The following is a 114,041-nucleotide window of genomic DNA, read 5'->3' on the forward strand; positions in this document are numbered from 1 at the left end:
CAACTGACGGTGGATCTCCCCCAACAGATCGTCGAGACGCGACAGATTGGCCTCGGTATTGCTCAGCTTGCGCAACGCGCGTTCCTTGCGCTTGCGATGTTTCAATATGCCCGCAGCCTCCTCGATGAAGGCGCGGTGCCCCGACGGATCGGCCTTGAGGATCGCGTCGAGCCGGCCCTGCCCGACGATGACATGCATCTGCTGGCCCAGGCCCGTATCACTCAACAATTCCTGGATATCCAGCAGACGGCATTGCGAGCCGTTGATCGCGTATTCCGAGCCTCCGTTGCGGAATATCGTGCGCGATATCGTCACCTCGGTGTAGTCGATGTCGAGTGTGCGGTCGGTGTTGTCGATCGTCAGCGACACCTGCGCGCGCCCCAGCGGCGGACGCGAGGATGTGCCGGCGAAGATCACATCCTCCATCGACGTGCCCCTCAGGTTCTTCGCGCCCTGCTCGCCCATCACCCATGTCAGCGCGTCGACGATATTCGACTTGCCCGAGCCGTTGGGGCCGACGACGGCCGTGATGCCCGGCTCGAAGCGCAGCGTCGTCGACGAGGCGAAGGATTTGAAGCCCTTCAGGTCGAGTTCCTTCAGATACATGGCCTGTTACTCCGCGTCGGCATCGCCCTCGGACTCGCCCTCCGCAGCTGCCGCGGCTTCGGCGCGTTCGGCTTCCTCGGCCGCTTCGCGCAACTGGGTGGCGCCGAAGTCGCCGAAATCATAGTCGCCGAAATCGGGGTTCGCGTCGGTCTCGAAATCCTCGTCGGCGTCGGGGCGGGTCCCGGGGCGCGCGTCGGGCTCGACCATCGCCGGATGGGCGGCGGTCGTGTCTCCGGCGATGTCGGACGCGTTCTCCCCGCGCTCGTCCTTCGGACGGGTCAGATCGGGATGAATCTGCTCCTTGAGCATGCGGCGGGCGTCGCCGGCGGTGACGAAGCTGCCGCAGATCAGCACGCCGCGGCCGTATCCCACGCCCAGCTCGTCGGATTCGTCGACCATATTCACGGCCGCCTGAATCGCATCGGGCAGATCGGGCTCGCAGACGACGCGCTCCCGTCCGAAGACGCGCACGGCGATGGCCTCGAGCTCGTCGGCGGGCATGACGCGCTCGCGCCACGAGTTCTCGGTGACGACGATCTGGCTCAGCACCGGTTCGAGCACGCCGAGATATTCCTCGACCTGCTTGTCGCGCATCATCGCGACGACGCCGACCAACTGCTCGAAGCTGTAGTTCTCCTCGATGGCCGCGCGCAGGGATTCGGCGGCGTTGACGTTGTGGCCGCCGTCGACGATGATCGTCGGCGAGGAACGCACCTGTTCGATGCGTCCCGGGATACGCACGCCGGACAGCGCCTCGGCCACGAGATCGCCGTCGAGCGCGCCGGAGACGGGGATCACGGCCTCGGCGGCGGCGAGCGCGGCGAGCGCGTTATGCGCCTGATGTTCGCCGAATTTGGCGACCGGCACCTGCTCGTAGCGCCCGCGCGGTGTGATGAGCGTGGCGACCTGGCCGCCGACGGCGGGCATGCGGTCGGCGACCTCAAGCTCCTCTCCGTCGCGCAGCATCGTGGCGCCGGCCTTGACGGCGGCGGCCTCCAGAATCGGCATGACCTCCTGCTCATGCGGCTGCGGGCCGATGACCGCGGTGCAGCCGGGCTTGATGATGCCGGCCTTCTCGCCTGCGATCTGTTCGACGGTGTCGCCGAGCCAAGCCATATGGTCCATGTCGACCGGGCCGATGATCGCGGCGTCGGCGTCAAGCACATTGGTCGCGTCCCAGGCGCCGCCCATGCCGACCTCGACGACGGCCACGTCGACCGGGGCGTCGGCGAACTTCCAGATGGCCATCGAGGTGAGCACCTCGAAGAAGCTCATCGGCCCGCGCCCCTGCTCGGCCATCTTCGCGTCGACCATCGCCACGAGGTCCTTGATCTGGTCCCATGCGTCGATGAAATCGTCGTCGGAAAGCTCCTGGCCGTCGATGGCGATGCGTTCGTTGACGCGTTCGAGATGCGGCGAGGTGTAGAGGCCGGTGCGCAGTCCGTAGGCGCGGCAAATCGCCTCAGCCATGCGCGCGGTGGAACCCTTGCCGTTGGTGCCGGTGATGTGGATGACGCGGAAGGACTGCTCGGGGTGGCCCAACAGGTCGATCATGATGCTCATCCGGTCGAGGTCGAGGTTGGTGGTGCTGTGCTCGGGCGGGCGGGACATGATGTCCAGCTCGACGTCACGGATGGTCTCGTTGCTGCGGTTCGGATGCTCGAATGACATAAGGGTTCGCGGTTTCCTCTCGATGCTTGAAACGCCACCCATTCTAGCCGAATGCCGCGCCGCTGGCGGTAGTATGGGTGCGGATTATTCCGAACGCCATATATTGAGGAGTTGCGAAGATGAGTGACGTCATCACCGACAAGGACCGGGAGTACGAGGCGCGCGAACGCGCGATGGCCCCCGGCGACGACCAGCCGACGGAGGATCGTGTGAACAACCGCACGCTGCGCCCGACGGGCGACGCGTTCCGCGAGTTCATGACCACCGGTTGGGACAATCAGGAGCCGGCCATCGAGCCGCTGGCGTCGAGCAAGTTCACGCCGGCGCGTTTGAAGGCGCTGGGACAGCGTTTCGTCGGCGAACGCTTGGTCATTCCGGCCGGCACGCCCAAGGTGCGCGCGAACGACTGCGACTACGCCTTCCGCCCCGACACGACCTTCGCCTATTACACGGGTCTGGGCCAAGATTACGAGGCGGGCGCCGTGCTCGTGCTCAATCCGGTGGCCGAAGGCAGCGAGGAGGCCAAGGCCGGCATGACACATGTCCCCGAGCTGTTCGTGGCGCCGCGCGCCGATAACTCGACCGCCGACTATTACATGAACGCGCATTATGGCGAGTACTGGGTGGGCCCGCGCGCCGGCCTCAAGGAATTGGCGGCGATGACGGGCATCGAGACGCATGACATCGCGCAGCTGCCGGATGCGCTGGGCAAGGATGTCGGCTCGCAGGCGGGCGCGGTGCGCGTGCGCGTGATCCGCGAGGCCGATCCTGCCATCACCGCGATGGTCGAGGGCGTGCGCCAGGCCAATGGTTTCGCCGATCCTGACCGCAACACGGCCGCCGACGACAAGCTGCACGAATTCGCTTCCGAGGCGCGCATGGTCAAGGACGAGTATGAGATCGGCGAGATGCGTCGCGCCGTGGCCGCCACCAAGCGCGGTTTCGACCGTATCCTCGCCGCGCTGCCGGCGGCGGTAGACCAGCCGCGTTCCGAGCGCATCCTCGAGGGCGCGTTCAATTCGGTGGCCCGCGAGGACGGCAACGAGGTCGGATATGACACGATCATCGCCTCCGGCCCGCACGCGCCGATCCTGCACTGGATGCGCAACACGGGCGTCGTGCGCAACGGCGACATGCTGCTCATCGACGCCGGTGTGGAGACCGACAGCCTCTACACGGCCGATATCACGCGCACCTTCCCGACCAACGGCAAGTTCACGCCGTTGCAGAAGGAGATCTACGAAACCGTGCTGCGCGCGCAGGCCGCCGGCTTCGAGGCCGCGCAGGTGGGCGCGACCTATTCCGATATCCACCATGCGGTGATGCGCGTGCTGGCCGAGCAGCTGCACGCTTGGGGCATCCTGCCGGTGAGCGTCGAGGAATCCCTCTCCCCCGAGGGCCAGCAGCACCGCCGCTGGCATGCCTGCGGCTGCGCGCATCATCTCGGCCTCGACGTGCACGACTGCGCGCAGGCCCGCTATGAGTCGTATCAGGGCGCCGAGATCCGCCCGGGCATGATCTTCACAATCGAGCCGGGACTGTATTTCAAGGAGAACGACCTGTTGGTGCCGCCGGAATTCCGCGGCATCGGCGTGCGCATCGAGGACGACGTGCTCATGACCGAGCACGGCCCCGAATGGATCTCCGTCGACATCCCCAAGACCGTCGAGGATGTGGAGGCGTGGATGCGGCGTTCCGCTCAGCAGTCCAAGTAAAACCGTTCCCCTGTCATCCTGAGCGGTACCTAACTGTCATCCTGAGCGGAGGCGAAGCCGGAGTCGAAGGATCTTATTCCCAGCCGATTGAGATCCTTCGACTCCGCCCTACGGGCTCCGCTCAGGATGACAAAAACTTAAGTGAGGAAATAAAAATGGCAACGCCTCCCTTCGTATTGGACCTCCGCAAGAAAATCGGCCACGACCCGCTGTGGCTGCACGGCGTGACGGCCTGCGTGCTCGATGGCAAGGGGCATATCCTGCTCGGCCGGCGCGCGGACACCGGCGAGTGGGCGATGGTCTACGGCATCATCGACCCGGGCGAGCAACCGGCCGACGCCGCTGTGCGCGAGATCAAGGAGGAGACCGGCGTGGACGCGACCGTCACCGATCTGGTCTCCGTCACCTCCGGCCAGCCGATGACCTACGCTAACGGCGACCAGGTGCAATACATGGACGTCTCGTTCCTGTGCGAACCCAAGCCCGACGGCAACACCGCCCCCTATGTCGGCGACGACGAAAGCCTCTCGGTCGGCTGGTTCCCGCTCGACCAGCTTCCCGAGCCGCTGGCAAAGAGCACCGTCGAGCGCCTCGCCATCTTCCACCGGTATCTGGAGAACAAGGCCAAAGGCGACGCGCACGCGATGTTCCGTTTCGACGGCCAGCTGCACTGAGCCCGCTCCCGGCATTCCCCCACAGTCTCCTGGCGTTACCCATGTGCCACTTATCGGCGCGGCGGTAACGCCAGGAGGCCGTTTGGCGTTACCGCCGCGCCAATATGCGGCGTGTAAGTAACACTCAAACCTCTCAGCGTTGTCTCCGCGCCGGTAAGTGGCGCGTGGGTAACGCTGGGCATGCTCTCACCGTTCCTCACGTGCCGCTTACCGGCGCGGAGACAACGCTGACGGCACCAAGCGATGCCCGCATGCCATATACCGGCGCACAGGTAACGACGAACCGCGTATTTCCGCAGTGAATATATTCATATCTCTTACTAAAATAAGTCGCAGGCCAAGGAAGGCCGACATAACACGATAACGACCCACCTCACGCAAAGGAAAGCCATGCCCTACGCTGCCGTTCCCCCATCCGTCCAGGCGTTCATGGACCGCATCACCGAACTGTGCGGCGCCGAGCACATCCGCTGGGCCGAGAATTTCAACGCGGCCTTCGCCAACACGCTGACCACCACCGTCAACCGGCACGAGGACGGCACGACCTTCCTGCTGACCGGTGACATCCCGGCCATGTGGCTGCGCGACTCGACCGCGCAGGTGCGCCCCTATCTGGTCATCGCCGAGCACGACCCCGATCTGGCGGACATGATCGCGGGACTCGTGCGCCAGCAATTCCGCTACATCACCATCGACCCGTATGCGAACGCCTTCAACGAAAAACCCGACGAGTCGGCCTGGGATCCGCGCGACCGCAGCGATTTCCGCAGTCCGTGGGTATGGGAGCGCAAATACGAAGTGGATTCGCTGTGCTATCCGATCCAGCTCGCGTGGCTGCTGCATGCGAACACCGGGCGCGCCGACCATTTCGACGACGAATTCGCCGCGGGCGTCCGGCGCATCCTCGATGTGTTCGAAACCGAAACCGATCACGAGGGACGCTCGTCGTATCGGTTCGTGCGCGAGGGCGGCCCCGCCATCGACTCGCTCGAACACGACGGCAGGGGCACGCCGGTGGCACAGACCGGCATGACCTGGTCCGGCTTCCGCCCCAGCGACGACGTGTGCGACTACCATTATCTGGTGCCGGCGAATATGTTCGCCTCGGTGGCGATGGGATATCTGGAGCGCATCTTCGCCGACATCGTGCCGGACGCCGCGACGGTCTCGCGGGCCGCGGCGCTGCGCCGGTCCATCGACGAGGGACTGGCCGCTCACGGCACGACGACGAACGCCGCCGGCGAGACGATCTGGGCCTATGAGGTCGACGGACTGGGCCACGCCAATCTCATGGATGATTCGAATGTGCCGAGCCTTATGGCGGCGCCGTATCTTGGTTTCTGCGATTCCGACGATCCGTTGTATCTCGCCACCAGACGCACGCTGCTCTCGCCCGAGAATCCGTATTATTACGAGGGTGAGTTCGCGCGCGGCATCGGCTCGCCCCATACGCCCGAGCGATATGTATGGCCGATCGCACTGTCCATCCAAGGCCTGACCAGCCCGTCGCACGAGGAGAAGGCCGCGATCCTCGACAATCTCGTCGCCATCGACGCGGGTACGAATCTCATGCACGAGGGCGTGTGCGTGGACGATCCGACCCAATACACCCGCCCGTGGTTCTCATGGTCGAACATGATGTTCTGCGAGCTGGTCATGGATTATTTCGGCATCCGCGTGAAGCGCTGACGAGACGCGTCGTGTGCCGCTCCGCCGGTCTCGCGCGCGACGCCGGCGGAGCGGTGCGCGCATGGGTATCGAAGAATATGTTTAGGGCGGAGGTGCGGCTGTTTTCTTAGACGGCTTGTGGCCAGACCAAGCCCCCTCCCACACGGGCAGGGAACACTTGACGATCTTGCGACCCTGTTCCTTGCAGTCGGGATCATCCCGCATGGGCGGGGAACGCCGATGGCTACTTCCAAGTTCTCACGGGTCACGAGGACATCCCCGCGTGCGCAGGGAACACGTGACGAAGGAGAACGTAACGTTCGACCAGTGGGAATCATCCCCGCATGGACGGGGGAACACTGAGGCGGCACAGTCCCGTCTTGATCATTCGTGGGTTCATCCCCACGTAGGCAGGGAGCACGAGCACGCCTATCTTGCTTTGCACGCTTGGCAGGGATCATCCCCGCGTAGGCGGGGAACACAACAGGATGGCGGGCATCGTGTAGCCGGTGATGGGATCATCCCCGCATGGATGGGGAACACATGGTGCATGACATCGCCACATACTGCCGGATGGGATCATCCCGCGTAAGCAGGGAACATATGCGGGATGGCAGCCCGCCCGCGAATTGCTGGGGATCATCCCCGCATAGGCAAGGAACACCAGAAATGCGAGACCGAGCGCGCCAAGAAGTGGGGACCATCCCCACGTGAGCGGGGAACACTCGATGGTAACGCCGGAGCAGTCGGACGCCATGGGATCATCCCCACGTGGACGGGGAACACGAGCCGCAGCCACAGGCGGAGTCGTCTTGGTCGGGGATCATCCCCGCGTGGGCCGGGAGCACGGATCGTAGCCGGTGGTCCGTTCGCCAGTCGTGGGATCATCCCCGCGTGGACGGGGAACACTTGGCGCCATGTCAGGTGCATCCACACCTTCGGAGATCATCCCCGCGTGGGCGGGGAACACCAGACGCGGCCCACGTCAAACAATTCGGTCACGGGATCATCCCCGCGTGGGCGGGGAGCACTGAGGCGGCACAGTCCCGTCTTGATTATTCGTGGGATCATCCCCGCGTAGGTAGGGAGCGCAACAGGATGGTGGGCATCGTGTAGCCGGTGATGGGATCATCCCCACGTAGGCGGGGAGCACGCGAAGTTGCCTCACGTATTCCTTGAAGTGCTGGGATCATCCCCGCATGGGCGGGGAACACATGGCTTCCTTCTGGCCCGTCCGGTAGTTCTTGGGATCATCCTCGCGTGGACGGGGAGCACTTCGACGCGTCGACAGTGCCGGTGATCTTGACGGGATCATCCCCGCGTGGGCGGGGAACACGAGCCCTTCAGCTCGGGGTTGAGTTCGACTATGGGATCATCCCCGCGTGGGCGGGGAACACCGTTCGTCGTCCCCTTGGGGCACGTTGACCTCGGGATCATCCCCGCGTGGGCGGGGAACACCAAGAAGGTACCACCGTATTGCTTGCACGCTGGGGATCATCCCCGCGTGGGCGGGGAACACTCGGTTCTAGAAACAGCGGCTTGTTCGTGCTGGGGATCATCCCCGCGTGGGCGGGGAACACGGCGCAGGAACTCGGTCAGATGGCGGCAGGTGGGGATCATCCCCGCGTGGGCGGGGAACACTTGATGGCGGCGTCGATTTTCGCCATGTCCGTGGGATCATCCCCGCGTGGGCGGGGAACACTACTGGCTGCGATACGGCTATTACGTGCAACGGGGATCATCCCCGCGTGGGCGGGGAACACCATGGCCACGACGCGGCGCTGTTCCATGTCCTGGGATCATCCCCGCGTGGGCGGGGAACACATATTAGTCGATGCTCGGGAGAGTCTGAGGAAGGGATCATCCCCGCGTGGGCGGGGAACACGTAGTCGCCGCCGGGCCAGAACGGGCGCACCAGGGATCATCCCCGCGTGGGCGGGGAACACACAATGAAACTGGCCCCAGGAACGATCTATGTGGGATCATCCCCGCGTGGGCGGGGAACACGTTTCCGATCCGACCGTCACAGTCTCCACCGCGGGATCATCCCCGCGTGGGCGGGGAACACTCGAGGAGTCGTTTGACTGATTCTTGGATCGAGGGATCATCCCCGCGTGGGCGGGGAACACGCGCGATGAGTGGATAGAACCTTTCGACGGGCGGGATCATCCCCGCGTGGGCGGGGAACACAGCTCTTCGTTATCGCCGACACTCACGACGGTGGGATCATCCCCGCGTGGGCGGGGAACACAACGTCGAATTGGTCAAATCCCACACGTTCTTGGGATCATCCCCGCGTGGGCGGGGAACACGGAAGGACGCGCCCGGACTCAACCACAATCAAGGGATCATCCCCGCGTGGGCGGGGAACACTGGATCAGCGCCAACGGACTCGACAAGAACGTGGGATCATCCCCGCGTGGGCGGGGAACACGTGGTTACGACGGCGGCGGGGTCGCCATGCGGGGGATCATCCCCGCGTGGGCGGGGAACACATTCGAGGGAGGGGTCCCGTGAGATGGGTTCGGGGATCATCCCCGCGTGGGCGGGGAACACGGCGGATGGAAGTTCAAAGCCACGCGCGGATGGGGATCATCCCCGCGTGGGCGGGGAACACCGTTTGTCGTTCTGTTGTTCCGCGATGTCGATGGGATCATCCCCGCGTGGGCGGGGAACACACTTGGAAAACGTTGTAATCCCAATGAGAATAATAACGTCATCAATGGATGATATTCAGTTTGTCGTTGGAAAAGAAGACACCACCCATGGGGAGGTGCGTCCTTCGGAACATGCCGCTGGTTTGATGCCATACGCCAGCCACGAAACATTAATCGTGCGTCGATATAATTGACATCAAGCGAAAGGAGGCGGCGTTATGCCTATGGTGACTATGGACGTGCCCATCAGCGTCGATAAGTATTATGCCGGCGAGTCCGTCGCGCGTGCCGAGGGCGTGAGCCTGTACCAGAAGATCGAGGAGTGGGTGACCGAGTATATCGAGGATGCCGAGGATACCAAGGCGTTGGCCGATGCCATCGCCGAGGATGACGGAACTCGATATACCGACGCCGAGTTGCGCGAAGAACTGGGCCTATGAGTTGGCGCGTGGAATATACCAAGAGCGCGCGGCGTGACCTGAAGAAACTCGATAGGCAGGTTCAGCGGCGCGTGCTTGACTGGATGGCCGAGCATATCGCCGGATGCGACAACCCGCGTTACACGGGCAAGCGTCTCGTGGGCAATCTGTCGGGTTGGCGTTACCGCGTGGGCGATTATCGCGTGGTGTGTCGGCTGAAGGATGATGTCGTGACGGTTGACGTGGTGCATGTCGGCCATCGACGCGAGGTATACAAGTGATGACGTGGCCCGGTTGCTCTCTTGGGTGACCGGCGTTGTGTTACTAGTGCGACACGCCGGCGTTTGCACAGGTATGCACTAGTGATGCGCATTGGTCATGTCGTCCGATGAGGCCGACAAAAAGAGGTCACACAATGGGACTCAAGGAAATACGGGAGTCCCAAGTACTGACGCAAAGGCAACTAGCCGAGAAAACCGGGATAAACCGGACGCTGCTAGCGCGAATGGAGTCCCGGCCGATGGACGACGTGAGATTTAGGAACGTCGTCAAGCTTGGCGACGCGCTGGAAGTGTCGAACTTGCGAGACCTCCTCAATCATTCCCGCGTGGGCGGGGAACACGACGGCATATGGCGGCTCATATTCCGGCTCGCGGGATTATCCCCGCGTAGGCGGGGAACACGGTGGCAGCTGGGCGCGCTGGGCATCATGTTCGGGATCATCCCCGCATGGGCGGGGAACACATCGGGGTCGACCAGGCAGGCAACGCGGCCTGCGGATCATCCCCGCATGGGCGGGAACACATGAGGGTGCTTTTGCTGCTTCCGGCCCGCCCGGGATCATCCCCGCGTGGGCGGGGAACACTGTCACACGTCGCCATCGTCAAAATGGACTTAGGGATCATCCCCGCGTGGGCGGGGAACACCTCAAGCTTTATGCAGAAGGCGAGTGCCACACTGGGATCATCCCCGCGTGGGCGGGGAACACTGGCCCATCAACGACATGGTCGGAGCGGCGGAGGGATCATCCCCGCGTGGGCGGAGAACACGTACCGGCCTTGCCGGCGCGGTGGAGGAACTTGGGATCATCCCCGCGTGGGCGGGGAACACATTCGACCTCAATACCGTCGCCGATTACGAACAGGGATCATCCCCGCGTGGGCGGGGAACACCGCGCGCCACTGCCACGAAATCACCCGCGACGGGGATCATCCCCGCCGTGGGCGGGGAACACATGTTCCGGCAGCGGGAGCCTCCCGTGCCCGCGGGATCATCCCCGCGTGGGCGGGGAACACTCGCTCGAAACGTCGCTGCTCGGCGACACCCCGGGATCATCCCCGCGTGGGCGGAGAACACGAGGTCGATGGCGGCCGTGTGGTTGGAGTCGCGGGATCATCCCCGCGTGGGCGGGGAACACTTCATCTCCGGAACCGTGAACGCGCGCCGCTCGGGATCATCCCCGCGTGGGCGGGGAACACGTCATCGGCGTGTCGTACTAGAAGTTGGGTGGGGGATCATCCCCGCGTGGGCGGGGAACACGGACTCGACAACGGCACCGCTGCCATGTGCCGGGGATCATCCCCGCGTGGGCGGGGAACACTGCGGTTGCAAGATTTTCCCCAGTGTACGCCAGGGATCATCCCCGCGTGGGCGGGGAACACCAGCGTTCGAGCCAGTCGCGCAGGTAGGGGCTGGGATCATCCCCGCGTGGGCGGGGAACACGCCTCGGACAGCTTGACGAGACCGTCCCACCCGGGATCATCCCCGCGTGGGCGGGGAACACTGATAGCGTGCCGATTGGCGCGTGCGGATCCTTGGGATCATCCCCGCGTGGGCGGGAACACTCTCCTTCCTCCGGTTTCCCGGACAATAGTTCGGGATCATCCCCGCGTGGGCGGGGAACACCCCTCGGCTCTCGTGAACCACGAGCTCGACAAGGGATCATCCCCGCGTGGGCGGGGAACACAAGGCAAGCCTCGCCACGCTCAAGGGCGACAAGGGATCATCCCCGCGTGGGCGGGGAACACTTGATGCCATACATCGTCGCGCTCGAGGAGGCGGGATCATCCCCGCGTGGGCGGGGAACACTCGGCACCGAAAACAACCTGACCGGTCTCAGTGGGATCATCCCCGCGTGGGCGGGGAACACGCGTAGGCATTGTTCAGGGCGCGCAGCGCGGTGGGGATCATCCCCGCGTGGGCGGGGAACACAACGACAGGGCCCCGGAAAGACCCCGCGCCCAGGGATCATCCCCGCGTGGGCGGGGAACACATGGCGTCCAGCGCGGCCGGCGCCGTGATGTTGGGATCATCCCCGCATGGGCGGGGAACACGCGGCCATGGCCATGTAGCCGTACACCGAATAGGGATCATCCCCGCGTGGGCGGGGAACACGAATACGGGCCCGGCGACGTGTGCCACCTGAAGGGATCATCCCCGCGTGGGCGGGGAACACAACACGCCATCCACAACCGTTCCGACGGTCTTGGGATCATCCCCGCGTGGGCGGGGAACACCGCGGCCGAGATAGCTGCATGGGGCAACGACTGGGATCATCCCCGCATGGGCGGGGAACACATGCGGGTTCACAGATCGCTTCATGGCGTCCTGGGATCATCCCCGCATGGGCGGGGAACACTCGACGCTGACGTATGTCTGCTGCGCCTCGATGGGATCATCCCCGCATGGGCGGGGAACACATCATTACCACGGTTTTCGAGCCAGCCGACAAAGGATCATCCCCGCATGGGCGGGGAACACTCGACGCTGACGTATGTCTGCTGCGCCTCGATGGGATCATCCCCGCATGGGCGGGGAACACATCATTACCACGGTTTTCGAGCCAGCCGACAAAGGATCATCCCCGCATGGGCGGGGAACACAGGCCCTGAATCTCCACCGGAGACGCCTTGGTGGGATCATCCCCGCATGGGCGGGGAACACGGAGGACGGCAAGGTCGATAAGCTGCCGCCGGGGGATCATCCCCGCATGGGCGGGGAACACAGATCTGGAAGCTCGGCGACAGCATCCTCGCCGGGATCATCCCCGCATGGGCGGGGAACACTATGGTACCGGCAGAACGGGCGAGTCATCTGCGGGATCATCCCCGCATGGGCGGGGAACACCACAGCCACTTCCACACGTCTTCCTCGCGTCGGGGATCATCCCCGCATGGGCGGGGAACACCTCGCGTTCCTCCTGGGCCTTCTTCCGGCGCTGGGATCATCCCCGCATGGGCGGGGAACACCCTCAACGCGGCCAAGAACCGTGTGACGCAACGGGATCATCCCCGCATGGGCGGGGAACACGTCTTGGAATCAGGGGAGCAAACCACCGGAATTGGGATCATCCCCGCATGGGCGGGGAACACACGTTCCTGCCGGCCTTCCAAGCGATGGTGCCGGGATCATCCCCGCATGGGCGGGGAACACTTGTTCACGGCCGTGGTGTCGTCGGTGACCACGGGATCATCCCCGCATGGGCGGGGAACACGTCTTGGCGTCATCCGTCGAGGTGCCGATTGGGGGATCATCCCCGCATGGGCGGGGAACACGCCTTGGATATCCCCGTGCAGGGCGATGGTCTGGGATCATCCCCGCATGGGCGGGGAACACAAGTTGGGTGGATTCGATTTGCCATCCCAACCGGGATCATCCCCGCATGGGCGGGGAACACCAACCTCCCCCAGCTGATGATCGTCAACAACGGGGATCATCCCCGCATGGGCGGGGAACACGTACCAGATGTCCTGCACCTCCTTCGTGGTTTGGGATCATCCCCGCATGGGCGGGGAACACGGCCAGCCAGTCATCGCAGACGTGCTCCCTGGGGGATCATCCCCGCATGGGCGGGGAACACATGACGGCAACCCATCATGGCCATGGAAAGCCGGGATCATCCTCGCATGGGCGGGGAACACGCGAACATCGAGCTGACCGTCGACTGCGACCCGGGATCATCCCCGCATGGGCGGGGAACACCTTCCCGGGTTGGCCGGGTTTTCAGGCTGGTCAGGATCATCCCCGCATGGGCGGGGAACACGTGGACATCGGTCCGAGCCGCGCGGCCGTGGCGGGATCATCCCCGCATGGGCGGGGAACACTACCTGCGCGAAACCCGTACCCAGCAGAACGGGGGATCATCCCCGCATGGGCGGGGAACACGGATGCTATGTGGACGGCAAGGCCGACGATCTGGGATCATCCCCGCATGGGCGGGGAACACACCGTCAAACCCGACGCATCCGAAGACCAGCCGGGATCATCCCCGCATGGGCGGGGAACACTTAGTGTTATGCAGGGCCATGGCGACTTTCATGGGATCATCCCCGCATGGGCGGGGAACACTGGACCCAGGACCGCCCGGTCCAGTTTTCGAAGGGATCATCCCCGCATGGGCGGGGAACACATGTTGAGTCGGTGGGAGTTTAGACTTGGCATGGGATCATCCCCGCATGGGCGGGGAACACACCCACCTGAAGTTCCTCAACGTTCCCGGCCGGGGATCATCCCCGCATGGGCGGGGAACACAACATTGATTGCTCCATTGCTCCCCATGAACAGGGATCATCCCCGCATGGGCGGGGAACACGACGACGATCGCCCCAAGACCATCGAAGATCTGGGATCATCCCCGCATGGGCGGGGAACACTCGATCTCGGTTGTGGTGACCTGGATGACGCCGGGATCATCCCCGCATGGGCGGGGAACACAGGAAACGTTCGCATATGCCGTGATAGCCAGCGGGATCATCCCCGCATGGGCGGGGAACACGCCATGCCGTTCAAACCGCAGTTCTTCAGTCTGGGATCATCCCCGCATGGGCGGGGAACACGCGAAGGTTTCTCAGATGGCCGAGCGCCGCTGGGGATCATCCCCGCATGGGCGGGGAACACTGTCACGCCGGTCATCACCGCAGGCTTTGCCGGGGATCATCCCCGCATGGGCGGGGAACACTTTCGGAATTCGACGCCTCCGATGTTGCCGCTGGGATCATCCCCGCATGGGCGGGGAACACCGGAACCGTGGTCACCGTGAACGGAACGAGCGGGGATCATCCCCGCATGGGCGGGGAACACATGGTGCAACGCGGGACGATACCGTTCGAAGCGGGATCATCCCCGCATGGGCGGGGAACACCAGTTCCACGGGTAGCTGTAGTAGCTTCTGATGGGATCATCCCCGCATGGGCGGGGAACACGCAAGCCTCACGAAGCACTACGGAGAGACCATGGGATCATCCCCGCATGGGCGGGGAACACCGTCAGACTCTCGACCAGCTGCCTGGTGGCGCGGGATCATCCCCGCATGGGCGGGGAACACTTGAGCTCTCTGCCGCTGACATGCACTCCCGTGGGATCATCCCCGCATGGGCGGGGAACACCGCAAGTGGCACGCGCCAAGTCGGCCGGCGGGTGGATCATCCCCGCATGGGCGGGGAACACCCGTGCGCGTCAACGCTTATGTTCACTGTCACGGGATCATCCCCGCATGGGCGGGGAACACGCCGTGCACAGCACGGAGCAGGATGTGGTGCCGGGATCATCCCCGCATGGGCGGGGAACACTACAAGGCCACAGTGCGAACGTTTTTCGAGTGGGGATCATCCCCGCATGGGCGGGGAACACTACATCCAATTGGACGTGTGGCAGTCGTTCCAGGGATCATCCCCGCATGGGCGGGGAACACTTGTTCCTTTGGCGGAGAAGGTTGACGACGCTGGGATCATCCCCGCATGGGCGGGGAACACGTCTTTTGGTCGGCCGTCACGATGAGCGGCATGGGATCATCCCCGCATGGGCGGGGAACACTCCTTGGTGAGCTGGAGCATCGTGAACGGCATGGGATCATCCCCGCATGGGCGGGGAACACCGCAACTGGTCGCCCAGCTCGCCTCCGCGCTGGGGATCATCCCCGCATGGGCGGGGAACACGGGTCCGTGTAGTTGACGGCGCTCCAATTGTGGGGATCATCCCCGCATGGGCGGGGAACACTTTGTGCCGCTGATGGCGATTTGCCTACCGTAGGGATCATCCCCGCATGGGCGGGGAACACGGCCGTTGTAACCACCAACCCACAGTTGGCGTGGGATCATCCCCGCATGGGCGGGGAACACCCCAACCAAACGCCCTACTTGCTCGACAAGCTGGGATCATCCCCGCATGGGCGGGGAACACGTATTCCGCCGTTTTTCAAATATTTTTTGTCCGGGATCATCCCCGCATGGGCGGGGAACACCGTGGTCCGGTGAAGTTCCCGCCTTGTTCGAGGGGATCATCCCCGCATGGGCGGGGAACACAAGCTCGGAGCCGACCCGGACTGCTACGTCGAGGGATCATCCCCGCATGGGCGGGGAACACGGCCGCACCATACCTCCAACAGTTCGCCCAACTGGGATCATCCCCGCATGGGCGGGGAACACCCCTCTCCGGGACTGATGGGCTGCATGGCCGTGGGATCATCCCCGCATGGGCGGGGAACACACTTGGAAAACGTTGTAATCCCAATGAAAATAATAACGTCATCGATGGATTATATTCAGTTTGTCATTGGAAAGAAGACGCACTCCAAGGGGAGGCGCGTGTCCTTCAGAACACGTCACTAGCTTTATGCCATACGCCGACCACAGAACATCAATCGTGCGCCGATATAATCGATGTCAAGTGAAAGGTGGTGCGTCATGACATCTGCTGAACAGGTTTCCGTTGCCTTTGATTACGATGTTTACATGGCTGCCGGCACCGTGGCCAAGGACGAGGGCAGCAGCATTTATGCCGAGCTACGTGATTTTCCGCTCAGCAAGGCATTGCGTCGCCCCGACTTGTTGGGCAAGACCGATGACGTTTTGCCCGGGGAGATTGTTTGTCGGACGCCCGAGGAATCGCGCGCTCACATGGATGCCATTCTCGCCAAGGCGGGCGTGTGAATGTTTGAATTGCGGTATACGGCCGAGTTCGACGCCGATTTGGAGCGTTTGGCGCGGGTTCGATAGTTCGCTGACGCTTGAGTTATGCGAGCTGGCGCATTCCGAGATAGAACGTTACGGGCGTGTGCCGGACGGCTATAGGCTGCATGTATTGTCCCAATCGCGGCGGGCTTTATAGCGGCTACATGGAGTTTCATCTGTCAAAGGACGTTCTTGTGTTGTTCCGGCCTCCCAATCCTAAGTCATTCGTCAGGATGGCCAGGATATGCACTCACGACGAGTTGCATTCCGGCCATTTTGGACGCGAATGGCCGCGCGCAATCCCCTTCCAACATGGAACTAAGGAATGCCGCCAAGTTGAGCGACCTGCTGAGGGTAAGGGACTTGCGGAACTTCCTCAGCCAACAAAAATATTCCAAGGATTAAGTTCCTTTGAGCACTGCATTTAAACAAGTTCAGACGAGGGCGTAGGGAAACACTGAAAATCAGGAATAATGGCGAGCAGCGTGATACTTGCTCGCGTTGCTCCAACCATGACGGCGACGCCCGGAAAAAGCGGAGTCCTTGGATTCGATCGGTCGCTTGACCAATTCCAAGCCCTCGCAGTCCACAGGCTGCCAATCGGCACCGCGCACACGAAATGCAAGATGTTGCTCGTTGCGCGCCGAATACACCATGATCGCGCGCCCGTCCTTGGCCAGCTCAACGACACGATCCCACAACCGGTCACGCACCCGCGCGCTGACATGCCCGACGAACACTCCCGGAGCAATCTCCAGCAGCCACCTGGTCAGGTCTCCGCGTAATCCGACCGGGCATGCGGTCAATATGACGATCACCATTCCCCCACGTCCTCCTCGACATCCGTCCCATAGGACCTGCCGGCCTCCACCTCTCCATCCGCGCCATCCCATAGGCCAACGTGGTCGACCCCATTTTCGTCGCCCACAGACGAGGCATCGCCATCCGAAAGCAACGCACGAATATCCCGTGTCATGCGCTGCATGATGGATAGGTCATACACGGCGTCGCGCATACGACGGCGCGTGGCGGAACCGACATCATCCGGCGCATCCGCGACCGTCTCGAACGCCACAGGTATGGAGAGCTCCGCCTTGTACAAATCGGCTATGTCATACACAAAGGATCGCTCGTGCCCCACATGCACGAATCCCAATCCCGGTGAGCATCCGAGTGCGACGATGGCGGCGTGCGCAAGCCCATATAAACAGGTGTGGGCTGCGGACAGGGCCTTGTTGATGTCGTTTCCCGCTTCGAAATCCTCATGGTCATATGTCCGCTTGTCCCATTCGACTCCGGTCCGGGCAGAGCATTGCCGGTATACGCGACGCACACGGGCTCCTTCTCGACCACGCAGTTGCTGCATGGTCAATCCGCTCACGTCTTCATCGGGAAACCGCATCTGGTACATCCGCCGAGCAACCGCCAACCGCCGTCTGACATTTGAGACCAGCATGGCCTGTCGCTGCAGCAGAGCCGAGGAATGGGTCAGCGGTTTGCCGAAGGCATACATGCGCACGCCACGCTCCCCCACCCATATCACCGTCGCGCCATTCTGGCCGATGACCAGCATCGCCTGATGGGTCACACGGGTTCCGGGGCCGAGCATAAGCACGCTGAGCGCGGCGGCCGGCACGTGGATGACGCCGGTATCGTCCGTCACGGTGATGGCGTTATTGTCACGCTCGATGATGCAGTGCTCGAAATACACAAACGACAACCGATCCTCGGCACGCACCAGTTCGTTGAGCTCCGGCGGTGGCGTGCCGGCAGAGGCACGACGCGTCACCTTCTTCGGCGCCACTGTCCGCGAATTGCCTGGCACGTCGTCCCAAGGATTGCTTGATTCCGCATCCATCACGCCACATCGTTTCGGATGGGCGCCACGGTCATCAGGCCACAGCCGAATCCCTTGGCCCGTCCCAATCCGTGGCACAACGTGTCGCGGAATGCAGACGCATCCGTCACTTCGAGCCTTCCCTCGAAGGTCACCGTCGTCAAAGTCACCGTGTCGCCACCACGCTGGAATCGTTCACGATGCCGTTGAGAGACAACGACGTCGGCCACCTCACCCTCGCTCAGGACTCGGAATCCATGCTTCTCCGCGCGATCAAGCAGCCATTTGGTCTGCTGGGCCACGGTGACATGCCCTTGAACTTTCCCGACGATACCGGATGAACGCTGTCTGCGCCCCTTGTCTTCCCTGGCGGTGCGCACCGGGTTCGCCCGCAGCTTGAACTGCCAGCACTGCCCTTGGGCAATGCGCTCCAGCAATGGCGCATAGTCCTTGGTTTCCCATTCGGCATGCAACGGCCATCCCGCTTGCTCCACGATATGGGTGAAATCCGGGCGCTCCGGACTGACGACATACAGCCATGTGCTGCGGTTGGAAGAGAATTCATCCAACCGCCACAGGATGCGGCCCTCATCGTTCTGACGCACGCTGTCGGGCGGGAACGAGCTTTCCACCGCCGCGTGCATGCGATAAGGCGATGCCACGAGTTGCCTGGCTTCGAACCGCGCCATATTCAGTGCGATACGTGAGATATACTCCGCGCGCCTCCTCTTATCCTCCCGCTCACGCTCGCGCTCGGCACAGGCCGGATCATAGGATTCCAACCACGGCTCCGGAATTCGAGAACGAATCCCATCACCATAGGCCTCACGCACCGTGCGGGCGATGTCTTCGGGAAGCGACTGCTCCGATGAAGCACTCTCAGTCGTCAACCCCGTGACGGCCAATGCTTCCATCAACGACGCGGAGGAATACACACGCTCAACCCTGTCATCAAAGGACGGAACGCCGTTCTCCCATGACGTGATGCCGCGGATATGGCACACCGCCTTGCGCAATCCTGCCGGCCGCTCGCATTCACCCTCGCCACGATGATGACGATGGAGCCGTCCCACTCGTTGCATAAGCAGATCCACCGGCGCGATATCCGTGATCAACGCGTCAAAATCGATGTCCAGGGACTGTTCCAGCACCTGGGTGCCCACCACGATCAATCGTTCGGGCCGCTTGCCATTGGACACCGTGCTGTGAGGCCCAAGCAGCTCGCGCAGCTCGGTTTCGTTGGACATGCGATCGATATCCATGAATCTGGAATGCGTGAGCTTCACCTGACAATCCCCGCACCGCTCCGACAGAATATCGAAGGCATGCTGGGCACGCCGCACGCTGTCGCATATCACGCCTAGACAGCCGCCTTCCCGCAGAAGACGCTGTGCCAATCCAACCAGACTGTCGTCGTCATCCAGCAGCATGCGGCATGCCACCGAAAGCTTCCGACCGGACGGCTGGATGTCACGATGCCCCACCGTTCCGCCGGAGGTATAGGTAATCAACGGATAGGAATCCGAATCCTGGCCGTCCAACTCCATTTCCGGATTCTCGCATCCTACTTGCGCCCCATTCCACCCACGCAGGTACGCGTCGATCATCGATCTGCGCTGACGCTCCGGCAATGTGGCCGACAGCAGGATGACGGGTGTGCGGCACGCCCCGAGCCAGCCCAAAGCGCCCCGCAGATACTCCTGCATGTAGGCATCGTAGGCGTGGCATTCATCGATGATCACCACTTTGTTTGCGAGCGCCAGCTGCCGCAACACCACATGCTTCATTTGCAGGGCACCCATAAGCACCTGATCGACCGTGCACACCAGGAAGTTGGCCAGCGCTCCCCTCTTTCGTCCCCACAGCCATTCCGAGACCACGGCCTCGGGCTTAGCATCCGGGAAACGCCGTCCCCGCCTATCGGCTCGCAACCCACGTTCATCGTCATTCACTTGGTCAACCCGGCGATGAGATTGCGCGATGATGCCTCGGAAATCCTTGTTCAACTGCGCCTTCCCATGCGCGAGCCACATCGATTTCTCAATATCGTCGGACTCCTGGGGCAGGGCCGCGAGCCAATCGCGGACCCTGGAGAACATGGCATCGGTGGTGGCCATGGTCGGCAACGCGACGCACACCCCTCCCCTGCCGGTTCGCTTGGCGAACACTTCCGCGGCCGCAAGCGCCGCCTCTGTTTTGCCTTCGCCCATCGGCGCCTCGATCACCATCAAGCCAGGTTCCTCAACCTGCTGTGCAATGGCCATGGCCTCACGCTGCATCGGTCTGATGCTCGCACCTTTCGGCAGGTGGAAGCGACTGCCGAACAATTCCTCGCATGAGGGGATATCCGCAGGCTCCCAGGCGTGGGGAAGATTCACGCATGCCCATCCGCGTTCGGCGCGTCGCCGCAATCCCGGCCACGTGTCGATATCATCGGCTTCGTTTTTGTAAAAGCCATCACCGTCCATGCTTGGAATGAGCGGCACCAGCGGGAACATATCGGGATCGCTGTTGCTGGCGATCCAATCCGCCATGATCACCAAGCCCGTGAGCACGACTTGGGTTTGCGCGCTTAGCCGATGCTCCGCAGCAACCGACATATCCTTATCGTCCAACGCTGCCCGACTTCTCAGGAACCTCAGCAACTCGGTCTGCGTGTCGCTCCAAGCCGGCGAGTCAAGCCCCGCCCGCGTTTGCTCGCACCGCGCATATCTGAGGGCTTCCGCGCTGGGCGGCGTGCCATGATGGCCGCCGACCACACATGCATATGATTGCGCCGCTTTGCGATTCCAACCGCACTCCTGCCGCAGATACCGCTCGAGAATCACTTCGCCGGCGATGGGATGCGTGGGCTTGCTAGTATCGATCAGTCCGCCGATCATCGGCAGACCCGCTTTTTCCGCTTTCCAGGCCAAACTCGATGTCTCTTCGCCACCGAATGCCCCGCGAATGGGCTTGGCTTGGAACACAGGCGTGGCCTTGCCGATATCGTGAATGCCCGCCAGAAACACATATATCTTCCGCGCGAGTTCCTCGTCATCGCCCAAATCTCGGGCGACGATCTCTCTAGTTCCCCTCGGAAGCCAGCAATCCCATAGCTTTTCCGCCATTGCAGCCGAATCGGCCATATGCACATATAGCGGCAACCAAGTCGAATCGTCCTCGCGATTGGTCTTGCCCCATAGGGAGCGCGCTCGTTCGGATAGCCCCACCCCGGTATCGCGCATAACAGCCTCCTTGCCACAGCAAGTGCAAGGATACTCCGCATTTCATAGCGCCGTCATGTCCCGAAAAATCTAACGGCACCTTTTCAAGGAAATGGATGCGACGAATGACGCCGTTGACATTCGCGATATATGAAGAGACACAAGGGGCGACCGCAAGCGTACGGGAGGCGTGGCGGATGTCGTACCTCCCGCACGCTTGCGGCAGAGCTCAGACGGCGGCGAAGCCGAGCGATTCCAGGAACGCCCGGGTCTGGGCCGGCGTCTTGAAGACGGCGGTGTTCTCGAGGATGCGGTGGCAGACCGAGCCGAGTTCGTCGGCGATGGCAGAGCGGATGGCCTCGCGGTCACGGGAGCCGTTCAGCGCGGCGGTGAGCTCGTTCCAGACCAACGAGAATTCCGAGACCTCCTCCGGCAGATCCTCGCGGCCTTCGGCGAGCGCCGTCTCGATCGAGCCGAGCTGGTCGACCAAGCGCCCGGGCAGGATGAACAGGCCCTGCGCCTCGATCAGGCCGATGGGCTCCTGCTTGATCGGCCAGAACTCGGGATGCGCGTGGAAGATTCCCTCGGGGAATTCGTCCGAGACCGCGTTGTTGCGGAAGATCAGACTCATCTCGTAGCCGCGTTCGGTGCGGATCACCGAGGGCGACAGCGCACTTTGCCGTGCGCCGGTGGCGTCATGACTGGCGATGCCGGCGGCCTCGTCGTCATAGTCGACCCATGCGGCGCGAATCGCGTCGGCGACCTCGATCAGTTCGTCGCGGTCCATGGCGATCAGGCGCACGGCGGTGCCGGGCCAGTCTAGGATCTCGACGCGCACGCCTTCATGTCCGCGCAGGGCAAGCGCCCCGCCCCACACCCCGGCGCGGAACATCGGCAGGATCTCGCCGCCGCCCTGATAGTGGTCGTGAGCGAGCACGGAACCGCCGATGCGCGGCAGCGCGGCGTTGCAGCCGAGGAAATAGCCGGGGAAACAGTCGACGAAGTCCAGCAGATGCCCGAAGGTGTCGCGGTCCACATGCATCGGCGTGTGCTCGCGGTTCACGCAGATGCCATGCTGGTCGAAATAGCCGTAGGGCGAGAACTGCCAGAACCAGTCCTGCCCGCCGAGCGTCACCGGCACCGTGCGCAGCGTGCGCTTGTCGCGCCCCGCATAGCCCTCGTTCTCATGGCATATCGTGCACTTGGGGTATCCGCCGCTCACGGCGTTGCCGGCGGCGGCCTTCTTCATGTTCTTGAACTCGGGCTTGGCGAGGTTGATCGTCACCACCAAGCCGTGCGAATCGAAGCGCGGATTGCTTTCCAATTGCGCGCGCTTGACATAGCCGGAGGCGACGCAATAGTCGTAGAACCATTGCATCGCGGCCATGCCGCCTTGCCCGGCCTCGATGGCGGCGAAACGGTCCTGCAAAACCGAGGGGCGCAGCGACAGCGCGCCCATCACCTCGTCCTCGCCGGCGTCCTCGGGCAGTGCGAGCAGCATATTGCGCGCCCAGTCGACATCGCGCGGATCAAGACCCAAGTGCTCGATGGCGAAGGCGACCTTGGCGTCGGCGGTCTGCATATCCACCATGCCTCAGCCCTCCATGATCCGTTCGACGATCGTCCGTGTCTCGGACGCCTTGGCCTCCATCTCCTCGATGAGCTTGATCTGTGTGCGGGCGCGCACCAGATTGTGCTCGGGGTATTTCGTCGCGAAATACGTGTCGCCAACCAGATGGTCGGCCAGGAAACGCATGCCGCATTCCAAGGTCATCATGATCGCGCCCGTCGGCAGCAGCTCGGCCTCGCGCGGCGTGATCGCGCCGCGCAGCTGGCCGACGAAGCCCTGCGCGTAGGCCTCGAACAGCTCGGTCGAGAAATGCACCTTGTCAAGATCCTTCTCGTCCTCGAGCGCGGTCGAGGCGCCGAAGCGGATCGAATCGCCGAAATCGTAGAGCATCGAGCCGGGCATGATCGTGTCGAGGTCGATGATCGCGCGGGCACGGCCGGTTTCGGCATCCATGAGGATGTTGTTGAGCTTGGTGTCGTTATGCGTCACACGCAGCGGAATCGACCCGTCGGCCAACCCGTCGGTGATCGTCGGATAGACGTCCTCGTGGGCGAGGAAGAAGTCGATCTCGCGTCGGCAACCGGCGGCGCGCCCGAGCGGATCGGCGGCGAGCGCGGCCTTGAAGTCCTCGAAACGGTGCGGCGTGTCGTGGAAGTGGGCGATCGGCTCGGTCAGCTGGGAGGCGTCGAAGTCGGCGAGGAAATTCTGGAAGTCGCCGAAGGCCGCGCCGGCCTCGCGGAACACGGCCGGATCCTCCACGAGATTGTAGGACTTGGTGCCTTCGATGAAGGCGTAGGCGCGCCAGGCGCCGCCGGCCTCGGAGCACCAGGTCTTCCCATCCTTGGTGTCGATGAGGTCGAGTGTCTCGCGCCCCTGCGCGCGCAGGGCGGCGGTGACCAGCTCGATGTTGCGCATCAGGCCCTCGGTGTCGGGGAAGATCGAGGTGTTCATCCGCTGCAGGATATAGCGGCGGGAGTCGGTGACGACGAGATAGGTGGTGTTGATATGCCCATCGCCATACGGTTCGATGGATGCGACGGTGCCGTCGAAGGCGAAGCGCCCCGCGACCGCGGCGAGCGTGGGATCGATGGAAGTCATGGGAACCCCTTCCTTTTTTCTTCATGCATATGGTATGCCCAAGCCCCGCCGACGGGAAGTCGGACGGGGCGGGTTCAGAACGGCCCGATATCCGCGGACCACAGGCAAAACCGATGGTCCGCCCGTCAGGCCGCTACGCCTGGCGCCACACCAGTCCGCTGGGCGCCAGTTCGACGGTTTCGGTGGTGCCGTCGCCGCGGGTGACCTCGGTGGTCTGCGGACGGTCGGTGTTGTTGATCACGCAGAACAGGCCCTTGTCCGGCCAGTGCGCGACCTCGCACTCGGGGTTCGAGCACGACCAGGCGGCGTAATCGGCCTCCTTGTGCGCGCCCCAGAACAGGATGCGCTCAAGCAGACGCGCGTTCGCGGCCGAATACGGCAGGCCGGAGACGTAGACGCCGCGGCCGGCTCCGTATTCGTTGCATGCCAGCTGCACCTCGCCGTTGTCGGCGCGCAGCAGTGTCACGCTCTCGTTCACCGGATAGGTGTTGGCGATCGGCTCGCCGAAGTCGATGCCGCCGACCGGACCGGCCTGGCCGCCGCCGCAGCCCGACAGCGGCGTGCGACGGGCCTCGTTCGCGGCCTTGACGACGGACGGGTCGACCGGCACGTCGGCCGTGATGAAGTGTTCGGCCGCCAGCGGCGGGAAGTACTTGTCGACGGACAGCGTCTGGAAGCGCTCTTCGTCCACGCCCAGCACATCGGCCAGCTGGAAGAAGCGTCCCGGGCTGAAACGCGCCAGCGAGCTCGGCTCGCCCACGCCGACGAGCGCGCCGCCGCCGCGCACCCAGGCACGCAGCGTCTCGACGAGCTTCGGATCGGCCCATACATCGCCGCCGGAATACGCGGTGTCGACCGGGCCGCCGGTGATGACGACGTCCACATCGTCCGGCACACCGCCGGCAAGCACGTCGTCGAAGCTCAGGAAGCGCACGTTCACGCGCATGCCGGAAAGCGCCTCGAGAATGCCGTAATACGAATTCGTCTGCTTGTTCGGCAGCGCGTGCGCGACCGTATAGGCCATCCAGGAACGCATCCTGCCCCAGCAGTTCAGGATCGCGACGTTGAGCTCGCCTTCGGCGGCCACGCCGCCCGTGCGGTCGTGGATGTCGCGGAATTCGTCGGCGATATGCGTGACCGTGTCGACGAACTTCGGGAACTTCGCGGCCAGCGACAGGTATCCGCCGTATCCCATGCGCGCGATCGGCGAGCGCAGGATCGCGCGGCGGGCCTTGCGCCAGTTATCGAGGCCTTCGATCGACGGGTCGTTGCCCTCGTGGAAGGTGTCGGGGAAGAAGTATGGCAGGAAGCGGCCCTCGGTGTATTTGACGCCCGGAATGTCGGCGATCATGCGCGTGGTCGCGCCGTCGCCGATCGAACCGACCACCGCGTCGAGACCCAGCTTGTCGAAGCCCTCCTTGTAGGGCTCGGTGCCGATCCACTGGTCGCCGAGGAACATCATCGCCTCCTTGCCGTGCGCGTGCGCCATGTCGACCATGGTCTTCACGTTGCGGTGCACGAAGGCGGTCAGGAAGTCGATCCAATCGCGCTGGGGCTTCCTCGGCACGCGCCAGGCGGAGTTGTAGGCGCCGCCGTCGACGAAATCCTCGGGACGCAGGCGGTAGCCGTATTCCTTCTCGAATTCGTCGAGCATCTTCGGCGAGACCGTGCACGAGCAGCCGAACCAGTCGACGATCTTCTCGCGATGCTTGGGGTCGAAGAGCAGCGTGAACTGGTAGAAGAAGGTCGTGAAACGCACGACATCCACCTGCGGGTTGGCCTCGAGCCACTTGGCGAAGGTGTCCATCACGAAGCCGCGCGTCGCGTCGTGGGCGATGTCGAAGGGGATCTCGTGCTCCTTGTCGCCCCAGTCGTTGGTCAGATGGTTGTACATCTCCACCGGATCCCAGATGATATAGGCGAGGAAGGAGACAGTGTATTCGTGCATCGGCGTGACGCCGGTGACATGCACGGCATCGGCCGCGGGGTCGAGTTCCCAGCGTTCCGTCGGCACGATTTCGCCGGTGGTGCGGTCGATGACCTCCCAGTATTTGCGCGGGTCGGCGTCGCGGTTGGGCGCGAGCTGTTCGGCGAAGAAGCCGTCCATCAGGGGGATGTCGACGGCATCGCCTTCCGCGAGGATGCGGTCGGTCAGCAGATAGACCTGCGGGGTCTCGTCCATATGCTTGGTGATCCACTCGTTGTGCGCGCGGGTGGGGAAATACGCGGAATAGATCTTCTTGCCGAGCGCCTCGACCTCCTTGTCGAGGTGCGTGCCGTCCGAGTTGCGGATCGCGTCGGCGCCCCACAGTTCGGCCAGTTCCTTGGTTTTCTCGGCGAAATTCGATTCGCTCGGCAGCGTGAAGCGTCCAGTTGTCATAAAGTGCTCCTTTGCACGATGAAATAAATGCTATTTGTCATTCTGAGCGAAGGCGAAGTCTATTCCTCTGTCATTCTGAGCGAAGTGAGCGCTAGCGAACGGAGTCGAAGAATCTCATTGCTTGTGGTAACTAAAAGGTGAGATCCTTCGACTCCGGCCTACGGCCTTCGCTCAGGATGACGAGGAGGATATCGCTCCGCTCGAAACGACAAAAGAAAGTCAGCCCTTGACGGCGCCGGCGGCGAGGCCGGCCTGCCAGTAGCGCTGCAGGCCGAGGAAGAGCACGATGACCGGCAGCACGCCGAGCAGCGCGCCCATCATGAGGGCGCCGCGGTCGTTGAACGTGGCCAGCGACACCATGCCGTAGAGGCCGAGCGTCACGGGCTTGAGCGAATCCGAGGAGACCATCATCAACGGCAGCAGGAAGTTGTTCCACGTCGCCACGAAGAGGAACAGGAAGATCGTCACCATCGCGGGCGCCAGGATCCGCAGCACGATCGTGAAGAAGATCCTCGCCTCGCCCGCGCCGTCGATGCGCGCGGCCTCGAGCAGCTCGTTCGGCACCGAGGTCTGCGCGTAGACGCGCCCCAGGAAGAAGCCGAAGGGCGAGACGCAGCACGGGATGATGATCGAAAGCATCGTGTTGGTCAGGCCGAGCGTGTGGAAGATCGAATACTGCGGAATCGTCAGCAGCGCGGCGGGCATGAGCATGCAGGCCATGACCACGCCGATGGCGATGTTCTTGCCGCGGAAGTTGAACTTCGCGGTCGCATATCCGGCCATCACGCTCAGCAGCGTGCCGATCAGCGCGGAGATGCCCGAATAGAGCAGCGAGTTCAACACCCAGCGCCAGAACTGTCCGCGGGTCCAGCCCAGCAGCTTGGAGTAGTTCGTGGCGATGGCGTTCGGCAGGTCCTCGAGGCCCACGGCGAACCACATGCCGTTAGAGCCGGTCATCTGGGCGGGCGTCTTCGTGGAGGCGATGATGGCCCAGTAGATCGGGAACAGGAAGTAGAGCAGCACCAGCACCAGCACGATGCCGGTGAGGATCTTGACGAACTTCGAGGGCTGCATCGAGCGGGGCAGGTCGTTGGCATGCCTGTCGCGGATGCGGTCGGCCTTCTTGCGCGCCCGGATCTGCTCGCGGGTCAGCTTGTCAGAGGTCGCGGCGCTCATTGCTCGCTCACCTTCCTTTCGACGAGGGCGTAGACCATGGCGAGCACGCCGGCGATCACGGCCATGGCGATGGCGATGGCCGAGGCCGGGCCGTCGCCCGAGGGCGTGATCGAGCCGCGCGAGGTGTACATGGCCATCATCATCGGCGTATACGATTTCGGAATGCCCGGGTCGGCGGTCGACATGATCTCCGGCTCGTTGAACAGCTGGATGGTGCCGACGATCGACAGCAGCATGGCCAGCAGGGCCGCGGCGCGCACATTGGGCAGCTTGATGCGCATGGCGATCTGCCAGCCGTTGGCGCCGTCGATGCGCGCGGCCTCGTAGAGGTCGTGCGGAATGGCCTGCAGGGCCGCCAGGAAGATCAGCATGTTGTATCCGGTGAAGGTCCAGGTGGTGATGTTGGCCATCGAGGCGAGCAGCACGTTGTTGGCGAAGAAGTCGACGTTGACGCCCAGTGCCGCCAGCCCCTTGACGATCGGGGAGATCTGGCCGTTGTAGAGGTAGACCCAGATGATCGAGGCCACGACGCCGGGGATGGCGTAGGGCAGGAAGTATCCCAGGCGGAATCCGGTGACGTGCTTGATGACGAACGAGTCGATGAGCATGGCCAGCGCCAGCGCGGCGATGATCATCACCGGCACCTGGATGAGCGTGTAGATGAGCACACGCCCGGTGCCGGCCCAGAACGCGCCGGAGGTCAGGACATACTTGAAGTTCTCGAAGCCGACGAACTTATTGACCAGCTCGCCGCCGCCGTAGGCACCGCCTCCCTCGGAGACCTGGCGGAAGAAGCTTGAATAGACGGCCCAGCAGATGGGCAGGATGAACACCAGGGCGAACATGATGGCGAACGGCGCCATGAACGCCCAGCCGGTGCGGTTCTCGCGCTTCGCGGCGTTCGAACGCTTGGGTTTGGCCGCATGCGACGGCGCGGCGGCCTTGGTTGCAGCAGACATATGGATCCCCTCACCTTTGAGTGGTATCGAAAAGGCCGGGACGTGGCGTCACGCCCCGGCCTTGGATTGGCTTATCGGTTGGTCACCGACCGGGCCGTCATTCCTTGACGGACAGGCCGGCGTTCTTCAGCGCGTCGACCGAGGTGGTCTGTGCGACGGAGAAGATGTCGGCGACCTTGCCGGAGCCGTCGACGGCCTTGGCGGCGGTCTCGTTCATCGCGGTGGCGACGGCGGAGAAGCCGGGGATGTAGGCGAACTCGCCCATGTTGTCGTTCGCGGTGGCGAACTCGGCCATGATGTCCTGTCCGCCGAAGAACTCGGACCACGCGGTCGGGGTCTTGGCCTTCTCGGTGTTGGCGGCCACGACCAGGCCCTGGGAGACCAGATCGGGCACCTGGGTGTTGAACCAGTCGAGGAACTCCATGGCCTCGGCCTTGTGCTTCGAGCCCTTCATCACCGCGACGCCGGAACCGCCGTCGGGGCCGGTCTTGCCCTTGTTGCCGAACCAGTCGCCGATCTGGGCGACCTGCCACTGACCGGCGCCGGTGCCGCCGGAGGAGGTGATGAACAGCGGGGCCTCCCAAGCCGCGGCGACGGTGCCGATCAGCGAACCGTTCTGGATGGCGGCGTCGAAGTCGGTGGTCCAACGCGCCGCGGTCAGCGTCGCCTTGGCGTCGATGAGCTGCTGATACACATCGGCCACGGCCTTGGAGCCGTCGGTCTCCGTGTTGACCTTCCAAGCGTCGCCCTCGACCTTGTACCAGCCTTCGGCCGCGCCGGCCAGACCGGAGATCATGTTGCCGGCCTCATCGGGCTGGTAGCTCATGATGTATTTGCCGGCCGCGGCGGCCTTCTTGGCGGTTTCGATGAGCTCGTCCTGGGTGGTGGGCACGGAGATGCCCAGCTTGTCGAACTCGGCCTTGTTGTAGAAATAGGTCAGCGGGCCGGTGTCCTGCGGCAGGCCGTAGGTCTTGCCGTTGATCTGCATGAGCTTCATCGGGCCGGAGGCGAAGTGGCTCTCATACTTGGAGGCCTCCTCGGTCACGTCCTCCAGCAGGCCCTTGTTGAAGACCTCGGGCACCTCGGCGTAGCCGACCTGCGCCAGATCGGGCGCGTTGCCGGCCTTGACGTCGGTCTCGAGCTTCTTGATCATCTCGGAGGCCTTGCCGTCGAACTTGGTGGCCTTGACCTGGATGTCCGGATGCTCGTCGTTCCACTTCTTGACGATGTCGTTGACCAAGGTCATGCCATCGCCATCGGGCAGACGGTGCAGGTAGGTGATGGTGACCGGCCCATCGGACTTCGTGTCATCGGTGGTGTCAGCGGTGTTGCCGCTGGAACCGCATCCGGCCAGGGCCATGCCCATGGCAGCCACGGAGGCCAAGCCGATCATAAAACGATTGCGTGAAACCATATTCTCCACTCCTTCATGGTCCTTACTTGTCGGCACGTCGGTGTGACGACTAATACGAGCCTAGTCCTTCAACCAAGATATTGTCAACCTCGCTTACGAATCGACCATATCCCCCTCGAGCTGATGAAGGCAAACAAAGAGGTTTCTCACGCCGCATCAATCATGCCACTGGAGGCACGGCGCGAACCGCGCGGACCAGCGCTCGCACCTTGGCTCGATCCGTACGTTCAATCGGCGCATCGCCGCCTCCACCGGGACCGCCCTGGGAAGACACCAGACACTTGGCGGAAGCATGGACGGCATCCACTCCAGCTTGCCTCGCCATGGCCACCGCTTCGACGGTCAACCCGCCTCCGGCCTGAATTTGGATACGTCCGGCGGCTTGGGAGCAAAGTTCCCGGAGCGACTCGATCCCCTCCGGAACGCTCGACGCACCGCCCGAGGTGAGGATGCGATCATACCCCAACGCAATCAGCCGCTCCAACGCCTCGATACGATCCGGCACCACGTCGAAGGCTCGGTGGAACGTCACATCCACATGCCGTCCAACCTCTTCGCCCGCCCGGCGCGCGGCATCCACCAACTCGGCGGCGAAGGCCCCGTCAAGCGTGCCGTCATCCAACAATCCTCCGACGACAACGCCCTGGGCTCCCGCTTCGATAGCACCGCGCACATCATCGAGCTGCACGGCCTTCTCCTCATCATCGAAGACAAAGGAGCCACCCCGCGGACGGATAAGCACCTGCACCCCCATGGGAAGTCCCTGATCGGCGCAGGCACGCACCATGCCCATGCTGGGGGTCAGCCCACCGGTGGAACCAAGAGCCGCGCATAGTTCCACACGATCCGCGCCTTCCTGCTTTGCGGTACGCGCACCTTCGATGTCCTGAACCGCTATCTCCAGTCTCATATGTTCTCCTTATCGACAGGCGTCCCTCCGCAGCCCCCACCGTATCAGTGAAAGACCGTCCGCTCGAATACCAGCGAGCGCATGAGCACGGCCCCGTCCCATGGAAAAGGCATGAGACGGGGCCGGACATCAATCGTTCACCGGACGCCGGGACACGAATCGAGGCCTAGGCCAAGGCGATTTCCAAAATCTCGTAGCCATCGATGCAAGGAATCGTCAGGTCAAGCCATCCATCGCAGACCTTCCACGCGTCAGACGGCAGCTGTCGGCCATCACGCACCGCCGTGACCGAGGAAACCTTGGCATCACCGACATGCACACGCACCTTCTGATCGGCCAGCGACACCTTCTCATCGATGGTATAGAGATTGGTCGCCTGCTTCTTGACCGGATAATACAGGCAGTGCAGCATCAACGATCCACGGGCCGGGGCACGACGCAGCTGCACCTCGAGACCGCTGATCGTGCGTTCGCCCTGCTTGCGCACCAGTTGCTCGGGCAACAGCAAGTCGAGCGCGTCGGCGATCATCCGCTTGACCCACGCCGGCGCGTAGTCCCGGTAGATGCGGAACAGCGGGTGGGAGAAGTAGATGACCCCGCCCTTGCGAGTGGCGGCCGGGAAGCCCTTGCGGCCGGTGGACGGCGCATGCTGGTGGGAGCAGAAGAACTTGCCCTCGCGATTGAAGTAGGGCTCGATGGAGTCCATGAGCACTTCGGAATCGACCGGGCGGACGCGGGCGCCCCGCTCATACATGACGAATTCCTCGCGCGGCAGACCCGCGCCCATCGTGTCGTTGGGCATCACGAAGTCACGGTCCCAATAGGAGTCGCCGAGCATGCTGTTGCCATAGAGCTCGCTGACCGTGTCGTCACGCGAATCGAGGGACATATAGGTGCCGATGACCTTGCCGCCGGCCTTGACGAAACCAAGCAGCTTGGCCTTGAGCTCGTCGGTCGCGACGATCTCATCGGGCAGGACGATGAGCTTGTACTTGGAGAAATCCATGTCCGGATCGATGATGTCGAACTGGCATCCGAGTTCGGTGAGCATGCGGTTCGCGCCGATCAGGGAATCGGACAGCGTGCTGTCCATCGTCCATTCGCGCTCCGGTGTCATGATCGCGATGTCGACCATGTCCTCGGTGCCAAGGGTATATGGCTCCAGCTCCTCCACCTGCCGATAGACCTCGCCGATCAGGTCATAGGCCGCGTCCGACAGCCTGCCGCACGGGTGCAGCTGGTCGCCGATCGAACAGCCGGCGCCCATGGTGAGCATCTGGAAGCACTCGTATTCGAGCGCATTGATGTTCTTCAGGGAGTGGAAGTCGCCCCAATAGGTGTGGAACTTGCCGGTCATGCCGATCACAGGCTTGCCCAAGTTGCGCACGTATTTCATCACGATCGGGAAATTGTCGTAGCCCCACACGCCACCGGGCAGGCTTTCGATCTCCAAATGGGTGAAGGTGTCGAGCGCGGACTTGTTCGACGGGCCGATGTGCGAACCATTGAAGAACAACGTGGCGCCCGGCACGCGACGGTCCACGAGGGCCTTGACCTCGCGGCGGAACTCGTCGGTCAGGATGGCATTGTAGCGTTCGCGCTGGCGGATGTCGGTATGGTCCATGCCGCGACGCGCCATCTGCTCCTGGCAGCGCTCGCAATCGCAGGGCACGAGGAAGAAGATGTCGAGGAACAACCCGTCGATCCGCTCTGCGCCGAGGGAATCGATGATGTCGTTGATATGGTCGAGCACATAGGCGCGGTAGTTGCTGTTCAGGCACAGCGAATCATAGAAATTCGGCTTGGGCACGAGCGGCTGGCCGCTGATCGGATCCCCCTTGGGATCGCGGGCGAGCCATTCGGGATGGTTGAGCGCGCTGTATTCGTCCCAGCCGACCGTCGTGTAGATCGGCACACGGATGCCGCGTTTGTGGCAGGCATCGATCTCCTCGAGCAGCAGGTTCGGATCCTTGAGATGCGGATGAAGCATGTCGGGATGCCTCTTGGAGGGATAGAACAGGTAGCCGTGATGGTCGCGCGCGAAACAGGTGATCGAATTGATATGCGAACGCTCGAGTCGATCGGCGAACGCCTCCGCGTCGAAGTCGCCCGCGACGTTATCGATGTAGGGGCTGGTATGGAAATCAAGGTTGATCTGCCGGTTCGGGAAGGCCTTGGTCTCGCTCATGGAAACTCCTTTGTTTTTATGTTGGATGACTATGGAAGTCGTCCGGCGGCCGCAGAAGCCGGCCGGACGACGGAGACTCAGATGGTCAGCTGCTTGTCGGTCTTGACGCTGACCACATCGAGGATGGCCATGACGACATAGAGCGCGCCACCGACGATGATGGCCAGCACCGGCGAATCATTGCCGAAGATCTGGGCGACGAGCGCGAAGAAGTACGGCGAGATCAGGAAGCCGACATTGATGAAGATGACGATGATGGAGGTGCTCAGGTTCATCGAGTTGGCCGGGGAGACATCGACCAGACGAGAGGTCAGGGCCGGGTTGATGATGCCCCAGGCGAAGCCGGAGACAAGCACCAGCACCAGCAGGGCAGGCACGTTGTGCACGAAGGCGATGGCGACATAGGCCACGCCGATGATGACTTCGAAGAAGAACACCGTGAGCTTCTTGGTGATCTTCGAGATGCGCTCGAACAGAATGCCGGAGAAGATGGCGGCGAGGACCAGGAAGCTGAAGATCCAAGTGGCGGTGGAAGCCGTGCCAATGTGCTCGGTGACCACATAGCTGGCGAACTTCAGCGCGATGACGTTGTAGAACATGGAGATCAGCATGAACACGACGCCCAGCACGATGACCTTGACGTTGGTGCTCGGACGGGTCTTCTCCTCGCCCGCGTGGATGTGTCCCTCCTCGTCGACGGTGCTGCTCTTGATATTGAAGTTATCGAACTCCTTCGGCACGAACATCGTGATGAGCACGATCGGCACAAGCAGCACGAGGAACACAAGGTACGTGGTGTTCCAGCTGAAGGCGATCAGGATACCGGCCAGGAACAGCATGATCGTATCGCCGAGGTTGCTGGCGGCGTTGCGGTAGCCAAGCAGGCTGCGCTGGCGGTCGCCCTCATACAAATCGGTGATGTAGGAGACGGACAGCGGGTTGAAGATACCCATGCCCACGCCGAAGAAGAAGCGGGAGATCAGAATGGGCCAGTACTCCGGGAAGAAGGCCGGCAGAATGCCGGCGATCAGCGCGATGAACAAGCCGGAGAGCACGGACTTCTTCTTGCCCAGGTAGTTGGAGAACACTCCGGTCAGCACGGTGCCAACCATGACGCCTGCCGTCGGAATCGTCGTCAGCAGTTCCACATTGGCTTTCGAGACGTTCGAGAACGCCTCCTCCATGGCGGGGATGGTGCCGCTGATCGCATTGCTGGCAGACAGCAGGAACGACATCGACAGCACGCCAATCATCAGTCTCTTCGACTGCAGCGCCTTGTTGATATCCATATGCTTTCCTTCCTTCCGGCTCCGTTGCACCGGAAATCGAGTCTTCCGCGGCTGACGCCACGGAAGGGCATTCAAAGGACCGCCCCAGACTCAACATCCCGTCCGCCACTGGGCGGCGCGGCATGCATTTGTCCTTCTCTTTGAATCCCATACCTCTACGTACAGAAGATAAGAGTACTACCGATTTCTGAAAAATTACATGCTTATGACGAAATTTACGTATATAAAAACGAAATTAACTATTTCGCATATGCGGAACCATTGGAAATACTGGCGACACGCCGACGGCAGCGGATGACCTCAGACAGGCAGAGCAATAAATAAATCGCCGTCGCATACTCCACGTCCCGCGGGAATGCCCCCGGGCGTCCCTAAGCAGAATTCAGCGCATCATCGTGCCGAGGCGCGCGGCGAAGCGGTTCAATCCGGCATGTCCCAGACCAGCGATCTCCTCCGTCATGGTGCGGGGAGGACGTCGTTTGTCGGCGACCATGCCTTCGATCGCCCGTATGACCCGTTCGGGATAGGTATCAAGCAGACGGGTAAGAAAGATGTCGGGATGCTCGGCACGCACGCCGTGCATGACGAGTTGTCCGGCAGGGAAGTCGTTGAGATTGATGGTCACGATGCTTGAAGCCCCACCCGCGATGGCTGCCGCCAGCACATGGTGGTCATCCGGATCGGGCAGCTCCAGTCCCGTCATGTGCGCGCGCCAATCAGGCACACGGGCCCACGGATAGGCCGTATCGATCTGAACCAGGAATGAGTCGATATCCTCCCTGCTGGCGTCGCGCCATGCGCGATGCAGATTATGCCTGACCTCATCCATGATTGCGTCGGACCACAACGGTTCGAATAGCCCCGCATCCGCCAAAGTCAGGATGGGGTCGAGTATCCAGATATGGAAGAAGATGTTCGCATCGAGCACAACCGATTCCACGCTTGGCACAAGCTTTCAACGGCCAAGCGCAGCAACGGCAGCATCCTGCGCAGCCGGTTCCTCATACATGCCGATGCGGACGGCCAGGTCACGCATACGACCCAAGGCCTGTCGCCTATCGGAACGCATGACATCCCGATAGGCGATCACATCGGACTCGCGCATCATGCGGTTCCCCAGCTCGCCATTTCGCCGACAGGGGATGCGACCTGCGTCCAGGATACGCTGCACCGTCTTGCGCGACACCCCCAGCAAACGGGCGGCCTCGCCCGTGCCAATCGTGCGATCTTGTTCCGAGGCCGCCATCGCCGCGTCCATCGCCGCGTTGAACGCCGCCTCGTCAAGCTCATACGTGCGGCCTCTCCCCTGCAGTATGAAAGGCCGATCCTCACGCACTGGCCTCGCTTCAATCATCGCGATGCTCATCTTGACGCCTCCCACCCATGTCCAATATGTCCAATATATCACGGGCATCGTCACCGGGCCATCGCCATCTGTCATGGACTGGAAGCCCCGGACCGCATCAGTCGGGATAGACGACGCCTTTGCGCAGGATGAGGTTGGCGTATTGGGCGCGTTCACCGGTGGCGATCACGCAGTGGGCACGACGCGCCTCCTCGTAGAACGCGAAGCGCTCCAGATGGCCGAAGGCGGCCCCGCCGCGCCGATCGACGGCCTTGACCAGACGCTCGTAGTCGCGCCATACCGGCGTGTCCACCGGATCGCCGGGCACGACCTCCATCAAGGTGACCGGATGCCCGTCGTATTGGTCGAGCGGCATCAGGTCGAGGATCGGCTTGAGCAGCTCCTTGGCGCCATGGCCGTCGCAGCGCACGACAACCGCGTCGCGGCCGACCGTTTCGGCCGGGAAGTTGGCGTCGGCGATCACCAACGTGTCGCCGTGCCCCATCTCGCACATCGCCTTGAGCAGCACGGGCGGGATGATCGGGTCGATGCCTTTGAGCATGGGAAGCCCCTTCCTCTATTTCGCAAGGATCTCCTGGATATGACGGTATTGTTCGTCGGTGAGTTGTATGGCGGGTTCGCGCACCATGGTCGAGATCGGCAGGCCCTTGGCCCTCACCGCGCCCTTGATCGCGCTGATGAACAAATCCGCGCAATCATACACACGCATCAAAAAGCTCACGCGCTCCGCCATGCGCACCGCCGTCGCAAGATCCCCGGCCTTCCACGCGCGGTCCATCGCCACGAACGTCTCCGGCTCCACATTCGTCAACCCACACAACACCCCGTTGCCACCCGACACCCGGTTCACCAGGTAATACTCGTCATACCCCGACAACACCGAGAACCCCGGACGCACGCCACGCACCCCCGCGATCACCCTGCGCGTGTGGCTGATCGTATCCACCGTGTCCTTCACACCCACAATCGACGCAAACTCCCCCGCCAGGGACGCTACCAACTCCGGGGACAGGTCCGAGCCCGTGCGCGCCGGGAAGTTATACAACACCACCGGCAGACCCGACGCGCCCGTCACCGCGGCGAAATACCGCCGCGCCGCCCCATCCGAGGGACCGAAGTAATACGGGGACACCGCCACCAACGCGTCCGCCCCCGCCTCCCCGGCCCGGCGCAACAAGTACGTCACCCGCTCCAGATCCGTGTCCCCCACGCCGACCAGCACCTTCATGCGGCCGGCCACGCGCTTGACGGCGAACTCCACCGCACGCGCCTTCTCCGCCACATCCACCGCATAGAACTCGCCGATCGAACCGAACAACAACACCCCATCGATCCCCGCATCGGCCAGATGATCCAGATGACGACCCCAATTCTCATAATCAACCGAACCATCATCACCCATCGGCGTAACCGACGGACAAAACACACCATCAAACATGGGGGCGGCATCAGTGCCGGAAACATTCACATCAGTGGTTTCGAAGGTCATTTCGTAATTCCTTTCACTTGCAGGTGATAGATGCGCGCGGCGTTGGCCGCGAAGAAGCCGTCGTCGGCGCCGAAGACGTCGAGCAGCCGGCCCAGATGCTCCTCGAACGAGCCATAGGACGCGACGACGGGCCAGTTGGAGGCATACATCAGCCGTTCCGGGGCGAAGGTGTCGCGGGCGAAGGACAGCAGGTCGCGCACGAAGGCGGCGTCAGCGGTCGGATATCCGGAGACCTTCACGGCCACGTTCGGACAGGCGGCGAGCGCGCGCATCGCGGATCGGTATTCGCCGTCGAAGCTCTCCGGCATCGCGTTGCCCATATGGTCGAGCACGACGGTGGTCTCCGGCGCCTCGCGGCAGGCGGCGGCCAGGTCGTTGAGCTCACCGACACGCATGCAGGCGTCGAAGGCCAGCCCGCGTCGCCCCAGGGCGCGCAGCCCCTCGACGAAGGAGGTTTCGCGGCATCGCCCGGGCGCGGCCGAGGGCACATGCAGCGGTTCGCGCACGCCGTCGGCGTAGACGGTGACGCGCATGGCCGGACCGACCTGGGAGCGCATGACATGGCCGAGGATGCGCGGGTCGCGCAGACGGGCTACGAGAAGGTCCTCGGCGAGCGGATCGGCCACGTCGACCTCGACGTAGACGCCGCCGAGGAAGGCGACGCCAGACGTTCCGGCGTAGGCCTCCGCCAGCTGGTCGAAGGTCCATCGCCGGCTCAGCGACGGGTCCGCGTCCTCGAGCCAGGGCAAGGACTGGACGGCCGGATCCCAGACGTGGAAATGCGAGTCGATGATGCGCTGCATGGGATGTCCTTCCGCCATGGCCCCACGGCTCAGTCGAGCGCCCGGTCGAGATGGACGTAGCCGCCGTCGGGAAACACCCACTGTCCAGTGGTGTGCGAGGCGCGGTCGGACAGCAGGAAGGCCACTGTGTCGGCGATCTCGTCGGTGCCGGTCATGCGGTGACCCAGCGGGATGCGGTCGGTGATCTTCTTCAGCTGCGCCCGCTGCGCCTCCTCGTCACCGAAGGTCTTGATCCAGTTGGCATAGAGCGGCGTCCACGCCTCAGCCACGACGACGGCGTTGACGCGCACGCCGTCGGGGGCGAGCGCGGCCGCCCATTCGCGGGTCAGGCCCAGGATCGCGCCCTTGGCGGCCGCGTAGGCACTGGTCTTGCCCTGCCCGGTCAGTGCGGTCTTCGAACCGATGTTGACGACCGCGCCGCGGTTGCGCTTCAATTCACCGACCGACTGGTGGACGAGTTCGTAGTAGTGCGTGAGATTGCCGTGTAACGACGCCTCGAAGGCACGCCAGTCAGTCGTCTCCAGGTCGAGGTTGTCATTGCGCCCCGCGTTGTTGACGATGCCGTCGATATGCCCGAAGCGTTCGACGGTGCTGTCGACGATCGGCGCGATGGCGTCGGTGTCGTTCAGGTCGAGGCAATGCACCGCGTATGTGTCGGTGATCTTCTCGATGTCCCTGTGGAAGGTCTCTTCCTCGCCGTCCGCGCGGTTGAGGACGACGGGGATGGCTCCCTCCTCGGCCAGCCGCATGACGATTCCTTTGCCGATGCCCTTGAATCCACCGGTGACGATGATGACCTTGTTCTTCAAATGCAAATCCATGTCATGTTCCTTTCCCTGTGGTCCCGCCGCTCAGCCTCGGTGCAGATACGGCATGCACGCCTCGAGCCTCATCTCGGTGCCGTTGCCGGGCGCGCTCGGCGCGACATACCGTCCGTTCCTGATTTCGGTCGGATGGACGAAGTATTCGTGCTGGTTGTCGACGTATTCGATGACGCGGTCCTCCATCTCGCCCGAGACGGCCACGTAGTCGAACATCGCGAAGTGGCACACGGCTTCGCACAGGCCGACGCCGCCGGCGTGGGGGCAGACCTTGACGCCGAACTTCTTCGCGAGCAGATATTCGAGCACGATCTCCTGCGGTCCGGCGACGCGGGTCGCGTCGATCTGCATGACCTTGAAGGAGCCGGCCTGCAGATACTGCTTGTACATGACGCGGTTCTGCATCTGCTCGCCGGTGGCCACCGGAATCGGGTCGATGGCGCGCTGGATGGCGGCGTGGCCGAGCACGTCGTCAGGGCAGGTGGGCTCCTCCACCCAGGCCAGGTCGAAGTCCCTGAACCTGCCAATCCAGTCGATGGCGGTGGGCACGTCCCACACCTGGTTGGCGTCGACCGCGATCGCGATGTCAGGGCCGACGGCCTCGCGGCCCTTGGCCAGGCGCCGTAGGTCGTCCTCGAGGTTCTGGCCGACCTTGAGCTTGATCTGCTTGAAGCCCATCCGCCTGGTCTCCTCCTTGGCGAGGGCGACCATCTTCTCGTCCGAATATCCGAGCCAGCCGGCGGCGGTGGAATATCCGGGATATCCGGCCTCCTTCAGATGCGCGATGCGCTCCGCCTTGCCCTGGCACCCCTCCCTAAGGATCTCGACGGCCTCCTCGGGCGTCAGCGCGTCCGTCAGGTAACGGAAGTCGAGCGTCGAAACAAGCTCCTCGGGCTCCATCTCGGCGAGCAGCAGCCACAGCGGCTTGTCCGCGCGGCGGGCCTTCAAGTCCCACAGCGCGGAGAGCACGGCGCCGATGGCCATGTGCTCAACGCCTTTCTCAGGGCCGAGCCAGCGCAGCTGCGAATCGTGGACGAATAGATCCCACGCGCCCTTCATATCGTCGAGCAGCGCCTCGGCGTCGCGCCCGATGAGCCGCTCGCCTATCGAGTCGATGGCCTTGCACACCACGTCGTTGCCCCGGCCGATCGTGAACACGAATCCGTTGCCGGCGTCCCCGTCGGAGGTCTCGACGACGACATAGGCCGACGAGTAGTCCGGGTCCGGGTTCATCGCGTCGGAACCGGAGAGCGTCGAGGATGTCGGGAAACGGAAGTCATATGTGGTGACCTTGGTGATGGTGCTCATGCACGCTCCTTTGTCATGCGTCCGGTGTTGCCGAAACCAATGTAGCACCTTATGAAGATTTTTTCTATTTTTATTACGAAATTTTCTTAATCCATTTCCTTGGAACCGGGTACCATAACACATATGACGACGAAAACAACGAACGGCGCCAAAGAAGGCTCCGCCAAACTCCACATCGCCGACATCGCGAAACTCGCCGGTGTCTCCGCTGCTACTGTGTCCAAGGTCATCAACGGACGCGAGGGTGTTTCCGCAGCCACGCGCCGCCGCGTGGAGAAGCTGCTCGAACAGCATGGATACCGCAAGCCGCTGCCGACCACGAAGACCTCCAGCACGATCGAGCTCGTGGTCAAGGCCGTCGAAAACAACGGCACGATCGAGATGATCCGGCATGCGACCGTATATGCGAGAGAGTTTCACATCGGCATCACCGTGTCCGCCACCGGAACCACCGACCGGACGGACGGCGTGCGCAAAGGCATCGGCGAATGCCTGCGCGGAGCCTTCGACCGCAACCCGCTGGGCGTCATCCTGCTGCTGAGCGACATCACCCCAGAGGAGGAGAAACTGCTGGTCTCGCGCGGCATCCCCTATGTCATCATCGACCCGGTCGGTCAGGTCGGCGTGGATACACTCGGCGTGGGCATCGACAACTGGACCAGCGGTCTGATCGCCACCGAGCACCTGACCGGGCTCGGGCATCGGCGCATCGGCGCAATCACCGGACCGGAGGACTCCCAGTCCTCGCAGGCGCGCCTGTCCGGCTACGAGACCGCCTTGAAACGCGCAGGCATCCCCATCGATGAGGAGCTGATTCAGATCGGCGACTACGAGCCCGATCGGGCCTTCGAGGCGGCATCAAAGCTGCTGGACCTGCCGCGGGACAAGCGGCCCACCGCCATATTTGCCTTCAACGACCTGAGCGCGGTGAGCGTGTACAAGGCCGCTCGCCAACGTGGCATTTCGTTGCCTGATGAACTGTCGGTCGTCGGCTTCGACGACGTCTATCCCGCCGCCTATATGCATCCGGCGCTGACCACGGTCACCCAACCCTTCGAACTGATCGCGCGGCGCGCCATCGACCTGATTCTCGACGCGCGTGGCGAAGGCCGGATGCAGCATTACCAAATACTGCCCACCCAGCTCAAGGTCCGCGACAGCTGCGTCGCGCCCCGCGGCTAGGGCCGGCGGCACCTATACTTATTGGCATACACCCCGCATCCCTCCTCCGCTGGCGCCGACGCCGCGCGGAAGACGACCATCACCGGCAAGGAGTCCGACATGACTGCGCTACGCGACATGGAACGCGACGTCGAACGGCCCGACGACGAGGCCGGGAAACCCCGCCCGTCCTTCCTGATGCCGCTGATGGCGATCGCCACGAAAACCGATCCGACCATCGCGCGCATCAACAACCGCATGATGGTCTTCAATCTCCTGTTCCCCAACGCGGCGATGTCGCGCGCGCAGATCGGCAGACGCACCGGGCTGTCGCGTGTGTCGGTCTCCGAGGTCGTCTCCGAGCTCATCGACGCCCATATCCTCATGGAGGCGGGCCGCGAGAATCCCTCGAGACGAGGCAAGAAAGGCACGCTCGTCGGCGTCGACCCATTGCATTGGAACATCGTGGCGATCGACCTGTCGCAGCCGCGGCTCATCCGCGGCGCGGTGACCAATATCCTGGGCTTCCCCCTCGAACGGATCGAGCGGCCGGTGCCCCGCGGAGGCGCGCTCGAGGCCAAGGACGTCGTCGATCTGGCCGTCGAATTCGCAGGACGCGCCTCCGGCGAGCCGCTGGGAGTAGGCATCGCGGTGCCGGGCGTCGTCGACGACCATGGCACCGTCGTCGATTCGAACAACCTCGGATGGTCCGGACTGGCGCTCGGCGAGGCCGTGACGGCACGGTTGGGACTGCCCTGTGTCGTCGACAACGACGCCAACAGCGCGCTGCTGACCGAGCGGTTCTTCGGCGAGGCCGGGCCGAACGCGTTGTTCGTGCAGATCACCTCGGGCGTGGGCGCGGCGCTGCTGATCGACGACTCCATCGTGCTCGGCGAGAACCACGCATCGGGCGAGATCGGCCACGTCGTCGTCGACGAGCACGGCCCCGAATGCGTGTGCGGGCGGCGAGGCTGCCTCGAGGCCGTCATCGCGCCGAACACCCTGCGCCGGCGCATCCTGGCGGACGGCGAGGACCCGGCCATGGTGCTCGGCGAGGCCGGCCGCCTGCTCGGCCGCACGCTGGCCATGGCGACCAGTCTCATCGACCTCAACGACGTGGCGGTCTGGGGGCCGCATGACATCGTCGACGACGCCTTCCTCAAAGGCGCCGAGGATGCGATCAACGACTTCGCCGCCTCGCACTGCCGCACGCATATCGCCGTGCGGCGCTGCGAATACGGCGACGACATCGTGCTGCGCGGCGAAAGCATCTCCGTGCTGCAGTCCGCGCTCCACCGCATCTGACGGCGCGCGGCCATTGGCGACACCCAAATTAATTGCGTTCATCTATTAACGGCATTATATCCTAGGTATCGCCGGCATGTCCCTTGCCGCGCACCAGCCACCGCATCGAACGGGGAGACACATATGAACGCAGCATCCGGCGCCGTGGGCGCCTCGCAGGCCACCGTCTCCGAATCCAATCGCTCGCGCATACTCATGCACCTGTATCGCAACGGCATCTGCTCGCGCGCGCAGATCGCCAAGGCGTTGCGGCTGACGCCCGCGGCCATCACGAAGATCACCGCGCGCCTCATCGAGGCCGGTGTCATCGAGGAGACCGGCGGCATCGAGGGCGCGCGCAACAGCCGCTCCATCGGGCTGAAGATCAACACCACGCGTTTCCATGTCATCGGCGTCAAATTCGCCCGTTCGCTTGTGTTCATCGGCGTCTTCGATCTCGACGGCCGCCGGCTGCATTTCGAAACGCTTCCGCCCGTCACCGAGGAGCGCATCGGCGAGACGCTTGACGAGGTGCGCGCCCGTGTCCGCGCATTGCTGGCCGACGACGCGGCCGTCGTGGCAGTCGGCATGGCCGTGCCCGGGCCGTATCTGCGACAGGCGGGGCGCACCGCCATCGTCTCCTCGATGCAGGGCTGGCGGCGGGTCAATTTCCTCGACGAATTCGCGCACGCCTTCGACGTGCCCGTCTTCCTCGAACAGGACGCCCGCGCCGGCGCGCTCGCCCAACGCCTCTTCGACCCGGATTCGGCCTGCGACTGCATGGCCTATTATCTGGTCGGCGAAGGCGTGGGACTGGGCGTCATCGACCACGGCGCGCTCGTCAACGGCGCGCTCGGCGCGGCCACCGAGATCGGACATGTCTCGATCGACGTGAACGGGCGTCCCTGCGACTGCGGCAACGTCGGCTGCTTGGAGCGGTATTGCTCCGCGCCCGCCATCCACGCCATGCTTGACGACGCCGGCATCGTGCCCGGCTCGGCGGCCATGGGGCACGCCGAGGCCTGCCGCGCGCTCTTCGAGCTGGCGCGCGGCGGCGATGAAGCGGCCGTCGCGATGGTGCGGGAGATCGGCCGATACGTCGGCTATGGCTGCGTGACCATCTTCAACGCCTTCAATCCCGAACGCATCGTCATCGGCGATATCGTCGCCGAGGCCGGCGAGCCGCTGCTCGACGAGGTGAAGGCCGTGGTGAGGAGCCGCGCGATTCCCGAACTCGCCAAGGCCACCGACATCGCGCTGTCCGCGCTGCCCACCGACGCGGCCGTCTCCGGCGCCGCGGCGGTGGCCGCCACACAGTTCCTGGAGCATCCCTCGGAATTCCTCGACTTGTCCTGAGCGCGCTGCGCCAGCGGCGGCACTTGCGATCATATGAACAACCTAGGATGGATGCGGACACGGCAGGAGGGACACGCATGGCCCAAGGCATCGAACAACACGGCAACGTCGCGGCGCTGACGCAATACAACCGCGCGCGCGTCATCCGCGCCCTGTACCGCCGCGGCGTGTGCTCGCGCGCCGACATCGCGCGCGCGGTGGGGCTCACCCCCACGGCCATCACGAAGATCGCGGGCGATCTCATCGACATCGGCGCGATCAAGGAGACCGGCACCATCGCGGGCCGGGCCGGGCGCCGCTCCATCGGGCTATGCCTCAATGGCGAGCGATACCGTGTCATCGGCGTGACCTTCGAACGCAGCTCGGTGACGATGGGCGTGTTCACGCTGGAAGGGCATCCGGCCGCCGACGCGGCGCGCGCGACGCTGCACGTCGGCGCCGACGAGGACGCGCGCCGGGTCGTCTCCCGCACGCAGGACTGGATACGCGCGCGCCTGGCCGAGGATCCCGCCATCGTGGCGGTCGGCATCACGATTCCGGGGCCGTATCTTCCCGAGGACGGGCGCATCGCCGTCGTCACCATCGCCAACGACTGGGAATCAATCGATTTTCGTTCCTCGTTCCTCGAGGCCTTCGAGGTGCCAGTGTGGATCGAGCATGACGCGGGCGCGGGCGCGTTGGCCCACAAGCTGCTTTCCGCGCGCTGCGCCGGCGCCGATTCGCTCGCCTACCTGCTGCTCGGCGAAGGCGTGGGACTGGGCGTCATCGACCACGACCGGCTGCTGGCCGGGGTGCATGGCGGCGCAGGAGAGATTGGACATATATCGATTGACGTGAACGGCCCGGTGTGCAAATGCGGCAACCGCGGATGTCTGGAGTTGTATTGCTCGGCCAGCGCGGTCGCCTCGCGACTGCCCGAGAACCGCCTCGAACGTGTTTTCGGGGCCATCTCCGAGACCATGGCTGACTCCGGGGGCATGACGGCCCCGGGCGGCACCTCCCCCATCGCCGCATGCCGAGGCCTGTTCGCGCTGGCCGCCGACGGCGAGGAATGGGCGCTTGCCGAGGTGCGCCGGATCGGCGCCTTCGTCGGCTATGCCTGCGTGAACGTCATCAACGCCTACGACCCCGGTCTCATCGTGCTCGGCGACCTCATGGCCGAAGCCGGCGAGCCGCTGCTCGAGGCCGCCCGCGCCGTCGTCGGCGAGCGCGTCGCGCCCGCCCTGGCCCGCCGCACCGAAATCACGCTGACCGACTTGGCCGGCGACGGCGTCCTTTCCGGCGCCGTGGCCCTCGCCATCGAGCACGCCCTCGACCACCCCGCCGCCTTCGCGAGGTGACGGACCGCTTCAACGCACCGATATCGCGATCAGACCCGTGGCCCCAGTCCGGCTTCTGCATCGCCGCTTCAGCATGCAATACCACATACCCGCCCGCCGTCGGCATCGCTGAAATACGTATCCATGAACGGCGGCCGCATCTTCCAACATCTCGGCATGCCCCGGAATAACGCCCGACACGCCGTGCCGGCATCGGCTTGCATCACATAATTAACTTAGTTAATATCTTAATCAAGTTCAGATTCAAAGCCGAACGACGACGCAGTGAACACACCCGACGAAAGGAACCCCATGTCCAAGCCCATCGTGCTCTCCCTCGGCGAACTCCTGTGGGACATGCTCCCCACCGGCAAGCGCGCGGGCGGCGCCCCCGTCAACTTCGCCTATCATTCCATGATGAACGGCTGCGACGGCTGGTCCATCAGCGCCGTCGGCGAGGACGAGCTCGGCGACGAACTGGCGGCCGAGGCCGACAAGGCCGGCATCCACACCATCATCCAGCGCAACGCATGGCCGACCAGCACCGTCGAGGTGGCGCTGAAGAACGGCATCCCTGAATACACGATCGTCAAGAACGTGGCCTGGGACCACATCCTCTACACCCGCCAGCTGCTCGAGGCCGTGGGCCAGGCCGACGCCGTGTGCTACGGCACGCTGGCCCTGCGCTCCCCCGAGTCGCATGCCACGATCACCGAGCTGCTCAAGCACACCAAGCCCGGCGCGATGAAGTTCTTCGACATCAACCTGCGCGGCGACCACTACTCCAAGGAGCTCATCGAGGAGCTGCTCGAGGCCGCCACCGTGTTCAAGATCAACGACGACGAGATGCTGCTGCTGCGGGACATGTTCGACATCCGCGGCACCTCCGACGACGAATCCTGCCGTTGGTTCATCGAGCGCTTCGGCCTGGACTACATCATCCTGACCGGCGGCTCCGCCTTCTCCACCATCATCACGAAGACCGGCGAGGCCTCCACGATCAACACCCCGCGTGTCAAGGTGGCCGACACCGTGGGCGCGGGCGACTCCTTCTCCGGCACCTTCACCGCGCACACCCTGCTCGGCGAGCCGTTGGCCGTGGCGCACCGCGCCGCCGTGAACACCGCGGCCTTCGTGTGCACGCAGGAGGGCGCGTGGCCGGAGTATCCCGAGACCATGCCCGATTACGTCGCCGAAGCCGCTGCCGACGGCGAGTGAGACGGGCCGCGCAGACAAACGCACGGGTGGGGCTTGGTCGCTCCGGAATCTCCGGTCCGGCCAAGCCCCACCCTTTTTCGACGAAAAGCAAGCGATTCAACGCACAAGCCGCCTGCCCTCGGGCCGGCCAGGGATTTCCTCCGGAACCGGCCCAAGGCCAAGCGGCTCTTTATTATCCGAGCGACGAGACTCAGCCCTTGAGTCCGTTGGCGGCCTTCAGCGCCGGCGCAACCGACACCGCCGGGTCGAGGCGCGGGATCAGCGTGCACTGGGTGGCGTGGTAGAGGTCGGACTTGCCCGGCCACACGGTGCCGATCACCTGGTTGTCCTTGTCGAGCTGATGGAACCAAGAGCCATGCTCCTTGTCGAGCAGGTATTCGTCGATATAGGCCCAGAAGGTCGCATACCAATCCTTGTATTCCTGCCTGCCGGTCACGGCCGCGAGTGTGGCCGCCGTGTTGACGCCCTCGGCCAGCGTCCAGTGCATGCGGTCGGTGACGACCGGCTCGCCGTTCCAATCGGTGGTGTAGGCGAGGCCCACGGTGCCATGGCGGTTCCAGCCATCCTCGAGCGCACGGGCGAAAAGATGCTCTGCGGCCTCGATGGCGGACGCGCGGCGCTCCTCATCGAGATCGGAGCTCAGCGCCCACTGGGTGATCAGACGCGCCCACTCGATGCCATGGCCGGGCGTGGCGCCATAGGGCTTGAACTGGTCGTCGGGCTTGTCGGCGTTGCATTCGAGGTCGAAGGACCAGTCCTCATGGAAGTGCTCGGGGATGCGCCAACCGTTGCGCGAGGCCCAGTCGATCACATGCCCGGCGATGCGGCCGGCGCGCGCACGGTATTCCTCGCGCCCGGTCACATCGGCCACGGCGAGGAAGGCCTCGACGGTGTGCATATTGGCGTTGACGCCGCGGTAGGGGTCGAGTTCGGTGAATTCGGTGTTCCAGGTGTCGATGGCCAGGCCGGCCTCGTCATCCCAGAAATGCTTGTCGAAGGTGGCGAGCGCCTCGTCGAGCAGTTCGGCGGCGCCGGGGCGGCCGATCAGCGTGGCGGAGGCGGAGGCGAGGATCACGAAGGCATGCGTATAGCAGATCTTGCCGGGGGCGGGCACGCCCTCGACCGACACCTCGGGATACCAGCCGCCGTTGGCGTCGTCATGCAGCTGGCCCTTCAGGCCATCGAGCGCCTTGTCGACGAGTTCGGTGGCACCGTCCATGCCATAGAGCGCGCCAAGCGCGTAGACATGCGCCATACGGCAGGTGATCCAGGTCTGGATGCCATGGCTGGGGTCGGGCTCGCCCAGCGAGTCAAGCCAGGAAGATCCGCCGCCGGGAGCGGGGAACTTGCGTCCGAAGGCAAGCAGCTCGCGGGTCTCGTGGTCGAGCAACGCCTGGTTTTCCGGGGTTCCGTATTGGTACTGGCTGTTGGTCCCTGCCATTGTGCAGTCTCCTTTGACGACGATCTTTTATCCGCGCATCTTATTAATAAGAGCTGCTTATACATTAGCGGGCAAAACGGACAGACACACGGGCGAAAGAGGATAAACCTTTCAGACTCCCAGTTCGTCGGTGTCGATGACGATGGTCACCGGGCCGTCGTTGACCAGACCGACCCGCATATGCGCGCCGAAACGCCCCTCGCGCACCGGAACTCCCCCGCTGCGCAATGCCTCGTTGAACTTGATCCACATGAGATCCGCATGCTCGGGCGCACCGGCCTTGACGAAGCTGGGGCGATTGCCCTTCTTCACATCGGCGAACAGCGTGAACTGGGAGACGGACAGGATCTCGCCGCCGATGTCCTGAATCGAACGATTCATCTTGCCCTGGGCATCCTCGAAGACGCGCAGATTCAGGATCTTATGCGCGAGCCACTCGATCTGCCGGTCGCCGTCGGCATCGGTGACGCCGACCAGCAGCAGATAGCCCGGACCGATCTGCTCAGGCAGGAAGGTGGGATCGGGCTCGCCAAGATCGTTCAGCACATCGACCGAGGCGCTGGAGACACGTTGCAACACAACTTTCATACGCCCATCCTATCCAGGGGCTGCCAACACCAGCCGCAGCCCCAAGAATTGTGCACTTGGCCCCGGAATTGTGTATCCACGTCACCGCGCGACCGCCGAAATCCCCATGTTTCCGCAGCGCATTGCCGGAACCCGGTACACAATTCTTGAGCCCAGTACACAATTCTTGAGTTAATCGCCCTCCCCGGATTTATTTCTCACGTATAAGCTGCATAAACAATTGCAGATCGCCCGGGTAACGCATACCAATTTCCGCGCACACAGCATCAAAATAATCGGGTATATCTTCTCGTAGATGCAGTAACAGTGAATCGAAACCTTGCAGGAATTCGAGATACCGCTGTTTGTCCGTCACGAACTGCATATCCTTGGCAAGCTGAAAAACCGTGATATTTGAATCATGCGGATGGGCGCAGTACAGGCGCTCATCGTGCGCGCAGATGTTACGGTAATCCTTGATCCTGCGGTAAATCCTGTCGAGACGCTGAGACGTGACCTCCACCTTGCACTTATGCGAGTCCTCGTACAATGCGGTGAAACTGCGTGCGATGTTCGCCCGCACCTCGGTTTTCTGGGATTGGAAGAACCAGTACACCTGTCCCAGCGTCAGATCATTGGACAACACCCACAGCGGGACTTCACCATCATGATGTTCCAAGCAATGCTTGAGGTAGTCTTTCTTATCCGAGTACCCCGATTCCGCATTCAAGCGCAAGATCTTCTCTAATCGGGGAATAAGCTTCGCCGCCTTCTCATGTGCCGCTCCGCTGTCCGCATAGTTTGCAATGTTCAGATAAGGGTTCTTCTCATCCGGGTTCAGTTTCGTGAACTCATGCGAACAGACCGTTTTCAGGATGGCTTCCGACAAGGTGGTCATACGGAAGAACAGGAATCGCAGATTGCGGTCAAACACATACAATGTATAGATATCGTTGAACGATGCGCCATCACGATAGCGGTCATCGCCAGCCTCTTTTGTCTTCCGTCCATCCAAGAACGGCATCTTGTATCCGTTAATGACGGAATAGTAGCCTTCACGCTCAAGCACCCACGCGGTACGAGAATCCGTTGCCAGCCCACGGAACGCAAGTAACTCCACTTGATTGGCGACTGACATGAACGGCTTGTGCATCAATTCTCCCCCGCCTAGATGCGCAAAAACCGCCCCGGGACTCCGGAAGCGGTTTTTACGAACTGGACACTGCCCAGCTTTATCGCCCGGTAAGCATATCACAAAAAACGCTGGATTGCATGCACCTCGCCGCTCAGCAGCGCAATACACTGTGAGTAACGATGCCCCTGAAAGGAACGTCACATGGAGACCATGCTGCGCAACGACATTCCAGAACGCCCCGAACCGCTTATGACGCGATCAGGCACGCCGGCAAGATCATTGTGGAATCTTGATCCGCAGATACTGCATCTTAATCATGGATCTTTTGGCGCTGTGCCACATGCGACGCTGGAACGCAGAATCGAATTGCAGCGCGAAACCGAAGCGGCGCCGGTGAAGTGGTTTGTGCACGTATATGAGCGCCTAGAGACAGCGCGCAGACACGTGGCCGCATGGTTGCACACCAATCCCGACACCATGGCGTTTGTTCCCAATGCGTCGGCCGGCGCCAGTGCAGTGGAGCACGCCTTGCGGTTTGGCCCCGGAGACGAGATCGTGGTAACCGATCATGGGTACGGCGCCGTGGTGATGGGAGCCGAGTTTCGTGCCATGCAAACGGGTGCGTCCATCGTGCGGGTGCACATCCCGTTGGGCACTTCGGATGACGATATCGTTGCACGCATTGCGGCGGCGTTGGGAGAGCACACGCGACTGGTAATCGTCGATCAGATCACTTCGGCCACCGCCACGCTGTTCCCAGCCCAACGGATAGCGCAGTTGGTTCACGATCGTTCCAATGCCCGCGTGCTGGTCGACGGCGCCCATGCTCCCGGACTGATCGAAGATGATCCCGCGGCGATCGGCGCGGATTATTGGATCGGCAACCTGCATAAGTTCGCTTGTGCCCCACGCGGATGCGCCGTATTGATCGCGGGGAGCAAGACGCTCGCCGACGAACTGCATCCGCTGATCGATTCATGGAACCCCCAGGGGCCTTTCGGGCCCCGATTCAATGAGCAGGGCACGCTTGATTACACAAGTTTCATCACGGCGCCGATCTCCTATGACACGCTTGATCGCGAACTTGGCGGATGGCCGGTGATTCGCGACTACGTGAATCGGCTGGCGGACTACGGGCAGTACGTGGTGGCGGACGCATTCGCGCACCACACAGGTCGGGACCATATGGTTTCGTTGCCGAATCCCGCGCCGGCAATGCGCTTGGTCCGTCTTCCTGCCCCTCTGGGATGCGACCATGATAGTTCCGATGGTTTGCGCCGCCCCATGTTGGAGCAGGGCAACGCAGAGTGCGCGTTTACCTGTTTTGATGGGAAGGGCTATTTGCGGTTATCCTCTCATGCATACAACACAGCAGCCGACTATGAGGAATTCGCCAAACGCTGTGTGCCATTGCTGATGGAATGGTCGCGCAGCTGAGTTCCACCCGTTGAATGGTTGAAAATACAAGAAAGCCGCCATTTCTGGCGGCTTTTGAACAGTGGAGCTGCGGGGAACTCATCACTAGAGCTATAAACCCAGTACTTTCAACGGTTTCCACACAATACATTTTTCTTTGGTACCTAAAACGGTACCCATACAGCTGATTCAGCAATTCAAATGCAAGACCAACCGCTATCTACTTAACCTCGATTCTATTGCAGCCCAAGGGCTTCCTTGACTTGTCGGATGTTTTCTTGTGTGGCGTTTTGCTCGGTTTCGCTGACATGTCCCCGATACTGGTATTTCACGGCTTGCAGGGCGTCCATGCCGGCGTTTCTTAGATTCTCGTCCTTCGCGCCATGCTCAAGGAAGTAACCGTGGTAGATCAGACCCTCCATGGTCGCCTGGTCGGCGGTCGGATTGTCAATGTGGGCAATGACGAACTGCTTGGACTGCTCGATCTGTTCGTCGGTCGCACCGGCAAGATCGGCCTTTGCCTTGTGACAGATCTCGGTAAGAGCCTCATTGGTTCCCGGCGTGGTGACGCTCCATTGCCCATAGGTTGCCGACGGCTCGGCCTGCGGAGACTCGTTCGCCTGCTTCTCGTCCTCAGCATTCCATTTGCGCTCGTCGGGATTATCGCCCAACGCTTTCGCGCTCGCATCAGTTACCTGCTGGTTCGTCTTATTCCCCATCACCCGGCACTGGATCATATACGTCACACCGTCGATGTCCGCGTGATAGCCGACGAAGGCAGAGGTCTCGGAAACGTTATCGACCAGCTTCTTATTTGTTTGGGAAACGTAGGATTGCCCGGGGAACAGGTGCGTCTTGGTCGCCTCGTCACAGGCCTTGGCAGCACTCTTCCAATCCAGAGATTCCGACTGCCCGTCTGCAAGCGTAGTCGCATTCTTGCTGTCGCCGGAACCATTCGAACCGGAGGCGGCGACGCCAATCACCAGTATTACAACGATGAGCCAGAACCACCACCGTTTCCAAACGGGCTTCTTCGGCGCGTTTCCATTGGAAGAGCTTTTGCCCCGAGCCGGAGGCATGGGCTGCTGTAGCGCTCTTTCAGGCTGGGATATGTTGCGCGGGGATTTCTTCATGCTGGGCTCCTTCTCTCGACGCCGAGTCTTTCGACGGTAAGGCTTTACTAATTAAGCCTTACCGGTAAAGCTATAGCTTAATCCCCGCGCATTTAGCTTGGCAACTATGCCACACACGCCTGTGCCCAAAGAATGGGCCGCATATGCCAAGGAACTGGGGCTGAACATCCAGCGACAGCGAACGCGGCGTAGCTACAGCCAGGAATACGTGGCCTACAATGCCAACCTGTCGCGATTCTCATACCAACAGCTGGAGAAAGGCGAGTCACGGCCGGGAACGCCTTCAAATCCCAGTCTGCTCAACGTAATGGCCGTGGCTCAGGTGCTCGGCGTCAGCGTGGACGATCTGTTACCCGAGCCATGGCCTGATCTGCGCGCCAAATGAGTTGAGAGCATCGGCGAGCGCTCGCGGTTGTTCTCAGCACACATCCGGCCGATTGTCCGGGTTGCTGTTGAACCCTTGGATGACGATTGTGGGCGGCTCCACCTTGGTTTCGTTGATATCGGCGCTGATGCTGGGTCGCCCCTCAACTCTATCTGCGAGTTGCTTGAAAGCGCTCAGCCCTTCTACTCCGCCTTGCTTGGCTTGCTCGATCAGCAAAAGAGCCATTTGCTCAGCCTGAGTCAAGTCACCACGGTTTTGCTCCGCCTCAAGCTCAGTGTCTGTCATTTCCAACAATCGTTGCGCGGCCTTACTGATCGAATGACGGTTGCCGGGGAATGTGGCCCGTCGCTCAGGATTCGTGTGGAATCCCGTCTTAGGGTAGTTGCCCTCCACGAACCTGCCGAGTTCGTCGCGGTCGTTGTTGCTGTTCATTGTTCGTCCTTTCCGCTTGACTGCAAGCGGCTGATAGTTCACGCTGTTCCGACATGGTGTCGCATACCGAGCTGAGAATCATTCTCGGTTATATCTTTGTTTGATATGCTCGCGCCTACCGGCTTAGGTTTTTGTTGCGTGTAGCGTCCTAGCTGTCCTAGTGTCCTAATCGTTGGTATTTCAACGTTTTCGGCGTCCTAATGGTCTGTCCTAGTTTTCGGTGACTGTCCTAGTGGAACATACTAGGACGGGTGACTAGGACGCGCAGAATGGCGGAATAACGCCAATTAGGACACTAGGGCGCTAGGACCGGTGGTTAGTCGCATCGTGACCATGTGGCCGACTTGGAATCGGCGCTGCCTGCCGAGGTCACCTTACCTTCCTCTCGCAGTTCCTCCAGCATGTGATAGACATAGCCGCCCTTGCGGTCGGCGCTTCTCACGGCATTGCTGAGCTTCCAACCTGCCACACCCAGTCTGTCCGGATCATGCTTGGCTAGATGGTTCAGCACGGTGTTCTTCACGCGCTCTGCCTTGCGGCTGTCGGCTTCGGCTCTTGCCTCGTCGTCCAAGGCCATTGCTTTGGCCTTCCGGTCGCGTTCGAGTCTATCGGCCTGCTGGATGGCTTCGGTCCGGAACTGGGTGGACTTCTCGTAGACGTAATCGGCCAGTGTCCAGTCCGGTTCCGTCACCTCCAACGGGCTGTCGGGATGGTTGAGGATCGCCAGCAAGGCGGCGGCTTTGGTTTTCAGACCAAGACGGTGCGCGTCGAGTGGATCCGACACTCTGCCGTGCAAAGCCTCCGCACGAACGCGCGTCGCCTCCGCATAAGCAACTTGAGGATATTGCATTACTGTCAGCGGGTAGCCCGTTTCGCCGTGGTTCAGCATGTCGTATCGGCCACCGGCCTGATACAACGCGTCCAGCGCATTCGGCGACATATCCTCCGGCAGCGACGACGTGTCGAACGGGAACGGGCCACCAAACGGCGACTCAGGCGGCGTGTCGGGCGCTTCCATGTCAGTCACCGGTGCGAACAGGAACCGTTGGGGCAGACCGGTACCGTCCTCGTCCAGAATCAAGCCCAAGTTCGCGGGCTGTACGCCGGTGACAAGGGAAAGCCGATACCCATACTGGGGTACTGTGTACCGGTTGGCTTCATTCTTGGTGAAGCACCCCAAGTCCTCGCCGGACCACGCGCTGGTGAGCATCGGAGTCAGGATGGATCCTTGACGCCTACTGTTGCCACCCAACACGGCTATCTCCGGAACGTCCAACAAGGCACGGCAATTCAAGCACACCGTCACGGAATCCTGTCGGTCGCCTTCATCCTGAGGTTTCCTCGCCACGAACATGGCAGGAACGCCCTCACCCGAAGCGGGCTGCGCGGTCGTCGCCTTTCGGATATCGGGCACCAGACTACGGGCCACGCCCGTGGTCAGCCCCTTGCCCATGCCGCTAGGACCTAGTATGCCGACGAATACGTTCAACGAACCGCACTCGCTACCGACCAACGGCGACGTGACCACATACGGCGGGACCGCAACCGATATGCGCGCCAGCACTACGAACAGCGTGGCCCACGGCGCAACCTGCTTGGCTCTCGCATAATCGAACACATAGCGCAGCGTCGAACTGCTATCCCAGAACCGTTGTTCGTTCATCGTTAGGCCACCTCCCTGAGCATTCCGCGCATCCAAGCAGTCACCCGCCGTAATTCTTCCCTACGGTCGCGAGTCATTCCCGCGTAGCCGTATCGCTTACTAAAGTCATCCAACCTCAGACGACTATCCGCACGTTGAAGCTCTTCTGTGACGTCTTGGGAACTGGGGTAGCTGTTCATCACTCTGGCAACGCTTGTCCCCACGTTGATTACGTAATCAGGATGGATGCCATCAGGCCTATCGGCTATAATGGGAATCGTTTTTGATACCGCTGGGATGTTGCCTCGCATGATGTTCTGGCGGTTCATTTTTGCTCACCACCTTCAGAAGCAGCGAGCGCAATGCTTTGGGCTATCTTTTTAGCTTTGGGCTGTAGGATGGCGTCGTTGGCGGGAGTTCTAAATATCGTCTGAACGGCTTCAACCGGAATCAAGCACAGACGGCTACTGGGCTTGTAGTAGGGCAATACGCCCGAATACATAAGCTCTTGAACATGCCTCGTCGTGCAATTAAGTTTCTCTGCGACCTGTCGAACCGTAAAAGTGTCAGGAACATACCCGCTTAGAATATTTCTGGTAGGCATAACGGCCTTACCTCCAATTTCATGGAAGGTGAGGCCACATACTCACAGTTCAATTACATGGGCGACGCAAGGATATGCTTTTCTCCGCACCCTTGGCCCACTGCGGCATCTGTCAGTTTACCACATTTTTCGCGACATACGAATGATAGCGAAGAATCTCCCATATATCGCGTATAGCTCTGCCACGCGCAATTTCTACCGTTGATTTACTGATAGAAGCATCCAAAATGAACATCGCACCACCAAAGCCGACGGGTGTTGCTATCCTGCCATGCAATCGATCTAAGAACGCGCCTTTCCGGGCTAGTTTTCTTGTTTCGTTGTATCCCGCCTTAAGCGGAAGAACCTTTACTGCAAATTCCTCTGCTACGTCGGTACGGTAGACCTCCGCCACGCAAATCTTTCGTCCTTCGATATTCGCAGTAATGCGTTCAATCGGCTCCGCATCTCGGTTGTGATATTCCACTGGCGTACCATCAGGCAGCACCTCTACGCTATCGGGGATTCTCTTGTAAATATGCATTACCACCTCCCCGTTCGAATCTTCATGTTTCGGTTTCAAGTCATTCCTGACCAACCGATACGGTACATATTCCATCGCTTCGTCTGTCCGGTGCGTGAACACCTTATCGGCTTCGTCGGCTGTTTCAGTCACGATTCTTCTCCATTTCCGCGCTCGTGAGCGCTTCCAGTTCTTTTCTCAACGCTTCCCGTCGAGTCTGTAGACACGCCAACGCAGTTTCCGTCTCTTCGAGTTCACGGCGAACGGTTTCAACGGTGCGCGGGCCTTTGACCAGCTTGTCATATGCTTTGTTCACCAGCTCACGTTGCCGGTCGTCGTTGGTGCGCTGATAGTGTTCGATGCCAGTGGCAACGTCGCTGCGGCGAGTGGCGGCCATGTATTCTTTAGCGTTCTCCGCCTCTCGCGACACTCTGTCATCGTAGGTCGCTCTGAGCGTATGGAAATGCAGATCAGGCCGTCCGGCCTTTTCGCGGGCGATGGCGAATTGTTTGCGCAGTGTGTTCGGACTCAGAATCGTGGATTTCTCCGGCCGCAACAACATGGCATCATCCGACACATCGCAATGGTCGGCGATATGTCGACGCAAGACTTCGATAAGCGCGTCGGGAATGGGAACATCCGCGTTAGAAGCCTCCGTTTTCGTGGGCGCAAGATGATATTCGCCTACATCGCCTTCACCGCGCTCCAGACCATGCCGCACATACAAACGCTTGTGCTTCAAATCGACGTCCCGTACTTGCAGGCTACACGCCTCGCTGATGCGCAAACCGAACGCCACGGCCATCAGAACGGCAATACGCGTGTACTCCGGCATAGCCTCATACATAACTTGTATTTCTTCAGGCGTGGCAGGCGGAATCTTCGCTTGCTCGCTGTCGGGCGTTGATGGCAGCGGAACGCCCTCGCAGGGGTTTCGATCAATCAATGCCGGCCGCTCATCCGTGTCCATAGCAGCCAGCCGCATCATGGCTCTGAGCTCTTGCAGGGCACGCTTGCGCGGATATGGCCCTATCTCGCCGATAACATCCAGACATGCGCGAATGTCCTTGGTCTTGATATCCCTCAACAACGTATCGCCAAAATAGTCAATCAGGTGTCCAATCGTGACACGCTTGTTGCGCATGGTGCTTTCGCGCACCTTCTCGCCAGTAGCCGGGGAACGATAATCAGTCAGATATTGCAAGGCATACTCACGGAACGTCAAGGCCTTGACGGCTTCAGACTGCTTACGCTCGCTCGGAGGAATGTACGGGATCCCCAGAGAAGCGGCCCTATCGATCTCGCCTATCTCGTTCTTGAGCCAAGCGTTAGCCAATTCTTTCTGACCGATCTTAAACCGCTTAGTAATGTACTTACCGGGACGATTCGGGTCCTGAACCTTGGCACGATATCCAGCAGGCTTGCCGTTGACGGTTATTTTGGCGATGCTGCCGCGCCCGTTCACGGAATTGGTGCCGCGAGCTGCCTGCTTTGCCATACCTTCCTCCGTCCCCTAGGTACCAATATGTTTCAACTGGTACCTAAGATGGTACCCATAGAGTTCATTTCACGTCATCTTCGTTCGCAAACCTTCGTAACCCCATGATACCCTGAAACAAGCAATAAAGCCAATAAACACAGTGGTTTACGGTATGAAAAAGGGGTTTCAACGCTTGGTCAAAACCCTTGGAGTGGAGCTGCGGGGAATTGAACCCCGGTCCGGCGACCGTACTCCCAGTCTTCTACGTGCGTAGTCTGCTGGCCATGCGGCGGTTTTTCTGCCCCCAACTATGTCGCAGACGACTGTTGGCGGGCATATCCGCAGTTAAAGTCCCTTAACGCCCCTGTGGCTCAGGCGGCAAGGCAAGTCTTCTTAACGACGCTCAGCACTTCCCCGAAGACGAAAGAAGGTGAACGGAGCGGCTGCTCACTGGTTATTCCCGAGCGCGAAGCATCAGGCAGCGAGAGCGAACTCAGTGCGGTTAGATTTAGCACTTATTCTTTTGCAGGGGACATCCACGAGCGGACCCTGCGTTCTCGGCACGCTTCCCTGCGACGAACAGGTCACCGTCGAAACCGATCAGCCCCATATTGAATTATCAAACTCCGGTCGAATCCGGCCGACCAACCCACTATACTCCCCTGCCACGTCCGCGACAAGTGGCGCGGGTTTACGCTGCCGGCGATATGCCCCGCCAACGTTATTTGATGATGGGCCGCAGGGGCGCGGAGACATCGACCTGCGTTTTGTCGCCGATCACGTTGGGGTCGTTGATGATCTTGTCGATGACGGCTTTCTTGAGCTTCAGATCCGAGGCGTCGCCCCATACGATGCGCCGCTGGCCGCCGTTCAGCTCGGTGGTCACCGAGTCCTGGGTCTTCGCGCTGACCTTGGTGATCTGCGTGCGCAGGGACTCGGGCAGGGAGGCCAGTATCCTCAACGCTTGGCGGACGGCTCGGTTCTTGAGCCCGCGATCGACGTCGTTCACTTCGATCACCGGGATGCCGTCGACCGAAGCGCCCTCGACCGAGTTGAGTACCCGCCCCTGCCGGTCGACGGCGGTGAGCGTGTCTCCGGCCTTGAGCATCGCGGCCGGCTTTTGCGCGCTGACGGTCACTTCAAGTCCGTGCGGGAAGGATTTGGAGGCTTTGGCCTCGGTGACGCCGGGGATGTCCTTGATCTGATCGACCACATCCTTCGACGAGACCAACAACAGGGATTTGCCGGTCTGCTGATCGGCGATGCCGCGCACCTGGGATTCACTCACCCATTCGTTGGCACCGGACACCGATATGCCGGAGGATTCGAGCCGGAGCACCGGGGAGAAGAACAGCAGCCATGTGAGGCCTGCGAGCGCTGCCATGGCGGCGAGCGCGGCGAGCGAGCGCACGGCGATGACGCGGGCGTTGGCCTTGCGTCTCTCCTTGAGCCGCGCGGAGAAATCGACGACCTTGGGCCGGGTGACCAGTCCCAGCGGCCCGGAGGTTTCCTCAAGCGTGCGGGAGACCAAGTCCTCGCTATCGAGTGCCCGCGCGTCGACGAAGGCTCCGGGGGCGCTGCGTTCCACAAGCGCGGCGTTCTCGGAGCCCGGGTCTTCCGCAGATGCCGAGGAAGATGACACGGACCGGACTGCTCCGGACGCGTTCTTGCCCTTGGTTCCGCGCCCTCGTTCGCCATGCGCGGAACCGCGTGACGAGCGTGCGGAGCCCTTGGAACGTCGGCCGCCGCCAGACTCCTTCGCGACGTCCTTCGCCGCGTCGCCGCCGGAGACGATGGTGCGTGGGCGACGGTCCGGTTCCTCGCCCGCGCCGGAACCAGAGGAGACGACGCGTCGGCTCATGCCTCGCAACCCTCGCGGTGCGCCTCGAGCGCGTGCAGCAGCACCGGCCCCATGGCGGTGATGTCGCCGGCGCCGACGGTGAACACCACGTCGCCGTGGTGGGCGCGCATCGCCATCATGCGCGCGGCCAGCTCCATATCCTCGACGGCCTGGATCCAGCCCTCGGCGGGCTCATGCGCCACGCCTGCGGCCGCTTCGACGATGGTGGAGGCGCCGACGCCGGGGAAATCGTCCTGCTTCTCGCGGGCCGGGAACACGCCGCTGACGATCACGTCGTCGGCCTTGGCGAGCGCCTCCGCGAACTGAAGCGCGAAGAACCGGGTGCGGCTGAACAGATGCGGCTGGAAGATCACGCGGATCGTCGAATCGGGATAGCGGCGACGGGCCGCGTCGAGCAGAGCGGCGATTTCGGTGGGATGGTGCGCGTAGTCATCGACGACGGTCACCTGCTTGGTGACGCCGCGGATCTGGAAGCGGCGGGCGGCGCCGAGGAAGGAGCCGGCCGCCTTGGCGGCGCGGTCCGGATCCATGCCCAGCAGCGTGGCGGCGATGATCGCCGCGGAGGCATTGCGCGCATTGTGGAGTCCCGGCACGGCCAGCTCCACATTCACGCGGCGGGCGGGCTCATCGCCGCCGCCAAGCGAGGCGGGCAGGTCAAGCACGAAGCATTCGGCGCCCGATCCGGCGGATTCACTCTCGGACTCGATGCGCGCGAATGCCGCGCCGCACAGTCCGGAAGCTCCGCCGTACGATTCGATCGGCTGCGTCGAATAGGCGATAACGCGGGCCGCGACGGACGGGTCGAGCGCGCGCAGCACGGCGAGCGCCCCCTCGTCGTCGATGCAGAGGATCACATGCCCCTTGGCATGTCCGGCATGATCGACGAAGGCAGCGCGGTAATGCTCCTGATCGCCGTAATGGTCGAGATGGTCGGCCTCGGCGTTGGTGATGATCGCGATGTCGGGACGGTATTTGCCGAAGCTGCCGTCGGATTCGTCGGCCTCGGCCACGAGCACATTGCCGCGCCCGGCATGCCCGCCGTCAAGGGTGGCGCCGTCGGGGCCTTGGATGGAGCCGCCGATCGCATAGCTGGGGTCGGCGAGGCCGCCTTCGCCGGCATGTACGAGGATATGCGCGAGCAGCGAGCTGGTCGTGGTCTTGCCATGCGCGCCGGCCACGGTGACGGCGCGTCGGCCGTTCATCAGCAGGGCGAGGATATCACTGCGGTGCACGATGCGCGCGCCGGCCGCCGCGGCGGCCACGATCTCGGGATTGTCGGGCTTGATGGCGCTCGAATAGACAACTGTCGAGGCGCCCTCGACGTTCTGTGCGCGCTGGCCGATCTCGACGGTAATGCCAAGTCCCTCGAGCCGCGCGGTTTTGGAGCCTTCCTCGCGGTCGGAGCCGTCGACCTCGACGCCCTGCTCATGCAGCATCTCGGCGAGCACGCTCATGCCCGCTCCCCCGATGCCGATGAAATGGGTGCGACCCAACATTCCCACGGTTTCGTCCGCGCCGAACGCGGCCTTCATGGGATCGAGAACGATGGATTGTGCCGGTTCGTGCGTCTGCGACACCGTATGCTCCCTTCGGATCGGTCGTCAAAACGAATATCATTATGGTCCGCGCGCCCGACGGCGGCGGGATTCAGTGAACCAAGTCGAGCACCCGCCGGGCCATGGTGTCGGCCGCGTCCCGGATGCCGTATCCCCACGCCCTGCGCCCGAGTTCGGCGAGCGCCTCGGGGTTGGCGAGCAGCTGGGGCACATGGTCGCGCACCCACTGCGCGTCGAGGTCGGCGTCCGCGATCAGCAGTCCGCCTCCGGCTTCGACGACCGGCTGCGCGTTGAACCGCTGCTCGCCGTTGCCGACGGGCAGCGGCACATAGACGGCGGGCAGGCCGAGCGCGGTCAATTCGGACACCATGCCGGCGCCGGAGCGGCAGACCACGAGGTCGGCGCAGGCGAAGGCAAGATCGATGCGTTCCAGGTATTCGGCGGCGTGATAATCGCCATCATGCGCATGGTCAGGTCCCAAACCGGTGAAGGCGGCCTGGCCCGCGCCGGAGGTCACGAGTTGCCTGACCTCGTCCATCTTGCCGCGGCCCGTCAGATGGATCACCTGCGCGTATTCGAGCAGATTGCCGGCGGCACCGGCCACCGCGCGGTTGAGGCTGACGGCGCCCAGCGAGCCGCCGGTGACCAGCACCAGCGGCTGGTTGGGATCGACGCCCAACGCCTCGGCCGCCTCATGGCGCGCGGCGTCCCGATCCTCCTGGATGCGGGATGCAAGCGCGGCGATCGGCGGGCGCAGCGGCAGGCCGACGCGTTCGAGACGCGCGCCCTGCTTGGCGGCGAGTCCGCAGCCGTCATAGACGACGCCGATGTAATCCGCCCAGCGTGCGCCGAGTTTGTTGGCCATGCCGGCGCGCGCATTCGACTCGTGGATGGCGACCGGCAGCCCCATGCGATGTGCGGCGGCATAGACCGGGGCGGCGGCGTATCCGCCGAATCCGACGACGGCGTCGGCTTGGCAGCGGATCAGGATATCGCGCACGCGGGCAGTCTCCCTTTTCCAGCGCAACGGGAATTTCAGCGCGTCAAGGTTCGGCCGGCGGGGGAAGGGAACCTTGTCGATGGCGTCGAGCTCGTATCCGGCGGCCGGCACAAGGTCCTTCTCCAACCCGACGGCGGTGCCGATGACGCTGACGGCGGCCTCCGGGTCGATCCGGAGGATCGCGTCGGCGACCGACAGCAATGGGTTGACGTGTCCGGCGGTGCCGCCGCCGGCGAGGACGATGTGCGGATGTTGCTTGCTCATACCACTCGAGTCTAGTCGTCGCCCGCCTCACACGCGGGCAAGGGAGGCTTTGATCTGCGGCTGCGTGCGCATCATCGCGCAGACGACGCCGGCCGCGGCCAGGCACATGATGAGCGAGGATCCGCCGGCGGAGACGAAGGGCATCGGCACGCCGAGCACCGGGAACACGCCGACGACGACGCCGATGTTGACCAAGCCCTGCCCGACGAACCAGACCGTGATGCACACCAGCGCCATCGACACATAGCGGTCGCGGGTCTGCAGGGCGACCGCGACCATGCACCAGCCGAGCACGACGAACAGCAGGATGACAAGCGAGGCGCCCACGAATCCGGTCTCCTCGCCGATGATCGCGAAGATGAAGTCGTTGTGGGCGGCGGGCAGATACTGCCATTTCTCACGCGAATTGCCGATACCGACGCCAAGGAAGCCGCCGGAGGCCATCGCGTATTTGGCATGCAGCGACTGGAAGCAGACATCCTGCGCGTCGGCGCCCGTGCAATCGCTATAGGTGGCCATGATGCGGCGCATGCGGTTGGGACTGGTGATGACCAGCGCGAGGATGCCGACGACGACGAAGACACCGCCGAGCGCGAACCATTTGAAGGGCACTCCTCCGATGAGGAAGGCGGCCACGCCGATGAAGACGATAATCAGGGCGGTGCCGACGTCCTTGCCGGCGACGACCAGGACCAGACACGCCCCGAAGACGCCGGCGGGCCACAGATAGGCCTTGATGCCTTCCTTCTCGAATCGTCTGCGGCAGACGCGCAGGGATACGGGCAGCCAGAGGCATAGGGCGAATTTGACGACCTCGGCAGGCTGCATGCTGAAGCCGCCGATGGCGATCCATCCGGAGTTGCCGTATTCCTCGCCGCCGGTGCCGAGTGGCGTCAGGGTGAGCACCTGCAGGAACATCGCGACGCCGACGGCACCGAGGCTCACACGCTGGTAGAAACGCGTGGGCAGACGGCTGGCGATCAGCGCGATGACGATGCCGAGGATGCAGTACACGCCTTGGCTCAGGGCCTGGCTGAAGGGCGAGGCGCCCTTGGAGACCATATCCACCGAGGAGCTGGAGAACACCATGATGATGCCGAAGCCGGTGAGCGCGGCCACCGCGACGCGGAAGCCGTGATAGCACCACAGTGGGTTGAGCAGGGCGCGGATGCCGGTGTATTGGCCGAAGGACAGTTCCTCGGCTTCGTCGATGCCGTTTCTGCCGGCTCCGACGCCTGTGCCGGCGCCGGAAGCCGCGACACGACCTTTCCGCACGCGCCGCGCAACCGACGCGCCGCTTGTGCCGGGCTTGCCGGCCTTGCCGGACGCGCCGGCCCTGCCTCGCGAGCTCCGGCCCCGCCGGTCAGACCCGGCCATGCTCGCCCGCCCAACGCCGCGCTTCGTCGGCGAAACGGTCGCCACGATCGGCATATGACTTGAACTGGTCCATCGAGGCGCAGGCCGGGGCCATGAGCACCACGTCGCCGGCGGAGGCATATGCGCCGCAGGCGTCGACGGCGCGCGCCATCACGGTGTCGTTCGGCTCGGGGTCGACGACGGTGACCGGAACCTCCGGGGCTTCGGCGGCAAGCGCCTCGAGCATCGGCGCCTGGTCGCGGCCGATGACGACGGCGGCCTTGAGCGTATGCGCCTGGGCGGCGATGAGGTCCTCGAACCTGCTGCCCTTGGCGAGTCCTCCGGCGATCCACACGACCGAATGGTCGGGGAAGCTCGACAGCGAGGCCTTGGCGGCATGGCCGTTGGTGGCCTTCGAATCGTCGACGAAGCGGATGGCGCCGCCCTCCACCTGGGCAGTGGCGACGGTGGCGATGCGGTGTCCGCCGGGGGCGAAGGCCTTGAGGGCATCGAGGCAATGGTCGACATCGGCCCCCAGCCCGGTGGCCAGGGCGAGCGCGGCAAGCGCATCGGCAAGCAGGTGGGGATAGATCGTGCCATCCGGCTCGCTTAAGTGCGAGAACTCGGTCGGCCGCGCCAGACGGCGGGACTGTCCGGCCTCGCCTCCGGTGACGCCGCTCTTATCAACAATCCATCCGTCCTCGACGCCGATCTGTCCCTCGGCCGGAACGCCGAGCGTGAAGCCGACGCGCAGGCATCCCTCGGCGACCTCGGCCTCGAGCGCTTTGGCCGTGACGGCCGGATCGTCGCCGTTGTAGACCAGCGCGCGCTTGACGCCGTGGAAGACCTTGGCCTTGTCGGCCGCATAGTTCTCGCGGCCGCCGTGCCAGTCGAGATGGTCATCGGCGATATTGGTGATCGCCGCGCAATCCAGCTCAAGAGAGTCGGTGAAGTGCATCTGGAAGGAGCTCAGCTCCACGCACAGCGCGTCATGCGCCGGATTCGTGGCGCAACGGGACAGCGACATCGACATGTCGCCCGAGGCGATGTTGCCGGCGGTCGGCGCGTCGAGGCCGCAGGCGCCAAGCATCGCGGAGGTCATCTCGGTGGTCGAGGTCTTGCCGTTGGTGCCGGTGATGCCGATCCACGGGGCAGGCTTGCCGGTGCGCGCGTTGTCCGCGCGCAGCCGCCATGCGAACTCGACCTCGCTCATCACCGGGATGCCGCGGCGCTGCGCCTCGAGGATGAACGGCGTGCGCGGATTGAACACCGGCGAGGCCATCACATAGTCGACATGGCCCCAATCCACCTGATCGAAGGACTTCAAGTCGGCCCCGGGCTTGCGCTCGTCGACGCCGATCACCTTCGCGCCGCGCTCACGCAGCACCTCGGCCAGACTCGTGCCCGACACGCCGAGCCCGGCGATCACTACCGTCCTGCCATCGATATCCATGACCATGTTCCTTTCCAAGGGTTCCTCGGCCGACGCCCGCGGCGGGCCGGCCGACCATATCCGTCATAGCACGCGGAGCGCCGGCGGCCGGCGGCGCGTCCGTCCGCCGTCAGCTGAACAGCAATCCCGAGCGCGTCACCCAGTCGCCGTAGAACAGCACCAAGCCGATGAGCACGAACATCAGCTCGATCATCCAGAAGCGGACGACGACCTTCGATTCCTGCCATCCGAGCAATTCGAAATGGTGATGGATCGGCGCCATCTTGAAGACGCGGCGGTGGGTGAGTTTGAAGGAGCCGACCTGGATCACGTCGCTCATCGCCTCGATCACATAGAGTCCGCCGACGATGACGGCGAGGAATTCGGTGTGCGTGGCGATCGACATCGCGGCGAACAGGCCGCCCAGGGCCAGCGAGCCGGTGTCGCCCATGAAGATCTGCGCGGGATTCGTGTTGTACCAGAGGAACCCGAAGCAGGCGACGGCCGCGCACACGGCGATGATGGTCAGATCAAGCGGATCGGAGACGGCATAGCTGAAGCCCTCGTGCCCGCCGCCCTTGATGTGGCAGCTCTCCCAGAAGGCGATGATGCCGTATCCGGTGAAGGCGATCATCGACGAGCCGGCGGCCAGGCCGTCGAGGCCATCGGTCAGGTTCACGGCGTTCGTCCACGCGGCCATGAGGAAGTTGACCCACACGACGAACAGGATGATCGACACGACGCGGCCGGCGAATTCGAAGCTGAGGAACGGGGTCTCGATGAAGCTCATGCCCGCCTGGGCGCTGGGGAAGCCGGATTTGGTCGGGATGAGCAGGGAGAGCACCGCATAGATGGTGGCGAGGATGAACTGGCCGGTGAATTTGCCGGCCACGGTCAGTCCCTCGTTCTGCTTCTTGCGCACCTTGGCGAAATCGTCGATGAAACCGAGCGCGCCCATCGACAGCATCGCGAAGAGCACGAGCAGCGCGGATGGCGAGGGCACGTCGCCGTTGCGCAGGAAACGGTAGAGCGCCGAGGCGGCCCAACCGGCCACGATGGCCAGGTTGATGACGACGCCGCCCAGGGTCGGGGTGCCGCGCTTGACCAGATGGGATTGGGGCCCGTCCTGGCGGATGTACTGGCCGTAGTGGAGCCGGTGCACCAGGCGGATGAGCAGCGGGGTGCCGACGATGGTGACGACCAGCGACACCAGCATTCCTATGATGAGCGCGATCATCGCTCTCCTTCCGTTTCCGTCACGGTGGCGGGGGCGCACGGGTTGGCGACGTGGGTCGCCTCGGTCCGCGCCGACGGCACCCAGCGTTCGGCCAGGGCGTTGAGGCCCGAGGCATGGGATCCCTTGAGCAGGACCACGGTATGGGGATGCTTGCGGGCCAGCTCCAGCACATGGCGATCGGTTTCGTCGATGTCTTGCGCGTGGACGACCTCGGTATGGCCGCCGGCTGCGGCAACGTCGGATGCGCCGGAGGCCAGCGCGGCGGCCAAGGCATCGAAATGCGGGTCGCTGGACGAGCCGACGGCCACGATCGCATCGAGGCCAAGTTCGGCGGCGTCCCTGCCGATGGCGGCGTGCAACGCGGTTTCGTCGCCGCCCAACTCGAGCATCGCGCCGAGCACGGCCACGCGGAATGGCTTGGCATCGTCCGCATCCGAACCGGAACCGGCCCAGCGGGCCAAACCGTCGAGGCCGGCGCGCATCGAATCGGGGTTGGCATTGAAGGAATCGTCGATCAGCGTGAACTCCGCGCCCTCGCGTTCCACCTCGCCGATGGCCATGCGGTGCGGGCTGATGCGGGCCACATCCTTCAGCGCCTCGGCGATGGCGGCCGGCGTCATGCCCATCAACGAGGCCACGGAGGCGGCGGCCAGCGCGTTCATCACATTGTGCGCGCCGGGAATCGACAGGGCCACGGGCAGCGCTTCGCTCCCGTCCCCCTTCATCGTCATCGTGAACCGCGGGCGGTCAAGGCCGTCCGTCTCGACGCCCGAGGCCGACACATCCAGCGTCGCGCCGTCAATGGCCTCGCCCTCAAGTCCGAAGCGCACCACCTTGCCCGGGGCGATCGAAGCCATCGCGGCCACATGCCCGTCGCAGGCGTTGAGCACGGCCGTGCCCCCCGGCACCAGTCCGCGCACGATTTCGCTTTTGGCCTGGGCGATATGTTCGACGCCGCCGAATTCGCCCAGATGGGCCACGCCGACCTTGAGCACCACGGCCACATCGGGCGGCGCGATGGCGGTCAGTCCGGCGATTTCGCCGATATGGTTCGCGCCCATCTCGGCGACGAGGAAACGCGTGCCCTCCCCCACCTTGAGCGCGGTCAGCGGCAGGCCGATCTCGTTGTTGAACGAGCCGACCGGCGCGACGACGGAGCCCAGATGGGCCAGCATCGAGGCGAGCATGTCCTTGGTGGTGGTCTTGCCGACCGAGCCGGTGATGCCGATGATCGAGAACTCGCCGGCGGCCGCGCGGCGAAGCTCAAGATTGCGCTTGGCCAAACGCCCGAGCGCCCGCACCGCATCATCCACGACGATCTGAATCAGGCCGGCGTCCTCCACCTCGTGCTCCACGATGGCGGCCACGGCGCCTTGGCGCGCGGCCGCGGACACGAAGTCATGGCCGTCGACGCGCTCTCCGACGATGGCGACGAACACCGATCCGTCCGTCACCTGCCTCGAATCGCTGACGGCGGCATCGGCGAATGTCGCCTCGGCATCGACGTCCGCCGGCGTCACCATCCCGCCCTCGACGGAATCGGCGACCTGCGCCACGCTCATCCGCATCATATGGCCTTCGTTCTCCTTCCCTCGCGCGCACCGGCGCAACCATGTCCATCCCACGTGTCCGATCCGTCCCGAAGACGGCCCCAGCCGTCATCCCAGCTCGTCGGACACCCTCAGCGCGTTCCTGATGTTGTTCCTGCGCACGCCGGCGGCCAGCATCATCGATATCGCCAACGACAGCTCCATCCGTTCCGAATGCTCCATATCCGGAGCCGCCTGGGCGACCAATGCGTCGGATTCGGCCGTGCGCACGGTGGTGCCGCCCTGCGCGGGCCCATCGAAGCCGAAGCGGGCGCGCATGCGCTCTGCAGGCCCCGCGCCTTGTCCCGACACCGCGCCCACGGCACCGAGCACATCCACGTTCACGCCGCTCAACGCTCCATCCGACAGCGTGCGTCCGTCAAGAGCGACGACCATGGCCACCGCGCCGTCCTCGGCGCATACCGCCAGCGTGCGCTGCACGTCGAGGATCGACAGCGGATATCCAAGCCCCAGCTGCCGCTCCAACGAGGACGATCCGTAGGCGCTGACGATGCCGACCGGATTGCCGAGCATATGCAGCACACGCGCGGTGCGGCGCACGGCCGATTCGACGCCCTCGGGAGTGGGGCCGGCGACGGCGAACACCGCCAGTTGCGAGGAGGGATTGCCGGCCAGCTCCCCCGCCAGCCGCCCCAGCTGGGCGGCGGTCGGCTCGGCGAACAGCAGCGGCAGACCGATTCCGGCGCCGGCCGAGCGCATCGCATGGGGCACCAGCGCCGCATATGCTCCGCGCTCCTGCGCCTGCGCCAGGCGCTCGACGTCGACGGAACGGGATGGGATGTAGAGCGCGCCCGGACGGATCGAATCTATGTCGTCCGCCAGGGACGTGATCGTCACGGCGCCCGCGAAGGACGGCGCTAGGTCGAACCCATAGCGCTGAGCCAGGGTGCCCAGGGTCATCCGTTGCGTGACGGACTCACTGACAGCGCTCATCTGAAAAGCCTCTCGTTCTCTTCTGCGGGCCTTGGCTCACCACGTCACCGGAATAGCATCCTGGCGCGGCTGGGAAACAGGCACATCGTATTTCTGCATAAGGAATTCACCGATCTTGGCGAACACCGGACCGGCCGTGAGGCCGCCATACTGGCCCTGCGGATCCTTCATCACCACCGTCACCACGAACCGCGGGTTGTCGGCAGGGATGATCGCGGACCAATCGGAGATCACCGAGGTCAGGCGGCCGTCGGGGCCTGCGACCTCGGCGGTGCCGGACTTGGCCGCGATGCGGTATCCGGGAACCTTGACGAACTGCTCGTAGTGGGCGGAGGCGGATTCCATCGCGTTGCTCACCTGCGCGGCGGTCGCCTCGTCGATCACGCGCTCGCCGGCGGGCACGGGCGTCTCGATGACATGCCCGTTCGCGTCGGTGACGGATTTGATGATCGTCTGATCGCGCTTGATGCCCTTGTTGGCGATGATGGCGACCGCGTTGTTCAGCTGGATCGCATTGGTCATGTAACCTTGGCCGAACAGGACGGTGTTCTGCGTGCGCCCGTCCCAGTCGCCCGGTTCGTAGAGCACGCCCTGCGACTCGCCGGGCAGCCCCAGGGCCGACTTCTGGCCGATGCCGAACTTGGTGAGGAATTCGTATCGCTTCTCGTTGGAGTATTTGTCGGAGGCCATGACGGTGCCGACGTTGGAGGACTGCTCGATGATGCCGGCGAGCGTCCAATGCTCGGCGCCATGGTTGCTGGCGTCCTCGTAGGTCTGCCCGTCGACGGTGATTTTGTCGGGAACGGTGAACTTGTCGCCCGCCTGGTGCAGGCCCTCCTGCACGAGCCCGGCCATCGTGATGACCTTGCCGATCGAGCCGGGTTCGAAGGTCTGCGAGACGGCGCGCGAGACGTTCATCTTCGCCTCGTCGGAGCCGGCCTCGTATTCGTCGGTGTCCTCGAGCGCGACGATGCGGCCGGTGGCGGCCTCCTGCACGACCGCGAGCACCCAGTCGGCCTTGTATTCCTCCTTGGCGTCCTTGAGCACCTTCTTGACATACCAATCCACGTCGGCGTCGATGGTCAGGGACACGTCGGAGCCGTCGACGGCGTCCTTGGACTCGGTGACGGTGCCGGGGATCTCCTCGCCGCCGCCGCCCTGCTGGTAGACCTTGACGCCATCGGTGCCGGTCAGGCGCTTGTCCTCGATCTGTTCGATGCCGGCCACGCCCTCGCCCTCGGAGTCGACGCCGCCGAGCAGCGCGCCCATCAGCGTGCCGTTGGCGTAGACGCGTTCGCTGGACAGCTCGCCGTAGACGACGCCGCCCAGATGCAGGTTCTCGATGCGGCGCATGACGGAGGGCTCCACATCGCGTTTGATCATCGCGTATTGGCCGGAGCCGGAGAGCGTGCCGCCCAGTTCCATCGCGTTCATGTCGAGGACGGTGGCCAGCAGGCGCGCCACGGCGGCCGCGCCGGTGGCCCCGACCGGGCGCCCCTTGATCTTATGGCAGTATCCGGCGACCTTCGCCTGGCGCGAGCCGCAGGTGATCGGCGTGAAGGTCGCCGCGGCCTCGGGATTGCCGATGACGTTGTATCGTTCGACGCTCTGCGCCAGCACCTTGCCGTTGGCATCGAGGATGCGGCCGCGCTTGGCGTTGATCGTCACCGGGATCGTGCGCGACTGGGTGGCGGCCTGCGCCATGGATTGTCCGTCGAGCAGCTGCACGGTGGCGAGCTTGACCAGGCATCCGGCGGCCACGAAGGCGAGCACGGTGACGATGACGAGGATGCGGAACGCATAGGCCCTCGCCTTGGCGAACTTCCTGAGCTTCGATATCATCGCGCGCCTTCCGATGGCTGGTATCCGTTGAGGTCGATCGTCAGCGAGCCTGACTGGGGCACCATCCCCATCTTCTGCGCCTTGTCGGGCAGCTTGGCCTCGAGGGCGTCGAGCTTGGCCTGGTCGTCCTCCACGTCCTGCGTGAGGCGGGCGATGCGCTGCTCGATCTGAGAGGCCTCGAAGGAATTGCTCACCATCTGGGTGCGCAGGGCAAGCGCGCCAAGCAGCGTGGCCACGAGGAAGGCGACGGCGACGACGATGTGCAGCAACGGGGTGTTGCGGCGGCGGGTCCAGCTGATGACGCGCCCGATGCCTTCGGCCAGTCCCTTCCCCTGGGCCCGGGCGCCGGCGATGACATTGAGCTGGGGGCGGCTCGGCTCGGCGGCCGGCCTGGCCGCGGGCTTGCCCTCGGGACGGCGCGCGGCGGAGGCAGCGCCGGAGCGTGCCGAACGTGCGGAGCGCACGGGGCGTGCGGATGATGCCGTCATGCTCGCCGCTCCCCTCTGTCGTCGGTTGGCTGTGTGCGCTTGGTATTCGTATGGTTCGTATGGTTCGAATGGCCCGCGCGGGACTTGGATTGCGTCTGCGTCCGTTTGCCGTGGCGGTTGGGTTGCCCGGCATGGCCGCCGCCCGCCCGTTCGTCGGGGGCCGGCGGCCGCCCGAAGCGCCTCAGCGCCCGTTCGGGCAGTTCGCGGGAGAGTTCCACGGCGCGGAGCCTGACCGAGGCGGAGCGCGGATTGACCTCGATCTCCTCGGGCCTGGCCTTGAGCGCGCCGCGCGTCAACGGGGTGAAGAAGGGCATGGCCTCGGGCGGGACGACGGGCATGTCGGCCGGGGCGTCGATGGCGAGCCCCTGCGCCATGAACGCCTTGGTCGTGCGGTCCTCGAGCGAGTGGTAGGACTCGACGACGATGCGGCCGCCGACCTTGAGGCGCAGGGCGATGGTCGGCAACGTGGCCGCCAGCTTGTCGAGCTCGCCGTTCACCTCGATGCGCAGTGCTTGGAAGACGCGTTTGGCCGGGTTGCCGGCGGCTCGTCGGGAGGCCGGGATCGTCGCGGAGACCAGGTCGACGAGCTGGGAGGAGGTTTCGAGCGGTTCCCCGCCCTCGTCGCGACGGCGCACGACGGCCCGTGCGATCTGACGGGCGAAGCGTTCCTCGCCGTAGTCCTTGAATATCCGGGCCAGGTCCGCCTCGTCGTATTCGGCGAGCACACGGGCGGCGGTGAGCTCCTGCGCGGCGTCCATGCGCATGTCGAGCGGACCGTCGTGGGAATAGGAGAAGCCGCGTGCGGTCTCGTCGATCTGCAGGCTGGACAATCCCAGATCCATGAAGGCGGCGTCGATGCGATCGACGCCTTGTGCGTCGAGCACCCCTGCGAAGTCGTCGAAGGCGGCGTGCACCGGCGTGAAGCGGTCGGCCAGTCCCTCGTCGGCCATGCGGCGCGTGGCCAGCGCAAGCGCCTCGGCATCGCGGTCGATGCCGATCAGCCGCGCGGCCGGCGCGGCCTTGAGGAAGGCGATGGCATGCCCGGCCAGTCCCAGCGTGCAGTCCACGATCACGGCGCCGTCCGCATGCGTGCCGTCGATGCCGCCGGTGACCAACTCGACGCATTCGTCAAGCATCACCGGTCGATGCACCCGCCCCGCGCCGGCCGCGATCTGCTCGGCGGTCTTGGCCTCGAGCCTTCCCGCGCCTCTTCTGGCCTGCGCGGCCATCCTCGCGCGCCCCATCAGAACTCCACCTCCGGCAGCACGTCGTCGGCGATATCGGAATATCCCTGTTCCTTCTCATTCAAATAGGATTCCCAGGCGGCGCGGTCCCAGATCTCGGCGCGCGTGCCGACGCCGATCACGACGATGTCATCCGTGAGATTCGCATAGTCGCGCAGCATCTGCGGCACCAGGACGCGTCCCTGCTTGTCGGGGGTCTGGTCGGTGGCGCCGGACAGGAAGACGCGCAGGTATTCGCGCGCGGCCTTGTTGCCCAGCGATGTGCGCTGGATCTGCATGGCGATGCGGCGGAACTCGTCGACCGGCAGCAGGTAGACGCAACGCTCCTGCCCGCGGGCCATGACCAGCCCCTGTCCCAGCTGCGGGCGGAATTTGGCGGGCAGGGCCATGCGCCCCTTGGCGTCGATCTTCGGCGTGTAGGTGCCCAGCAGCAGGGCGGGCAGGCCGGCGAAGGCACCGATGCCGGAGGTCTGCGTCCCCTCGTCCGCCTGCGTTCCAACCATATTTTCGACCATCCGACACCTCCTTTCGCCGCTTTTGGGTACACTCCGACCGCACTGTTTCACCACTTTACCCCACGCCTCCCCATTTCTCCCCACCGAGTCGTGTATTCGATGTCTTTTTAGGGACAGTTCCACCCCGGGCGCAACCGCGGGGCTTCGTTCGGGCCGTGCGCTACATTGGATTGCTTGAGTTTTCGCATCCCGAGGGGAACGGAGAAGTATGTCCGGCTACGCCTCCCAGCTGCAGGAAGAGCAGCGGGCCGTCACACGCGCCTACGATCGTCTGGACGCGCTGCGCGCCCAGGCACGCGAACGTCTTGACACCGTGCGCGCCGCCGGCTCCCACGGTTCGCCCACCCAACGCACCGAACGAGACTCCTTCGCCACGATGTACGAGGACCGGCTCGCCCAGCTGCGCGCCGTCGAGGACAGACTGGTCTTCGGCCGGCTCGACACCCTCGCCGGCGAACGTCGCTACATCGGCCGCCTCGGCCTGTCCAGCGACGGACACGAGCCGATCCTGACCGACTGGCGCGCCGAGGCCGCGCGTCCGTTCTATGAGGCCACCCCCTCGAACCACGGCGACATCGTCATGCGCCGGCACATCACCCTGAGCTTCCGCGAAGTCGTCGGCGTCGAGGACGAGGTGCTCGACGTCCACTCCGAGCAGGTCGGACGGGCCTCGGCCTCCGGAACGCTGACCGGCGAAGGCGCGTTGCTGGCCTCCCTGAGCTCTCGGCGAACCGGCAAGATGACCGATATCGTGGCCACCATCCAAGGCGAGCAGGACCGCATCATCCGCTCCGACATGGCGCATGCGGTGGTCGTCCAGGGCGGACCGGGCACCGGCAAGACGGCCGTGGCGCTGCACCGCGCCGCCTATCTGCTCTACACGCACCGACGCACGCTCGAGCGCTCCGGCGTGCTCGTGGTGGGCCCCAGCTCGGCGTTCCTGCATTACATCGACCAGGTGCTGCCCTCGCTGGGCGAGACCGGCGTGGTCAGCCGCACGATCGCGGATCTGATCCCCGGCGTCGAGGCGAACGCGTTCGACGCCCCGAAGGCCGCCCGTCTCAAGGGCGAGGCGCGCATGGCCCGCGCGGTGGCCAACGCGGTCGCCGCGCGCGAGCGCGTGCCCGCCGACCTGCCGACCATCAGCGTCAACGGATTCAAGGTGCCGATGCTGCGCGCCGACGTCGAGCAGGCCATCGCGGACGCACGCCGCACGCGCCAACAGCACAACAAGGCGCGTGAGACCTTCGTGAAGGCGATGCTGCGCTCGATGCGCGCGCGTTACGTCGAACAACTCGACTACACGCCGGATGACGACGAACTCGGACGCGTCACCTCCATGCTGCGCATGAACGACCGGGTGCGCCGCACGCTGAACCTCGCATGGCTGCCGATGACCGGCGAATGGCTGGTCGACAACCTGCTGTCGCATCCCTCCCAGCTGCGCGCGCACGCGCCCTGGCTGTCCGACGCGGACATCGAGGCGCTGACGCGCCCGAAGGGCTCGCCGCTGACGCGCTCGGACGTCCCGCTGCTCGACGAGGCGATGGAGCTGCTCGGCCCCGATCCCAAGGCGATGGCACGCCAGGCCGCGGCCGACGCACAGCGGGCCGAGGAGGAGCAGTTCGCCAAGGACACGCTCGCGCAGGCCGGCATCGGCGGCGGACTGATCACCTCGCAGATGCTCGTCGACCGGATCAACGGGCTCGACGAGACGCTGACGGCCCAGCGCGCGGCCGCCGACCGCGAATGGACATACGGCCATATCGTCGTCGACGAGGCCCAGGAGCTCACGGCGATGGATTGGCGGATGCTCGTGCGCCGCTGCCCCTCGCGCTCCTTCACGATCGTGGGCGATGTGGCGCAGACCTCGGCCCTGGGCGGCACGCGCCGCTGGCGGGACACGATGAACCCGCTGTTCGGCGAGCACGGCTGGGAACTCGACGAACTGACGATCAACTACCGCAACCCCAAGGAGGTCTCCGACCTCGCCTCGCGCTTCGCGACATCGGAGGGACTCTATATCTCCACCGTCAACGCGGTTCGCTCGATCCCCGGATCGGTCGAGCACGTCGTCGTGGACGGCGATGCCGCGCTGATCGGGGAGGTGGCGCACCGCGCCGCCGCATTGGCACGCGAATACGTGGCCTCCGACGGCACGGGACGCGTGGCCGTCATCGCCCCCGACGCGATGCTGCCCGGACTGCGCCGGGAGGTGCTCGACGCCGTGGCCGAAACGCTCGGCCACGAGGAACGAGACCGGCTGGCGGCGCAGAGCGCCTGGGACGAGCAGATCTCGATATGCGGCACCGAGACGGTCAAGGGCCTTGAATACGACGCGGTGGTCGTCGTCCAGCCCGGGCGCATCGAGAACGACGCCCCGTCGCGGCTGGTGGCCGCCTCCGACCTCTATGTGGCGATGACCCGGCCGACCCAACGTCTGTTCATCGTTCGGACAAAGGAAGACGAGGCCTCCTCGAGCCTTTAAGGTGGAAGACATGCCCAAAGCACTGCTACTGGAGAACATCCACCCCTTCGCGGCCCAGTCGTTGCGCGACCATGGATTCGAGGTCGTCACCGAAAAAGGCGCGCTCGGCGAGGACGAGCTCATCGAAGCCCTCGACGGCGTGGACCTGCTCGGCATCCGCTCGAAGACCTCCGTCACCCGCCGCGTGATCGACGCAAGGCCCCATCTGTCGGCCGTCGGCTGCTTCTGCATCGGCACCAATCAGGTCGACCTCGAGTACGCGGCCAAGCGCGGCATCGCCGTGTTCAACGCGCCGTATTCGAACACCCGCTCCGTGGTCGAGCTGGTCATCAGCGACATCATCTGCCTGATGCGCCGCATCCCGGCGCACACGCACCACATGAAGCACGGCATGTGGGACAAAAGCGCCTCCGGCTCGCACGAGGTGCGCGGCAAGACGCTCGGCATCATCGGCTACGGCAACATCGGCTCGCAGCTGTCGGTGCTCGCCGAGGCCCTGGGCATGCGCGTGGTCTTCTACGACATCGAGGAGAAGCTGGCCATGGGCAACGCCGTGCGCTGCGGCACGCTCGACGAGCTGCTCGAGCAATCCGACGCGGTGAGCCTGCATGTGGACGGCCGCAAGTCGAACACCGGCTTCTTCGGCGAGGATCAGTTCGCCCATATGAAGCAGGGCGCGATCTTCATCAACCTGTCTCGCGGCTTCGTGGCCGATCTGGGCGCGCTGAAGCAGCATCTCGACTCCGGGCACCTGTCGGGCGCCGCGGTCGACGTCTTCCCCGTTGAGCCGAAGAAAACCGGCGATCCCTTCGAAACGGCGCTGGCCGACGAGGACAACATGATCCTGACCCCGCATATCGGCGGCTCGACGCTCGAAGCACAGGAATCGATCGGACACTTCGTCTCCCAGCGTCTCGAGGACTATTGGGAGAAGGGCTCGACGGGCCTGTCGGTGAATATGCCGCAGATCACGCTGTCGAGCGTGGGCGGCGCGGCGCGCATCGCCCATCTGCATGCGAACCTGCCGGGCGTGCTGGCCCAGGTCAACCATGTGCTTTCCGACGAAGGCATCAACATCTCCGCCCAGGCGCTCGGAACCGAGGGCGAGCTTGGCTATGTGGTCACCGACGTGGCCCAGATGCCCACGCCCTCGGCGCTGGAGGCGCTGCGTGACATCGAGGGCACGGTACGGCTCAGGGTCATGCACTGAGCGCATGGACCGCGGGCGTTAAACTACGCAACAAAAAAAGCTCGTGGCGATGGATGGTATCGTCCGTCACCACGAGCTTTTGTTTGTCCGCCGGTAGGTTGTCGTGCGATCACCTTTGCAATCCACACAATCGCCAGGCCAGGCTGTCAGGCCGCTGTTTTCTCGATGGCATCCTCGGCGCGCAGCATGTCGATGGCGCACTGGAAGTCCTCGATGCTTTCGTAGTTCTGGTACACGCTGGCGAAACGCAGATAGGCGACCTCGTCCAGATGACGCAACGGCCCGAGGATAGCCTTGCCCACCTCCTCGGAATCGACCTGCGCCAAGCCGCGGGAGCGCAGATCCTCCTCGACCTGCTGACCGAGGCGCTTGAGGTCCTCCTCGCGGATGGGCCGGCCCTGGCAGGCCTTGCGCACACCGGTGATCACTTTGTTGCGTTCGAAGGGCTCGATGCTGCCCGAGCTTTTTCTGACCAGCAGCATCGTGGTCTCCACCGTGGTGAAGCGCTTCGCGCATACCAGGCACTCACGCCGTCGCCTGATCGAATACCCGTCGTCATTGATGCGGGTGTCGACGACCTTGGTGTCGGGGTTCTGGCAAAAAGGGCAATGCATGTCCCTCACAATAGCGCAACCGCGGCATCATTCGGCGGGGACAACCAGCCTTTGGCCGGCCTCGAGCGCCGCGCCGCCCAGATCGTTGAGCTCGATCAACCGATCGACCGTATCGGACACGTCCCCGTCGCCCGGCGTGATCGACGCGGCATATCCCCACAGGGTGTCGCCGGGCTGGACCGTATAGCTCGACACCGTCTGCGCCCCGGGGGCCGACTGCGCCTGCGACGGCGTGAACACCGCCAGGCCGACCCACATCAACGCCGCCGCCAGCACGGCCACGACGACGCGGCCACGACGGTTCAGCCTCACCCTGTTCCTCCGCACATCCGTGTTCCTCATGGCACTCTCCTTTCGAACGCCTGTTCTATCGAACATCTGTTCTGAGTATGGCACAGATGTTCGACTGACGCAACGCGCCGTGTCGAACATTTGTTTGATTTCACCGATGTTTCACGATATGCTGGTGACAACCGGCCGAAAGGAGCCAACCGTGAGCACGATTCCGTTCACCCCGAAGCGCGAGCCTTCCAAGGCCGACCCGTCCACGCTGACGGACCGTCAGCGCAAGGTGCTGGACGCCATCCGGCTGCATATCGACGAACAGGGCTTCGCCCCCTCCTTCCGTGAGATCGGCGAGGCCGCCGGCCTCAAAAGCCCCTCCTCGGTCAAACATCAGCTCCAGGCCCTGGAGGAAAAGGGCTTCATCCGCATGAATGCGAACAAGGGACGCGCGATCGAGCTGATCGGCGAGGCCGGGGATGCCGCGGCCGGCGGCTCAGGCACGGCCGAAATCCTGCCCTTCCCAGCCAGCCAGCCCAGCGAGTCCATCCTCGAGTCGCACGACGTGCCGCTGGTGGGCCGCATCGCCGCGGGAACGCCGATCACCGCCGAGCAGCATGTGGACGATGTGATGCGCCTGCCCGAACGGCTCACCGGAACCGGCAATCTGTTCATGCTCGAGGTCCATGGCGATTCGATGGTCGACGCGGCGATCTGCGACGGGGATTTCGTGGTCGTGCGCGAGCAGAGCAACGCCGTCAACGGCGACATCGTCGCGGCTCTGCTCGACGACGAGGCCACGGTCAAGACCTTCCGCAAGGAACAGGGCCATATCTGGCTGATGCCCCACAACCCTGCCTACTCCCCCATCGACGGCACCCATGCGCAGATCATGGGCAAGGTCGTCACCGTGCTGCGCAAGATCTGACGTCCGGCACCATCTCAGTCGTGCAGCTGCCCCGCGCTGGGCGTGGTGTATCCCTCGGGCTCCAGCTGGAAGGTGGTGTGCGGCACCGACACCGGGAAATGCTCGCGCAGGCAATCCTGCAGCTGCGCAAGAATGGCCCCCGCCTGCTCCATGTCAAGTCCGCGTTCCACGACGACATGCGCCATGACGACCGGCATGCCCGTGGCGACCGTGCTGGCATGCAGATCATGCACGGCCACCACATGCGGCACGCCCTCCAGATGTTGGCGCACCGCATCCAGATCAAGCCCCTCGGGTGTCTCCTCGAGCAGCACGCGCACCGCGCGCACCAACAGCCTGATCGCGCGCGGAATCATCAGCAGCGCGATCACTCCGCCGGCCACGGCATCGAAGCCCGACCAGCCGGTCGAGAGCATCACCACGGCCGAGATGACCACCGCCACCGATCCGAGCGCATCGTTGAGCACCTCGAGGAAGGCGGCCCGCATATTCATGTTGTCGCCGCGCTGGGCGGACAAGATCGCGATGGAACCGAGGTTGGCAAGCAGGCCAAGCACGCCGAAGCCGAGCAACAAGCCGACCTCGCGCACCCCTCCGTCGGCCCCGCCGAACAGCCGCATGCCCGCCTCGGCCAATGCGTAGACGCCGACCACCAGCAACACCACCGCCCCGCCGGCCGCGGTGATGACCTCAAGGCGCGCCCAACCCCAGGTGCGCCGCCCGCTGGGGCCCCGCCGCATCAGCGCGGCGGTGATCGTCGAGGCGACCAGCACAGAGATATCGGTGAGCATATGCCCCGCATCGACCAGCAACGCCAACGAACCAGTCACGATGGCACCGATGACCTCGGCCACGAACACCGTGCCCGTCAGCCCCATCGTCATCATCAGCCGGCGCTGATGCGCGGCCGCATCCCCGCCTCCGGTCGACACCGCATTATGCGCGTGGTCATGTGCCATGTTCCGCCTCGTTCCCGCGGCCTATCGATACCGCTTCTCAATACCATTGTCGTTTCCGCCCGGATACAACGAAACCCCGGCGCAGGGCCGGGGTTCCAACAAATCCGACGTCACTATAGCACGACTCCTTCCTCCCGCCATTCATCCGCCGTCCCCCGCGGTCCCCGCTCTGCGACGGCACGGCAAAGTCCGGCGGCGCGCGTAGCGTTAGTGGGCGAAACGCAGGGGAACCCCGGGAAGCGCGGAGTTGAGATGGGCCTTGAGGCCCGACCCTTTGAACCTGTTGGCTAAGACCATCGTAGGGAGCAGTGATATGGCGCCAAGCGCATCAAACGCCGGCGAAGCAGCCGAACAACATTCCGTTTCCGATGCGGATCCGATTCGCACCCGCATCGCCGACGCCGTGCACGCGGTTCGCGACACCACGCCGCTGGCGCAATCCTTCACCAATTTCGTGACGATCAACCTCGTCGCCAACGCGCAGCTGGCAGCGGGCGGCACGGCCGCGATGAGCTTTCTGGCCGACGACCTGATGGCCACCGCGCGCATCGCAGGCGCGACCTATGTCAATGTGGGCACGCTGCTGCCGTTCTATGAGCAGGCGCTCGACGAGCTGGCGCATGGATTGGCCGAGGAAGGCCTGCCATGGGTGCTTGACCCGGTGGCCGCCGGCATCGGCGAGACCCGCACCAGGATATTGCGTTCGTTCAGGGATGTCCCGCCGACCATCGTGCGGGGCAACGCCTCCGAGATCATCGCGCTCGACGCGATGTGGGGGCTCAGCAAGAATTTGGGGGACGCTTCGGCGACCAAGGAGATCAAGGGACCGGCCGGCGTGGAATCGACCGATGAGGTGGATTCCGCGCTTGGCGCGGCCGTGCGTCTGGCCCGTCATATGGCCACGCACACACCGGAGGGGAACGCCGCGGTCGCGGTGTCCGGAGCCGTGGATCTGGTCACCGACGGCGAGCATGTGTATCGTCTGCCGGGCGGCAGCGCGATGATGACGAAGATCACCGGCGCGGGCTGCTCGCTGGGCGGGGTGACGGCGACGTATCTGGCCGTCGCGAATCCGCTGACGGCCGCGCTGTCCGCATCGCTGCTCTACAACCGCGCCTCGGAAACCGCCGAGGCCGGCTCGCATGGGCCGGGTTCGTTCCAAGCTGCATTCCTCGACGCCCTGTGGAACACGACGGCCGAGCAAGTGGCCGCCTCCACAATGCTCACCGATTCCGCGACCTACTGACGCATATCACACCAAAGCCATATCGCATTCACCACTGCTGAGGAAATTCCGGGAACCGAACACCGGATCGGAAGGAAACCATGACCGTCACAACCTCCATCGGAACGCATGCCTCCATGCGCCGCCGCTTCGACGTCTCCGCATATTTCGTGGTGGGACCCGCCGACTGCAAGGGCCGTCCCGTCACCGACGTGGTGGCGGCCGCGCTTGACGGCGGCGCGACCTTCGTGCAGCTGAGGGCCAAGGGAGCGGACGCCGCGGACATCACCGCGATGGCCGCCGACATCGCGCGCGTCATCGACGGGCGCGGCAAGGCCGACGACGTGGCCTTCGTGATAGACGACCGCGTGGATGCGGTCTGGCAGGCCCGCCGCATGGGCATCAAGGTCGATGGCGTGCATATCGGCCAGACCGATATGGATCCCGAGCAGGCGCGCGCCCTGCTCGGCCCCGATGCCATCATCGGCCTGTCCGCGAACACCGCGGAACTGTTCGATATCATCGAACGCCTGCCCCGTGATATGATCGACTACATCGGCGCCGGAGCCGTGCACCCGACCGCCTCGAAGCCAGAGGCGACGCTCATCGAGAAGGCCGCGGACGACCACGAATCCATCAAAGCCATCGACCGACTGGCCAAGGCCAGTGAATATCCGGTGGTGGCCGGCGGCGGCGTCAAGCTCGCCGACATCGCGCCTTTGGCCGCCACGGAAGCCGCAGGCTGGTTCGTCATCTCCGCAATCGCCGGCGCCGACGATCCCGAGGCGGCCACCCGTGAGCTGGTGGAGGCCTGGCGCGCGGCGCGTGGGAACCGGCGGCATGGATATGCCTCCGCCGGCGCAGCCGACGCCGCCGATGCCGCCGATGCCGCCGACGCACAGGGCAGGGAGACCCTGCCCGGCGTGCTGGCCGTCTCCGGCTCGGATTCGTCCGGCGGAGCGGGCCAGCAGGCCGATCTGAAAACCATGCTGGCCAACGGTGTGTTCGGCATGAGCGCCATCACCGCGCTGACCGCGCAGAACACGCTGGGCGTGCGCTCCGTGCAGGAGACCGAGCCGAATATCCTGGCCGATCAGATCGATGCGGTGTTCGAGGACATCCCGCCGGTTGCCGTCAAGATCGGCATGGTCTCCTCCACTGCCCTGATCGACGTGATCGTCGACCGCCTGACCGCCCACCATGCCTCGAATGTGGTCGTCGATCCCGTGATGGTCGCCACCTCGGGCGCCCGGCTCATCTCCGACGACGCCATCGGCGCCCTGACCGAGCGCCTGTTCCCGCTGGCCACGGTCATCACGCCGAACGCGCCCGAAACCGAGGTGCTGCTCGATCTGGTGCGCGGGCAGGCCGCCGAGGTCGATTCCGGTGCCTGGCACGAGAACAGCGCGCCGGCCACGGTCAACTCCCCCGCCGATATGGAGTCCGCGGGGCTTGAGATCGCGCGGCATTACGGCTGCGCGGTGCTGGTCAAGGGTGGCCACGGCCGCAACGACGCCAACGATGTGTTGGCGGAGCCGGATGGCACGATCACCTGGTTCGAGGGCGAGCGCGTCGACAATCCGAACACGCACGGCACCGGCTGCACGCTGAGCTCCGCCATCGCCTCGAATCTGGCCAAGGGCGAGCCCCTGGCCGATGCGATCCGTCTTGCCAAGGCATATCTGACCGGAGCACTGTCGGCGCAGCTGGATCTCGGACAGGGATCCGGTCCGATGGACCACGCGTGGCGCTGGCGCTAACGCCTCCTGTCGTCCTGAGCATGGCATGCCATCGACCCCACCCCGTCATCCTAAACGTCCCCGTCATCCTGAGCGGAGCGCGAAGCGTGGAGTCGAAGGATCTCAAAGCAAGCCAGAGATTCTTCGACTCGCTGCGCTCGCTCAGAATGACATCTGTAATGTAAAGGAACCAATATGACCGAACTCGACCGCAACGCCCTGAAGCAGGAAGTGCCCGTCGACCCCGAAACCGGCAAGCCCTATATCAATACGCTGGCGGCGGTGGCGATCAGCCCGGCCGGCGGCAGCCCGGAGAAATCCGCCGAGGTCTCGCAATGCGTGAAGGTGATCCGCGAATCCGGCCTGCCATGCGAGACGAACGCGATGTTCACCAATATCGAGGGAGACCTTGACGAAGTGCTGCGCGTGGTGGCCGAGGCCACCCGCAAACTCGCCGAACAGGGCATGCGCACCGATGTGGTGATGCGGCTCGACATCCGCCCCGGGTTCACCGGTCAGATCAAGGCCAAGCAGGCCCTGGTCGACGATATCCTCGCCGAATAAACGTATTCCCATATCAGCGAAGCGGAATGGATGCCATCTTGGCGTGCATTCCGCTTCGTTGTATTCTGGGAATCATCCGAATCACGGCAAAGGAGCCGATTATGAAGCGGTCTCGACACCATTCCACAAAGCTCCGTCTGCTGACGGCGGCCATCGTCGTGGCGGCGGCAATCGTCGCAAGCATGTTCTGCGCCTGGTGGTTCATATGGCGCGACACCCGCCCCAAGGCCATCCCGGCCACAGAGGCGACCATCGCCGCGCTTACGATCGACGCGGCTGACCTCGGCGCGAACGGTGCCGTCAATGACGGAACGATCCTATCCTTTCCCTACGCTTCGGCCGCATTATTCCTTGAAGAAGGCATGGCGGACGGGCAGGGCAATGCGAACTATTCCCCCGCCTCCCTATGGCTGGCGCTGGCCATCGCCGCACACGGCGCGGACGGCCAGACGCGCGAACAACTGGACGAAACACTGGGGTTGGCCGGATTGACCGATGAGGATTACCGATCGCTGTTTCAATCGATTAACGGCCGTTATGGCGACGCGAAATCGCGGATGTCCACGGCCAATTCGCTGTGGTTGAATCAGGAGCGGGCCAAGCCGTTGCAATCGTTCGTCGACGCCGCCAGGCAAACGTTTGACGCGCAGGTGAAGTCGGAGACCTACGATGCGCAGACACCGAAGCGCATGAGTCAATGGATCTCCCGGCACACCGAGGGCATGCTCAAACCGGAGATCAAGGTCTCCCCCAACGAGGTGATGTCGATTATCGGCACCGTGTATGCGGATGGCGCGTGGAGCAGCCCATTCAACCCGAATCACACCCTCGAAAACACGTTCCGCGGCACCGCCGGCAAGTCCCAGGTCATGTTCATGAACCAGTACTTTGATTCGCTGACCTATCTGCGCGACGCCGAGGCGGGCTGGCAGCGCGCGGACATCCCCTTCGACAATGGCGGCGCCCTGCGCATCGTTTTGCCGGACGCCGAACGGTTCGACGACATCTCCGAGGATGCCGAGGCCCTGCGCGATGCCTTCGAAACCGACCCCGACAAAGCACTCGCATCCAGCGAAACGGAGGCCTTTCCTCCCGTGCAGATGCTGCTGCCGCGCTTTTCGATCGACAGTTCCTTCGCCAGTGACCAAATGAAGGAGGCGTTGCGCAGCCTGGGTATCACCGACGCATTCGAGGTGGGCGCGGCCGATTTCTCGCAGATGGGCACCAGCCAAAGCGGCGAGCCGCTGTTCATCGGTTCGGTGGTGCAGGGAACGCGCATCGAGGTGAACGAACATGGCGCCAAGGCCGCGGCGTTCTCCAAGGTCGATATGGAGGTCACCGGCGCGCCCGAGATCCCCGACGACCTGGTGGAGTTCACCGTGGACCGTCCGTTCCTCTACTCACTGGTCACGCCCGACGGCATACCGCTGTTCCTCGGCGCCGTGCGCAATCTATAAGGCCCAGGGGGCGCCGCAGGCCATATCAAGGAAAGTTTGCGAACGCCCGCCCCACGTGTATCGTTTGACGCATGGTGACGATGAAGGAAATCGCCCGGGAAACGGGCGTGTCGGTGTCGACGGTGTCGTTGGTGCTGAACCATCGGGACGAGGGACGGGTGAACCCCACGGTCGCGGCGCGGGTGAGGCATGCGGCCGAACGGATGGGATATCACTTCAATCCGATGGCCCGCTCCCTGAGGACGAAACGCACGCGTATGCTCGGATTCGTCTCCGAGGACGTCGCCACCACGCCCTACGCCGGCGGCATCATCGCGGGCGCGCAGCAGGCATGCCGACGCCTCGGATATCTGATGATATGTGTGAACAGCAACGGCGGGGATGGCGAGATCGCCGCGCTGAAGCGCTACGGCGTGGACGGGCTGATGTATGCGATGATGTCGAACCGAGCCGCATCGGTGCCCGACGCCCTCTCGGAGCTGCCGCTGGTGCTGGTCGACGCCACGGATGCCGACGGACACGTCCCCGGCGTCGTTCCGGATGAGTTCCGCATCGGATTCGACGCCACGAGGCGTCTGCTCGACGCGGGATGCGAGCGCATCGCCTATGTTGGTTCCCCCGGTCCGATGGTCGCGCAATCCGGTCGTTTGGCCGGATACCACGCCGCGCTGGAGGAGGCCGGCCGCGTTTTCGACGAGCGTCTGGCCATCGAGGTCTCGAACAACGCACCGGCGCTCGACGCCGTCGCATCGCTGTTCGATGGCCCGCGCCCGGATGGATTCTTCTGCTTCAACGACGCGCGAGCCTGGTATGTCTATGAATGCGCGGCGCGCCGTGGATTGGCCGTCGGCCGCGACATATCGGTGGTCGGCGTGGACAACCACCGCGTGCTTGCGGAGACGTTTGTCCCGGAACTGACGACCGTGGAGCTGCCGCATGTCGAGATGGGATATTGGGCCGCATGCCGCCTGATACGGGACATCGAGGGCGGATTGCCCGACGGCTTCGCCATGCCGGACGCCACCGCCGAGCTGCCCGATCTCGACGCTTCCCCGCACGCGACGATCCACTGCGCGCTGATCGAGAAGCAATCGGTGCGCGGCTGACCGGGGCCATTCCCAACGCGTCCATCGATTAGTTCCAGCCCACTCCCGGCTCCAGCACGGCGTGCGGTGACCACGCCGCCGCTATATCGATACCCTCACATCAATCGTTTGACGTAAATCGATTGACGACCTATAATCATCCATATGATGCGCCATCCCACGGCGCGCAGGAACAAACACAAAGGACCTTCAATGACGAACGGATTCACCCCCACCCTCACCCCGATCAAGGACCACGCCGCGGAGCTCGCCAAGGCCGAGGCCGGCGTCGCCGAGCTCGCCGCCCGGCGCAACGACCGCTGGTATCCGAAATTCCACATCGCCTCGAACGGCGGCTGGATCAACGACCCGAACGGCCTGTGCTTCTACCGGGGCCGTTGGCACGTCTTCTATCAGCTGCACCCCTATGGCACCCAGTGGGGACCGATGCACTGGGGCCACGTCTCCTCCGCCGATATGGTCACCTGGCGCCGCGAGCCGATCATGTTCGCGCCGTCCCTGAAGGAAGAGAAGGACGGCGTGTTCTCCGGCTCCGCGGTCATCGGCGACGATGACAAACTGCGCTTCTACTACACCGGCCACCGCTACCCCGTCGACGAGAACGGCGTCGGGCACGACTGGCAGGTGCAGATGCTCGCCACCCCGGACAACAATGAGCTGACCAGCGCCACCAAGCGCGGCATGATCGTCGACTGCCCGCGCGAGAAGGTCGACTCGCACTTCCGCGACCCGAAGGTGTGGAAGACCGGCAACACCTGGTACATGACCTTCGGCGTGTGCTCGGCCGAGCGCCGCGGACAGATGTGGCTCTACTCCTCCGACGACATGGTCGAATGGCGTTTCGAGCGCGTGCTCTTCGAGCACCCGGACCCGGATGTGTGGATGCTCGAATGCCCCGACTTCTTCCCGATTCAAGACGCCAAGGGCAACGAGAAATGGGTCATCGGCTTCTCCGCCATGGGATCGAAGCCGCACGGATTCATGAACCGCAACGTGAACAACGCCGGCTACATGATCGGCACGTGGGAGCCGGGCGGCGAGTTCCGGCCCGAAACCGAGTTCCGTCTGTGGGATTGCGGGCATAACTTCTACGCGCCGCAGTCCTTCACCGCCGCCGACGGCCGCCAGATCATGTATGGATGGATGAGCCCGTTCGTCGAGCCCATCCCGATGCAGGACGACGGCTGGTGCGGCAACATGACGCTGCCGCGCGTCATCACGCTGGGTGAGGACGGCGACCTGCACACCGCTCCGGCCGCCGAGATCGAGGGGCTGCGCGAGGATACGCGTGATTTTGGCACCGTGGAACTGGGCGTCAACGGCGATCTGGTCATCGACGAGGATGCCGAGGCCGTGGAGATCGAGATGACGATCGACCTCGCCACATCCACCGCCGAGCGTGCTTCGCTGCATGTGCACGAGACCCAGGACGGAGCCTTCACCGCCATCGCCTACGACGATCAGATCGGCCGCGTCGTCATCGACCGCGCCGCCGCCGCGCAGGGCGACCGTGGCTACCGCGCCGCGCCGCTGAACGACGAGGAGCTCGCCTCCGGCAAGCTCGAGCTGCGCGTGTTCGTGGACCGCGGCTGCGTCGAGGTCTACGTCAACGACGCACGCCAGGCCATGAGCTCCTACTCCTACCCCTCCGACGGCCCGCGCGCCATCCGCCTCGTCGCCGAATCCGGCACGCTCAAGATCGACTCGCTCAAGCTCCACACCCTCAGGTCCATCGGGCTGGAGTAAGAGCGTCTGACTGGGAAAGCCCCGAAACCCAAGTTTCAACCCAAAGGCCGGCCCTTACGGGTCGGCCTTTCTCTCTCCGCCTCCCAACCGCCCGCCTCCGCCGCTATAATGAGCCCCGACCCATTCAACAAGGCCGGCAGGCGCGCGGGCTCCTCACCTTACCGCACCACGCCCCGGCCATATGCGCCGAACAAGCCCCGGCGCGGAAGGCAAGGTGAACGATGGACTCCCCCACGCTCGGCTCACGATTCGCACGCACTCTGAAGCGCCGCATTCCCACACTGATCGCCGCGGTATTGCTGCTGGCCATATGGGAGGCATGGGTGCGAATCGGCCACGTGCCATCGACGATGATCTCCGCCCCCTCGCAGATCGTCGAAGCGACCATCGACACATGGCCGACGCTGGGACCCGCCACGGCCGTCACCGCCTTCGAAGGCGTCATCGGATTCCTGTTCGCCATCGCCGCCGGCGTGCTCATCGGCATCGCCCTGTATTGCTGGCGCACGTTCAACGCGGCCTTCTATCCGCTGCTCGCCGCCGCGCAGACGCTGCCGCTGATTTCGATCGCGCCTCTGTTCCTCATCTGGTTCGGCTTCGAGGTATCCGGCAAAATCGTCATCGTGGCGATCTTCGGCCTCTTCCCGATCGCCGTGCAGACCTTCCGTGGCTTGCAGGCCGTCCCGCCGTTCTACTCGGATGTGGCGCTGACCTGCGGCGCGACCCGCGCCTGGACCCTGTGGCATGTCAAGCTGCGCGTCGCCGCCCGCCAAGTCTTCTCCGGCATCCGCGTGTCGGCCGCCTATGTGTTCGCCACCGCCTCCACGGCCGAATATCTCGGCGCGCGCAAAGGCCTCGGCATCTGGCTGCAGGCCGCCTACAACTCCTTCCGCACGCCGCTGATCTTCTCGGCCACCATCGTCATCATCGCCATGACCTGCGTGGTCATGCTGGCCGTCAACGCCGCCGAACGTCTGTTGCTCGGCCCCGCCTCCGACGAAGAGGACCCCGACGCCGATCAGTGAGAGTGGGCTGGATAGCGGTCGTGCCGAACCCTCGCTATCGCTCATTCATCTCGTTTACGGTTTTGCGCCGGTTTCATTTACGGTTTTACACCGTTTTCGTTTATGATTTTCCACCACTTTGACTATCGATTTTCCACCCGGCCACGGCTGCTCCTATACTGGGCAGCGTTTGGCCGGCGTGTGGCAAACCGACGTTCCCCGATTCTTCATAGGGGCGCGGTCGGGGGCGCCGGCATCAGCGGAATGTGAAGAGGCCCTCGCGGCCGTTCTCTGCCGTTTCCGCTGCATTCATATCCCAGAGGACGGCTGTCGTCGCGCATGCGGCGGCTCTCGAGAAGCATTAGGGAGTCTCATCATATGAAGAACCATCTGTTCACCAAAGCCATCGCATTGGTGGGCGCGCTTGCCATGGCGGCGTCGCTGGCGGCCTGCGGACAGGGGAACACCGCCGATTCCTCGAACACCGAAGGCCTCAAAAAAGTCACCTTCATGCTGTCGTGGGCGCCTGACACGAACCATATCGGCGTCTATGTCGCCAAGAACAAGGGCTGGTATCAGAAGGCGGGCCTCGACGTGGACATCGTCGCCGTCGCGCAGACCGGTGCCGACCAGGCCGTGAACAACGGCGTCGCCGACTTCGCCCTCTCCGGCATGACGAATGTGGGCCTCTACCGGGTCAAGGGCGCCGACAACGTCTCCATCCTGCAGGTGCAGCAGAAGCCGAGCGCGATCTGGTGCTCGCTCGCCTCGAACACGGCGATCAAGTCTCCGAAGGATTTCGACGGCAAGACCTTCGCGACCTTCGGCTCGAGCGAAACCGACACCGTGATTCGCCGTATGATCCAGACCGACGGCGGCAAGGGCGATTTCGACAAGGTGACGGTCGGCACCTCGACCTTCCAGACGCTGTCCAGCGGCAAAGCCGATTTCGGCGGTTTCTACGCGACCTGGGAGGGCGTGCAGGCCGATATCTACGGCCCCAAGCTCAACTGCTGGACCGAGCCGGACTACGGCGTGCCCGGCAACGCCGACGCCATCGACGTGATCACCAGCGGCAGGCTCATCAAGAAGGATCCGGACACTGTGCGCAAGTTCACGCAGGCCACGCAGCGCGGCTACGAATACGCATACTCGCATCCCGACGCCGCCGCCGACATCCTCGTCGAGGAGGCGCCGGATGCGAACCTCGAGAAGAAGTTCGTCCGCCGCAGCATGCAGGTCATCGTCGACGGCCAGTATTGGGGCGACCCCGCCAAGATCAAGGACGGTTCCTTCACGCTGGGCACCAACGACACCGTGGAGACGCAGAAGTACTTCGACTTCATCGCCGCTGGCGGCGCCTACACGGACGCCGAGGGCAAGGTGGTCAAGCAGGCGCCGAAGGCCACGGATCTCGTCACCAACGAGTTCCTGAAGAAGAACTGAGCGGAGCCTTTTCGGGGGAATACGGGACCGCCGGGTTGGGGAACCGGGGACGGCGGTCCGGACTTACCCAATATCAAGGCGGGGTCGTGCACGCAGCGCGACCCCGTCCCTTTTGTTTGCATACATATGAATATGGCTGCCTTGCCTCAGCTCCCCGTGCCCTGTCACGCATGCCGGCGCATTGGGCAGCGCGGCGGTTTCCCCAAGCGTACGAAAATACGCATACCAACGAAGGTCATGCGGAAAAACGTACTTCTACAGCCGCTCAGCGTACGATTTTCCGCATGACCACCGTCAGCCTGCGTATAAACGTACCCTTGCAACCGCTCAGCGTACGGTTTCCCGCATGACCACCATCAGCCTGCGTATAAACGTACCCTTGCAACCGCTCAGCGTACGGTTTCCCGCATAGCGACCGTCAGCCTGCGCATAAACGTACTCCTACGGCCGCTCAGCGTACGGTTTTTCGCATGACTACCGTCGGTATGCGAAGAAACGTACTTCTAGGACCACCTCAACGTACGGTTTTCCGCATGAGCTTCGTTGGGATGCGGAAAACCGTACTCATGGCGTGCGGCGGGATGGCTGGCGGCCGACCGGGGACAAGCAACTTACCGGCTCTTCACGCCTCCGAACCGACGGTCGCGGTGGATGTAGTGGTCGATCGAGCGCCACAGGACATCGCGGCCGCAGTCGGGGAAAAGCTCGGGCACGAAATCCAGCTCGGCATAGGCGGCCTCCCACGGCAGGAAGTTGCTGGTGCGCTGCTCGCCGGAGGTGCGGATCACCAAATCGCAGTCCGGGATATCGGGGTTGTAGAGGTGTTCGGCGATCATCTTCTCGGTCACACGATCTCCGGAGATCCGCCCGTCGCGCACCTCGCGCGCGATGGCGGCGGCGGCATCGGCGATCTCGGCCCGCCCGCCGTAGTTGATGCAGAACACCACGTCGATGACCTTGTTGCGCTTGGTGCGCTCCATCGCCGATTCAAGCTCGTCGATCACCGACTTCCACAGGCGCGGCCGTCTGCCGGACCAGCGCACGCGCACGCCCCATTCGTCCATCTGCGCCACGCGGCGACGGATGATATCGCGGGAGAATCCCATGAGGAACCGCACCTCGGACGGCGAGCGCTTCCAGTTCTCGGTCGAGAAGGTGTAGAGCGACAGATACCGCACGCCCGCCTCGATGGCGCCGGCGATGGTGTCGAAGACCACCGGCTCGGCGGCCTGATGCCCGTCGGTGCGCACCAGCCCGCGGTTCTGGGCCCAGCGCCCGTTGCCATCCATGATGACGCCCACATGACGGGGCACCTTGTCCTTGGGGAAGTCGGGGATGCGCGCTGGGTCGGAGAAGGGGGCCGCCGGAACGCTCAGGGAGGTGTAGTCGACGTGTTCGAAAGCCATATCCACCAATCTACCAAGTGGACGCAACCCCGCCGCATCAGTTTTCCGGCGTTTGCTTTACGGCTCGGTCAACAGCCGCAACGAGCGTAGCGGGCGTTCGAGATAGTATTCGCCCCAGTCCTCGACGAGCCGCTCGGCATCCGGTTCGAGCACGTGGCCGTCGAGAGCCACCCAATCGCCTTCGACCAGCGCGGCGAGCTGGCCCAGGGCCACGGCGGACACGGGACATGCCTCGGGCGTGTGGTCCTTGGCGCACATGAGACCGCCGGCCGGCATCGACAGATAGGTCTTCTCCCCCGCGGCCGGCCGACGACCGCATACGACGCAGGCGGACAGTCGAGGCGTCCAGCCGGCCGCCGCCAACGCGCGCATCACATACGAGGCGCCGACGGCATGCGGATCGTGTGCTCGGCGGGCGAGCGCGGCGAGCGCGGCGACGAGGAGCCGGTATTGCGCCGGCATGCGTTCCCCCTCGGCGCCGACGAGTTTGTCAACGGTTTCGACGATGACATTGGCCGCCGCATATGCCTCGTAATCCGCCGATATGGGACCGGCATAGGCGGCGATGGACTCGGCCTGGGATATCACGTCGAGCGAGCGGCCGGAGGCGATGAGCAGGTCGGCGCGCATGAAGGGTTCGAGTCGTCCGCCGAAGCGCGATTTGGTTTTCCGCACGCCTTTTGCGACGGCGCGCACCTTGCCATGGTCACGCGTCAGCAGCGTGATGATGCGGTCGGCTTCGCCGAGTTTGACGGTTCTGAGCACCACGCCTTCGTCTCGATACAAGGGCATGACTTCATTATGCAACGCGCGGCGCCGACGTTGGCGTGGACGGCGGTATCGAAGCCGACATCCGCGTGACGAAGATAAACGGAGGACGACAGCCGACGAACAATGGCATTCGCACGACGAAAACGGGCGGCGCAAAACAGGCAATGGACGGCCGACGACGAGCAGCCGGACGGCAATCGCCGCGCATTCAGTACACGAACAATCCCCAGAACGCGAACACCAGCAGCACAGAGAACATCGCGAAGGCCGTGGTCCAGAACAGCACGCGCGCCAGACGGGTCGAGGCAAGCACCGGTTCGACGCCGGTGATGATGTCGCGGATCGCGCCGCGGCTCGGCGGCCAGCGCACGATGCCGCGCTGCGAGGCGACCTCGATCAGCCGCCCGAGCACACGCGACCACGCCCAGACGACCAACGTGCACACGATCTGGATGACCGGCCAGCTCCACCACATGACGCCCGGGTCCTCGGCGGGCGCCGCGCCCCACGCAAGATGCACCACACCCATGATGACCTGCCCCAGTCCCGCGGCGAAGATGATCATCGTGGCCAGCGTCGCCAGCGTCAGCGTGAGCAGCACGCCGCCGAAACCATGCGCGAAGCCGAGCGCCGGCCCGCGCCGGTCACTCCCGCCGAGGCGATCGCGTCGGCCAAGCCGCCAGCGAATCGCGCGGACCAGCGCGACCAGTCCCACGACCATCGCCGCAACCAGCGACATCACCATCATCAGATGCACGCCCAGTCCGTAGATCGTGCCGGCGCGGCTGGCCTTGAGATGCCGGGGCACTGCGATCGACTGGTAGATCGTCGCGCCGCCGACCCGTTCGCTGGTCTGTTCGAGCCCGCGCGAGGTACCCACGGCCCAGTCGATCATGTCATCCACATAGGCATCGGCGAAGGGTGTGCCTGTCTCGGCCTCGTCTCCAAGCCGCAGCACGTGATTGGCGATCGGATAGCTGCGTATCGTCACGTCCCGGTTGCCGGCGCGGTGCGCCTCATGCACCATCGCCTCCGCGCCCTCGACCTGCGCGGTCATCACATCTTTGGAACCGTAGGCGATGAAGGTCGGGATCGAGTAGGTCGAGGGCTTGAGCACCGATACGTCGAAGTTCGTCAGTCCGAATAGGTCGGAGTCGACGTTGAACAGGCGGCGGACGATCGACTGGTAGCCGTCGTGCGCGCCGACGAGCGCGAAATCCTGCGAGATGAAGAAGCCGAGCGCCTGCCGGGGCGAATACACCATCGGCGACAGGAGGATCTGGAAGGCCACGTCGGGGTCGTGTTCGAGCAGATAGCCGCTGATCCACGTCGATTCGGAGGTGGCGTATATGCCGACCTTGGCCGGGTCCACGTCGCCGCGCGCCCGCAGCAGGTCGATGGCCTGGTCATAGGCGAGCGCGGAGGCGGGATAGTCGCGCGTCAGATCGTTGGTGGACCAGACAGGTTTGTCGATGACGGCCGTGACGAAGCCGGCGGAGGCCATCGCCGTGGCCACGTCGCCGAAGGAGTTCTCGGCGGTGCCATATCCCGCGCCGTGCATGAACACGACGCCGGGACGGGCGTCGGGCGCGCCCACGGGTTCGCGGATGATGACGCCGAGCGTCTCCATCTCGCCGGTCGAGGGACGTTCCGCATCGATGGTGGCGCGCGTTTCCTTGACCTCGTATGTGCCGTTGCCCGGCAGCGTCGTGCCGGCGGGCGCGGCGAAGGTGACGACCGTGTCGGGGGTGAGCGTTTCGATGGTCTGTCCGGTGGGTTCGTTGTCCCATTGGACGGTAGTGAGATTCGATATGGTGACCAGCAGCCCCATCAGCATGATGAATATGGGCAGGCTGACCGCCAGCCGTCGCCCGCGTCCCCATGGCCGCTGACGCCCGGCGACGTCCCCCACCCCACGCTCCGTCTGCTGTTCCATCCTCCTCATCCTATCCAATCCTCTTGTCGCCGACCAACGCAAGGCTCGCTATTCCAACAACCAATCGATGAGATTGCGGCCTTGGATGCCGTTGCGGGAATAGGGAAAATCGTCCAGGCTCAGCACGGTTTTGGGCCAATGATCATGCACGGCCTCCAGCGAGCCGAATTCGCGTTCCCATGTCGCCGGGTCCATGGCGCTCACCGTCACCTGCCAATAACTCGTGTTCCCATCCTTCCGCGCGATGAAATCGATTTCGCAATCGCCGACTTTACCGACGCTGACCTGCCAGCCGCGTCGAATCAGTTCCATATACACGATGCCTTCGATGACCTGATCGATGCCGGCGGCGTTGTCAAAACCCAACGCCTGTCTCAGCCCAGGATCGGTGACATAGTATTTCTCCGAGAACGCGAGCACACGTTTGCCCGCCGTGTCCTCCCGCTGCGCGCGATGAATCAGATACGCCTGCTCCGCGGCCTTGAGATGATTGGCGACGGTTTCCTGCGTGGTGCGCCGACGCTGGCTTTTCAGATACGCGGCGATGCTGCCTGGAGTGAGGATATGCCCCTCCTCGCCGATCGCATACGCGACGATTCGCTCGAGCATATCGACGTCACGGATGGCATTGCGACGAACCACGTCTTTGAGCAGAATGGTCGCGTTGAGATCCGTGAGATATTGCAATGTCGCGCGCTGGTTGAACCCCAGCTCATGCTGGAACGGAAAGCCGCCTTGGATGACATAGGCACGGAAAACGTCACGCTTGTCGACGCCGGGATGCTCCGCTTGATAGGCGGGAAGGAATTCGGCGAAGGAAAGCGGATGGACGGGGATGGTCACATAGCGGCCGGTGATATACGTCGCCAGATCGCTGGAAAGGATATGGGCGTTGGATCCGGTGACGTAGATATCGGCGTCGTAATCGACCATGAACGAGCGCAGCGCTCGCTCCCAGCCATCGATTTCCTGGATTTCGTCGAGGAACAGGCGGATCGGATGCGCGGCATCGACATGGCCGCGCACGTATGCCGTGAGATCATCGCGAGTGGAGATGCCCGCCATGTCATCGGATTCAAAGCACAGATGCAGGATATTGGACGGCGGAATGTCGTCGGCGGGCAGACGGTCACGCAGCATGGTCAGCAATGTCGATTTTCCGCAGCGCCGCACACCGGTGAGCACCTTGATCACGTTCGTTCCGACGAACGGCTCTATTGCCTTGAAATATGCAGGGCGATCAATCATGCGCCAGTCCCCGTCCCAACAGTTAAACAGTTGCGGTTATAGCCATAACTATATCAGAAATTATATATAGTTACGGCTATGACTGGTGATTTCCGGGAAAGAACCGTCACCACCTATCATCGGTACGACGATAGACGCCGCCTACGCATGGTTGGGGTGTTGGATCGGCACCACGACGGGGCCGGTGGCGGCGAGGGGCGCGCCAGAGGCCTGTCCCTCGGCCTCCATCCGGGCGGCGATGGCCTGGGCGCGGGTGAGCAGCGTCTCGACGATCCGGTCCTCGGGCACGGTCTGCACGACCTTGCCATGTTCGATGATCTGGCCCTTGCCGTTGCCGGAGGCAACGCCGAGGTCGGCCTCGCGCGCCTCGCCGGGCCCGTTGACGACGCAGCCCATGACCGCCACGCGGATCGGGGCTGTGACGTCCTTCAGGCCTTCGGTCACTTCCTTCGCCAGTTCGATCACATCGACCTGCGCGCGCCCGCAGCTTGGGCAGGAGATGATGTCGAATTTGCGCGGGCGCAGGCCCATGTATTCCAAAAGCTTGGCACCGACTTTGACCTCCTCGACCGGCGGCGCGGACAGCGAGACGCGGATGGTGTCGCCGATGCCCTCGGCCAGCAGCGCGCCGAAGGCCAGGCAAGTCTTGATGGTCCCCTGCCAGGCCGGGCCGGCCTCGGTGACGCCGAGGTGCAGCGGCCAGTCGCCCTTCGTGGCGAGCAGACGATAGGTCTCGACCATCGTGATCACATCGTGGTGCTTGACCGAGATCTTGAAGTCATGGAAGCCCACGTCCTCGAACATCCGCGCCTCCTTGAGCGCGGAGGCGACCAGCGCCTCGGGGGTAGGGCCGCCGAAGCGCTCGTAGATCTCCTTGTCGAGCGAACCGGCGTTGACGCCGATGCGCAGGGAGATCCCCGCGTCGGTGGCGGCCTTGCAGATCGCGGGCCCGACCTCGTCGAATTTGCGGATGTTGCCGGGGTTGACGCGCACGGCCGCGCAGCCGGCGTCGATGGCGGCGAACACATATCGGCTCTGGAAATGGATGTCGGCGATCACCGGGATCGGTGATTTGGCGCAGATGATCGGCAGCGCGTCGGCGTCGTCCTGGCTGGGCACGGCCACGCGCACGATATCGCAACCGGCGGCGGCCAGCTCGGCGATCTGCCCCAGGGTGGCGTTGATGTCGGCCGTGTTCGTGTTGGTCATCGACTGCACGGAGATCGGCGCGCCGCCGCCCACCGGCACCGGCCCGACCATGATGCGGCGCGACTTGCGGCGCGGATGCAGCGGGGATTCGCTGATATCGGCGTCACCGGTTTTCCGGAAGGGCTTGTTCGCGGCGTTCTCGGGCATTCGACTCTCCTTACCGTCATTCGCGGCATTCCACAGCGCGCGCCGTCATCCCACCCAGACGCGGGGATGGCGGCGTGCGGAGCATCACGGGCGGCCCAACGACCCACAGGGCGCCCATCCGGATCGATTCACTTCCTCCGGTCTATCAGATCGTCGGCGCGGCGGCGGGCCTCGGCCTCGACCTGCCCCATTTCCTCCACGTCGGCGAAGAGCGGCGCGCCGCGTAGTTCGGCGTCCATCTCGTCGATGACCTCGCGCACGATGTCCACGATGCCGAGATACGGCAGGCGCCGGTCGAGGAAGGCGCCCACGGCCTGCTCGTTGGCCGCGTTGAGCACGGCCGTGTGTTTCTCGGAGGCCGCGAGGCAGTGACGCGCCAGGGACACGGCGGGGAAGGCCTCGTCGTCAAGCGGTTCGAAGGTCCAGGTCGCCGCCTTGGTCCAGTCGCAGGCGGCCGCGACGTTCGTCATGCGGTCGGGCGCGGACAGACCGAGCGCGATCGGCAGCCGCATGTCGGGCGGCGAGGCCTGCGCGATGGTCGCGCCGTCGACGAACTCGACCATCGAATGCACGATGGACTGGGGATGCACGGTCACGTCGATGCGTTCGGGCGGAATGTCGAACAGGCGCGAGGCCTCGATGACCTCCAGCCCCTTGTTCATCAGGGTCGAGGAGTTGATCGTGACGACCGGCCCCATGTTCCACGTCGGATGGTTCAGGGCCTGCTCGGGCGTGATGTCGGCCATATCGGCGCGCGTCATGCCGCGGAACGGGCCGCCGGAGGCCGTGACGACGAGCCGGGCGACCTCGCCGCGCGCGCCGGAGCGCAGGGACTGCCAGATGGCCGAATGCTCGGAGTCGACGGGGTTGATCTGCTCGTCGCGAGTCTGAGCGCCGAAAAGCAGATGTCCGCCGGCGACGACGGATTCCTTGTTGGCCAGGGCGAGCTGGGAGCCGGCCTTGAGCGCCGCGATCGAGGGCTCGAGACCAATCGATCCGGTGATGCCGTTGAGCACGACGGCCGCGCCGGAGCCGGCCATCGAGACGACGGCATCGGGGCCGGCCTGCACCTGGGTGTGCCGCGCGCCGGCCCGGTCGAGGGCATCGCGCAGCGCGCCGGCAAGCGAGGCGTCGGGGACGGCGACCTGCGGCACGTTGAACCGCGCCGCCTGACGGGCGAGCAGGTCGAGATGCGCGCCGCCGGCCGCCAGTCCGGTGACGGTGAAGCGTTCGGGATGGCGGGATATGACGTCCAGTCCCTGGGTGCCGATGGAACCGGTGGACCCGAGGATGACGACGGTGGAGTTGGAGATCACTGTTCCTTCTTTTCGTCCGTGCCGTCGGCGGCCCCGTTGTCGGCGAAACGCGTCGGGAAGGCCAGGTCCGGGATGTCGACGTTGAAACGAGATTCGCCCAGCAGCGACGGGAAGTCGTCGTCGATCTGCGGCAGGCTCGGCGTTTCGAGCCTGGGCATATTCGCCTCGGAGGGCGCTGAGACGACGGGCATCTCCTGGGAGACCGCGGCCATATGGGCGAGCGCCGCCAGCGAGGAGTCCGCCGGCTCGTGGGCGACTGATTCGGAGGCCGGGGCGGGGGACGCGACCGGCTCAGGCGTCGCAGACGGCGCCGGCGCGGCGGACAGGTCGGGAACCCGGGCCGGCGACTGCGGCACGGGTGTCGGCGACACAGGCGTCGTCGGCGCGGCGGGTTCGCGCACCGGAACCGGGGTCACCGGCGTGGACGCCCGGCGCACCGGCTTGGCGATCGGCGCGAAGGATGGCGCCGATGCGCTGGAGGCGGCGAAGATGGCGCGCTCGGCCTGATGGAGTTCGTCGAAGGTCTCGGCCATGGGCTCGCCCGCGAAGCCGGCGGCGGCCGGGGCCTGTCCGGCGGAAGCGGGCGGCATGTCGATGATCGCCGTCGTTTCCGATGCGGCGGGGGGATTCGCCAGGGGCGCGGCGGATGGCGCGGGCGATGACGTTCCGGCATCCTCCTGCCCATCCCCGGCGAACGAGGGCACGGAGGCGAGGTCCGGCGAAGGAGAGCCCGACGGATCGGACAGATAGTCGCGCACGCGTCCATATGATTCCAGACGGCTCAACAGACGCACGCAGGCGTTGAGGAAGAAGTCGACCTGACGCTCGTCATATCCCTTCGCGCCCTTGCGCTGTGTGAACACGGCGTTGGCGACGGCGGCGGCATCGAGATCCGACAGATCGCTCACGTCCTCGAGCCCGATGCCGTCGACCCCGAGCACGGAGGCGGCCTTGTCGGCGATCTGGGCGACGAGGCGGTCCACCTGCCTGCGGTCATAGGACGGGCGCCTGCGCACGCCGGGGGCGAAACGCTGCCCCTCGGCGCGGTCGACATGGTCGACGACCAGACGGTAGAGCGCCTCGGTGTCCGCCTTCCAAGCCACGCGCCCCTTGCGCGAGATCTCCCATGTCGTCTGCTTGTCGACGACGGCGCGCTCGAGTCGCTGCAACGCGGCGTCGACCTGGGCGATCTCGTATCCGCCCTTGGCGCAGTCGAAGGACGCCTCCTGGATGTCACGCTGATTGAGCTGCGCGCCCTCGCCCTCGTAGAGCCGGTGCGCCTGTTCGAGGAAGGCGTCCACCTGTTCGACGTCATATCCCCACGCGCGCTTGCCGACGCGCGCGATGCCGGTCGAGCCCGCCTGAGAGCGCGCGTCCGCGGTTTCCTGTGCCATTGTCCGTACCTCCCCGAACACGATGCGTATCCCTACCTTACGTGGGGTTTGGGACGCTCCGGACGCGCGCGGACGCCGCGCGTGGACCTGGGCACACGGTATGGTGGTGCCTCGCGGGCGATTAGCTCAGTCGGCTAGAGCGCCACCTTTACACGGTGGATGTCGGGGGTTCGAGCCCCTCATCGCCCACTTTCGAAAACGTTGGAATTCCAACGTTTTCACCCCACAGAAACGGCCTTGGACACCGTTCTGCCCACATTTTGCCCACATTCCTTCGGCTTCTCGGCGAGCTCCACGCTCGCGTCGATCAGCGCCGCCACGTCGTCGAGATCGCCGTCGAAGAGATCCGCGTACACATCGAGGGTCATCGCCGCCGACGCGTGTCCGAGCATCCTTTGCAGGGCCTTGACGTTCGCGCCGCAGTGGACGGCGATGCTCGCAGCGGTGTGTCGCAGGTCGTGGGGCGAGAGCATCGGCAGTCCGGCGCGCCGAAGCGCCGACGGCCACCACGTGCGGTTGCCTTTGCCCTCCGACGCTGACTGGAAGCGCAGGGGCTGGCCCGACGGGTCGAGGAACACGCGCTCGCCGGACCCTTTTTCCAAGGTGACCTCGCGCAACGCGTCGGCTACGACACGCGGCATGGGCACGTCGCGCACCTCGTGGTTCTTGGGAGTGGTCTCCACCTTGTGCCCAGTGCGCCCGGTGACGTTGCTGTCGATATGGAGCCTGCCGTGTGCGAAATCGACGTCCCGCACGTGCAGTCCGCTCGCCTCGCCCCATCGGATGCCGCACAGGCCGAGGACGAGCACCAGCGCGCGGCGCTCGCGGGGAATCGCCGTGGCATGTCCGGCCTCGTCTGCGAAGCGCAGCAGCTGCCCTATGGTCAGGTATACGCGCCGTTCCTTGCGCTTGCGGCGCTTGGGGAGGATGATTCCGTCGGTTGGCGCCGTGGCGACGAGCCTGTCCCTGACGGCCATGTCGCAGATACTCTTGAGCAGGGCGTAGGCCTTGATGGTGGTGCTGGCCGACCTGCGGGCGGCTATGCCGCTGACCCATAGCTGGACCTCCGGTCGTTCGATGCCGTTGATCCTGCGGTCCGCCCATTGCGGGGCGACGTGTGTGCGCCATGTGCGCTCGTCTGTCTCGAGAGTGGACTGCTTGACCAGCGGACGACGCACGAGCATCCACCTCTCGTACAGTTCGCCGATGGTCGCCTTGCCAGCCTGCGGGTCGATGTAGCTGCCGGTGGCCTTGGCGATGGTGACGTGCTCGGCCGCCCAGTCCTCCGCGTCCTTCTTGCGCTTGAAGCCGCGCTTGTCGGTCTGCGAACCGTCCGGCTTCCTGTAGCGCACACGCCAGCGCACGCCGGCCTTCGTGTCATACGACTTGATGTTCGCCATGCGCGCCTCCTAGAGAACTAGCGCAAAAGATAGATCATCGGACATCAGGCGACATGAGTCCTGCGACGTAAAGCGGAATGCGGTCGACGCTATAGATATCATGTTCGATTTCAGACGAGCCGAGCATGGAATCGCGAAGCTCATCCCTAAGACGCTCTTTCTTTTTCTCGCCGTCGAGATAACCGTAGATTCCGATGACCGCAAGTACGATAACGGTGATCACAATCACCACAACGGCGCCGATGTTCTGCGCCTTCACTGCCTTTTTCTCAGATTTATTCAGCTTTTCCGAAATGGCCGGGGCCGCCGCGAGATAGATCTGCTGAGCTATCGAATCGTCCTCGATTCGAACCATGCTTCCATCGCCTTTCGGCACTATGGATACCAAAGCGTCTTTCCCATCGATTCTCACGGTCAATTCCATCATGACCTCACTTGTGGATACGAGGCAATTCGCCGAGGAAGCCCATTCGACCAAACCGTCGTAGGTCTCCTCGACAGGCCGTGCGAAATACTTCTCCATACTTCACCCTCCTATAGATTGGTCCGCTGCTTCATGCAGCAATGTTCTAAAGTCTTCTATCACCGGCACCGTGACGCCGAGCTCCGACGCAAGCGCATAGACGTCATTCCCGTAGATTCGTTCGGCTGCGGCGTATTCGAGCGGACTAACCAGTCTTGCCGCTGTCTCACGCCGAGTCCGCGTTTCGCCGATATCGCCACAGTCGCGGTCCCCACGCTTCCAATGGACAAGCTCATGCACGAGTGCGCATTTCTTTGCCTCGTAGGTAAGCCTCCGGTCTATGAGAATGGTCTGTGTAACCTCGTCGTAGCATCCGCACAAATTGCCGGGCAGGATGGCGCTCGCCACCGTCAGCTGCGGAGCTATCTCGTAAAGCAGCATGCGCATCCGACCGTAGGACAGACCTGACGGCGGAAGGTTCCGCTCACGCAGGGTCGTCATAATCCGGCCCCGCCTCTCCATCAACAAGCGATTGCTTGTCTTCGCTGCGGTATGCGGCAAGCTTCATGTCGGACTTCTCTGCTTTCCTCATCGCCGCTTTGACCTTCGAAGCCTCATCTTCCTCCTCAAGCTGCTTGGCGAGGGCGATAATCTCACGCAACATCTCCGTGGGGGCAACACTACATACATCGCAGATAGTTAGGAACTCAGATAGCTTTACTGACGCTCGTCTCCCAAGTTCAATGTCTCTAATTCGGCTATAGCTGACAATGCCGCCAATCCGGTCTTCAAATTGTCGATATGAGTAGCCGCTATCAGCAATAAGCTGTCCCAAAACTTGCTTCGCCGCATAGTCAACTGGACCCCAAACATACTTAGTAGCCATGCTCATTATGTTATCACCTGACGACACGCCGCGCATCTCGATTTGTTGACACCTGTCATCATTTAGTGCATGATGACAGGTGTCAACGATTGGAGGTGGTTGTAGTGACGATCATGTTCGTCAAGGACAACACGGAGCTGGTTTTCTACAGCACGGATGATTACCGCGCGTCGCTTAGCATGCCAGTCTTTGAAAGTCGTCCCGGAGTGCCTGACGAGCCCAATGCGCGACTTCCTCGTCTGTTGAGCCGTATCCCGTTCTTTCGCAAGCCTCGCGAAGCGCCTCCCAGGCAGCGTGTTTTTCCCGGATGTCCAGATCGCGCAGTGCTGGCAATCGATATGACAAACAATACGGCTTGGATACGCGGGAACACTCCAGACGGGTGGGTTCCTCTTCGTATTCAAGGACTACGCGGATACGTTCCAAGTCAATTCCTCCACGAGGAAGAAGAATGGCATGGAACGACTCGCCTGGAGCTAGTAAGGCAATGTCTGGAACGATGGCGTAACCGTGCTCATAGCGGGGAGATTCAACCATGAGCACGACGTCGCATTGGTCGCTCATGACCTTGGCCGCGTGCGCATTGCCATCGCCGTCATTGCGCCATTCCACGAACAGGTATGGACGCCGGCATCCACAGGCGACGATTAGACGCCCGATGTTCTCAACGAAACACTTCGGAAACGTCTCGCGATGCCTGATGTTCGCTTTGGGTCGCGTCTTCCATGGCCACCAGATGGTCACACCGGCGAAGAGGGCTGACACTCCGGCGAATCCAGCAGACACCCAAGCCAGCCAATCGTCCATGAGCAAACCCCAATCAAAGGAAACACCACTATGAGCACAAAGGTACAGCAAACGCACACCGATGGCTGGGCGTTGAAGGCGGCAGCGCGCATCACCAGCGCCTCGCGCGACAAGGCATTGCTCGCCAAAGCGCAGATGACCCGCATCGCCAAGCGATGCGGCGTCAACCGCATGACCATCACCCGGCACCTCGACGGCGACGACCTGCGCATGAGCGAATTCCTCGCCACCGCCGTGGAGGCAGGATTCGACCCCGTGCAGGCATTGAGTGACGGCATCAAAGGCGAGGCGATCGCGAAGGAGGCGGAGCAATGAGCGGAACCATTCTTGCTGTCGTCGCGGTTGTTTTTTTGGCGATTTTCGTCTTGGCGGCCTCTGCCGTCTTTCTGTGCTTTGCGCTCGCCATGCTCGAGGATCTGCCCGACGACAGTCCGATCAGGGAGCTCTTCCACCGATTCCTCTCAAAAGGAAAGGAGAAGTGGTGATGGATGGTCAGATGCTTACCCCGGCGCAAGTGTCCGAGTGGTGCGGCGGCCGGCCGAGCGTCAAGACGTTGGCGAATTGGAGGTCCGGTGGGCGCCGCATGCGCGGCATGGTCGTCGACCATGGCCCGGATTACGTCAGGGTCGGTTGCCTAGTGATGTATCCGATGGAGGCGGTGCTCGCGTATTTCGGCGATCCATCCAAGCGACGCCACGGGGGCACGCTCGTTGAGGATTGCCCGAGGCTCGCCATGTCCGGGACGGTGGCGGCATGAGCGCGGGTCATTGGAGCGGTTATCGCAAGCCCGAGCGGCCGGTCAGGCTGACCAGTCGGCAGCGTGACGCGAAGTGGCTGTTCTGCCTGCTGGTCTCCGTCGGCCTCGGCGTGCTGGCCCTCTGGTCGGGCCTGTGGCTCGTGGCGGGCTTGGCGGATGGCGTCGTGTCGCTCGGCCACTTGGCGTTGCTGGTGTTCGCGCTGATGATGGGCCCGGTGTTCATGGACATCGGCGAACACGCATAAGTCTTGCCGCATGCACCACGACTTTCTATCCCAAACCCCAATCGGGTGAGCCGTTCTGGTTTTCCCTGTGTCACTCCGGGGTGCGTGCGGCCGGCGACAAGGACAGTCGTTAACACCGAATAACTGAAACTGGCTGCCGGTCGAAGCAAGGTCCCCTCTCTGTTCGGAAGACATTGGGCGCTGCGTTTTAGACATACTGGCCGGCGGCCTTCGGGCGGTGCAGGCTTGCCCCCGGCGGATCACGCGGTTCATGTGGCGCGTGGCGGGCCGGGACTTGGGTTCGATTCCCGGGCCGTCCACGACGGTGCCCCGATCTCACGGGGCCGTTTGTCGATTCATCGAAAAGGAGAACTTATGCCCAGATACAGCAAGGCCCAGTTGGATGAGTGGGCCAGGACCCCGTGGCGCGATCTGAATGCGCGCGAGCAGTCGGCGGTGCGCAAACACATGCGTTCCGTGAAGGGCAATGTGCTGGCGGATCTCGCGGAGGCGGCGTTGCTCGACAAGCCGCAGTGGAGCATCAGCCAGGCGTACAAGGTCGCCGTCGGAGGCACGCCCGCGGCCGACGTGCCGGTCAATCGCGATCCCGTGGGCCCCGCCGATGCCGGCGCCGCGGCCCCGGGCGAGCATCTTGTCATCCAGTCCCCGCCGTCCGGCGAGAGCGTGGATGACGATGCGTGGCTGTCAGAGCCTCCCGAGGATCTGTGCGAGCGGAGTTCCGCGAGGGTCGCGCACGAGGATTTCGCCGGACTGTTGCGCACGAGGCCTGGCCAGTGGCGCCGGTGGAGGGAATGCCGTACGCGGAAGAACGCCATGGACGTCGCGCGCCGTGTGCGCGCCGGCCGTCTGGCTGCGTTCCATCCGGCGGGCGCCTATGACGCGAGGGCCGTGGAGAACCCGGTCGGCGTGCATGGGGTCTATGTCTCCTATGTCGGCGGGGAGGTGGCGCGGTGAGCGGCGAGACCGTCGTGACGATCGTGGGCAACCTGACCGCCGATCCGGAGCTGCGCGCCATAGCCAGCGGGGCGACGGTCGTGAACTTCACGATCGCCTCGACCCCTCGCTCGTTCAATCGGAACACGAATCAGTGGGAGGACGGGCCGGCCCTGTTCCTGCGGTGCAGCGTGTGGAGGGACATGGCCTCCAACATCGCCCAGTCGCTGTCCAAGGGCACGCGCGTGATCGCGCAGGGCCGCCTTCAGCAGAGGAGCTACCAGGCGCAGGACGGGAGCAACAGGACCGTCATGGAGATGCAGGTCGATGAGATCGGCCCCTCCCTGAGGTATGCGAGGGCCGCCGTGGTCAGGACCGCGCAGCGTCAGGCGCTCGGCAGCGCCTACCAAGGCTACCAGGGCGGCGCCACGGCGCCGACGGTCATGCCGGCGGACGGGGCGGATCCGTGGGCGCAGGCTCCGGCCGGCCACACGGACTTCGGCGGACATGCCGAGTCGGAACCCGAGTTCTAGCAAAGGAGAAGACCATGAATGACAGGAACGACGCGTTGGAGGGCGAAGTCCTTCCGACGATTCCGGTGGCGAAGACGTTCCGTGTGCGCATGGACGATCTGGCCGCTCTCAGCGGCGAGATCCCGGACACGGTCATCCGCATCGACGCGTGCCCGGAGCGCATGTATCCCGACCCGCAGGCCGTGTCCCTGCTGCATTTCGCGGCCGAATCCAAGACGTTCACCTTGGAGGGCTTCGAACGGTTCCGCGACGACTGCGGGAACGACATCATGCACCGCATCCAGCAGATCGTCGACCGGCATCCCGACGTGTTCCCCAAGCCGGAGAAGGCCATCAAGTACGCGTTCGCCGCGCCCCGGGCCGTCACGGGCACGCCGCCGTTGAGCCAGTGCCCACGCTGCGGCACGCGGCTATGGCCGGACGCGTACCGGGACATGCCGCGCGAAAAGGCCGCCGGCGTTCTGCTGGCGCGCCCGCATCCGAACTGGTGCGCGGAATGCGGGCAGCGCTTCGCCTACGACAAGGACGATTTCATGAGGACGCAGGACGAGATCGCGCTGACCCTGCTCGCGCACCGGCTCGCCAATCCGGTCGAGCAACCCGAGCTCGACATGCAGGAGGAGGCGGTGGCATGAGCTGGTTCATGGTCGACGACGGCCTGTACGACAAGCCGAGCCTCGACTATCTGCCGCTGGCGGCGTTGGGACTGTGGGTCAAGGCGGGCAGTTGGATGGGCCGCCAGTCGCGCAACGAGGACTACGACGGCACCATCCGCCTAAGGCATGTCAAACGCCTGGGAGGCACCAAGGCGCAGGCAATGCAACTCGTCGCGGCCGGTTTGTGGGACAGGATCGCCGAGGACGCGTTCAGGCCCGTGGAGGACGAGCGCTTGTGGAAGCTGGCGGGAAGCCGCGAACTGTCCGAGAAACGCGCCGCCGCCGGCAGGGCCGGAGGACGTGCGAGCGGGCAGGCGAGGCGAAGCAAACGCGAGGCAAGCCGTCGAAGCGACGACGAGGCAAACGCCTCGGACGACGGCGAAGCAAACGGGAAGCAACACGAAGGCAACCCCGCGAAGCAAACCAGCGTAACAGACGAAGCATTTGGTTCAAGCAAACGGGAAGCAAACGCGAAGCAATTGCTTCAAGCAAAAACGAAGCATCCGGACCATACCCATACCGATACCAATCCAAACCTCCCCCCGGCCCCCTCCGAGGCAACGCCGGGCCGGGGCTCGATGGCCGGCGCCGTCGCCTCGGTCGAGGCGGACCCGTTCGCCGCGGCGTGGAGCGCCCACCCGGTCCACTCCGGCTCCAAGGCCAAGGCGAAAGCCGAGTGGGAGCGCCTGTGCGAATCCGGCTCGGACCCGCTGCGCCTGTTCGGCGCGGTCCTGGCCTACGCGAACAGCGTGGCGGAGGGCGAGATCCACACGCCCTGCAACCTCGCCCACTGGCTTGCCTCCGAACAATGGCGCGACTGGCAGCCCAAACCCAAACCTCAGCCGCTGCCCGACGAGGCATGGCTCCAAGCCCACCTCAACCAGCCCCTCGAGGAATCCGGCGTCGACTCCATCGAGGCCATGAGAGCCAGAAAGCCCTTCTTCCAGCTCGTCCGCCAAGGCCACGACTGGGCCCAGGCCGCGCAGGAGACCATCAGCCAAACCATCGAAAGCACCGAAAGGATCCCGGCATGAACCACATCATCGACCGCCACGGACGCGAAAGCCTGCGCGTGCGCACACTGGCGGACACTCGCATCCAGATCGAGGGCACGCAGACCGGCCACACCTACCTCGGCCTCGAACCACGCGAGGCACTGAGCCTCGCCGCCACGCTCATCGCCCTCGCCCCGGACGACCGAAAGCAAAACGACCCACAGCCCAGGCGACAGGCCCTCCTCGACGGACGAGGCCCCCTGGAACGGATGGCATTCGAAGCCATCAAGGCCGGCATGTGCCTGACGATCTCCATCGGACCGGCCGAGCCCGCAACGGAGGAGGACGAGCAGTGAGCGACCAGAAGGTCGAGAAAGCGGCCAGGGCCGCATACGAGGCATGGTGGAACGCCACCCGCACCGACCCCATCGAGGACTGGCATGGTCTGAACGCGTCCGAGAGGACCGTGTGGCGGCTCGTGGCCATGAAGACCATCGAGGCCGCGCGATGAGCCAGCCAAGCCGCAGGACATGCGAACTGGTGGACGAGCGCGACGGACGATCCTGCATCCGCTGCGGGCTGAGCCTGTACGCCGTATCCGGCTCGCGCCACCACCGCGCGACCCGGAGCCGGGCCGACAAGGCATGGAGGCACGACCCGTCGAACGTGGTTGACCTGTGCGGGTCGGGCACGGCCGGCTGCCATGGATGGGTCCACGCCCACCCCGAGCAGGCCCATCAGGAGGGCCTGTATTTGAGGGCCGGCGAACTGCCCTGGCAGACTCCGGTGCTCACGAAGCGCCACGGGTGGATCCTGCTCGACCGCGAAGGCGGCTGGACACCAGTCGAGGAACCAACGAGAAAGGCATTGACATGAGTGACATCCAACAAATCCCCGTCGGAGACCTGCGTCCCAATCCCGACAATCCGCGCAAGCAGGTGGGCGACGTCACCGAACTCGCGCAAAGCATAAGGCAGCAGGGCATCCGGCAGAACCTCCTCGTCACGCCCATGCGGGAGGCCACCGGCCCCAACGAGAGCCGCATCGTGTACCGGATCGTCATCGGCCACCGCCGGTGGACCGCCGCCAAACAGGCCGGCCTCGAGACCGTGCCCTGCGCGATAGCCGAATTGACCCCGCGCGAGGAGCGCGAACTCATGCTCGTGGAGAACACGCAGCGCACGGACCTGACCCCCATGGAGGAGGCCGACGGATACCAAGGACTCCTCGACCTCGGCTCGAGCGTCAAGGACATGGCCGAGCGTACCGGAAGAAGCCAGACATTCGTCCGCGGACGACTCAGGATCGCCAGCATCCCCACACCCATCCGCCAGCAAGACCAATTCGCCCAACTCGATTTACTCGAATTGGAGGCGCTCGCCGACCTCAACGACAGCCCCGCCGACCAGAAGCGCCTCGCCAAGACCATCGGCACCAACAACTTCGACTACACCCGCACCATGATCGCCCGCGAGCGCCGCCGGCGCGCGTGGTTGAAAGAGGCCGGGGAGCAGGCGCGTGGGATGGGGTTGGAGATCCACGCCCTGCCCGGGAACGCGGGACGCTGGTCGTGGCATCCGGACGATTGCGAGCCGTATCCGAAGCTCTTCGACGAGGGCCGGCGGTTCGACGAGCAGTGGGGCGAATGGCTCAAGGGCGACAAGCTGCGCGAGCGGGCCCGGCTCTACGAGGATGGCGAGAGTCTGTTCGCCTACCAGCCGCTCGACCCCAAGGCGGCCGCCCGACGGGAGCGGGAGGGCGCGGAGGCCAAGAGCAGGCGCAAGCGGGAGCTCGAGGAGGCCAGGAAGTGGCGTCAGGTCGACGAGACCAGCCGCGACACCCGCATGGCATGGCTCAAAGCCAACCTGCCGGGCTTCTCCGGCCCCAAGCAGACATTCATGCTCGAACGGCTCCTCGCCAATCGCATCCTCGGCCCATACGGGTTCGGAAGCCTGTTCGAAGGCGACGTCAACCGCGCCGACAGGATCGTCCAGGCATACAACCTATTGACCACGCCGCTGCCCGTCGCCGAGAAGGACGTCAAGCACGACGTCTACCACCTCGCCGGACCGGAGAACATGCGCGCGCTCGCCGACAGGGCCGGCAAGCCGGGCCAGAGGCGCATGCAACTGCTGCTGCTCCTATTGGCGGACACCGAGTCGCGCGTCGACGCTGACTGCTGGCGCGGCCGCTCCTACGGCAGCACGCTCGCCGACTACTACCGGCTCCTCGATGACATCGGATACGAGGCCAGCGAAGAGGAGACCAAGCACCTACCACGGAAGGACAACGAATGAGCGACAAGCCACACATGCTCCTATGGATCGACACGGAGACCACGGGCATCGACCCCAAGGACGGCAGGCTGCTCGAGGTCGGCATGCGCGTCACCGACCTCAAGGCCAGCAGCATCCAAGAACAATTCGACATGGCGATCAGATACGACCCGGACAACGAGACACCCATCGCCATCGGCGAACGCAACCTCACGGCCATCGGCATGCACGCGCGCAACGGCCTGCTCGCCCAATGCATGGACCAGCGTCGGGCCCGATGCCTCGACGACGTGCGCATGAGGATCGGCGACCTGATCTACCGGTATAGAAACGTCATCCTGCACCCGGCAGGCACGAACGTCGACTTCGACCTCGAATGGATCGACGAGAAGATGCCCGGCGCGCTCGCGGGCGTGTCGTACCGCAAGCTCGACCTGAGCTCGCTCAGGATCACGGACATGGCCCGCGGACGCGACCCCTACGCATATGGGCATGACACGATCCACCGCACCGCCGACTGCCTCCAACGCGACATCGACGAATACCGCGCATGGCTGGACGACGGCGAATGAAAGGACACGAAATGAGCCACGAGGCGAAGATATTCACATGCGAGGAACTAGCCGAAGCTTTGCAGCAAGCTATTGGGCCAGCCAAATTCATTCGATCGCTTATCCCAACGGCGGCTCTCGTTGAGATCGCCGACAGCATGTACGACGGATCCCACGGCGCACTGACGGAGGTTGAGGAATGAGCGAACCAATCTGCGAGGTTATGAAAATCGTTTCAGCCGAATTGCAGTACATAGGGCATTTCAACATCATTTCGATCACTTTGCGGTTACGTCGCGCAAGCACTGGCTGCTCGGTGAATTTCGCGCCGCAGCAGCTGCCGGATTTGCTCCGCATCGCCGGCATCGACGTAGAGGACGACGGCAACAATCTGTCGGAATTGGTGGGCAACCCGGTCATGGTCAAGTTCCCTGATTGCACGGGCCCTGCATCGGCGATAGGCAATGTCTACAACGATACGAAATGGATGGAAATCAAATGAGCCGCATGATAGTCATCCGTCACGAGCCCAGGGGCAGCGAACGACCCAAGTACGAGCGGATATGCGACGCCTGCCGCCATCCGGTCAGCCGCTTCGCCCAGACCGGCGACCACTGCCCAAGCTGCGGCGCCACCCTCGAGGAGGACCAATGAGCAGCATCAGCGTGGACGAAAACAACCACATCGACATCGACCAGCAAGCGCTCGACGCGCTCGCCGACGCGGGACTGGGCAACGATTCGCCGGCCGAGGCGTTCGTCATCGGATACCGCGCCGGATGGGACCAAGCCCTCGCGCTGGCCGTGGAGATCGAGGAACGCATCAACCAAGGAGACGAATCATGATCGACATCAAGACGCTCAACCCGGAAAAGATTCGCATCATATACGGGCAGCATCCGTCGAAGGACGAGAACGTCCAGTTCTGGAACTGGGGAAACGGCGAGATAGCCGTCTCGACCGCATGCACCGGACATCAATCGCCCGTCAGCCGCATACCGGCATCGGATGTGCCGGAATTGATCGCATGGCTGCAGTCCGCGGTCCTGCATGATGAAGACCATCAGGATGACGCTAAGGATGTGAGCAAATTGGCTGACGACACCGAATACGAGCGCTTCGCCATGGAATACGCCACAGAATTGGCCAAGAGATCGGTCCTCGATGTGACTGGAACGCAGCTCGTCGCCATGAGCGCCACTCTCCTCGCCACCGGCAGCGAGGAAGGCCTGCGCAGCCTCAAAGCCCTCATGCCACCCGAAATCGCCAACGACCCCATGTCATTGGCGACTATGCACGCCATCGGGACGGCGCTCGCCGTGATCAAGGCATATTTCGACGCAAGGGAGGCGAAGGATGGGCAAGTACAAGCGTGACATGATCCTCAAATGGCATGCGGACGGCTATTCGGTCGATGAGACCGCGCGGCTCCTGCAGGTCAGCGAGCGCGAGGTGGTGGACGTGATTCGCGCGGCGACGCCCAAGGAGGTCAAGGCGGCGGAGCGCTCGCCGGATTTCGTCGAGCCGCCGCTTTTCGACGAATAAGGAACAAGCCATCCGCTGGGGATGGCTTGGCTTGTGGCAATGCCCAATCATACCCCGGCGGAAAGGCAATACATCATGGATTTCGGATGTCCGAACGATGGCAGCAGGGTCGCGCCCGGCAGGTGGCTGTGCGGGGACTGCGAGCGCGCGTATCTGCGTCTACTGCGAGATCTCGACGGCCAGCTCAAGGCGTTGCGTTCGGTGGCGCTCAGGCAGGTGCGTATAGGAGCGCGCGAGCACGCGCCGTCGAACGGATTCGCGCCCAGCCCGATCGACTGGGACGCGCAGGAGTTGTTCGAACAGTCGTGCGAGTGGATGCGCGGCGTGTGCGCGCGCCTGAAACCCGAGTGGGCCAAGGTTCCGCTGCGCCAGTGGCGCGGCCTGTGGAACCGGCTCGTCGCCAACCGGAGCACGCTGCTCACCTTGGAGGATGCACCTGAGGATTACGCGGCATTGCGGGAGCTGTCCGACCGGATCGAGCGTAGGCTTGCGCCGATGCCGGAACTGGTGCTGTGGGGCCACTGCCCGGCCTGCGACGCGGACGTGATGGCACCGCGCGACGCCAAGTGGGCCGATTGCAAGGAGTGCGGCGCGCAGCTCAACCTCGCCGAGATACGCGTCGCCTACCTCGACGCCGCCGCGAGGACCGAACTGGGAGGGGCCGCGCGCGAGGGCCTGCACATCACACGAACCCAGTCAGGCGCCGCCGAATGGTTGAGCGAGACCACGGGGCGCAGGTTCTCGGCGCAGCAGCTGGCCATGTGGCGACGAAGGGGAAAGCTGCCGTCATGCCGGAGCGTCGGCGGCGGATACTGGGAGTGGAGCGTACGCGAGCTGCTGGCGTGCGCCGGAGGAGAATGATATCGCTTGACATTACTAACGCATTACGTTAGTATAAGTGACGTGAGAACGCGGGACAAGGAACTCAACGACTACCTCTACGGCGGCAGATACCCGAAAGGCTATCCGACCGGCGTGGAGAAGGCGTTGAAGCGCAAGCTCCAGATGCTCAAGGCCGCGCACGCATTGCAGGACCTCAAGGTTCCGCCGGGCAACATGCTCGAAGCGCTCGTGGGCGACCTGCTCGGACACTGGAGCATCCGCGTCAACAAGCAATGGCGTCTCATCTTCCAATGGGACGACGAAGCGAAGGAGGCATACGATGTCTATTTCGACGACTACCACTGACCGCTACCTGAGCACCCCCGGCGAGATCCTGTCCGAGGAGTTCATGCAGCCGCTCGGCATCACCGGCTACCGTCTCGCCAAAGCCATCGGCGTCCCCCAGACCGCCATCAGCGAGATCGTCCGCGGCAAGCGCGCCATCACCACCGCGATGGCATACCGTCTCGCCAAGGCGTTCGGCACCACCCCCGAGTTCTGGGACAACCTCCAGCGCGACTATGACCTGCTCAGCTTCGACCCGAGCCAGCTCGGCGACATCAAGCCACTCGTCGCCGCCTGAAAACCGTTGCGATTGCAGGCTGTTACAGTTTCGTGATATGCTGACGCATCAGGTGGAGTGTCAAGAGAGACGACCACCGAATTGCTGCTGATCCCCGCACGGACACTTCGGTTGGCACCAGTCCGACGGGGATCAACCATATCCGGCCGAGTAAGCTGGAACACATGCCAACCGAAAACAACAATCAAAGCACCATCGGCATCGATTACGACGCCCTCATCAAATGGTTCGAGGAGAACTGGCGCAGCCAGGAATGCCCGATATGCCATTCGTCATCGTGGAACATCGAGGAGACGCCATTCCGGCTCGAACGCCTGGTGATGGTGGGCCAGCCGGTCCACGGCGCTCCCTTCCTCGGCCTGATATCGGTGACCTGCAAGAAGTGCGCCTACGTCCGGCTCTTCGACGGATTCCAGATCGGAGTCATCAAGTTCTATCCGGGGAATCACGATGACAAGTGACCACGGTTTCTCGGTGGGGCCGAACGACTTCGGCGGAAAATCTCCCATCGAGTACAACATGCTGCGGCCGAAGGAGGATCTGGTGCCAGTAAAAGGGACGGATCTGAGGCATCTGAAACGAGATATCAGGGACATACCGGATGGGCAGGGAGTGTTCGACAACGCCTTCTGGGGCTTCCTTGGCCTGGGCGCTCCATTGGTTATTCAGTCAGTCATATCTAGATTTGGAAGCATACCTGACATCGTTTCATTTTGCGTGGGCGCTTTCGCCGTAATCGTTGCCTTTATTTTCAAGGCGCTTGGTGCGAAAGCGAAGGATAGTCGTGGACGGTACGTAGATAACATCATCGAGAACATCGACGATTACTCGTCTGGCGTAGAGCGCACCTGAACCGAAGCATAAATCCGAACGCATAACTTCGAATCCCCTGACCCATCGAGCATGGCTCCATGCCATGCGATGACACGAATCGGGGGATTCCACATACTTGGATGGTTGGCGGAGAGGCCTAACGCACGCGCTCGCTAGGCGCGCGACCAACATGGTCCGCGGGTTCGAATCCTGCACCATCCGCAAAGCAGAAGGGCGGCAGCATGGCACAGCATCGCGTGCGCAAGACCACCCGCCAGTTCGAAAAGGACAAGGCCGCATTCTTCGCCAAGTGCAAGCGAGAGCACGCAGTGTGCTGGCTATGCGGCATGCCCATCGACTACACCGTCCCGAAGAACACCACCGACGACAGCTACAACCTCGACCACCTCTACCCCGTCACCAAGCGACCCGACCTGCAGTTCGACCCGGCTGGCTTCCGACCAAGCCACACCAGCTGCAACAATCTGCGCGGCAACAAGGATCCGCACGCGCCAATCGGCACACTATCAAGGCAATGGATCGCGCTCGACACCGCCGCCTGACCCACGAAAGCCAACGGGAAGGGGCGGTAGAATCCTCCGACAGGCACCGACCGGCCCACTACCCGCGTGCCCGCTCTTTCTCTCCCCGTTGAAATTTGCACAGAGGGTCGCGCACGCGCGAAAGGAGGCCGTTCCATGGCCGTTTTCCCGCAGCAGTCGGTGTGCGAGGCGTTGGAGGCGTCGCTCAGGAGCGCGAAGCACCTCCGGGCGCGCGACAAGGCCGCCATCGCGGCCGCCCGTGCGCTCGCCTGGAAGATTGACCATTGGGACGAGCTGGCCGAGCGTGCCATAGCGGACGTGGAGGGCACGAAGCAGCGTCCCGCGGTGCCGCAGAACGACAACGTGAGCATCGCGAGCTTCCTGAAGTACCTTGAC

General features: G+C 63.8%; 107 protein-coding genes, 2 tRNA genes, 1 other RNA gene, 1 pseudogene and 4 CRISPR repeat arrays (2 of these 115 only partly in view). Of the genes and pseudogenes, 53 read left to right on the plus strand and 58 right to left on the minus strand.

The window, feature by feature from the left end; all coding sequences use genetic code 11:
- Both AC1AUD_RS03200 and AC1AUD_RS03205 read right to left on the minus strand, forming a co-directional pair.
- Positions 1-606, minus strand: the 5' portion of a protein-coding gene (locus AC1AUD_RS03200) for an AAA family ATPase (RefSeq protein WP_476572016.1). Its footprint begins 3,078 nt before the window's first position; the window shows 606 of its 3,684 coding nt (coding positions 1-606); it begins with the start codon at positions 604-606; its stop codon lies beyond the left edge, outside the window.
- A gap of 6 nt (positions 607-612) precedes the next feature.
- Positions 613-2,277: a bifunctional folylpolyglutamate synthase/dihydrofolate synthase gene (locus tag AC1AUD_RS03205; RefSeq protein WP_476572018.1), complete on the minus strand. Its 1,665-nt coding sequence runs from the start codon at positions 2,275-2,277 to the stop codon at positions 613-615.
- Positions 2,278-2,396: 119 nt separating this feature from the next.
- Between AC1AUD_RS03205 and AC1AUD_RS03210 the strand changes: the two genes are divergently transcribed.
- The 7 genes from AC1AUD_RS03210 to AC1AUD_RS03240 all read left to right on the plus strand — a co-directional run bounded on the left by AC1AUD_RS03210 (position 2,397) and on the right by AC1AUD_RS03240 (position 16,336).
- Positions 2,397-3,992 (plus strand): aminopeptidase P family protein, encoded by a 1,596-nt coding sequence (locus AC1AUD_RS03210; protein ID WP_476572019.1) that lies wholly within the window; start codon positions 2,397-2,399, stop codon positions 3,990-3,992.
- Positions 3,993-4,147: 155 nt separating this feature from the next.
- Complete coding sequence (locus tag AC1AUD_RS03215; protein ID WP_476572021.1) at positions 4,148-4,666, plus strand: NUDIX hydrolase; 519 nt, start codon at positions 4,148-4,150, stop codon at positions 4,664-4,666.
- Positions 4,667-5,056: 390 nt separating this feature from the next.
- Entirely contained in the window at positions 5,057-6,355 is a 1,299-nt protein-coding gene (locus AC1AUD_RS03220; protein WP_476572023.1) for a glycoside hydrolase family 125 protein, read from the plus strand.
- Positions 6,356-7,458: 1,103 nt separating this feature from the next.
- A CRISPR array of direct repeats spans positions 7,459-9,013; the repeat unit is 29 nt; unit sequence GGGATCATCCCCGCATGGGCGGGGAACAC.
- Between the two features lie 43 nt (positions 9,014-9,056).
- Positions 9,057-9,185: a hypothetical protein gene (locus AC1AUD_RS03225; protein WP_476572025.1), complete on the plus strand. Its 129-nt coding sequence runs from the start codon at positions 9,057-9,059 to the stop codon at positions 9,183-9,185.
- A gap of 24 nt (positions 9,186-9,209) precedes the next feature.
- Positions 9,210-9,431 carry a hypothetical protein gene (locus AC1AUD_RS03230; protein ID WP_476572027.1) on the plus strand — a complete coding sequence of 74 codons (222 nt, stop codon included), beginning with the start codon at positions 9,210-9,212 and terminating at the stop codon, positions 9,429-9,431.
- An 8-nt stretch (positions 9,432-9,439) separates the two neighbouring features.
- Positions 9,440-9,691 (plus strand): type II toxin-antitoxin system RelE family toxin, encoded by a 252-nt coding sequence (locus AC1AUD_RS03235; protein WP_476572029.1) that lies wholly within the window; start codon positions 9,440-9,442, stop codon positions 9,689-9,691.
- Positions 9,692-10,246: 555 nt separating this feature from the next.
- Positions 10,247-10,583: direct repeats of the CRISPR family, unit length 29 nt.
- Positions 10,584-10,676: 93 nt separating this feature from the next.
- Positions 10,677-11,194: direct repeats of the CRISPR family, unit length 29 nt.
- Between the two features lie 92 nt (positions 11,195-11,286).
- Positions 11,287-15,893: direct repeats of the CRISPR family, unit length 29 nt; unit sequence GGGATCATCCCCGCATGGGCGGGGAACAC.
- A gap of 197 nt (positions 15,894-16,090) precedes the next feature.
- The gene (locus tag AC1AUD_RS03240) at positions 16,091-16,336 is read left to right on the plus strand and encodes a hypothetical protein (protein WP_476572031.1); all 246 of its coding nucleotides are present in this window, start codon (positions 16,091-16,093) and stop codon (positions 16,334-16,336) included.
- Between the two features lie 485 nt (positions 16,337-16,821).
- On the opposite strand, the gene cas2e is transcribed toward AC1AUD_RS03240, so the two are convergent.
- From cas2e to AC1AUD_RS03335, 19 genes are all read right to left on the minus strand, one after another.
- Positions 16,822-17,178, minus strand: a complete 357-nt coding sequence (gene cas2e, locus AC1AUD_RS03245) for a type I-E CRISPR-associated endoribonuclease Cas2e (protein WP_476572033.1) — start codon at positions 17,176-17,178, stop codon at positions 16,822-16,824.
- Complete coding sequence (gene cas1e, locus AC1AUD_RS03250; RefSeq protein WP_476572035.1) at positions 17,172-18,215, minus strand: type I-E CRISPR-associated endonuclease Cas1e; 1,044 nt, start codon at positions 18,213-18,215, stop codon at positions 17,172-17,174. Before cas1e ends, cas2e begins: the two co-directional genes overlap by 7 nt.
- The gene (gene cas3 / locus AC1AUD_RS03255; RefSeq protein WP_476572037.1) at positions 18,215-21,421 is read right to left on the minus strand and encodes a CRISPR-associated helicase Cas3'; all 3,207 of its coding nucleotides are present in this window, start codon (positions 21,419-21,421) and stop codon (positions 18,215-18,217) included. Before cas3 ends, cas1e begins: the two co-directional genes overlap by 1 nt.
- 208 nt (positions 21,422-21,629) lie before the next feature.
- On the minus strand, positions 21,630-22,991 hold the full coding sequence (locus AC1AUD_RS03260; RefSeq protein ID WP_476572039.1) for a UDP-glucose--hexose-1-phosphate uridylyltransferase: 1,362 nt from the start codon (positions 22,989-22,991) through the stop codon (positions 21,630-21,632).
- Positions 22,992-22,994: 3 nt separating this feature from the next.
- Positions 22,995-24,068 (minus strand): phosphotransferase enzyme family protein, encoded by a 1,074-nt coding sequence (locus AC1AUD_RS03265; protein WP_476572041.1) that lies wholly within the window; start codon positions 24,066-24,068, stop codon positions 22,995-22,997.
- Positions 24,069-24,201: 133 nt separating this feature from the next.
- On the minus strand, positions 24,202-26,448 hold the full coding sequence (gnpA, locus tag AC1AUD_RS03270; protein ID WP_476572043.1) for a 1,3-beta-galactosyl-N-acetylhexosamine phosphorylase: 2,247 nt from the start codon (positions 26,446-26,448) through the stop codon (positions 24,202-24,204).
- Between the two features lie 219 nt (positions 26,449-26,667).
- Positions 26,668-27,624, minus strand: coding sequence for a carbohydrate ABC transporter permease (locus AC1AUD_RS03275; protein ID WP_476572045.1), 957 nt, complete (start codon positions 27,622-27,624; stop codon positions 26,668-26,670).
- Positions 27,621-28,583, minus strand: a complete 963-nt coding sequence (locus AC1AUD_RS03280; protein ID WP_476572047.1) for a carbohydrate ABC transporter permease — start codon at positions 28,581-28,583, stop codon at positions 27,621-27,623. Before AC1AUD_RS03280 ends, AC1AUD_RS03275 begins: the two co-directional genes overlap by 4 nt.
- A gap of 97 nt (positions 28,584-28,680) precedes the next feature.
- Positions 28,681-29,997 (minus strand): ABC transporter substrate-binding protein, encoded by a 1,317-nt coding sequence (locus tag AC1AUD_RS03285; protein ID WP_476572049.1) that lies wholly within the window; start codon positions 29,995-29,997, stop codon positions 28,681-28,683.
- Between the two features lie 160 nt (positions 29,998-30,157).
- Positions 30,158-30,907, minus strand: coding sequence for a copper homeostasis protein CutC (locus AC1AUD_RS03290; RefSeq protein WP_476572051.1), 750 nt, complete (start codon positions 30,905-30,907; stop codon positions 30,158-30,160).
- A gap of 166 nt (positions 30,908-31,073) precedes the next feature.
- Entirely contained in the window at positions 31,074-33,095 is a 2,022-nt protein-coding gene (locus tag AC1AUD_RS03295) for an alpha-amylase family protein (protein WP_476572052.1), read from the minus strand.
- Positions 33,096-33,172: 77 nt separating this feature from the next.
- Positions 33,173-34,384, minus strand: a complete 1,212-nt coding sequence (locus AC1AUD_RS03300; protein WP_476572054.1) for an MFS transporter — start codon at positions 34,382-34,384, stop codon at positions 33,173-33,175.
- 382 nt (positions 34,385-34,766) lie between these two features.
- Positions 34,767-35,312 (minus strand): VapC50 family PIN domain-containing toxin, encoded by a 546-nt coding sequence (locus AC1AUD_RS03305; RefSeq protein ID WP_476572056.1) that lies wholly within the window; start codon positions 35,310-35,312, stop codon positions 34,767-34,769.
- Between the two features lie 27 nt (positions 35,313-35,339).
- On the minus strand, positions 35,340-35,738 hold the full coding sequence (locus AC1AUD_RS03310) for a helix-turn-helix domain-containing protein (protein ID WP_476572058.1): 399 nt from the start codon (positions 35,736-35,738) through the stop codon (positions 35,340-35,342).
- A gap of 109 nt (positions 35,739-35,847) precedes the next feature.
- A complete protein-coding gene (locus tag AC1AUD_RS03315; RefSeq protein WP_476572060.1) occupies positions 35,848-36,291 on the minus strand; it encodes an RbsD/FucU family protein in 444 nt (147 codons plus the stop codon).
- A gap of 15 nt (positions 36,292-36,306) precedes the next feature.
- Positions 36,307-37,239 carry a dihydrodipicolinate synthase family protein gene (locus tag AC1AUD_RS03320; protein ID WP_476572062.1) on the minus strand — a complete coding sequence of 311 codons (933 nt, stop codon included), beginning with the start codon at positions 37,237-37,239 and terminating at the stop codon, positions 36,307-36,309.
- Positions 37,236-38,042, minus strand: a complete 807-nt coding sequence (locus AC1AUD_RS03325) for an amidohydrolase family protein (RefSeq protein WP_476572064.1) — start codon at positions 38,040-38,042, stop codon at positions 37,236-37,238. Before AC1AUD_RS03325 ends, AC1AUD_RS03320 begins: the two co-directional genes overlap by 4 nt.
- A gap of 29 nt (positions 38,043-38,071) precedes the next feature.
- Entirely contained in the window at positions 38,072-38,863 is a 792-nt protein-coding gene (locus AC1AUD_RS03330) for an L-fucose dehydrogenase (protein WP_476572066.1), read from the minus strand.
- A gap of 30 nt (positions 38,864-38,893) precedes the next feature.
- Positions 38,894-40,171, minus strand: coding sequence for an enolase C-terminal domain-like protein (locus AC1AUD_RS03335; protein ID WP_476572068.1), 1,278 nt, complete (start codon positions 40,169-40,171; stop codon positions 38,894-38,896).
- A 123-nt stretch (positions 40,172-40,294) separates the two neighbouring features.
- Here AC1AUD_RS03335 and AC1AUD_RS03340 point away from each other — a divergent pair, with 123 nt between their 5' ends.
- The 5 genes from AC1AUD_RS03340 to AC1AUD_RS03360 all read left to right on the plus strand — a co-directional run bounded on the left by AC1AUD_RS03340 (position 40,295) and on the right by AC1AUD_RS03360 (position 46,509).
- Positions 40,295-41,353, plus strand: a complete 1,059-nt coding sequence (locus AC1AUD_RS03340; RefSeq protein WP_476572070.1) for a LacI family DNA-binding transcriptional regulator — start codon at positions 40,295-40,297, stop codon at positions 41,351-41,353.
- 99 nt (positions 41,354-41,452) lie between these two features.
- Entirely contained in the window at positions 41,453-42,637 is a 1,185-nt protein-coding gene (locus AC1AUD_RS03345; RefSeq protein ID WP_476572072.1) for an ROK family protein, read from the plus strand.
- Between the two features lie 123 nt (positions 42,638-42,760).
- Positions 42,761-43,972, plus strand: coding sequence for an ROK family transcriptional regulator (locus tag AC1AUD_RS03350; protein ID WP_476572075.1), 1,212 nt, complete (start codon positions 42,761-42,763; stop codon positions 43,970-43,972).
- Positions 43,973-44,049: 77 nt separating this feature from the next.
- On the plus strand, positions 44,050-45,312 hold the full coding sequence (locus tag AC1AUD_RS03355; protein WP_476572077.1) for an ROK family protein: 1,263 nt from the start codon (positions 44,050-44,052) through the stop codon (positions 45,310-45,312).
- Between the two features lie 291 nt (positions 45,313-45,603).
- A complete protein-coding gene (locus AC1AUD_RS03360) occupies positions 45,604-46,509 on the plus strand; it encodes a carbohydrate kinase family protein (protein WP_476572079.1) in 906 nt (301 codons plus the stop codon).
- Positions 46,510-46,699: 190 nt separating this feature from the next.
- Here AC1AUD_RS03360 and AC1AUD_RS03365 read toward each other — a convergent pair whose 3' ends face one another.
- The 3 genes from AC1AUD_RS03365 to AC1AUD_RS03375 all read right to left on the minus strand — a co-directional run bounded on the left by AC1AUD_RS03365 (position 46,700) and on the right by AC1AUD_RS03375 (position 49,670).
- Complete coding sequence (locus AC1AUD_RS03365; protein ID WP_476572081.1) at positions 46,700-47,950, minus strand: AGE family epimerase/isomerase; 1,251 nt, start codon at positions 47,948-47,950, stop codon at positions 46,700-46,702.
- A 111-nt stretch (positions 47,951-48,061) separates the two neighbouring features.
- Complete coding sequence (gene dtd / locus AC1AUD_RS03370; RefSeq protein WP_476572083.1) at positions 48,062-48,538, minus strand: D-aminoacyl-tRNA deacylase; 477 nt, start codon at positions 48,536-48,538, stop codon at positions 48,062-48,064.
- A 190-nt stretch (positions 48,539-48,728) separates the two neighbouring features.
- Complete coding sequence (locus AC1AUD_RS03375) at positions 48,729-49,670, minus strand: Abi family protein (protein ID WP_476572085.1); 942 nt, start codon at positions 49,668-49,670, stop codon at positions 48,729-48,731.
- 183 nt (positions 49,671-49,853) lie between these two features.
- On the opposite strand from AC1AUD_RS03375, the gene AC1AUD_RS03380 reads away from it, so the two are divergent.
- Entirely contained in the window at positions 49,854-51,089 is a 1,236-nt protein-coding gene (locus AC1AUD_RS03380) for an aminotransferase class V-fold PLP-dependent enzyme (RefSeq protein WP_476572087.1), read from the plus strand.
- 215 nt (positions 51,090-51,304) lie between these two features.
- Here the strand turns inward: AC1AUD_RS03380 and AC1AUD_RS03385 are convergent, their stop codons facing one another.
- Complete coding sequence (locus AC1AUD_RS03385) at positions 51,305-52,201, minus strand: hypothetical protein (RefSeq protein ID WP_476572089.1); 897 nt, start codon at positions 52,199-52,201, stop codon at positions 51,305-51,307.
- Positions 52,202-52,307: 106 nt separating this feature from the next.
- Between AC1AUD_RS03385 and AC1AUD_RS03390 the strand changes: the two genes are divergently transcribed.
- Positions 52,308-52,586: a helix-turn-helix transcriptional regulator gene (locus AC1AUD_RS03390; RefSeq protein ID WP_476572091.1), complete on the plus strand. Its 279-nt coding sequence runs from the start codon at positions 52,308-52,310 to the stop codon at positions 52,584-52,586.
- Between the two features lie 33 nt (positions 52,587-52,619).
- On the opposite strand, the gene AC1AUD_RS03395 is transcribed toward AC1AUD_RS03390, so the two are convergent.
- From AC1AUD_RS03395 to mraZ, 18 genes are all read right to left on the minus strand, one after another.
- Positions 52,620-53,018: a hypothetical protein gene (locus AC1AUD_RS03395; RefSeq protein ID WP_476572093.1), complete on the minus strand. Its 399-nt coding sequence runs from the start codon at positions 53,016-53,018 to the stop codon at positions 52,620-52,622.
- A 316-nt stretch (positions 53,019-53,334) separates the two neighbouring features.
- Positions 53,335-54,681, minus strand: a complete 1,347-nt coding sequence (locus AC1AUD_RS03400; RefSeq protein ID WP_476572095.1) for a hypothetical protein — start codon at positions 54,679-54,681, stop codon at positions 53,335-53,337.
- Positions 54,682-54,985: 304 nt separating this feature from the next.
- A complete protein-coding gene (locus tag AC1AUD_RS03405; RefSeq protein ID WP_476572097.1) occupies positions 54,986-55,264 on the minus strand; it encodes an excisionase family DNA-binding protein in 279 nt (92 codons plus the stop codon).
- Between the two features lie 112 nt (positions 55,265-55,376).
- Positions 55,377-55,919, minus strand: coding sequence for a hypothetical protein (locus AC1AUD_RS03410; RefSeq protein WP_476572099.1), 543 nt, complete (start codon positions 55,917-55,919; stop codon positions 55,377-55,379).
- Positions 55,912-57,264, minus strand: coding sequence for a tyrosine-type recombinase/integrase (locus AC1AUD_RS03415; protein WP_476572101.1), 1,353 nt, complete (start codon positions 57,262-57,264; stop codon positions 55,912-55,914). Before AC1AUD_RS03415 ends, AC1AUD_RS03410 begins: the two co-directional genes overlap by 8 nt.
- Positions 57,265-57,455: 191 nt before the next feature.
- Positions 57,456-57,854: a transfer-messenger RNA gene (gene ssrA / locus AC1AUD_RS03420) on the minus strand.
- Positions 57,855-57,967: 113 nt separating this feature from the next.
- Complete coding sequence (locus AC1AUD_RS03425; RefSeq protein WP_476572103.1) at positions 57,968-59,107, minus strand: cell division protein FtsQ/DivIB; 1,140 nt, start codon at positions 59,105-59,107, stop codon at positions 57,968-57,970.
- Complete coding sequence (gene murC / locus AC1AUD_RS03430) at positions 59,104-60,639, minus strand: UDP-N-acetylmuramate--L-alanine ligase (protein WP_476572567.1); 1,536 nt, start codon at positions 60,637-60,639, stop codon at positions 59,104-59,106. The genes AC1AUD_RS03425 and murC overlap by 4 nt, the downstream gene beginning before the upstream one ends.
- Before the next feature lie 115 nt (positions 60,640-60,754).
- On the minus strand, positions 60,755-61,927 hold the full coding sequence (locus AC1AUD_RS03435; RefSeq protein WP_476572105.1) for a UDP-N-acetylglucosamine--N-acetylmuramyl-(pentapeptide) pyrophosphoryl-undecaprenol N-acetylglucosamine transferase: 1,173 nt from the start codon (positions 61,925-61,927) through the stop codon (positions 60,755-60,757).
- Positions 61,928-61,954: 27 nt separating this feature from the next.
- Positions 61,955-63,304, minus strand: coding sequence for a putative lipid II flippase FtsW (gene ftsW / locus AC1AUD_RS03440; RefSeq protein WP_476572107.1), 1,350 nt, complete (start codon positions 63,302-63,304; stop codon positions 61,955-61,957).
- A complete protein-coding gene (gene murD / locus AC1AUD_RS03445) occupies positions 63,291-64,742 on the minus strand; it encodes a UDP-N-acetylmuramoyl-L-alanine--D-glutamate ligase (protein WP_476572109.1) in 1,452 nt (483 codons plus the stop codon). Before murD ends, ftsW begins: the two co-directional genes overlap by 14 nt.
- 103 nt (positions 64,743-64,845) lie before the next feature.
- The gene (gene mraY, locus AC1AUD_RS03450) at positions 64,846-65,952 is read right to left on the minus strand and encodes a phospho-N-acetylmuramoyl-pentapeptide-transferase (RefSeq protein ID WP_476572111.1); all 1,107 of its coding nucleotides are present in this window, start codon (positions 65,950-65,952) and stop codon (positions 64,846-64,848) included.
- Positions 65,949-67,523, minus strand: a complete 1,575-nt coding sequence (locus AC1AUD_RS03455) for a UDP-N-acetylmuramoyl-tripeptide--D-alanyl-D-alanine ligase (protein WP_476572113.1) — start codon at positions 67,521-67,523, stop codon at positions 65,949-65,951. The genes mraY and AC1AUD_RS03455 overlap by 4 nt, the downstream gene beginning before the upstream one ends.
- Positions 67,524-67,610: 87 nt before the next feature.
- Positions 67,611-68,495, minus strand: coding sequence for a UDP-N-acetylmuramyl peptide synthase (locus AC1AUD_RS03460; RefSeq protein WP_476572115.1), 885 nt, complete (start codon positions 68,493-68,495; stop codon positions 67,611-67,613).
- 36 nt (positions 68,496-68,531) lie between these two features.
- A complete protein-coding gene (locus tag AC1AUD_RS03465; RefSeq protein ID WP_476572117.1) occupies positions 68,532-70,337 on the minus strand; it encodes a peptidoglycan D,D-transpeptidase FtsI family protein in 1,806 nt (601 codons plus the stop codon).
- Positions 70,334-70,825: a cell division protein FtsL gene (ftsL, locus tag AC1AUD_RS03470; protein ID WP_476572119.1), complete on the minus strand. Its 492-nt coding sequence runs from the start codon at positions 70,823-70,825 to the stop codon at positions 70,334-70,336. Before ftsL ends, AC1AUD_RS03465 begins: the two co-directional genes overlap by 4 nt.
- Positions 70,822-72,069, minus strand: a complete 1,248-nt coding sequence (rsmH, locus tag AC1AUD_RS03475; protein ID WP_476572121.1) for a 16S rRNA (cytosine(1402)-N(4))-methyltransferase RsmH — start codon at positions 72,067-72,069, stop codon at positions 70,822-70,824. Before rsmH ends, ftsL begins: the two co-directional genes overlap by 4 nt.
- Complete coding sequence (gene mraZ / locus AC1AUD_RS03480; RefSeq protein ID WP_476572568.1) at positions 72,069-72,572, minus strand: division/cell wall cluster transcriptional repressor MraZ; 504 nt, start codon at positions 72,570-72,572, stop codon at positions 72,069-72,071. The genes rsmH and mraZ overlap by 1 nt, the downstream gene beginning before the upstream one ends.
- A gap of 220 nt (positions 72,573-72,792) precedes the next feature.
- On the opposite strand from mraZ, the gene AC1AUD_RS03485 reads away from it, so the two are divergent.
- Together AC1AUD_RS03485 and serA are read left to right on the plus strand one after the other, a co-directional pair.
- Complete coding sequence (locus AC1AUD_RS03485; RefSeq protein ID WP_476572122.1) at positions 72,793-75,072, plus strand: HelD family protein; 2,280 nt, start codon at positions 72,793-72,795, stop codon at positions 75,070-75,072.
- Positions 75,073-75,082: 10 nt separating this feature from the next.
- Positions 75,083-76,282 (plus strand): phosphoglycerate dehydrogenase, encoded by a 1,200-nt coding sequence (gene serA, locus AC1AUD_RS03490; protein WP_476572124.1) that lies wholly within the window; start codon positions 75,083-75,085, stop codon positions 76,280-76,282.
- Between the two features lie 146 nt (positions 76,283-76,428).
- Here the strand turns inward: serA and nrdR are convergent, their stop codons facing one another.
- Complete coding sequence (nrdR, locus tag AC1AUD_RS03495) at positions 76,429-76,896, minus strand: transcriptional regulator NrdR (RefSeq protein WP_476572125.1); 468 nt, start codon at positions 76,894-76,896, stop codon at positions 76,429-76,431.
- Positions 76,897-76,923: 27 nt separating this feature from the next.
- Positions 76,924-77,238: a LysM peptidoglycan-binding domain-containing protein gene (locus AC1AUD_RS03500; protein ID WP_476572127.1), complete on the minus strand. Its 315-nt coding sequence runs from the start codon at positions 77,236-77,238 to the stop codon at positions 76,924-76,926.
- 151 nt (positions 77,239-77,389) lie between these two features.
- Between AC1AUD_RS03500 and lexA the strand changes: the two genes are divergently transcribed.
- Positions 77,390-78,106: a transcriptional repressor LexA gene (gene lexA, locus AC1AUD_RS03505; RefSeq protein ID WP_476572129.1), complete on the plus strand. Its 717-nt coding sequence runs from the start codon at positions 77,390-77,392 to the stop codon at positions 78,104-78,106.
- A 14-nt stretch (positions 78,107-78,120) separates the two neighbouring features.
- Here the strand turns inward: lexA and AC1AUD_RS03510 are convergent, their stop codons facing one another.
- Entirely contained in the window at positions 78,121-79,065 is a 945-nt protein-coding gene (locus tag AC1AUD_RS03510; protein WP_476572131.1) for a cation diffusion facilitator family transporter, read from the minus strand.
- Between the two features lie 313 nt (positions 79,066-79,378).
- Between AC1AUD_RS03510 and thiM the strand changes: the two genes are divergently transcribed.
- From thiM to AC1AUD_RS03555, 9 genes and pseudogenes are all read left to right on the plus strand, one after another.
- Positions 79,379-80,311, plus strand: a complete 933-nt coding sequence (gene thiM, locus AC1AUD_RS03515) for a hydroxyethylthiazole kinase (protein ID WP_476572133.1) — start codon at positions 79,379-79,381, stop codon at positions 80,309-80,311.
- Positions 80,312-80,427: 116 nt separating this feature from the next.
- Positions 80,428-81,042 (plus strand): annotated as a pseudogene (locus AC1AUD_RS03520) (thiamine phosphate synthase); the annotation flags it as partial.
- 162 nt (positions 81,043-81,204) lie between these two features.
- Complete coding sequence (gene thiD / locus AC1AUD_RS03525; RefSeq protein ID WP_476572569.1) at positions 81,205-82,050, plus strand: bifunctional hydroxymethylpyrimidine kinase/phosphomethylpyrimidine kinase; 846 nt, start codon at positions 81,205-81,207, stop codon at positions 82,048-82,050.
- Between the two features lie 174 nt (positions 82,051-82,224).
- The gene (locus tag AC1AUD_RS03530; protein WP_476572135.1) at positions 82,225-82,593 is read left to right on the plus strand and encodes a thiamine-binding protein; all 369 of its coding nucleotides are present in this window, start codon (positions 82,225-82,227) and stop codon (positions 82,591-82,593) included.
- A gap of 101 nt (positions 82,594-82,694) precedes the next feature.
- Positions 82,695-84,050, plus strand: a complete 1,356-nt coding sequence (locus AC1AUD_RS03535; protein WP_476572137.1) for a serpin family protein — start codon at positions 82,695-82,697, stop codon at positions 84,048-84,050.
- Positions 84,051-84,121: 71 nt separating this feature from the next.
- A complete protein-coding gene (locus AC1AUD_RS03540; RefSeq protein ID WP_476572139.1) occupies positions 84,122-85,156 on the plus strand; it encodes a LacI family DNA-binding transcriptional regulator in 1,035 nt (344 codons plus the stop codon).
- 192 nt (positions 85,157-85,348) lie between these two features.
- The gene (locus tag AC1AUD_RS03545) at positions 85,349-86,902 is read left to right on the plus strand and encodes a glycoside hydrolase family 32 protein (RefSeq protein ID WP_476572141.1); all 1,554 of its coding nucleotides are present in this window, start codon (positions 85,349-85,351) and stop codon (positions 86,900-86,902) included.
- 221 nt (positions 86,903-87,123) lie between these two features.
- Positions 87,124-87,927, plus strand: coding sequence for an ABC transporter permease (locus AC1AUD_RS03550; RefSeq protein ID WP_476572143.1), 804 nt, complete (start codon positions 87,124-87,126; stop codon positions 87,925-87,927).
- A 357-nt stretch (positions 87,928-88,284) separates the two neighbouring features.
- The gene (locus AC1AUD_RS03555) at positions 88,285-89,352 is read left to right on the plus strand and encodes an ABC transporter substrate-binding protein (protein WP_476572145.1); all 1,068 of its coding nucleotides are present in this window, start codon (positions 88,285-88,287) and stop codon (positions 89,350-89,352) included.
- Positions 89,353-89,963: 611 nt separating this feature from the next.
- On the opposite strand, the gene AC1AUD_RS03560 is transcribed toward AC1AUD_RS03555, so the two are convergent.
- From AC1AUD_RS03560 to AC1AUD_RS03590, 7 genes are all read right to left on the minus strand, one after another.
- Complete coding sequence (locus AC1AUD_RS03560) at positions 89,964-90,758, minus strand: isoprenyl transferase (RefSeq protein ID WP_476572147.1); 795 nt, start codon at positions 90,756-90,758, stop codon at positions 89,964-89,966.
- Between the two features lie 57 nt (positions 90,759-90,815).
- Positions 90,816-91,550 (minus strand): DNA repair protein RecO, encoded by a 735-nt coding sequence (recO, locus tag AC1AUD_RS03565; protein ID WP_476572149.1) that lies wholly within the window; start codon positions 91,548-91,550, stop codon positions 90,816-90,818.
- 187 nt (positions 91,551-91,737) lie between these two features.
- Positions 91,738-93,465 carry an alpha/beta hydrolase family protein gene (locus tag AC1AUD_RS03570; RefSeq protein WP_476572151.1) on the minus strand — a complete coding sequence of 576 codons (1,728 nt, stop codon included), beginning with the start codon at positions 93,463-93,465 and terminating at the stop codon, positions 91,738-91,740.
- A gap of 48 nt (positions 93,466-93,513) precedes the next feature.
- Positions 93,514-94,713: an ATP-binding protein gene (locus AC1AUD_RS03575; RefSeq protein ID WP_476572153.1), complete on the minus strand. Its 1,200-nt coding sequence runs from the start codon at positions 94,711-94,713 to the stop codon at positions 93,514-93,516.
- Positions 94,714-94,854: 141 nt separating this feature from the next.
- Entirely contained in the window at positions 94,855-96,069 is a 1,215-nt protein-coding gene (gene ispG / locus AC1AUD_RS03580) for a flavodoxin-dependent (E)-4-hydroxy-3-methylbut-2-enyl-diphosphate synthase (protein WP_476572155.1), read from the minus strand.
- A 128-nt stretch (positions 96,070-96,197) separates the two neighbouring features.
- Positions 96,198-97,382 (minus strand): 1-deoxy-D-xylulose-5-phosphate reductoisomerase, encoded by a 1,185-nt coding sequence (gene dxr / locus AC1AUD_RS03585; protein ID WP_476572571.1) that lies wholly within the window; start codon positions 97,380-97,382, stop codon positions 96,198-96,200.
- Entirely contained in the window at positions 97,382-98,779 is a 1,398-nt protein-coding gene (locus AC1AUD_RS03590; protein WP_476572157.1) for a DivIVA domain-containing protein, read from the minus strand. The genes dxr and AC1AUD_RS03590 overlap by 1 nt, the downstream gene beginning before the upstream one ends.
- A gap of 115 nt (positions 98,780-98,894) precedes the next feature.
- On the opposite strand from AC1AUD_RS03590, the gene AC1AUD_RS03595 reads away from it, so the two are divergent.
- Positions 98,895-98,968 (plus strand) — tRNA-Val (locus AC1AUD_RS03595).
- Positions 98,969-98,997: 29 nt separating this feature from the next.
- On the opposite strand, the gene AC1AUD_RS03600 is transcribed toward AC1AUD_RS03595, so the two are convergent.
- The 5 genes from AC1AUD_RS03600 to AC1AUD_RS03620 all read right to left on the minus strand — a co-directional run bounded on the left by AC1AUD_RS03600 (position 98,998) and on the right by AC1AUD_RS03620 (position 102,335).
- A complete protein-coding gene (locus AC1AUD_RS03600; protein ID WP_476572159.1) occupies positions 98,998-100,179 on the minus strand; it encodes a tyrosine-type recombinase/integrase in 1,182 nt (393 codons plus the stop codon).
- A 34-nt stretch (positions 100,180-100,213) separates the two neighbouring features.
- Positions 100,214-100,702: a hypothetical protein gene (locus tag AC1AUD_RS03605; RefSeq protein ID WP_476572161.1), complete on the minus strand. Its 489-nt coding sequence runs from the start codon at positions 100,700-100,702 to the stop codon at positions 100,214-100,216.
- 3 nt (positions 100,703-100,705) lie between these two features.
- Positions 100,706-101,143: a M78 family metallopeptidase domain-containing protein gene (locus AC1AUD_RS03610; RefSeq protein ID WP_476572163.1), complete on the minus strand. Its 438-nt coding sequence runs from the start codon at positions 101,141-101,143 to the stop codon at positions 100,706-100,708.
- Positions 101,127-101,528 carry a hypothetical protein gene (locus AC1AUD_RS03615; RefSeq protein ID WP_476572165.1) on the minus strand — a complete coding sequence of 134 codons (402 nt, stop codon included), beginning with the start codon at positions 101,526-101,528 and terminating at the stop codon, positions 101,127-101,129. Before AC1AUD_RS03615 ends, AC1AUD_RS03610 begins: the two co-directional genes overlap by 17 nt.
- A 174-nt stretch (positions 101,529-101,702) precedes the next feature.
- On the minus strand, positions 101,703-102,335 hold the full coding sequence (locus AC1AUD_RS03620) for a hypothetical protein (RefSeq protein WP_476572167.1): 633 nt from the start codon (positions 102,333-102,335) through the stop codon (positions 101,703-101,705).
- 30 nt (positions 102,336-102,365) lie between these two features.
- Between AC1AUD_RS03620 and AC1AUD_RS03625 the strand changes: the two genes are divergently transcribed.
- The 26 genes from AC1AUD_RS03625 to AC1AUD_RS03750 all read left to right on the plus strand — a co-directional run.
- Positions 102,366-102,650 carry a hypothetical protein gene (locus tag AC1AUD_RS03625; RefSeq protein WP_476572169.1) on the plus strand — a complete coding sequence of 95 codons (285 nt, stop codon included), beginning with the start codon at positions 102,366-102,368 and terminating at the stop codon, positions 102,648-102,650.
- The gene (locus AC1AUD_RS03630) at positions 102,647-102,820 is read left to right on the plus strand and encodes a hypothetical protein (RefSeq protein WP_476572171.1); all 174 of its coding nucleotides are present in this window, start codon (positions 102,647-102,649) and stop codon (positions 102,818-102,820) included. Before AC1AUD_RS03625 ends, AC1AUD_RS03630 begins: the two co-directional genes overlap by 4 nt.
- Complete coding sequence (locus tag AC1AUD_RS03635) at positions 102,820-103,092, plus strand: hypothetical protein (RefSeq protein ID WP_476572173.1); 273 nt, start codon at positions 102,820-102,822, stop codon at positions 103,090-103,092. Before AC1AUD_RS03630 ends, AC1AUD_RS03635 begins: the two co-directional genes overlap by 1 nt.
- Entirely contained in the window at positions 103,089-103,337 is a 249-nt protein-coding gene (locus AC1AUD_RS03640; protein WP_476572175.1) for a hypothetical protein, read from the plus strand. The genes AC1AUD_RS03635 and AC1AUD_RS03640 overlap by 4 nt, the downstream gene beginning before the upstream one ends.
- A 354-nt stretch (positions 103,338-103,691) precedes the next feature.
- Positions 103,692-104,291 carry a hypothetical protein gene (locus tag AC1AUD_RS03645; protein WP_476572177.1) on the plus strand — a complete coding sequence of 200 codons (600 nt, stop codon included), beginning with the start codon at positions 103,692-103,694 and terminating at the stop codon, positions 104,289-104,291.
- Positions 104,288-104,803 (plus strand): single-stranded DNA-binding protein, encoded by a 516-nt coding sequence (locus AC1AUD_RS03650; RefSeq protein ID WP_476572179.1) that lies wholly within the window; start codon positions 104,288-104,290, stop codon positions 104,801-104,803. The genes AC1AUD_RS03645 and AC1AUD_RS03650 overlap by 4 nt, the downstream gene beginning before the upstream one ends.
- A 14-nt stretch (positions 104,804-104,817) precedes the next feature.
- Positions 104,818-105,438, plus strand: coding sequence for a hypothetical protein (locus AC1AUD_RS03655; RefSeq protein ID WP_476572181.1), 621 nt, complete (start codon positions 104,818-104,820; stop codon positions 105,436-105,438).
- Positions 105,435-106,493 carry a hypothetical protein gene (locus AC1AUD_RS03660; RefSeq protein WP_476572183.1) on the plus strand — a complete coding sequence of 353 codons (1,059 nt, stop codon included), beginning with the start codon at positions 105,435-105,437 and terminating at the stop codon, positions 106,491-106,493. The genes AC1AUD_RS03655 and AC1AUD_RS03660 overlap by 4 nt, the downstream gene beginning before the upstream one ends.
- Entirely contained in the window at positions 106,490-106,810 is a 321-nt protein-coding gene (locus AC1AUD_RS03665) for a hypothetical protein (protein ID WP_476572185.1), read from the plus strand. Before AC1AUD_RS03660 ends, AC1AUD_RS03665 begins: the two co-directional genes overlap by 4 nt.
- Positions 106,807-106,965 carry a hypothetical protein gene (locus AC1AUD_RS03670; protein ID WP_476572187.1) on the plus strand — a complete coding sequence of 53 codons (159 nt, stop codon included), beginning with the start codon at positions 106,807-106,809 and terminating at the stop codon, positions 106,963-106,965. The genes AC1AUD_RS03665 and AC1AUD_RS03670 overlap by 4 nt, the downstream gene beginning before the upstream one ends.
- Positions 106,962-107,330: an HNH endonuclease gene (locus tag AC1AUD_RS03675; RefSeq protein ID WP_476572189.1), complete on the plus strand. Its 369-nt coding sequence runs from the start codon at positions 106,962-106,964 to the stop codon at positions 107,328-107,330. The genes AC1AUD_RS03670 and AC1AUD_RS03675 overlap by 4 nt, the downstream gene beginning before the upstream one ends.
- A complete protein-coding gene (locus AC1AUD_RS03680; protein WP_476572191.1) occupies positions 107,327-108,751 on the plus strand; it encodes a ParB/RepB/Spo0J family partition protein in 1,425 nt (474 codons plus the stop codon). Before AC1AUD_RS03675 ends, AC1AUD_RS03680 begins: the two co-directional genes overlap by 4 nt.
- Positions 108,748-109,302, plus strand: coding sequence for a 3'-5' exonuclease family protein (locus AC1AUD_RS03685; protein WP_476572193.1), 555 nt, complete (start codon positions 108,748-108,750; stop codon positions 109,300-109,302). The genes AC1AUD_RS03680 and AC1AUD_RS03685 overlap by 4 nt, the downstream gene beginning before the upstream one ends.
- A gap of 178 nt (positions 109,303-109,480) precedes the next feature.
- A complete protein-coding gene (locus AC1AUD_RS03690) occupies positions 109,481-109,783 on the plus strand; it encodes a hypothetical protein (RefSeq protein WP_476572195.1) in 303 nt (100 codons plus the stop codon).
- On the plus strand, positions 109,780-109,935 hold the full coding sequence (locus tag AC1AUD_RS03695; protein WP_476572196.1) for a hypothetical protein: 156 nt from the start codon (positions 109,780-109,782) through the stop codon (positions 109,933-109,935). Before AC1AUD_RS03690 ends, AC1AUD_RS03695 begins: the two co-directional genes overlap by 4 nt.
- Positions 109,932-110,126, plus strand: coding sequence for a hypothetical protein (locus AC1AUD_RS03700; RefSeq protein WP_476572198.1), 195 nt, complete (start codon positions 109,932-109,934; stop codon positions 110,124-110,126). The genes AC1AUD_RS03695 and AC1AUD_RS03700 overlap by 4 nt, the downstream gene beginning before the upstream one ends.
- Positions 110,123-110,656 (plus strand): hypothetical protein, encoded by a 534-nt coding sequence (locus AC1AUD_RS03705; protein ID WP_476572200.1) that lies wholly within the window; start codon positions 110,123-110,125, stop codon positions 110,654-110,656. The genes AC1AUD_RS03700 and AC1AUD_RS03705 overlap by 4 nt, the downstream gene beginning before the upstream one ends.
- Entirely contained in the window at positions 110,637-110,825 is a 189-nt protein-coding gene (locus AC1AUD_RS03710) for a hypothetical protein (RefSeq protein ID WP_476572202.1), read from the plus strand. The genes AC1AUD_RS03705 and AC1AUD_RS03710 overlap by 20 nt, the downstream gene beginning before the upstream one ends.
- Positions 110,826-110,900: 75 nt before the next feature.
- Complete coding sequence (locus tag AC1AUD_RS03715) at positions 110,901-111,686, plus strand: hypothetical protein (protein WP_476572204.1); 786 nt, start codon at positions 110,901-110,903, stop codon at positions 111,684-111,686.
- Between the two features lie 42 nt (positions 111,687-111,728).
- Positions 111,729-112,013, plus strand: coding sequence for a type II toxin-antitoxin system RelE/ParE family toxin (locus AC1AUD_RS03720; protein WP_476572206.1), 285 nt, complete (start codon positions 111,729-111,731; stop codon positions 112,011-112,013).
- A complete protein-coding gene (locus tag AC1AUD_RS03725) occupies positions 111,988-112,290 on the plus strand; it encodes a HigA family addiction module antitoxin (RefSeq protein ID WP_476572208.1) in 303 nt (100 codons plus the stop codon). The genes AC1AUD_RS03720 and AC1AUD_RS03725 overlap by 26 nt, the downstream gene beginning before the upstream one ends.
- A 164-nt stretch (positions 112,291-112,454) precedes the next feature.
- Positions 112,455-112,751: a hypothetical protein gene (locus tag AC1AUD_RS03730; protein ID WP_476572210.1), complete on the plus strand. Its 297-nt coding sequence runs from the start codon at positions 112,455-112,457 to the stop codon at positions 112,749-112,751.
- On the plus strand, positions 112,741-113,142 hold the full coding sequence (locus AC1AUD_RS03735; protein ID WP_476572212.1) for a hypothetical protein: 402 nt from the start codon (positions 112,741-112,743) through the stop codon (positions 113,140-113,142). The genes AC1AUD_RS03730 and AC1AUD_RS03735 overlap by 11 nt, the downstream gene beginning before the upstream one ends.
- A gap of 99 nt (positions 113,143-113,241) precedes the next feature.
- Positions 113,242-113,325 (plus strand) — tRNA-Ser (locus AC1AUD_RS03740).
- A 20-nt stretch (positions 113,326-113,345) separates the two neighbouring features.
- Complete coding sequence (locus tag AC1AUD_RS03745) at positions 113,346-113,666, plus strand: hypothetical protein (RefSeq protein WP_476572214.1); 321 nt, start codon at positions 113,346-113,348, stop codon at positions 113,664-113,666.
- Positions 113,667-113,801: 135 nt separating this feature from the next.
- Positions 113,802-114,041 carry the 5' portion of a terminase small subunit gene (locus AC1AUD_RS03750; protein ID WP_476572216.1) on the plus strand. 120 nt of this gene lie beyond the right edge of the window, so only the first 240 of its 360 coding nucleotides appear in the window; its start codon is at positions 113,802-113,804; its stop codon lies off the right edge, out of view.

The sequence above is a fragment of the Bifidobacterium sp. LH_730 genome (assembly GCF_056355835.1).

What these genes read in the sequence shown, in the direction of transcription:
- AC1AUD_RS03205 (WP_476572018.1), bottom strand. Translation starts at nt 2,277, where the DNA reads ATGTCATTCGAGCATCCGAACCGCAGCAACGAGACCATCCGTGACGTC.
- AC1AUD_RS03210 (WP_476572019.1), top strand. Translation starts at nt 2,397, where the DNA reads ATGAGTGACGTCATCACCGACAAGGACCGGGAGTACGAGGCGCGCGAA.
- AC1AUD_RS03215 (WP_476572021.1), top strand. Translation starts at nt 4,148, where the DNA reads ATGGCAACGCCTCCCTTCGTATTGGACCTCCGCAAGAAAATCGGCCAC.
- AC1AUD_RS03220 (WP_476572023.1), top strand. Translation starts at nt 5,057, where the DNA reads ATGCCCTACGCTGCCGTTCCCCCATCCGTCCAGGCGTTCATGGACCGC.
- AC1AUD_RS03225 (WP_476572025.1), top strand. Translation starts at nt 9,057, where the DNA reads ATGGATGATATTCAGTTTGTCGTTGGAAAAGAAGACACCACCCATGGG.
- AC1AUD_RS03230 (WP_476572027.1), top strand. Translation starts at nt 9,210, where the DNA reads ATGCCTATGGTGACTATGGACGTGCCCATCAGCGTCGATAAGTATTAT.
- AC1AUD_RS03240 (WP_476572031.1), top strand. Translation starts at nt 16,091, where the DNA reads ATGACATCTGCTGAACAGGTTTCCGTTGCCTTTGATTACGATGTTTAC.
- cas2e (WP_476572033.1), bottom strand. Translation starts at nt 17,178, where the DNA reads ATGGTGATCGTCATATTGACCGCATGCCCGGTCGGATTACGCGGAGAC.
- cas1e (WP_476572035.1), bottom strand. Translation starts at nt 18,215, where the DNA reads ATGGATGCGGAATCAAGCAATCCTTGGGACGACGTGCCAGGCAATTCG.
- cas3 (WP_476572037.1), bottom strand. Translation starts at nt 21,421, where the DNA reads ATGCGCGATACCGGGGTGGGGCTATCCGAACGAGCGCGCTCCCTATGG.
- AC1AUD_RS03260 (WP_476572039.1), bottom strand. Translation starts at nt 22,991, where the DNA reads ATGGTGGATATGCAGACCGCCGACGCCAAGGTCGCCTTCGCCATCGAG.
- AC1AUD_RS03265 (WP_476572041.1), bottom strand. Translation starts at nt 24,068, where the DNA reads ATGACTTCCATCGATCCCACGCTCGCCGCGGTCGCGGGGCGCTTCGCC.
- gnpA (WP_476572043.1), bottom strand. Translation starts at nt 26,448, where the DNA reads ATGACAACTGGACGCTTCACGCTGCCGAGCGAATCGAATTTCGCCGAG.
- AC1AUD_RS03275 (WP_476572045.1), bottom strand. Translation starts at nt 27,624, where the DNA reads ATGAGCGCCGCGACCTCTGACAAGCTGACCCGCGAGCAGATCCGGGCG.
- AC1AUD_RS03280 (WP_476572047.1), bottom strand. Translation starts at nt 28,583, where the DNA reads ATGTCTGCTGCAACCAAGGCCGCCGCGCCGTCGCATGCGGCCAAACCC.
- AC1AUD_RS03285 (WP_476572049.1), bottom strand. Translation starts at nt 29,997, where the DNA reads ATGGTTTCACGCAATCGTTTTATGATCGGCTTGGCCTCCGTGGCTGCC.
- AC1AUD_RS03290 (WP_476572051.1), bottom strand. Translation starts at nt 30,907, where the DNA reads ATGAGACTGGAGATAGCGGTTCAGGACATCGAAGGTGCGCGTACCGCA.
- AC1AUD_RS03295 (WP_476572052.1), bottom strand. Translation starts at nt 33,095, where the DNA reads ATGAGCGAGACCAAGGCCTTCCCGAACCGGCAGATCAACCTTGATTTC.
- AC1AUD_RS03300 (WP_476572054.1), bottom strand. Translation starts at nt 34,384, where the DNA reads ATGGATATCAACAAGGCGCTGCAGTCGAAGAGACTGATGATTGGCGTG.
- AC1AUD_RS03310 (WP_476572058.1), bottom strand. Translation starts at nt 35,738, where the DNA reads ATGATTGAAGCGAGGCCAGTGCGTGAGGATCGGCCTTTCATACTGCAG.
- AC1AUD_RS03315 (WP_476572060.1), bottom strand. Translation starts at nt 36,291, where the DNA reads ATGCTCAAAGGCATCGACCCGATCATCCCGCCCGTGCTGCTCAAGGCG.
- AC1AUD_RS03320 (WP_476572062.1), bottom strand. Translation starts at nt 37,239, where the DNA reads ATGACCTTCGAAACCACTGATGTGAATGTTTCCGGCACTGATGCCGCC.
- AC1AUD_RS03325 (WP_476572064.1), bottom strand. Translation starts at nt 38,042, where the DNA reads ATGCAGCGCATCATCGACTCGCATTTCCACGTCTGGGATCCGGCCGTC.
- AC1AUD_RS03330 (WP_476572066.1), bottom strand. Translation starts at nt 38,863, where the DNA reads ATGGATTTGCATTTGAAGAACAAGGTCATCATCGTCACCGGTGGATTC.
- AC1AUD_RS03335 (WP_476572068.1), bottom strand. Translation starts at nt 40,171, where the DNA reads ATGAGCACCATCACCAAGGTCACCACATATGACTTCCGTTTCCCGACA.
- AC1AUD_RS03340 (WP_476572070.1), top strand. Translation starts at nt 40,295, where the DNA reads ATGACGACGAAAACAACGAACGGCGCCAAAGAAGGCTCCGCCAAACTC.
- AC1AUD_RS03345 (WP_476572072.1), top strand. Translation starts at nt 41,453, where the DNA reads ATGACTGCGCTACGCGACATGGAACGCGACGTCGAACGGCCCGACGAC.
- AC1AUD_RS03350 (WP_476572075.1), top strand. Translation starts at nt 42,761, where the DNA reads ATGAACGCAGCATCCGGCGCCGTGGGCGCCTCGCAGGCCACCGTCTCC.
- AC1AUD_RS03355 (WP_476572077.1), top strand. Translation starts at nt 44,050, where the DNA reads ATGGCCCAAGGCATCGAACAACACGGCAACGTCGCGGCGCTGACGCAA.
- AC1AUD_RS03360 (WP_476572079.1), top strand. Translation starts at nt 45,604, where the DNA reads ATGTCCAAGCCCATCGTGCTCTCCCTCGGCGAACTCCTGTGGGACATG.
- AC1AUD_RS03365 (WP_476572081.1), bottom strand. Translation starts at nt 47,950, where the DNA reads ATGGCAGGGACCAACAGCCAGTACCAATACGGAACCCCGGAAAACCAG.
- dtd (WP_476572083.1), bottom strand. Translation starts at nt 48,538, where the DNA reads ATGAAAGTTGTGTTGCAACGTGTCTCCAGCGCCTCGGTCGATGTGCTG.
- AC1AUD_RS03375 (WP_476572085.1), bottom strand. Translation starts at nt 49,670, where the DNA reads ATGCACAAGCCGTTCATGTCAGTCGCCAATCAAGTGGAGTTACTTGCG.
- AC1AUD_RS03380 (WP_476572087.1), top strand. Translation starts at nt 49,854, where the DNA reads ATGGAGACCATGCTGCGCAACGACATTCCAGAACGCCCCGAACCGCTT.
- AC1AUD_RS03385 (WP_476572089.1), bottom strand. Translation starts at nt 52,201, where the DNA reads ATGAAGAAATCCCCGCGCAACATATCCCAGCCTGAAAGAGCGCTACAG.
- AC1AUD_RS03390 (WP_476572091.1), top strand. Translation starts at nt 52,308, where the DNA reads ATGCCACACACGCCTGTGCCCAAAGAATGGGCCGCATATGCCAAGGAA.
- AC1AUD_RS03395 (WP_476572093.1), bottom strand. Translation starts at nt 53,018, where the DNA reads ATGAACAGCAACAACGACCGCGACGAACTCGGCAGGTTCGTGGAGGGC.
- AC1AUD_RS03400 (WP_476572095.1), bottom strand. Translation starts at nt 54,681, where the DNA reads ATGAACGAACAACGGTTCTGGGATAGCAGTTCGACGCTGCGCTATGTG.
- AC1AUD_RS03405 (WP_476572097.1), bottom strand. Translation starts at nt 55,264, where the DNA reads ATGCCTACCAGAAATATTCTAAGCGGGTATGTTCCTGACACTTTTACG.
- AC1AUD_RS03415 (WP_476572101.1), bottom strand. Translation starts at nt 57,264, where the DNA reads ATGGCAAAGCAGGCAGCTCGCGGCACCAATTCCGTGAACGGGCGCGGC.
- AC1AUD_RS03425 (WP_476572103.1), bottom strand. Translation starts at nt 59,107, where the DNA reads ATGAGCCGACGCGTCGTCTCCTCTGGTTCCGGCGCGGGCGAGGAACCG.
- murC (WP_476572567.1), bottom strand. Translation starts at nt 60,639, where the DNA reads ATGAAGGCCGCGTTCGGCGCGGACGAAACCGTGGGAATGTTGGGTCGC.
- AC1AUD_RS03435 (WP_476572105.1), bottom strand. Translation starts at nt 61,927, where the DNA reads ATGAGCAAGCAACATCCGCACATCGTCCTCGCCGGCGGCGGCACCGCC.
- ftsW (WP_476572107.1), bottom strand. Translation starts at nt 63,304, where the DNA reads ATGGCCGGGTCTGACCGGCGGGGCCGGAGCTCGCGAGGCAGGGCCGGC.
- murD (WP_476572109.1), bottom strand. Translation starts at nt 64,742, where the DNA reads ATGGTCATGGATATCGATGGCAGGACGGTAGTGATCGCCGGGCTCGGC.
- mraY (WP_476572111.1), bottom strand. Translation starts at nt 65,952, where the DNA reads ATGATCGCGCTCATCATAGGAATGCTGGTGTCGCTGGTCGTCACCATC.
- AC1AUD_RS03455 (WP_476572113.1), bottom strand. Translation starts at nt 67,523, where the DNA reads ATGATGCGGATGAGCGTGGCGCAGGTCGCCGATTCCGTCGAGGGCGGG.
- AC1AUD_RS03460 (WP_476572115.1), bottom strand. Translation starts at nt 68,495, where the DNA reads ATGAGCGCTGTCAGTGAGTCCGTCACGCAACGGATGACCCTGGGCACC.
- AC1AUD_RS03465 (WP_476572117.1), bottom strand. Translation starts at nt 70,337, where the DNA reads ATGATATCGAAGCTCAGGAAGTTCGCCAAGGCGAGGGCCTATGCGTTC.
- ftsL (WP_476572119.1), bottom strand. Translation starts at nt 70,825, where the DNA reads ATGACGGCATCATCCGCACGCCCCGTGCGCTCCGCACGTTCGGCACGC.
- rsmH (WP_476572121.1), bottom strand. Translation starts at nt 72,069, where the DNA reads ATGGGGCGCGCGAGGATGGCCGCGCAGGCCAGAAGAGGCGCGGGAAGG.
- mraZ (WP_476572568.1), bottom strand. Translation starts at nt 72,572, where the DNA reads ATGGTTGGAACGCAGGCGGACGAGGGGACGCAGACCTCCGGCATCGGT.
- AC1AUD_RS03485 (WP_476572122.1), top strand. Translation starts at nt 72,793, where the DNA reads ATGTCCGGCTACGCCTCCCAGCTGCAGGAAGAGCAGCGGGCCGTCACA.
- serA (WP_476572124.1), top strand. Translation starts at nt 75,083, where the DNA reads ATGCCCAAAGCACTGCTACTGGAGAACATCCACCCCTTCGCGGCCCAG.
- nrdR (WP_476572125.1), bottom strand. Translation starts at nt 76,896, where the DNA reads ATGCATTGCCCTTTTTGCCAGAACCCCGACACCAAGGTCGTCGACACC.
- AC1AUD_RS03500 (WP_476572127.1), bottom strand. Translation starts at nt 77,238, where the DNA reads ATGAGGAACACGGATGTGCGGAGGAACAGGGTGAGGCTGAACCGTCGT.
- AC1AUD_RS03510 (WP_476572131.1), bottom strand. Translation starts at nt 79,065, where the DNA reads ATGGCACATGACCACGCGCATAATGCGGTGTCGACCGGAGGCGGGGAT.
- thiM (WP_476572133.1), top strand. Translation starts at nt 79,379, where the DNA reads ATGGCGCCAAGCGCATCAAACGCCGGCGAAGCAGCCGAACAACATTCC.
- AC1AUD_RS03530 (WP_476572135.1), top strand. Translation starts at nt 82,225, where the DNA reads ATGACCGAACTCGACCGCAACGCCCTGAAGCAGGAAGTGCCCGTCGAC.
- AC1AUD_RS03535 (WP_476572137.1), top strand. Translation starts at nt 82,695, where the DNA reads ATGAAGCGGTCTCGACACCATTCCACAAAGCTCCGTCTGCTGACGGCG.
- AC1AUD_RS03540 (WP_476572139.1), top strand. Translation starts at nt 84,122, where the DNA reads ATGGTGACGATGAAGGAAATCGCCCGGGAAACGGGCGTGTCGGTGTCG.
- AC1AUD_RS03545 (WP_476572141.1), top strand. Translation starts at nt 85,349, where the DNA reads ATGACGAACGGATTCACCCCCACCCTCACCCCGATCAAGGACCACGCC.
- AC1AUD_RS03550 (WP_476572143.1), top strand. Translation starts at nt 87,124, where the DNA reads ATGGACTCCCCCACGCTCGGCTCACGATTCGCACGCACTCTGAAGCGC.
- AC1AUD_RS03555 (WP_476572145.1), top strand. Translation starts at nt 88,285, where the DNA reads ATGAAGAACCATCTGTTCACCAAAGCCATCGCATTGGTGGGCGCGCTT.
- AC1AUD_RS03560 (WP_476572147.1), bottom strand. Translation starts at nt 90,758, where the DNA reads ATGGCTTTCGAACACGTCGACTACACCTCCCTGAGCGTTCCGGCGGCC.
- recO (WP_476572149.1), bottom strand. Translation starts at nt 91,550, where the DNA reads ATGCCCTTGTATCGAGACGAAGGCGTGGTGCTCAGAACCGTCAAACTC.
- AC1AUD_RS03570 (WP_476572151.1), bottom strand. Translation starts at nt 93,465, where the DNA reads ATGGAACAGCAGACGGAGCGTGGGGTGGGGGACGTCGCCGGGCGTCAG.
- AC1AUD_RS03575 (WP_476572153.1), bottom strand. Translation starts at nt 94,713, where the DNA reads ATGATTGATCGCCCTGCATATTTCAAGGCAATAGAGCCGTTCGTCGGA.
- ispG (WP_476572155.1), bottom strand. Translation starts at nt 96,069, where the DNA reads ATGCCCGAGAACGCCGCGAACAAGCCCTTCCGGAAAACCGGTGACGCC.
- AC1AUD_RS03590 (WP_476572157.1), bottom strand. Translation starts at nt 98,779, where the DNA reads ATGGCACAGGAAACCGCGGACGCGCGCTCTCAGGCGGGCTCGACCGGC.
- AC1AUD_RS03600 (WP_476572159.1), bottom strand. Translation starts at nt 100,179, where the DNA reads ATGGCGAACATCAAGTCGTATGACACGAAGGCCGGCGTGCGCTGGCGT.
- AC1AUD_RS03605 (WP_476572161.1), bottom strand. Translation starts at nt 100,702, where the DNA reads ATGGAGAAGTATTTCGCACGGCCTGTCGAGGAGACCTACGACGGTTTG.
- AC1AUD_RS03610 (WP_476572163.1), bottom strand. Translation starts at nt 101,143, where the DNA reads ATGACGACCCTGCGTGAGCGGAACCTTCCGCCGTCAGGTCTGTCCTAC.
- AC1AUD_RS03615 (WP_476572165.1), bottom strand. Translation starts at nt 101,528, where the DNA reads ATGGCTACTAAGTATGTTTGGGGTCCAGTTGACTATGCGGCGAAGCAA.
- AC1AUD_RS03620 (WP_476572167.1), bottom strand. Translation starts at nt 102,335, where the DNA reads ATGGACGATTGGCTGGCTTGGGTGTCTGCTGGATTCGCCGGAGTGTCA.
- AC1AUD_RS03625 (WP_476572169.1), top strand. Translation starts at nt 102,366, where the DNA reads ATGAGCACAAAGGTACAGCAAACGCACACCGATGGCTGGGCGTTGAAG.
- AC1AUD_RS03630 (WP_476572171.1), top strand. Translation starts at nt 102,647, where the DNA reads ATGAGCGGAACCATTCTTGCTGTCGTCGCGGTTGTTTTTTTGGCGATT.
- AC1AUD_RS03635 (WP_476572173.1), top strand. Translation starts at nt 102,820, where the DNA reads ATGGATGGTCAGATGCTTACCCCGGCGCAAGTGTCCGAGTGGTGCGGC.
- AC1AUD_RS03640 (WP_476572175.1), top strand. Translation starts at nt 103,089, where the DNA reads ATGAGCGCGGGTCATTGGAGCGGTTATCGCAAGCCCGAGCGGCCGGTC.
- AC1AUD_RS03645 (WP_476572177.1), top strand. Translation starts at nt 103,692, where the DNA reads ATGCCCAGATACAGCAAGGCCCAGTTGGATGAGTGGGCCAGGACCCCG.
- AC1AUD_RS03655 (WP_476572181.1), top strand. Translation starts at nt 104,818, where the DNA reads ATGAATGACAGGAACGACGCGTTGGAGGGCGAAGTCCTTCCGACGATT.
- AC1AUD_RS03660 (WP_476572183.1), top strand. Translation starts at nt 105,435, where the DNA reads ATGAGCTGGTTCATGGTCGACGACGGCCTGTACGACAAGCCGAGCCTC.
- AC1AUD_RS03665 (WP_476572185.1), top strand. Translation starts at nt 106,490, where the DNA reads ATGAACCACATCATCGACCGCCACGGACGCGAAAGCCTGCGCGTGCGC.
- AC1AUD_RS03675 (WP_476572189.1), top strand. Translation starts at nt 106,962, where the DNA reads ATGAGCCAGCCAAGCCGCAGGACATGCGAACTGGTGGACGAGCGCGAC.
- AC1AUD_RS03680 (WP_476572191.1), top strand. Translation starts at nt 107,327, where the DNA reads ATGAGTGACATCCAACAAATCCCCGTCGGAGACCTGCGTCCCAATCCC.
- AC1AUD_RS03685 (WP_476572193.1), top strand. Translation starts at nt 108,748, where the DNA reads ATGAGCGACAAGCCACACATGCTCCTATGGATCGACACGGAGACCACG.
- AC1AUD_RS03690 (WP_476572195.1), top strand. Translation starts at nt 109,481, where the DNA reads ATGAGCGAACCAATCTGCGAGGTTATGAAAATCGTTTCAGCCGAATTG.
- AC1AUD_RS03695 (WP_476572196.1), top strand. Translation starts at nt 109,780, where the DNA reads ATGAGCCGCATGATAGTCATCCGTCACGAGCCCAGGGGCAGCGAACGA.
- AC1AUD_RS03700 (WP_476572198.1), top strand. Translation starts at nt 109,932, where the DNA reads ATGAGCAGCATCAGCGTGGACGAAAACAACCACATCGACATCGACCAG.
- AC1AUD_RS03705 (WP_476572200.1), top strand. Translation starts at nt 110,123, where the DNA reads ATGATCGACATCAAGACGCTCAACCCGGAAAAGATTCGCATCATATAC.
- AC1AUD_RS03710 (WP_476572202.1), top strand. Translation starts at nt 110,637, where the DNA reads ATGGGCAAGTACAAGCGTGACATGATCCTCAAATGGCATGCGGACGGC.
- AC1AUD_RS03715 (WP_476572204.1), top strand. Translation starts at nt 110,901, where the DNA reads ATGGATTTCGGATGTCCGAACGATGGCAGCAGGGTCGCGCCCGGCAGG.
- AC1AUD_RS03725 (WP_476572208.1), top strand. Translation starts at nt 111,988, where the DNA reads ATGTCTATTTCGACGACTACCACTGACCGCTACCTGAGCACCCCCGGC.
- AC1AUD_RS03730 (WP_476572210.1), top strand. Translation starts at nt 112,455, where the DNA reads ATGCCAACCGAAAACAACAATCAAAGCACCATCGGCATCGATTACGAC.
- AC1AUD_RS03735 (WP_476572212.1), top strand. Translation starts at nt 112,741, where the DNA reads ATGACAAGTGACCACGGTTTCTCGGTGGGGCCGAACGACTTCGGCGGA.
- AC1AUD_RS03745 (WP_476572214.1), top strand. Translation starts at nt 113,346, where the DNA reads ATGGCACAGCATCGCGTGCGCAAGACCACCCGCCAGTTCGAAAAGGAC.